Below are 114,344 nucleotides of genomic sequence, written 5' to 3' on the forward strand. Positions count from 1 at the left end.
CGGCTTCGGCTTCGGCTTCGGGTTCGGGTTCAGCTTCGATTCCGGTTGCCGGTGGCGGCTCGGCGATACGCATGCTTGCCACAACGGTGCTCGCCGGCGCCGCACTTGCGGCCCAGGCCGCGCCTTCCGAGACGACCCTGCTCCCCGGCGCGCCGCCGTCGCGCGTCGTCGACACGATCGGCAACGGCACGCCGCAGGTAACCGGCAAGGTCGACGCCGCGACCGCCCGTTTCGCGCCCGATCCGACGCTCGTCGCGCTCGGCCGCCGGATCTTCTTCGACCCGCGGCTGTCCGAGCCGCGCGGCATGTCGTGCGCGGGTTGCCACGATCCGGGGCGCGCGTTCGCGCCGACGCTGTCGGCCGCTTCGCTCGCCGGGCCGGGCGTGCCGGAGGGCAGCCGCCACGGGCGGTTCAGCCAGCGCAACGCGCCGTCGCTGCTCTATGTGCGCTACGTGCCGCGCCGCCACTTCTACCAGGACGACGACGCGCCCGCGCCGGCACCGTTCGGCGGCCTCTTCAGCGACGGCCGCGCGGACACGCTCGCCGAACAGATCCGCGGGCCGCTGTTCGATCCGAACGAGATGAACAACCGGTCGCCGGCCGCGCTGCTGCGCAAGGTCAACGGCACCGAACTGGCGAGCGATCTCGCCGCCCGCTTCGGCGCGTCGGTGCGGCGCGATCCCGAGCAGTTGGTACGCGCGCTCGGCTCGGCCGTCGAGGCCTATCTGCAGAGCGACGAGATGGCGCCGTTCACGTCGCGCTTCGACGCGTTCCTGCGCACACGCAAGCCGCTCGCGCCGGCCGAGATGCGCGGCCTCGCGCTGTTCCGCAATCCCGACAAGGGCAACTGCATGAGCTGCCATACGCTGTCGCAGACGTCGAGCCGGCCGGAGCGCTCGCTCTTCACGGATTTCGGCTACGACGCGATCGCGGTGCCGCGCAACCGGGCGCTGCCTGCAAATCGCGATCCGCGCCATTTCGACAACGGCCTGTGCGACACGGCCGCGCGGCTGCGCTGGCCCGAACCGACACAATGGTGCGGCTACCTGCGCACGCCTGGACTGCGCAACGTCGCGGTCAAGCAGACGTTCATGCACAACGGCGTGTTCACGACGCTGCGCGACGCGGTCGCGTTCTACAACACGCGCTCGACCGACCCGGGCTTCTGGTATCACGGCGCCAGGACGTTCGACGACGTGCCGGCCGCCTATCGCGGCAACATCAACGTCAATTCGACGCCGATGAACCGCCGCCCCGGCACGCCGCCCGCGCTGACCGACGCGGAAATCGACGACATCGTCGCGTTTCTCGGCACGCTGACCGATGCCCGCTACGCGCAGCTCGCCGCACCTGCTGCCCGCACCGAGCCTGCCGCCCGGATCGCCCGTACCGCCGCGCCGGCACGCTGAACCCTGGCCTGACGGCCAGATGCGTGCGCGCCGCTTGCGGTCGCCGCAACTACTGGTTATATTTACAGTACTGTATTTATGAACAGTGAGGTGCGCGATGGAACATCTGGTCCGAATCGTCAACGACACCGATCGCCAAGTACTGGCATGGCTGCGTGCGCAGCTCGGCGACGCCCGCGTCGAGCGCGCGGCGCGCCAGCTCGGGCATACACGCAAACCCTTTCCGTCGGCGGTATGCCGGTATCTGGGCGTGAGCGCACCGGCCACGCTGCGTCAGGCCGAACGGCCACGCGCCGCGCGCGACTTCTCGGTCGGCGATCGCTACCTGTCGCTGATCCGCCAGCACCTCGCCGCGCACACGGTCGGCCGATGAAATCGCCGAAATCCTATCGTTGGCGCGTCATCGCGCGGCGGCCGATCGGGGGAAGCGCGACGTGCCGGATCGGCCGGCCCGTGCACCCGTCACGACAGCCGGGGCCGCAAGCCGATCCGCCGGCCCGGCCGGCATCCGGCGCGCTTAGGCAGCGGGCGCCGCGTCGCGTATCAACTGGCCGAGCGTTTGGATTGCCGTTTCATGGGCCGTGTCGAACGCCCGCGTGCAGGCCAGCCGGATATACGCGTCAAAGCGGTCGGAATTCGAAAAGATCGAGCCTGGCGCGATCTTCACCCCGCGCGCCAGCGCGGCATCGAACAAGGCTTCAGAACGCACGCCGTCCGGCAACGCGATCCACAGCAGCATGCCGCCCGGCGGCCGGTTCATCCGCGTGCCGGCCGGAAAATGACGCGCGATCGCGTCGATCGCCACATCGCGCTGCACGCGAAGCTGTTCGCGAAACCGGTGCAGGTGGCGATCGAACGCACCCGAGCCGACGAATTCGGCCGCGACGGCCTGCAGCAACGCGGCGTTGTGCCGGCTGTGCGCGAACTTGAGCATCTTCACGCGCGCATGCCAGCGGCCCGCGCTCATCCAGCCGAGCCGCATCCCGGGCGCCAGCACCTTGTTGAACGACGGGCAGTAGATCACCGTGCCGTCGCGGTCCCATGCTTTCGCGGGCTTCACCGCGTGCGGCGCTTCGACGAGCTCGCGATACGGCTCGTCCTCGATCACGGCCACGCCGCGTCGCGAGCACAACTCGACCAGCGCGGCCTTGCGTTCATCCGGCATCACGCAGCCGAGCGGGTTCTGCAGGTTCGGCACGACCACCACGGCCCGGATGTCCGGGTACGCGGTCAGCGCCACGTCGAGCGCCTCGATCGACAACCCGGTCGTCGGGCTGGCCGGAATTTCGAGCGCGCGCAGGCCGAGGCTTTCGAGCAGCTGGATCAGGCCGAAAAAGGCCGGCGATTCGATGGCGATCGTGTCGCCAGGGCGCGCCACCGCGCGCAGGGCGAGATTCACGGCATCAACGCCGCCGCTCGTCGACATCACGTCGTCCGGCGAAACCGTCACACCGTACGACAGCGCACGCTTGGCCATCGTCTGCCGGAATTCGGGTGAGCCGCCCACCGGCCCTGCATCGGTCAGCAGCGTCGGCTTGCGCCGCAACAGCCGGATTGCCAGCGTTTGCAGGCGCTCGGCCGGATACAGCGTCGCCAGCGCGGATGCGCCGCCGAGATTCAGCGCATCGGGTGCCGCATTCGCGCGATCGATCACGCGCGACACGCGTTCGTGCAGCCCCGCGAACGGCGGCTCGACACTCAGTGGCGGTCCGTCACTTTCCGGCAGCGTGTCGAGCGCGGCCGCTGCGCGCCGTCGCACGAAATAGCCCGAGCGCGGCTTGGCCTCGCACCAGCCGGTGTCCTCGAGCCGCCGGAATGCCTGGATCGCGGTCGACAGGCTCACGCCGTGCTGCGCCATGAACGCGCGCACCGACGGCATCCGGTCGCCGGGCGACAGCGTGCCGGCCGCGATGATGCGGCGGTAATGCTCGGCAAGCCGTTCGTAAAGCGGCTCGCCGGTCATCGGCAAAGGCGTGCGGAGCGGGTCGGTGATGGAGGTCATGCGGGTGATCGTGCCCGCGCACTCCGGCGCACGCCAGATACAGATTCCGGGGAAACCCACCGATACAGCGACACAAAATCAGCATCTGCACCGGAACAGATTCCCGTCCCCTGAATCTGTCCTGACCGCGCGCGTTTCCCTAACCTGATTGCACGCCGTCGCCTCGCCATCGCGAGGCTGCGTAAGCCGGGAAAACGGAAAAGGACTCGCCATGAGAACGCAGGACATCCGGCTCGACGCCGGGCAAAGCCACTTTGCGTGGTTCGACAAGGGCAGTCAGGTCGTCGTGCTCGACGGCGCGCTCGCGATCACGTTGCGCCAAGGCGGGCTCGACTGGCTGCCGGATGCGCCGCAATACGTTCGCCGCGTACTCGGCGAAGGCGAATGCCTGACAATCGAGACGGCCGGTCATGTGGCGTTGTCCGCCAGCGATGCCGGGTCGGCCGGCGCGACCGTCGTGGAGCCCGCGGCGCGGGGGCGCATGATCGCCGCGTGGCGTGTATGGGTACAGCGGGTCTCCGCTCGGTTATTCAGCGAGCGGCATGTGCGGGAGCAGCCCTGACGCGGTAGCGCGCGCGGTTGCCGGTGGCGTCGTGGGCCTTCGCATCGCCGCACCCGGCAGCTTGCACGCTCTGGCCCGGCACGCTCGCCAGAGGCAGACCGATTGAAGCCATCCGCGCGATCCGGCCGTCTCAGCCTCGCCGGCCCGCGACGTGCAGCCGCCGCCCCGCTACCGCACCTTCCGCCGACGCTCGATCCATTCGAACAGCGCCATCCCGACCAGCATCGCGACGACGAACGCGATGCCCTTGACCGACCCGAGCCCGATCGACACGATCGCGGGCCCCGGGCAGAACCCGGCAAGCCCCCAACCAATGCCGAACACGGTACTCCCGGCGACGAGCCGCACGGTGACCGTCCTCGCGGCCGGCCACTGGATCGGCAGACCGAGCCACGAGCGCGTCCGGCGCTTCGCCCATGCGAACGCGAACACGCCGACGCCGATCGCGCCGGCCATCACGAACGCGAGCGATGGATCCCAACCGCCCGCCAGGTCGAGAAACCCGAGTACCTTCCGCGGGTTGGCCATCCCCGACACGATGAGGCCGACGCCGAACAGCAATCCGGCCAGAAACGCGAAGCCTTCCTGCATGTCAGCCTCCGATCACGTGCCGGCGCACGAATACGGTCGCGAAACCGGCGACCATGAACACCGCCGTCGCGACGATCGACCGCGTCGCGCCGCGCGACAACCCGCAGACGCCATGACCGCTCGTGCATCCGCCGGCATAACGTGTGCCGACTCCAACCAGCAGGCCAGCGGCCAGCAGTTCGCCCCAGCCGGCATCGATCTGCGGCATCACGGCGGCACCGGCAGCACCGGCAGCACCGGCGATACGCATCATCAACGGCGCGGCGATCAGCCCGGCGACGAATGCGGCACGCCAGCCGCGCTCCGCAGCACCAGCGGCACCCGGGGCAATCAGGCCGCCGACGATGCCGCTGATCCCCGCGACCCGCCCGTTGAACGCGACGAGCCACGCGGCGGCGAGCCCGATCAGCACGCCGCCGGCGAGCGACAGCCACGGCGTGAAATGAAGCGCATCAAGCTGCATGGCGCTTCCCCTTCCCGTACGCAGCCGGTCCGCAGAACTGTTCGTAGAGCACGCCCATCACCGCGATCGCGGCCGGGCTGTCGAGCGAATAGTGGATGTTCTTGCCTTCGCGGCGCGTGCGGACCAGCGCGTTGTCCCGCAGCACGCCGAGCTGCTGCGACAGCGTCGGCTGGCGAATATCCAGCCGCGCCTCGAGTTCGCTCACGCAGCGTTCGCCCTGCGACAGTTCGCACAGCAGCAGTAGCCGGTCGGGATTGGACAGCACCTTGAGCAGCGCGCACGCCGCTTCGGCGGCGGCGCGCATCTGGCCGGGCTCGGGCAGCCCGGCGGAAGCATCGGCGTTCATGAGGACGGTCGCATACGATTAACGAATCGATATTATATCCATTTATATAATATCGACTCCCGCCAACATCCGGCGCCCTCAACATCGCCTGCCCGCCCCTCCACTACGCCTGCTCACCGGCAATCGTCTCAGCCGTCGCCGCATGCTTCGCGCCGGCCCGCACCACGCCGAGCGCCAGCACCGCGATTCCCGCAATCACGCACGGCACCGCGACGAACGCGAACGCGGTCGACAACGGCAGCCCCATCGCGAGCATCGCCCCGCCCGCCATCGAGCCGACGACCGATCCGCCGCGGCCGATCCCGTTCGCCCAACTGACACCGGTGGTCCGGCACTCGGTCGGATAGAACGCGGCCGACAGCGCGTTCGCGCCGACCTGCGAGCCCGACACGCAGAAGCCGGCCGCGAACACGACGAGCGCGGCGCCTTCGGGCGATGCAGCCAGCACGCCGATCGCCGCGACGAACGCGCCCGCCGCCGCATAGCTGCACGCGAGCACGCGATGCGGATCGAAGCGGTCCATCAGCCCGCCGAGCACGATCGCGCCGAGCGTGCCGCCGACCTGGAACATCGCCGTCACGCGCGCGGCCGTCTGCAACGTCGCGCCGGTCGTGCGCAACAGCGTCGGCAGCCAGCTCGACAGCAGGTAGATCACGAGCAGGCTCATGAAGAACGTGAGCCACAGCAGCAGCGTGCCGCGCAGCAGGTCCGGGCCGAACAGGCGGCCGAGCGGCGACCCGGCCGGCTTGCCGCGCGGCGCGATGAACGACGCGTGCGCGAGATGCGGGTCCGGTGCGATCCGCGCGAGCATCGCCGCGATCCGCTCGCGCGCCGCGCCGGTGTTGACGAGGTAGCGCACCGATTCCGGCAGCCGCCACGCGAGCACCGGGAGAAGCAGCAGCGGCGCGGCACCGCCGACGACGAGCACTGCGCGCCAGCCGTCGCGTTCGATCAGCGCCGCAGCCGCGAGCCCGCCGAGCGCGGAGCCGATCGTGAACCCGCAGAACATCGTCGTCACGAGCAGCGAGCGGCGCCGCGCGGGGCAATACTCGGACGTCAACGTGATCGCGTTCGGCATCGCGCCGCCAAGGCCGAGGCCCGTCACGAAGCGCCACGCGATGAGTTCGGTCAATCCGCCCGCGCTCGCCGACGCGGCACTCGCGATGCCGAAGCACGCGACACAGGCGAGCAGCAGGCGCTTGCGGCCGAACCGGTCGCCGAACGGCCCGAACACGAGCGCGCCGGCCATCAGTCCGGCGAGGCCCGCACCGAATACCGGCGCGAGCTGCGCGGGCGACAAGCCCCATTCCGCGCGAATGACGGGCGCGATGAACCCGATCGATGCAGTGTCGAAACCGTCGATCGCGACGATCAGAAAGCACAACACGACGATCGCGGCCTGAAACGGCGCAACGCGATGCCGGTCGATCCATTCGCTGACGTCGATGGACAGCGTATCGGCCATGATGATGTCTCCTCCATGAAGGCGGTCGCGCGCGATGTGGTTGGAATGCGCGCCGCCGGATGCGGGCTGAAGTGCGTCAGGCGACGGACTTCAGGCAATCCTCCGCGCGCCAGCCGTGCAGCCAGTCGAGCGCGTCGTAGAACTGCGTCTGCGTGCGCCCGACCCACAGCGCGTTGCGCACCTGCCGCTCGACGCCCTTCGCGTGATAGATCCGTCCCATTTCGCGCGCCGAATACAGCACGCGCGCGGTGCGCGGAATCCGTGCGCGCTCGTACAGCACGAACGCGGCTTCGAAATCGCCGTCGGTCTGCGCGACGGCCGCGCCGAGCGTCACCGCGTCCTCGAGCGCCTGGCACGCGCCCTGCGCGATGTATTGGGTCATCGGATGCGCGGCGTCGCCGAGCACCGTCGCGCGGCCCGTGCTCCAGCGCTCGACCGGGTCGCGGTCGGCGGTCGCCCAGCGCTTCCACGAGGTCGGCCGGTCGAGCATCTGCTTCGGCAGCGGATGAATGCCGTCGAAGTACGACAGCACTTCGTCCTTGCTGCCGTCGCGCACGCCCCAGGTTTCCTCGTCGCGGCTGTGGAACGTGACGACGAGGTTGTATTGCCGTCCGCCGCGCAGCGGGTAATGAACGAGGTGGCAATGCGGGCCGGCCCAGACGACCGGCGCATTGATCTGCAGATCCTTCGGCATGTTGTCGACATCGACGACCGCGCGATACACGACGTGCCCCGTCACGCGATGCGCATCGCCGATCAGTGCCTGCCGGATCGCGGATTTCACGCCATCGCAGCCGATCACCGCGTCGGCGCGATAACGCTCGCCGTGCTGGTCGGTCACGGTCACGCCGTGGTCGTCCTGTTCGAACCCGCACACCTGCGTGCTGGTCCGAAACTCGATCAGCGGATGATCCTTGACCGCCTCGTAGATTGACAGGTGAATGTCCGCGCGATGGATCACCGCATACGGATTGCCGAAGCGCTCGCGATACGCGGCGCCGGTATCGATGCGCGCGACTTCCCGCGCATCGACCGCATCCATCAGTTGCAGCCAGTCGGTGAACACCGCGCGACCGCGTGCGGCGTCGCCCACGCCGAGCGCGTCGAGCGCGTTGAACGCATTCGCGGCGAGCTGGATGCCCGCCCCGATTTCGCCGATGTGCTCGGCCTGCTCGAGCAGCTTCACGCGAATGCCCTGGCGCGCGAGCGCCAGCGCCGTCGCGAGCCCGCCGATGCCGCCGCCGATCACGAGTACGCGCCGGCCTGTGTTGTGTGTCTCGCCCATGTCTGTCTCCTGCTTCGTGTTACGCGACGTAGTCCGGTTGTCGCTGCGGCTGCGCCGCGTCGAACGCCGGCTCGTGCCGCGCGTGTTCGTAAATCGCGAGGCTGCGCGGATACGCGCTCAGGTCGCAATCCATCCGCAGCGCGTTCGCGACCTGCGGCACCAGGCACACGTCGGCGAGCGTCGGCGCCTCGCCGAAACACCACGGGCCCGTGTCCGCGCGCGCGAGCAGACGCTCGACGGCGGCCATGCCCTCGGCCACCCAGTGGCGGTACCACGCGCTCTTCTGCTGCGGCGTGACCTGCAACGCGCTGTCGAGGTAGCGCAGCACGCGCAGGTTGTTGACCGGATGGATGTCGCACGCGATCAGCGTCGCGAGTTCCAGCACGCGCGCGCGTTCGCGCGGCTCCACCGGAATCAGCCGCGGCGTCGGATGGATCTGATCGAGATAGTCGATGATCGCGAGCGACTGGCCGAGATGGAAATCGCCGTCGACCAGCGCCGGCACCGACGCCGACGGATTCACCTGCGCGACGTAGCCGGCGTCGCGATGCTCGCCCGTGCGGATGTTCACGGGCAGCGTGTCGTACGACAGTCCTTTCAGCGCGAGCGCGATGCGCACCCGATAGGACGTCGAACTGTTGAAGAAGCCATGCAGTTGCACGATGTGACCTTTCGAGAAATGCGACGAACGCGCGTCAGACCACGCGCACGGCGAGTTCGCCGAGACGCTCGATGCCGACCTTCATCAGGTCGCCCTGCACCACCGCGCCGACGCCTTCCGGCGTGCCGGTGAAGATCACGTCGCCCGGTTCGAGGCGGAAGAACTTCGACAGGTCGGCGACCGTTTCCGCGACCGACCAGATCAGGTGCGACACGTCGCTCTGCTGCTTCGTCGCGCCGTTCACCGTCAGCCACACGCCGGCCTGTTCGACATGACCGACATCGCTCGCCGGATGCACGGGGCCGACCGGCGCAGAACGGTCGAACGCCTTGCCGATTTCCCACGGGCGCCCCATCTCGCGCATCTTCATCTGCAGGTCGCGGCGCGTCATGTCGAGGCCGACTGCATAGCCCCACACGTGCTCGAGCGCCTGGTCGAGCGGAATGTCCGACCCGCCCTTGCCGATCACCGCGACGAGTTCGGCTTCGTAGTGGTAGTTCTGCGTCTGCGACGGATACGCGAGCTCGAGCGTTTCTCCGTAGGCCACCGGCACGATCGAATCGGCCGGCTTGCAGAAGAAGAACGGCGGTTCGCGATCGGGATCGAAGCCCATTTCGCGCGCATGGGCCGCGTAGTTGCGGCCGACGCAGTACACGCGGCGGACCGCGAAGCGGGCGTCGCTACCGGCGACGGGAAGCGCGACCGGCGCTTCGGGCGGGAAAACGTAAGTCATGAACGGCTCCAGCTTGAGCATGAAGGAAGAACGCGCGCCGCAGCGACGACGCACGAAACGAATCGGGGAAATCGTTGAAACGGGCCGCGCTCACTCGCGTGCTTCGCGCAGCAGATTCAGCGCGGACAGCACGGGCCGGTCGGAATAGCTGAACAGCACGCTGTCGGACGACGCCGCCAGCCGCACCGGTGCCCACGACGGCGCGACGAAGATGTCGTGCGGCTCGAACGCGAATGCGTCGCTGCCGACATGCGCGGTGCCGCGGCCGTCGACGACGCAGTAAATCGTCGCGTCGGTGCTGCGATACGTGCGGCCGTCGAAGCCGGCCGGCAGGAACTGCATGAAGGTCGCGATCGTCGGCATCGGCGAGCCGCCCGTCGCGGGGTTCACGTAGCGCAGCTTCACGCCGTCCCACGCGTCGAGCTCGCCGTTGCGGTACAGCGCGTCGAGCGCTTCGCGGGTCCGGGCATACGGATAGCTGAACACCGGCGACGTCGGATCGGTCACGCGATGCCGCACCGGCACCATGTTGTGGCCGAAGCGCGCGAAGCTGTCGCCCTCCGCGCGGCTGACCGGCTGCTCGGCTTGCGGATAGTTCTCCGCGAAGCCCGCGTCGAGGTTTGCGACGAGCGGGATATCGAGCCCGTCGAGCCACACGACCGGCTCGCCGCCGTCGTCCACGGACGGATTGCCGTGGTCGTGCCACGCCCACGACGGCGTGATGATGAAGTCGCCCGGATGCATCGTCGTGCGCTCGCCGTTCACCGCGGTCCAGGCGCCCTTGCCTTCGACGATGAAGCGCAGCGCCGACTGCGTATGCCGGTGGCTCGGCGCGATCTCGCCCGGCAGGATCAGTTGCAGCCCCGCATACAGGCTCGGCGTCATGCTCGACTTGCCGGGCAGCCCCGGGTTCTCAAGGACCAGCACGCGGCGCACCGCCTCTTCCGCGCTGATTACGTTGCCGGCCTGCATCACCAGGTCGCGCACCTGTGCGTACTTCCAGATCGCGGCCTGCGCGGCCGGCTGCGGCGTTTTCGGCACGAGGTTGTGCAGCGATTCCCACAACGGCGCGAGGCGCTGTTCGGCGATCCGGGCGTAGTAGTCGGCGCGGGACAGATCCGGGTGTCGGCTGGTCATGATGTCTCCTGGGGCGGCCGATCGCGGTCGGCGTTATGTCGGGTCGGGGCTGCGCACTGCAGTCCGTTAGCGCATTTATATTCGACCAAGTCATACCCGGTAAAATGGCGAAATCATCTAATCCATATTATTTCGGATATACCTTCCGGCACGGAGCATGTGATGGACTGGACCTACCGGCTGCGATTGCGGCACCTGCAAGTACTGCTGAGCCTGGCCAGCACGGGCAACCTGAGCCAGTCGGCGGCGGCGCTCGCGACCACGCAGCCCGCGCTGTCGAAATGGTTGAAGGAACTGGAGGAGGATGTCGGGCTGCCGCTGTTCGAGCGGCACGCGCGCGGCTTACGGCCGACGGCCTATGGCGACGCGCTGATCGAGCACGCGCGCCGCGTCGAGGCGCAGCTCGACGTCGCCCGCGACGACATGGCCGCGCTGCGCGAAGGCGGCAGCGGCCTGGTGACGATCGGCACGTCGGGCGTCGCGGCCGCCGATACGGTGCCGCTCGCGGTGTCGCAGTTGCTGAAGCGAATGCCGCGCGCGCAGGTCCGACTGGCCGAAAGCACGATGAACCAGCTGATGCTGCAGCTTGCGCGCGGCGAGCTGGACATCGTCGTCGGTCGGTCAGGGTCGGCGTCCGTCGATCCGCACCTGCACGCCGAAGCGCTGTACCTCGACCCGGTGGTGTTCGTCGCGCGGCCCGATCACCCGCTTGTCGCGGCGGCCACGGTGGGCTGGAACGAGGTGCTCGCGTACTCGTGGATCGTCTGGCCGTCCGGCACGCCCGTGCACAACGCGCTGCAGGTCGCGCTGACGGCTGCGGGCCGCGTGCAGCCGCCGCACTGCGTCGAATCGAATTCGTCGATCCTGAACCTCACGCTGCTGAACAACACCGACCTGCTCGGCGTTGCATCGCATCGCGCCGCACGGCGCTTCGAGCAATTGAACGCGATCCGCATCCTGCCGATGCAGCTCGAGGGCCAGGGCGCGGTGTCGATGTACTGGCATCCGGACAGCGCGAATCGCGCGGCCGTGGCCGCCGCGATCGAGTGCCTGCGCGCCTGTGCGGCGCCGCAGGTGGGCGGATGGGAGAAAGTGAAGGTGGAATGAAGGTGGAATAAGGGTGGAGTGAGCGGTGAAGCGGCCCGGTGCGAGCCGTGCCGCTTCACCGCGGCGCGTCAGGCAGCGCCGTCACAGGATGCCGTGTCGTCCAGCATCAGCGTGCCGACGCGCGCGGGCACGAGCGGCGTGCGCGGCACCGGCGGCGTCCAGCCGAACAGCGCCTGCGCCGCCGCACCGCACACGCGGCCCTGGCACGCGCCCATCCCGCAGCGGGTCTGCAGCTTCGCAGCCGTCCAGCTCGATGCCGGCGCGACCGCGTCTGCCACCCCGCCTGCGACCGCGTCGAAGCGCACGTCCTCACACCGGCACAGCAGCGTATCGGGCCGCGCGAGGCGGCGAATCGGCCCACGAATCGCGAAGCGCTCGCGCACCGCGTCGGCGAACGCCTGCCAGTGCGCGCGCTGCGCAATCAATGCGGCGAGCGGTGCCGTCTGCCCGGTGGCCGCGTAGCCGGCGATCTCCCCTTCGACCATCGCCAGTTCGCTGCCGCCGACACCCGTGCACTCGCCCGCCGCGAAATACCCGTCGCGGCTCGTGCGCTGATGTGTGTCGACCGCGACTGCGCCGTTCTCGATCCGGCAGCCGAGATGGCTCGGCAGCACGGTGTTCGGCACGAGGCCGAAGCCGCACGCAAGCCGGTCGCAGTCGACGGCGAACTCGCGCTCGCCCTGCCGAATTCGCACGCGCTCGAGCCGCTTGTCGCCGAACGCTTCGACGACGTACGCATTGGGCCGGTACGCGGCCGTGACGAGCTTCGCGGCCTGCGCGACCTTCGACGGCCAGCGCCACAGTCCCACGCCGAACGCGGCCGCGTCGCCCCATGCAGCCTGTTCGAGCACATGCGACACCTGCGCGCCGGCCTGACGGGCCGTCGCCGCGCTCGCCAGCAGCAGCGGGCCGCTGCCGGCGATCACCGTGCGCTGGCCGCGCACGTCGAGACCGTACTTGATCAGCGCCTGCAGGCCGCCGGCCCCGGTAACGCCCGGCAGCGTCCAGCCCGGGAACGGCAGCAGCAGTTCGCGGGCGCCGCAGCACAGGATCAGCGTGCGGAATTCGAGCCGGAATCCGCGCTCGTCATCCTCGAGCAGCAGCGTGCCCGGCAGTGTTTCGGCGACGATGCGCGTGGCCGCGAGATGCATGACGTTCGGCTGCCGCAGCACCGCAAGGCGTTCGGCCGCGGCCGCCACCGGCGTCGAGGCGGCCGCCTGGCGCCAGATCTGGCCGCCCGCGCGTGGATTGTCGTCGACGATCGCGACCGTGGCGCCGCTGCGTGCGGCGGCTCGCGCGGCCGAGAGCCCGGCCGGCCCCGCGCCGACGATCGCGACGTCGACGCTCAGTCGTTCCTGTTTCGCCATGCTCATCGCGTGCGCTCCACCCGCATCCCGTCGCGGCACAGCGTCTGGCAAGCCAGACGACGACGGCCGTCGATCGTCATCCTGCACTCCTGGCAGATGCCCATACCGCAAAACGGTGCGCGCGCCGCACCCGTGGCCGACACGCGGGTCGTGTCGTCGCCGCTCGCCGCGACGGCGGCCGCGACGGTCGCGCCCTCGGCCACCGTCAGCGCACGGCCGTCCAGATGAATGATCATGTCAGCCTCCGCCGGGCCGCCCCAAGGAGGCTGATCGCCCCCGCGGGGGGCAGTGAACGAAGTAAGCGTGGGGGTCGTTTCATGTCAGCCTCCGCCGGGCCGCCCCAAGGAGGCTGACCGCCCCCGCGGGGGACAGTGAACGAAGTGAGCGTGGGGGTCGTTTCATGTCAGCGCTCCGGCTACGGGGGACGTCGTCAGGAAACGTCCCGGCAAATACGGTTCGATGTCGATGGGCGGCCGCTCGCCCGTCATCAGCGCGGCGACGAGCCGCGCGCTGCCCGGCGCGGTCGTCACGCCGAGCCCTTCGTGCCCGACCGCGAGCCACACGCCCGGCCGCGCCGGATGTTCGCCGAGCAGCGGCAGGCCGTCGGGGCTCGCGGAACGGAAGCCCGTCCACGAGCGAATCCCGTTCAGGTCGGCCAGATCGGGGAGATAGCCGACCGCACGGCGCAGCATGCGCGCGAGCACCGGCGGCTCGACGCGTGCATCCTCGGTGTCGAACTGGCGCGACGAGCCGATCAGCAGCTGGCCGGTCGGCCGCGGCTGCACGTTGAATGCAACCGACGTACCGTCGCTCGCATGCGCGCTCGCGGCATACCCGAGCTCGACGAGCTGGTGCGACACCCGGCCCGGATAGCGGTCGGTGATCAGCAGGTGGCCCTTCTTCGGGCGCAGCGGCAGTTCGGGCAGCAGCGTGCGCGCGGCGACGCCGTTCGCGACCACGATGCGTTCCGCGCGCAGCGTTTCGCCGTTCGCGAGCATCACGCGCGCGCCGTCGACCGCCACCGCGCGCTCGCGCCGCAACGTGATGCCCGGCACACGCTGCAGCAGCCAGCTTGCGGCGACCGGCGCATAGAGAATCGCATCGCCGGGAATCTTCAGCGCGCCGCCGAGACCGGCACGCAGCATCGGCTCGAGCCGCGCGAGCGTCGCCGCATCGATCAGCTCGCCGGCGACGCCGTGGGCGGCGAGCGTCGCCTGCTTGGCGCGCGCGAGGTCCATCTCATGGGAATCGGCCGCGAGCCACAGCGTGCCGCAATTGCGGTACGCGCAGCCTTCCGGCATCTCGCCGGCGAGCGCGCGCCACAGCTCGATCGAGTAATGACTCAGCGCGAGCTCGGCCGCGTTGTCGTCCATCGCGACGAGGTGCCCCATGCCGGCACCCGTCGCGCCGCCGCTTGCGTCGTCGACGACGAGCACGCTCAGCCCGCGCTGCGCGAGTTCGTGCGCACACGCGGCGCCGACGATGCCGGCGCCGATCACGACGACGTCGGTGCTGGTCTCACTCACGACACGATGCCCCAGCCGAACGGATCGTCTTCCTCGATCAGCAGCGTCGCTTCCGCGCTCAGGTGCGCGCTGCCGCGGATCGTCGGCACGATGCCGCCGTCGGCCTGCGCATAGCTCGCCTGGAACACGCTGCCGATCACGCTCGCCTGATGCCATACGGCGCCCGGCTCGAGCTTGCCGTCGGCTGCGAGGCACGCGAGCTTCGCGCTCGTGCCGGTGCCGCATGGCGAGCGGTCGTATGCGTGACCCGGGCACAGCACGAAGCTGCGGCTGTCGTGTTCGGCGTCGTCCGCGAACAGTTCGATATGGTCGATCTCGCCGCCGTTCGCGCCGGTGATGCCCGCGCGTTCGAGCCCCGCGCGCACCGCCGACGAATAGGCGGTCAACGCCGCGACGTTGTCACCGGTCACGCGCTGGCCGTGATCGCTGATCAGGAAGAACCAGTTGCCGCCCCACGCGATGTCGCCCTTCGCGGGGCCGTAGCCCGGCACGTCGACTTCGACGGCCTTCGCATGGCGATACGCGAGCACGTTGCGCACGCTGACCGACAGGTCGTCGTGCAGCGTCGCCTCGACGGTGCCGACCGGCGTTTCGATCTTGTGCACGCCCGGCTCGATGCGGCCCATGTGATGCAGCGTGCGCACGACGCCGATCGTGCCGTGCCCGCACATCCCGAGATAACCGCTGTTGTTGAAGAAGATCACGCCGGCCGCCGCCTCCGGCGACACCGGTTCGCACAGCAGCGCGCCGACCAGCACATCGCTGCCGCGCGGTTCGAGAATGCACGCGGTGCGGTAGCGGTCGTGCTCGCGCGCGAGCACGTCGCGCCGCTCAGCCATCGTGCCGTTGCCGAGCGACGGAAAACCGGACACGACGAGCCGCGTGGGTTCGCCGCCGGTGTGCGAATCGATGATCTGGATGCGCTTCATCATGAGCCGTCCGAAGTGGGGAAAGGAGCATAGCTTCCTCCGTCGCGCGTCCGTCCGCTTGTGGCTTTTCGATGAAGGCGGCGACGAAATCGGCATAGTGCGGAGCACCTTTCGGGACCCTTCCGGCCGCTGTGCCGATTTCGTCATTTTGCTCCGCGATACGACTCAAGCGTGATGGGTGTTTGCACGGCGATACTGGTTGCACGCCGACGCGCCAGTCGCCGACCGATACGAAGCAGGAGATTGCAGTGAACCGAAACGCCATCCAGCGGACCGGAGTTTTCCCCGCCGTCCGCAACCGGTTCGAACCGGGCGCTTCCATCGCTTTCGACACCGCACGCCGCGCCGGACAGAACCGGGCAAAGCGCTGAGCGCGCCGATCGCGCCGACCGATTTCCCCCGGCGGTGCAACGGCCTCCCCCCGTCGCGCCGCCGCTTCCTGTCCGGCACGGCCCACGGGCCCGTTCGCTGCCACGCCAGCCCGCGCTGCGCATGAATGGTCCCCCCGGTCATTAGAACCGGTCGCACGCCGGCCGGCAGGTGCCGCACCGCTGCTCCGTCGGAGCGCGGCGCAAACCCCGCCTGCCCCGATATTTCCCAGGAGACAAACCCATGCCAGGTCAAGGCAATACGCACCCGTCCGTCCCGCTTTCCCGTTCCGTGGCCGCCGACGGCGGTCACGGCAAATTCAAGAAACAGCTGTCGCTGACCGACCTCACGTTCATCGGCCTCGGTGCGATCTTCGGTTCGGGTTGGCTGTTCGCCGCGAGCCACGTATCGACGATCGCCGGCCCGGCCGGCATCTTCTCGTGGCTGCTCGGCGGCTTCGCGGTGCTGCTGCTCGGCATCGTCTACTGCGAGCTCGGCGCCGCGCTGCCGCGCGCGGGCGGCGTGGTCCGCTACCCGGTGTTCTCGCACGGCCCGCTGCTCGGCTACCTGATGGGCTTCATCACGCTGATCGCATTCTCGAGCCTGATCGCGATCGAAGTGGTTGCCGCGCGCCAGTACGCGGCGGCATGGTTCCCGGGCCTGACCAAGGCCGGTTCGAGCGACCCGACGACGATCGGCTGGCTGCTGCAGGCCGCGCTGCTGTGCTTCTTCTTTTACCTGAACTATTCGAGCGTGAAGACGTTCGCGAAGGCGAACAACGTCATCAGCATCTTCAAGTTCATCGTGCCGCTGTCGGTGATCGCGGTGCTGTTCACGTTCTTCAAACCCGCCAACCTGACCGTGCACGGCTTCGCGCCGTTCGGCATGCCGGGCATCGAAATGGCCGTGTCGGCCGGCGGCATCATCTTCGCGTATCTCGGCCTCACGCCGATCGTGTCGGTTGCCAGCGAAGTGCGCAATCCGCAGCGCACGATCCCGATCGCGCTGATCCTGTCGATCCTGCTGTCCACGCTGATCTACGTGCTGCTGCAGCTCGCGTTCATCGGCAGCATCCCGACCGACATGCTCGCCGCCGGCTGGCACGACGTCAGCAAGGCGTTCTCGCTGCCGTACCGCGACATCGCGCTCGCGCTCGGCGTGGGCTGGCTCGCGGTGATGGTCGTCGCCGACGCGGTGATCTCGCCGAGCGGTTGCGGCAACATCTACATGAACGCGACGCCGCGCGTCGTCTACGGCTGGGCGAAGACGGGCACGTTCTTCAAGGTGTTCACGCGCGTCGACGAAGCGTCGGGCATCCCGCGCGCAGGCCTGTGGCTCACGTTCGGCCTGTCGATCTTCTGGACGATGCCGTTCCCGTCGTGGGAAGCGCTGATCAACATCGTGTCGGCCGCGCTCGTGCTCAGCTATGCGGTTGCGCCCGTGTCGGTCGCCGCGCTGCGCCGCACCGCGCCCGGCCTGCCGCGGCCGTTCCGCGCAGTGGCGTTCGGCCTCACCGGCCCGGCGTCGTTCGTGATCGCCGCGCTGATCGTCTACTGGTCGGGCTGGAGCACGGTGTCCTGGCTGCTCGGCCTGCAGATCGTGATGTTCGTGATCTATCTCGCGTGCCGCCGCTGGGTGCCGACCGCGCACCTGAGCATCGCCGAGCAGGTGCGTTCGTCCGCATGGCTGATCGCGTTCTACGCGGCCATGATCGTGCTGTCGTATTTCGGCGGCTTCGGCGGCACGGGCCAGCTCGCACATCCGTACGACACGTTCGTCGTCGCGGCCGTCGCGCTCGTGATCTTCTACTGGGGCGCCAACACCGGCATCCGGTCCGACAAGCTGCAGCTCGACGACGACGAAGACTGACGCACTCGCTTTCCCCATTTCCCCCTTTCCATTCCGGCCGGGCACCGCACGCCCGGCCCCGCATTTTTCGAGGAAAACCATGCAACTCACAGGTCAGCTCCTGATCGGCCAGTCGGCCATCGCCGGACAGAACGGCACCCTCCACGCGATCGCCGCCGCGACCGGCGAATCGCTCGAACCCGCGTTCGGCGGCGCGAGCCTGCACGACCTGGAGACGGCCTGCGCGCTCGCCGACGACGCGTTCGACACGTACCGCGAAACGAGCCCCGAGCAGCGCGCGGCGTTTCTCGACGCGATCGGCCGCAACATCATGGCGCTCGGCGACGACCTGATCGAGCGCTGCGTCACCGAAACGGGCCTGCCGCGCGCGCGCGTCGAAGGCGAGCGCGGCCGCACGGTCGGCCAGCTCGCACTGTTCGCGTCGCTCGTGCGCGACGGCGGCTACGTCGATGCGCGCATCGACCCGGCTCGCCCCGACCGCAAGCCGCTGCCGCGCGTCGACCTGCGCCTGCGCAACGTCGCGATCGGGCCGGTCGCCGTGTTCGGCGCATCAAACTTCCCTCTCGCGTTCTCGGTCGCGGGCGGCGATACCGCATCGGCACTCGCGGCCGGCTGTCCGGTGATCGTCAAGGCGCACTCGGCGCATCCGGGCACCTCCGAGCTCGTCGGCCGCGCGATCCAGCAGGCCGTGCGCGACTGCGGGCTGCCGGCCGGCGTGTTCTCGCTGCTGTTCGACGCGTCGCGCGAGATCGGCCAGGCGCTCGTCGCGGATCCGCGCATCAAGGCGGTCGGCTTCACCGGCTCGCGCCGCGGCGGCGTCGCGCTGATGAACATCGCGGCCGCGCGCCACGAGCCGATTCCGGTCTATGCGGAAATGAGTTCGATCAACCCGGTGCTGCTGTTCCCGGCCGCGCTCGACGCGCGCCACGACACGATCGCGCCGCAGTTCGTCGCGTCGCTCGCGCTCGGCGCCGGGCAGTTCTGCACGAACCCGGGCCTCGTGCTCGCGGTCGACGGCCCCGCGCTGCGCGCGTTCGAAGCCGCGGCGGCCACCGCCGTGCAAGCGACGCCGGCGCAGACGATGCTGACGCCGCACATCCACGCAAGCTATGCGCAAGGCGTGGCCGCGCTGCACGCGCACGACAAGGTCGAACGGCTCGCCGAAGGCGTGGAAGGCGGCCGCTATCAGGCGCGCGCGGCGCTGTTCGCCACCGCTGCGGACGCATTCATCGCGCACCCGCAACTGCGCGACGAAGTGTTCGGCCCCGCATCGGTGATCGTGCGCTGCCCGGATGCCGACACGCTGCATCGCGTACTGAAGTCGCTCGAAGGCCAGCTGACGATCGCCGCGCATCTCGGCGACGGCGACGCCGCGCTGTTCGCCGCGCTGCGCCCGACGCTCGAGCGCAAGGCCGGCCGGATTCTCGTCAACGGCTTCGGCACGGGCGTCGAGGTCGGTCACGCGATGGTGCACGGCGGCCCGTTCCCGGCCACGTCCGACACGCGCACGACATCGGTCGGCGCACGCGCGATCGAGCGCTTCCTGCGCCCGGTGTCGTACCAGGACGTGCCGGACGCGCTGCTGCCCGATGCGATCCGCAACGGCAACCCGCTGAACGTGCCGCAACGCATCGACGGCGTGCCGGCGCCGCGGGAAGCGCGCGATGTCTGAGCCGCTCGCCGACGTCGTCCTGTCGCTCGATGAGGTCCATGCCCTCGCGCTGCGGGTGCTCACGCATCACGGAATGTCCGATGCGCACGCGCACGCGATCGCCAACGTGATCACGCAGGGCCAGCGCGACGAGTGCCACTCGCACGGCATGTACCGGCTGCTCGTGTGCGTGCGTTCGCTGAAGAAGGGCAAGGTCGATCCGCAGGCCGTGCCGACGCTGCGCCGGCTGTCGTCGTCGATCGTGTCGGTCGACGCGCATCGCGGCTTCTCGCTGCTGAGCTTCGAAACCGGCCTGCCGGTGCTCGTCGAGATGGCGAAGCAGCACGGGATCGCCGCGATGGCGATCAACCACTGCTATCACTTCTCGGCGCTGTGGCCCGAGGTCGAGGCGATTGCCGCCGAAGGGTTGGTCGGCATCGCGATGAACCCGAGCCACAGCTGGGTCGCGCCGGAAGGCGGCCGCGAGCCGGTGTTCGGCACCAACCCGATCGCGTTCGCGTGGCCGCGCCCGGACGGCGTGCCGTTCGTGTTCGACTTCGCGACCAGCGCGATCGCGCGCGGCGACATCGAGCTGCACGCGAAACAGGGCAAGTCGATTCCGTCGCACTGGGCCATCGATGCCGACGGCCAGCCGACCACCGATCCGAAAGCAGCGCTGCAGGGCGCGATGCGCACGTTCGGCGGTCACAAGGGCTCGGCGCTCGCGGCGATGGTCGAACTGCTCGGCGGTGCGCTGATCGGCGACATGACGAGCCAGGAGTCGATGGAGTTCGACGAAGGCGTCGGCGCGACGCCGTGTCATGGCGAGCTCGTGATCGCGTTCGATCCGAAGGTGTTTCTCGGCGAAGATCTCGACGCGGGGCTCGCGCGCGGCGAACGGATGTTCGCGTCGATCACCGGGCAAGGCGCGCGGTTGCCGTCGCAGCGACGCTTCGATGCGCGCGCACGCAGCATCGCGCACGGCGTGCGGATTCCGAAGGCGTTGTACGACGAAATCCTGACGCTGCTTGACTGACGCGCGCTCGCGGGCGGGATGGCGCGGCTTCATCGTCGGCAAGACGGGCGATGAAGCTGCTCCCGGGCTCTGCCGGTGATGGTCGGCTTCCGGCTTCGCGCTTTCCCGCCTACGCACCGCCCGCCGCCCCACCCGCGCCGGTCGCCCTTGCCCGCGGGCGCCGCTCGCCCGGCGGCTGTGGGATAATCGTCGGGTTTGCCCAGGGCGCAGCTCAAGAGGTTGTTCGCACGGGCGCGCGAGAGGCCTTTATTCCCGTGCCTCCACCCTTTTCCGCGATATTTCTTCAGCCATCACAATGCCCACATACCGTTCCAAAACCTCCACCGCCGGCCGCAACATGGCAGGTGCGCGCTCGCTGTGGCGCGCCACCGGCATGAAAGACGACGATTTCTCGAAGCCGATCATCGCGGTCGTCAACTCGTTCACGCAGTTCGTGCCCGGGCACGTGCACCTGAAGGATCTCGGCCAGCTCGTCGCGCGCGAGATCGAAGCCGCGGGCGGCGTCGCGAAGGAATTCAACACGATCGCGGTCGACGACGGCATCGCGATGGGCCATGACGGCATGCTCTATTCGCTGCCGAGCCGCGAAATCATCGCCGACTCGGTCGAATACATGGTGAACGCGCACTGCGCGGACGCGATGGTCTGCATCTCGAACTGCGACAAGATCACGCCGGGGATGCTGATGGCCGCGATGCGCCTCAACATTCCGGTGATCTTCGTGTCGGGCGGCCCGATGGAAGCCGGCAAGACGCGTCTCGCGAACCCGGTCACCAAGACCGTCGAGCTGAAGAAACTCGACCTCGTCGACGCGATGGTGATCGCGGCCGACCAGTCGTATTCCGATGCCGACGTCGCCGAAGTCGAACGCTCGGCCTGCCCGACCTGCGGTTCGTGCTCGGGCATGTTCACCGCGAACTCGATGAACTGCCTGACCGAAGCGCTCGGTCTGTCGCTGCCGGGCAACGGCACGGTCGTCGCGACGCACGCCGATCGCGAGCAGCTGTTCAAGCGCGCCGGCCGCCGCATCGTCGAGCTGACCCGCCAGCACTACGAGCAGGACGACATGCGCGTGCTGCCGCGCGCGGTCGGCTTCGAGGCGTTCGAGAACGCGATGACGCTCGACATCGCGATGGGCGGCTCGACCAACACGATCCTGCACCTGCTCGCGATCGCGCAGGAAGCCGGCATCGACTTCACGATGAAGGACATCGATCGCCTGTCGCGCAGCGTGCCGCAGCTGTGCAAGGTCGCGCCGAACACGAACAAGTACCACATCGAGGACGTGCACCGCGCAGGCGGCATCATGGCGATCCTCGGCGAGCTCGATCGCGCCGGCAAGCTGCACACCGACGTGCCGACCGTGCACGCGCCGACGCTGAAGGATGCGCTCGACCAGTGGGACATCGTCCGCACGGAAGACGCCGCGGTGCGCACGTTCTACCTGGCCGGCCCGGCCGGGATCCCGACGCAGGTCGCGTTCAGCCAGGACACGCGCTGGCCGAGCCTCGACCTCGATCGCGCCGAAGGCTGCATCCGCTCGTACGAGCATGCGTTCTCGAAGGAAGGCGGCCTCGCCGTGCTGACCGGCAACATCGCGCTCGACGGCTGCGTGGTGAAGACGGCCGGCGTCGACGAAAGCATCCTCGTGTTCGAGGGTTCGGCTCACGTGACCGAATCGCAGGACGAAGCGGTCGAGAACATCCTGAACGACAAGGTCAAGGCCGGCGACGTGGTGATCGTGCGCTACGAAGGTCCGAAGGGCGGCCCCGGCATGCAGGAAATGCTGTACCCGACGAGCTACATCAAGTCGAAGGGCCTCGGCAAGGCATGTGCGCTGCTGACGGACGGCCGCTTCTCGGGCGGCACGTCGGGTCTCTCGATCGGCCATTGCTCGCCGGAAGCGGCCGCGGGCGGCGCGATCGGCCTCGTGCGCGACGGCGACAAGATCCGCATCGACATCCCGAATCGCACGATCGACGTGCTGGTGTCGGACGAGGAACTCGCGCGCCGCCGCGAAGAGCAGAACGCGAAGGGCTGGAAGCCGGCGCAACCGCGGCCGCGCAAGGTGTCCGCAGCGCTGAAGGCCTATGCGAAGCTGGTTACGTCCGCCGATAGGGGTGCCGTGCGCGACCTGTCGCTGCTCGACGACTGACGCCAGGCAGCGGGTCGGAAACGTCCCGCCCGCCTGATCGAGAAGCCGCTCTCCGGAGCGGTTTTTTTTCGTCCGGCGCCGGCGCGGAGGCGCGTTGCCGTTGCCGTTGCCGTTGCCGTTGCCGTTGCCAGTGCGAGTGCCGGTGCCAGCGCCAGTCCCAGTGCCGTCAGTCGATCATCGGCGGAACTCGTCGCTGCTCCGTCCACCCCCGCCCCCGCCGCGGTCGGCCCCACCGTGGTCTCCGCCGCCCCGGGCGCCGTAATTGCCGCCGCCCTGATGCGTCGGCGGCACCATCACCCGGGCCGGACCGCCGCCCTGTGCGGGCGGCGGCGAAGCGGCAGGAGCCTGCGGAGCCGGCTGACGCACGGCCGGCGCCGGTGCGGCTTGCGGAGCAGGCTGATGCATGGTCGGCGCGGCTTGCGGAGCCGGCACACGGTTCGAGCCGTTCCAGCCGCCGCGCGTGGCCGATGGCCGCGCATCATGCCGCTCGGACGGCTCGCCGCCCGGTGCCCGCTGGATCGGCCCGCCCGGCTGCTGACGACCGTAGGCGGGCGGCGTCCCGCCGGGGCCGACTCGCGGCTCGGCACGATGATGCTCCCAGCGATCGCGGTCGTGGTACCACGGGCGATTGCGGTAGTAGCGGTCCCAGTACGCACCGATCGCGAACCCCGTGATGGGCACGCCAATGACCGCGCCATATTCGAGCAGCGGCACGTAGTTGCCCTGGTACGGATAGTCGAGCTGCTGCGCGTCGATCCAGCCACGCACGCCCGGCAGCGCGACGTCGCACCACGCGTAGTCGCTCAGGCAGCCCAACACGTCCACCGCGGTGCCGGGCGGGAGCTGCGCGACGACCGGATAATCGGGCGCCGGCCCCGCATAGAGTTCGGCACCCGAATTCGTGTAGGCGCTGCTTTGCGCGTCGGCGACGCCCGGCACCGCGGCGATGCCGAACAGGACGACGCAAAGGCTTCGAATGATGGTATTGCCCATGTTGCTCTCCCGCGCGGTGCCGCCGCGCGTCGGTCAATGTCGATGGCCCCCGCCCGAATGTCCGGCTCCCCAGTGGCCGCCGCCCCACGGACGGCGCCAATACCCGCCGCGATAGCCGCCGCCCCAATGCCCCCAGAAGCCGAGGCCGAGCGTGACGGGCGGGCCGTACCAGCCCGGGTAGTACGCGGGATAGTAGGCCGGGTAACCGACATAGGCCGGCGCGACATACACGGGCGCCGGGGCGTACGCGTAATCGTCCGGCGGCGGCGGCGCGGCGGACCCAGCCGGCGCCGCGGGCGGCGACGCGGCAACCGGCCCGCTGGCTGCGGGGCCGACGGGGATCTCGCGCTGCGTCACCGTGGCCGGCACCGGCGCGTAATACGGGGCATAGCCATAAGGGCCCGTGTAATAGCAACCACTCAGCGCAAGCATCGCCAGCACGATGACGGCTGGGCGCGCGGTGGAAATCGGGGTCATGTGAAACTCCGCAAAAATTCGGCGCGTTGCCGCGTGGCGCGCGCCTGACTGTAGCTTACGTCCCCTGCATATTTCCGCGGGTTTGATCGGTTACTTTTTGTTTCGGCGACAAAATGGCGGGGTCGGGACAGCAGGCATGCCGCGTGCTCGCGCGTCTGGCGCGCCGGCGTTGAAGTTGGCGTAATTGCCCTCAACTTGAATATCGAGTCAGGCTGACCGGCGCGAACGGGTGTTCGCGGCCCCCGGCGGCCTGAGACCGGCGGACCTCGGCCCGCCCACACAGGAACGCGGCTCGCGCCGCCATCGACATGACTACGCCACGCCCCACGCTTCGGGCGGACACGCCCCTCGATCCGATCATCCAGCTGCTGGCGCTCGCCGGCGAACAGGGTTATCTGACGCACGCCGACCTCGTCGACGCGCTGCCGCCGGAAAGCGACAGCCCCGACGCGCTGGACGTCGTGCGCGCCGCGCTCGCGGACATCGGCATCGCCGTGCTCGACGAGCCGGCCGCGCCGGCGCCGTTCGCGAATGCCGCGACGGTCGAGGTCGATCGCGACGCGCTCGACGAAGGCCGCGCGCTGCTCGGCGAACTCGCCCGCGGCACGAGCGCGTCGACCGATCCGCTCGCGCTGTACATGCGGCGTATTCATGCGGTGCCGCTGCTCAAGCGTGAGGACGAAATCGTGCTCGCCCGCGAAATCGAAACGGGCCGCCATCAGATCCTGCATGCGCTGGCCGGCTGCCCGACCGCCGTCGAGGCGCTGCTTGCGCGTCATGGCACCACGCGCACGACCGGCGCGAGCGCCGATGAAGGCGACGTCGGCGAAGACGAACGCGACACACCGGCTCCGGCGCGCTACGACGCGCTGCAGGACGCCGTCGCGGCCGTGCGCGGCGCATTGCACGCGCACGGCTGCCGCTCGTCCGACTACCGCGACGCGCGCAACCACCTCGCCACGTTGCTCGGTTCGCTCGCGTGGGTTGCACCGGCCGTCGACGACGCGAGCCGCGTCGTGCGCGCGCTCGCCGCCGCGCCGGCCGATACCGTTACAGATACCGATCCCGACGCCGCATGCTTCGACACGGTCGCACGGCGTGCGCTCGGCGCCGCGCTCCGCGACGGTCAGCAAAAGGTGCGCGACGGCACGCGAGCGATGCTCGAGGCGAACCTGCGGCTCGTGCTGTCGATCGCGCGCAAGTACATGAACCGCGGCGTCGACCTGCCCGACCTGGTACAGGACGGGTGCCTCGGCCTGATGCGCGCGATCGAGAAGTTCGAATACCGGCGCGGCTTCAAGTTCTCGACCTACGCGACCTGGTGGATCCGGCAGGCGGTCGCGCGGGCGGTCGCCGACCGTTCGCGCACGATCCGCGTGCCGGTGCACGTCGGCGACCAGTACCAGCGCGTGCAGCGGCATGCGCTGCGCTTGCGCCAGCGCACGGGCCGCCGTGCGACGCCGGCAGAACTCGCGGCCGAAACCGGGCTCGCCGAGGACAAGCTGCGCGCCGTGCTCGCGTTGCCGGCCGAGCCGTTGTCGCTCGACACGCCGCTGCCCGACGCGGACACCGGCCTCGTCGACGTGATCGAGGACCAGGCATCGGCGAGCCCGTTCGAGCGCCTGGCCGACACGCGGATGCGCGAATGCGTTACGTCGCTGCTGCGCTCGGTCACGCCGGCCGAGGCCGACGTGCTGCGCCGGCGGTTCGGCCTCGGCGGCGCCGAGCCCGATACCTACGATGCGATCGCGCAGGACGCCGGCATGTCGCGCGAACGCGTGCGGCAGATCGAGAAGCGCGCGCTCGCCACGCTGCGCACGGCCGCCGAGGCCGAGGGCGCACAGTCGTTCCTCGACGCGTAACCGCCCGCGCGTTCGTGCCGCGTTCCGCCTGTGCAACGTTTGCCATTGACGCGCATCAAGTTTTGCTCGTCGCTTGCCGCGACAATATGTTGAAATGAAGAGTCGACCGGCGCCTCGCGCGCCGGTCACTCCGTTTGCGCTTCCACAGGTCCCGCACCATGCAGACGACCGTCAGCCAGACGCACGAGGAAAACCGGCAAATCGCGGCCTGCCTGCGCGAAGCCGCGCAGTTGCTTGCCGATCAGGGCGCAAATCCTTATCGGGTGGCCGCCTACCGCGCATCAGCCGACACGATCGAGTCGATCGACGACGATATCCGCACGCGCTTCGACGCGGGCGGCGTCGATGCGCTCGGCGCGCTGCCGGAAGTCGGCACCGGCGTCGCGCAGGCGATCGCCGAATTGCTGGTCACCCGGCGCTGGCGCCTGCTCGACCGGCTGCGCGGCGATGCGGAACGCGTGTCGGCATTCGAAGCCGTGCCGGGCATCGGTCACGGGCTCGCGCTGCGGATTCACGACGCATTGCACATCGATACGCTCGAGGAACTCGAACGCGCGGCCCGCAGCGGCCAGCTCGAAGCGATCGCGGGCGTCGGCCCGCGTCGCGCGGCCGGCATCCGCGCGGCGCTCGACGACGTGCTGACCCGGCGCCGGCGCTGGCAAGGCCACGCGCGCGACGCCGGTCTGGGCACGGAGCCGCCGGTCGAACTGCTGCTCTACATCGACCGCCTGTACCGCAGCAAGGCCGCCGCCGGCATCCTGCCGACGCTCGTGTCGCGCCGCCTGAACGCGGACGTCAGCATTCAGCCGCCCGTGATGCACATGACCAAAGGCGGCTGGCATTTCACCGCGCTGTGCCCGTATCCGGCACGTACGCAAGAGCCCGGCCGCACCGCGGACTGGGTCGCGCTCTATTTCTATGATGCGCTGCAATGCGAGTACCAGCGGACCGTCGTCACGGAAACGCTCGGCTCGCTCGTCGGCAAGCGCATCGTGCGCGGCCGGGAGATGGAGTGCCGCGTGTATTACGCAGGATGAGGCGCTCGAGTCGCTAGCGGCGGCGCTGGGCTCGCGCACGACCTTTCACGGCAAACCGAACCGCTTGTTACGCGCCGTCCCTCTTCGCGGTCGTGCGGCGCGCCGGATGCCGATGCGCCGCGATGCGCAGCAGCTTGCGGAACGACGGGCATTCGAGATGATTCGCCGCCGGGCACCCGGCTGCATGCCGCAGCGCATCGCGCACCGCGCCGAGACGGCGAATCGTGCGGTCAAGCTCATCGGCCTTGTCGCCGAGCTTCGCCCGATCGATCGCGGGCCGGCCGTCCGCGCCGAACATCGCGAGGATGTCGTCGAGCGAAAACCCCGCCTCGCGGCCGAGCGCGATCAGCGCCAGGCGCTCCAGCACCGACTCGTCGTACTGGCGCCGCAGCCCGTGACGGCCGGTCGGCACGATCAATCCCTTTTCTTCGTAATAGCGCAGCGTCGACGCCGGCAATCCCGAGCGGCGCGCGACATCGGCGATGTCCAGACGGCTCATGCTTGACCTCAAGTGAACTTGAAGTTGCAAGATAGCCGCTCGCGTCCTTCGACACAAGCCTGGACCGCCCTGGATCCACTCCGCCTTTCGTCGACGTCGCGCACGCGGCGATGGATTGACGACGCGCAGGACGTGCGTGCAGCGCGTGCGCCGCGCACACGTCCGGCCGCTCAGACCTTCATCGTCCCGGTGCGCACATAGCGCTCGTGCCACGACAGCGCCTCGGCGAGCAGGTGCGGCGTGTGCTTGCCGAAGCTCTCGCGCGACGCACGCTCGAAGTAGTCCTCGAGCATCGGCCGGTAGTCGGGATGCGCGCAGGTCGCGATGATCTTGCGCGCGCGCTGCTTCGGCGACAGCCCGCGCAGGTCGGCGAGCCCCTGCTCGGTGACGACCACCGCGACGTCGTGTTCGGTATGGTCGACGTGGCTCGCCATCGGCACGATCCGCGAGATTGCGCCGCCCTTCGCGGTGCTCGCCGACATGAAGCACGACAGGTAGCCGTTGCGCGCGAAGTCGCCCGAGCCGCCGATGCCGTTCTGGATCTTCGTGCCCATCACGTGCGTCGAGTTCACGTTGCCGTAGATGTCCGCCTCGATCATCCCGTTCATCGCGATGCAGCCGAGGCGGCGCACGAGTTCCGGATGGTTGCTGATCTCCTGCGGACGCAACAGGATCTTTTCGCGGAAGGTCGCGATCTCGTCGGCGAAACGCTGCACGGCGGCCGGGCTCAGCGACAGCGCGGTGGCCGACGCGAAGCTCAGCGTGCCGTCGTCGAGCAGGTCGAGCATGGCGTCCTGGATCACTTCGGTGTACGCGCTCAGGTTCGAGAAGCCGGCCGAGCTCAGTTCCGCGAGCACCGCGTTCGTGATGTTGCCGACGCCCGACTGCAGCGGCAGCAGGTTTTCCGGCAGGCGGCCACGCTTCACTTCGTGGCGCAGGAAGTCGATCAGCTGCAGCGCGATCTGCTTCGACGTCGCGTCCGGTGCGGAGAATGCGTTGCTGCGGTCCGGCGCATCGGTCTCGACGATCGCGACGATTTTCTCGGCCGGGCAGCGAAAGTACGGCTCGCCGATCCGGTCGTCGCTTTTCGTCAGCGGAATCGGCTTGCGGTGCGGCGGCAGCGCGGTGCCGTAATAGACGTCGTGCATCCCGTCGAGGCCGAGCGGCTGGCGCGCGTTGACCTCGAGGATCACGTGCTTCGCCTGCTCGAGCCAGGTCTTGTTGTTGCCGATCGACGCGGACGGAATCAGCAGCCCGTCCTCGCGGATGCCCGCGACTTCGACGATCGCGACGTCGAGCTCGCCGTACAGCCCGAACCATGCGTATTGCGCGACGTGGCTCAGGTGGACGTCCTGGTAGTCGACTTCGCCGCTGTTGATCTTGTCGCGCAGCGTCGGGTCGGACTGGTACGGCAGGCGCATCGAGATGCCGTTGGTGCGGGCGAGCGCGCCGTCGAGTTCAGGCGCGGTCGATGCGCCGGTCAGTACGTTGATCCGGAAGTCCTCGCCGCGCGCGTGGGCCGCGTCGATGTGGGCGGCGAGCGCGGCCGGCACGGCCTTCGGATAGCCCGAGCCGGTGAAGCCGCTCATCGCGACGGTCATGCCGGGACGGATCAGCGCGGCGGCTTCGTCGGCGGTGCGGACGAGCGAACGCAGGGCGGGGGCGAGGATGCGTGAAGAAGACATGGCTGGATATCTGACGCTTTTGGTCTGTCATTGACGTCGCGGGGGGTGTCTCCTGAGCGACGCGAAGCCCTTGGGGCCGCGAGGGGCGGCCCGGCACCACGGGCACGGTCGGAGTATCGCAGAGGCTATTGCCGCGAAATGTCCGCTGAATGCAAAAGATACTTGCACGTTGCAACGGGTATCGAACGGCCGTTCTGTGACAGGCACAGGCGCGGCGCCCGCCAGAATCCAGCCGAAAGGTAGGCGAAAGCGAATCGCCAATTTGCCGCGCCCGGCTGACGAACGACTGAACGCCAATCGGCCGACGCGTGCCAGGATTCACCATGCAGCGGCGCACAATCGACATGCGCTGCCCAGCTTGCGATCGCCGCGGCCGATTGTCACCCGGCCGCGCTTTGTCGGGCCTGATGCACGTCAAGCCGCACCCATGCGCGAAGTGCCCGCCGGACCCGCTGGAGCGGCCCGCAGGCCTTGACAGCGGCGTCGCGCGAGCCACACTGAATGACGTACGGCCCGGATCCGCGAGCGTCGTTTCGCGCGTCCGGTTTGCAACCGGCCGATGCCCGGATCGCGCGGTAACACTCCCGTATGTCAGGACATTGATCGAATAAAAAGCATCAAATTACAATTCCGTATATATTTCGCCGATGGACCAAAGAAAAACCGCCACACGTTCCGAACCGCCGCTGCCACGCACCTGGGATGCGCGGCTCGCGCGCTCGCTTGTACGCCCGCTGATCGACACGCCCGTCACCCCGAATCACCTCACTACCCTTCGTCTGCTGATCGGCCTCGCCGGCGCCTGGTGCCTCGCGCAAGGCGGCTTCGGCTGGAGCAACGCGGGCGCATTCCTGATCGTGCTGTCGAACTTCGTCGACCACACCGACGGCGAGCTCGCGCGCATCAGCGGCAAGTCCAGCAAGATCGGTCACTTTTACGACCTCGCGGCCGACGCGCTCGTGACGGTCGCGCTGTTCGTCAGCATGGGGCTCGGCATCGTCGCCCAAGGGGGCCAGATGGCCGCGTCGCCGGTGCTGCTCGGTGCGGTGGCCGGCGCGGCCGTCGCGCTGATCTTCTTCCTGCGCATGCGGATCGAATCGATCGCCGGCAAGGCCGGCACCAAGCAGGCATTCGCCGGCGGCTTCGAGACCGAAGACGTGCTCTACCTGCTGCCGATCGTGACGCTCGTCGACGGCGTGCAGCCGTTCCTGCTCGCGGCGTCGATCGGCGCGCCGCTGTTCGCCGCATGGGTCGTGATCGACTGGTGGCGCATCGTGCGCCGCGGCAGCAGCCTTTCGCAGAACCCCACTGAAATCCAGGCTTCCAAATGACTCCTAGCACGCGCGACGACTCCGTGCTGAGCCCGGCACGCCCCGCGCCTGCGCGCGCGGCAGCGGCCGATCCCGATCGCACCGTGGCCGACAGCGTCGGCCGTCTCGACCTCGACCGCCTGCGCGGCGACTACACGCGCCAGGGGTCGTTCCTGTATCTCGACGCATTCCTGCCGTCGGACGCGCACGCGAAACTCGCGGCCGCCGCGCGCGCGATGCAGCCCGGCCTGAACCGCAATTACCTGCCCGGCCACAAACAGGGCGGCAGCGTGAGCCGGCACACGATCGACGAGCAGGCGCCGTACATCGCCGAGCTGTACCGCTCGAAGGCGCTGATCGGCTTCCTCGAGAAGATCACCGGCGACAAGCTGATGCTGTCGCCGGACAACGATCCGCATGCGTACGCGCTCTACTACTACACGAAGCCCGGCGACCACATCGGCTGGCACTACGACACGTCGTATTACGACGGCCGCCGCTATACGCTGCTGATCGGCGTGATCGACGAATCGTCGTGCCGGCTCGACTACGAGCTGCATACGCGCAACCCGGACGTGCCTGACCAACCGGGTTCGGTGCAGATCGCCGATGGCGGCATCGTGCTGTTCGACGGCGACAAGCTGCGCCACCGGATCACGCCGCTCGGCCAGAACGAGACGCGCGTGTCGCTGACGTTCGAATACGTGACCAACCCTGGCATGCGGCCGTGGAAGCGCTTCATCTCGAACATGAAGGACGCGATCGCGTATTTCGGTTTCCGCCAGGTGTTCAAGCAGCTGGCCACGCGCCGGTCGACCGGGTCATGACACGCGCCGGCCTGATCCTGCTGTCCCTCGGAACGGCACTGTTCGTCGCACTGCTCGCGTGGCAGGGCGTCGGCGCGGTTGCGTCGACGTTTCTCGCGGCCGGCTGGGGCCTCGCGCTCGTCGCGGCGTTCCACGTCGTGCCGCTCACGGTCGATGCGTTCGCGATTTCCGTGATGTTCCGCCGCGGCCAGCCGGGCGCCGAACTCGGCAACGCGCTGCGCGCGCGCTGGGTCGGCGAATCGGTGAACAGCCTGCTGCCCGCCGGGCAGATCGGCGGGCCGGTGCTGATGGTGCGTCACCTCGCGCAGCGCGGCACGCGGATGGCCGATGCGGCCGCCGTCGTCACGGTCAGCACGACGATGCAGGCGCTCGCGCAGATGGCGTTCGCGCTGATCGGCATCGCCACGTTCAGCCTGTATGCAACGCACGAATCGGTCGCTTACCTGCGCACGCCGGCGCTGATCGCCACCGGCGTGCTCGGCGCGCTCGCCATCGCGTTCTACGCGGCGCAGCGGCGCGGGCTGTTCGGCCGCGGGCTGCGTCTCGCGTCGAAGCTGCTCGGCCCGCGCGACTGGTCGTCGCTGGCAACCCGCGCGGATGCGATCGACGACGCGGTCGGCACGCTGTACCGCGATCGCGCGAAGGTCGCGAAAACCTTCGCCTTGAGCCTCGTCGGCTGGATCGTCGGCACCGCCGAAGTGTGGCTCGCGCTGCACTTCCTCGGGCACCCGGTCTGCTGGCTCGACGCACTGCTGCTCGAGAGCGTCGGCCAGGCGATTCGCGGTGCGGCGTTCGCGATCCCGGGCTCGCTCGGTGCACAGGAAGGCGGTTACCTGCTGCTCGCGCCGCTGGTCGGCCTGCCGCCCGACGCGGCGCTCGCGCTGTCGCTCGCGAAGCGCGCGCGCGAACTCGCGCTCGGCCTGCCCGGCCTGCTCTATCTGCATTTCAGTGAAAGAAACTGGCAGCGGCGCCGTGCGCCGCAGCCGCTCGCCGACTGATCGTTCAGATCGCCGGCTTTTTGGTTGGAGAACCCATGCGAGCCATCATTCTTGCGGCAGGCCTCGGCTTGCGCCTGCAACAACCGCCCGAGGCGCAATTCCCGAAGTGCCTGTTGCGCTTCGACGACGTGTCGCTGCTCGAGCGCCATCTGCGTGTGCTCGACGCCGCGGGCGTCGATGAAATCGTGCTCGGGCTCGGCTTCCAGCACGAGAAGGTCGAGCAGGAACTGAAGCGCCTCGGCCGCACCGCCGAGATCGTGATCAACGAGCGCTACGACCTCGGCAGCGTGCTGACCGTGCACACCGTCGCCGATGCGATGACGCGCGGCGGCGACGTGCTGCTGATGGACGCCGACGTGCTGTACGACGAGAACATCCTGTACGCGCTGATCGCCGATGCCGACAAGGCCGTCGACCGCCTGCTGATCGATCGCGACTTCGAGGCCGGCGACGAGCCCGTCAAGCTGTGCCTGAAGAACGGCGTGCCGGTCGAGCTGCGCAAGCAGCTCGCGGTCGATCTGGAATACGACACGATCGGCGAATCGGTCGGCTTCTTCCGCTTCACCGAAGGCACCGCGCGCCGCCTCGCGACCATCGTCGCCGGCTACGTCGACAGCGGCCGCGCGAACATGCCGCACGAGGAAGCCGTGCGCGACCTGCTGCTCGAGGGCGGCCATTCGTTCGACGTCGCCGACGTCACGGGGTCGCCGTGGATCGAGATCGACTTCCCGAACGACGTCGCACGCGCGACGCAAGACATTCTCCCCCTGATTCAACGCACGACCGCCGGAGCCGCACGATGAACGCACGCGAACCCAACTACACCGAATCGCGCAGCGCCCGCCTGCGCCGCATGCTCGTCAGCAGCGACCTCGAATTCCTGATGGAAGCGCACAACGGCCTGTCGGCGCGCATCGTGCGCGAAGCCGGCTTCAAGGGCATCTGGGCATCGGGCCTCGCGATCTCCGCGCAGTTCGGCGTGCGCGACAACAACGAAGCGAGCTGGACGCAGGTCGTCGACGTGCTCGAGTTCATGGCCGACGCGAGCGACCTGCCGATCCTGCTCGACGGCGACACCGGCTACGGCAACTTCAACAACGTGCGCCGCCTCGTGAAGAAGCTCGAGCAGCGCGGCATCGCCGGCGTGTGCATCGAGGACAAGCAGTTCCCGAAGACCAACAGCTTCATCGACGGCGAACGCCAGCCGCTCGCCGAGATCGACGAGTTCTGCGGCAAGATCAAGGCCGGCAAGGATTCGCAGACGGACTCCGACTTCTCGATCGTCGCGCGTGTCGAAGCGCTGATCGCGGGCTGGGGAATGGACGAGGCGCTGCGCCGCGCGAACGCGTACGCGGAAGCCGGCGCCGACGCGATCCTGATCCACAGCAAGCTGTCGCGCCCGGACGAGATCCTGCAGTTCGCCCGCGAATGGAGCGGCAAGGCGCCGCTCGTGATCGTGCCGACCAAGTACTACAGCACCCCGACCGACGTGTTCCGCCAGGCCGGCATCAGCACCGTGATCTGGGCGAACCACCTGATCCGCGCGTCGGCGTCGGCGATGCAGGCCGTCGCGCGCGAAATCCATGAGAACGAGACGCTGATCAACGTCGAGGACCGCGTCGCGTCGGTCAACGAGATCTTCCGCCTGCAGGACGCCGACGAATACTCGGCCGCCGAGCGCATCTACCTGTCGTCGTCGTCGCGCGCGTCGAACGCCGCGATCGTGCTCGCGGCCAGCCGCGGCAAGGGGCTCGAGGCTGTTACCGAAGACAAACCCAAGGTCATGCTGCCCGTCGCCGGCAAGCCGCTCCTGCGCTGGCTCGTCGACGGCTTCAAGAAGCATGGCGTGAACGACATCACCGTGGTCGGCGGCTATCGCGCCGACGCGATCGACACGTCGGGCATCAAGCTCGTCGTCAACGAGCGCCATGCGCAGACCGGCGAACTCGCATCGCTCGCATGCGCGGCCGAACGCCTGAACGGCGACACCGTGATCTCCTACGGCGACCTGCTGTTCCGCAGCTACATCCTGCGCGATCTCGCGGAGAGCGAGGCCGAGTTCAGCGTCGTCGTCGATTCGTCGCTGACCGAGACCAATCAAAGCGTGCGCGATTTCGCGCTGTGCTCGGCAGCGGACGACCGCGGCCTGTTCGGTCAGAAGACGTATCTGCAACGCGTATCGAGCGACGTCGCCGCGGGCACGCCGCACGGCCGCTGGATCGGCCTGCTGAACGTGCGCGGCGCAGGCGTCGAGCGCCTGAAGACGATGCTCGCGACGCTGCAGGCACGCCCCGATTTCGACACGCTCGACATCCCGTCGCTGCTCAACGAACTGATCGCCGCCGGCGAGAAGATCGAAGTGCAGTACGTGCACGGCCACTGGCGCGGCGTCAACGACCTGGAAGACTTCCGCCGCGCGGGCGACTTCGCGCACGGCCAGACGCCGCTGTCCGAGCCGGGCGCCGGCAACGGGAGCGCACAATGATCGAGGCGGCCCAGTTCGTCGAGGCCGCGCGCGAACGCGGCTTCGACTGGTACGCGGGCGTGCCCTGCTCGTACCTGACGCCGTTCATCAACTACGTGCTGCAGGACCCGACGCTGCACTACCTGTCGGCCGCGAACGAAGGCGACGCGGTCGCGCTGATCGCGGGCGCGACGCTCGGCGGCAAGCGCGGGATCGCGATGATGCAGAACTCCGGGCTCGGCAACGCGGTGAGTCCGCTCACGTCGTTGACCTGGACCTTCCGTCTGCCGCAGTTGCTGATCGTCACGTGGCGCGGGCAGCCGGGCGTGTCCGACGAGCCGCAGCACGCGCTGATGGGGCCGATCACGCCGGCCATGCTCGACACGATGGAGATCCCGTGGGAGACGTTCCCGACCGACCCCGAACAGGTCGGCCCGGCGCTCGACCGCGCGATCGCGCACATGGACGCAACGGGCCGCCCGTATGCGCTCGTGATGCAGAAAGGCAGCGTCGCGCCGTATGAACTGAAGTCGAACCCGGCAGCGACGCCGCGTGCGCACGTTGCCGCGCAGTCGGCCGCGCGCGCTGAATCGCCGGCCGCGTGGCCGACCCGCCACGACGCGCTGCAGCGCGTGATCGCGCACACGCCGGTCGACTCGACCGTCGTGCTCGCGTCGACCGGCTTCTGCGGCCGCGAACTCTATGCGATCGACGATCGCCCGAACCAGCTGTACATGGTCGGCTCGATGGGCTGCGTGACGCCGCTCGCGCTGGGCTTGGCGCTCGCGCGCCCCGACCTGCGCGTGGTGGCCGTCGACGGCGACGGCGCCGCGCTGATGCGCATGGGCGTGTTCGCGACGCTCGGCACCTACGGCCCGTCCAACCTCACGCACGTGCTGCTCGACAACGGCGCGCACGAATCGACCGGCGGCCAGGCAACCGTGTCGCAGCATGTGTCGTTCGCGGGCGTCGCGGCCGCGTGCGGCTATGCGTCGGCCGTCGAAGGCGACACGCTCGACGTGCTCGATGCGACGCTTTCCGCGAAAGCCGACGGCGCGCAGTTCGTGCGTGTGGCGATCCGCACGGGCGTGCCCGACGGCCTGCCCCGCCCGACCGTCACGCCGGTCGAGGTCAAGACTCGCCTGATGCGGCATATCGGCGCCGCGCAGGCCGAAGCCCACGCCGAAGGAGCTCATTGATGCTGCTGCTGAACCCCGGCCCGGTCACGCTCACCGAACGCGTGCGCCGCAGCCTGCTGCAACCCGACCTGTGCCATCGCGAAAGCGAATTCTTCGATCTGCAGGATGAAGCGCGTGCGCGTCTCGTCGCCGCGTATGAACTCGATCCGGCCGAATGGGCCGCCGTGCTGATGACGGGCTCGGGCACCGCCGCCGTCGAAAGCATGATCGCCGCGCTCGTGCCGCAGGACGGCAAGCTGCTCGTGATCGAGAACGGCGTGTACGGCGAGCGCATCACGCAGATCGCGACGCAGTACGGGATCGCGCATGATGTGCTGAAGCATGAGTGGATGCAGGCGCCTGATCTCGCGCAGGTTGGTGCGCGTCTTGACGCGGGCGGTTATTCGCACGTCGCGGTGATTCATCATGAAACGACGACCGGCCGGTTGAACGATCTCGGTGCGATCGCCGACGTGTGTCGTGCGCGTGGTGTGAAGATGCTGGTCGATGGTGTCAGCAGTTTTGGGGCTGAGGCGATCGATTTCGGCGGTGGCGTGATTGATGCGGTCGCCGCGACCGCGAACAAGTGCCTGCACGGCGTGCCGGGCGCGGCGTTCGTGATCGTGCGGCGTAGTGCGCTGGCGAAGGCTGCTAGTCGTACTTACTATCTCGATCTCGGGCGGCTTGCGAAGCTGCAGGATCAGCGGAATACGCCGTTTACACCTTCCGTGCATGCTTACTATGCGCTCGTCGAGGCGCTGCGCGAGTTTGATGAGGCCGGCGGCTGGCGTGCGCGGCATGCGCATTACAAGGCGCTGGCCGATCAGGCGCAGGCGGGGCTTGCTGAACGTGGGATGCCGCTTGTGCTGCCAGAAGGTGCTTCGTCGGTCGTGCTGCGCGCGTATCGGCTGCCGCAGGGTGTCACGTACGAGACGCTGCACGACGGGTTGAAGGAGCGTGGCTTCGTCATTTACGCGGGGCAAGGCGGGTTGTCGAAGGAATTGTTCCGGATCTCGACGATGGGCGCGATTCAGACGGCTGATGTCGAGCGGTTGCTGGAAGGGTTTACGGCGTTGACGCGGTAAGCGTTGTCCGCATCTACGTATACGAAAGGCCCGCAAGGGCCTTTTTTTTGTTGTTCGCGAAGCTCGGGGAACGACCGGACCTATCGGTGGCGTTTGGCTGGCAGCAGTTAAAAGCGACTGGCTGTTGCCGACCCACTCCAGCCATTGCTGCGGCAGCCCCATCAACGGCAGCTTCCGGCGGCGAAAGCGACACTAGGGCGTAACTGGGCATGAGCTGGTTTAGAATCGAACAGCGGTGGTGTAGACGAAAGAAGAGAGAGAGAGAGCCTTGCTCGTCGCGGGCGATATTCGCCAATACAATCTCATCGACCTGCGCCCTCGCACCCCGGATTTGTGTCAACAGCTCAGTGGCTACATCGCCCGTGGCGACTGTTAGAGAGCAAGCGAGACCGAGGTCATATGTACTTAAGAGAAATTTACGTTGAGAACAATGGGGTGATCGAACGCTTGCACCTTTCGCCCGGATTTGCGCAAAACGGGGAACCAAAGCCATTTGTATTGGTGGGCGGCAACGGCAGCGGAAAGACAAACGTTCTCTCCATGGCCGCAGACGCTCTCTTCGAGGTTGCGGCCATCCATTACACCGACGTAACCCCATCGAGCGGTCAAGGTGGAAGAGCGTGGTTCAGAATAGTGGGCAGTAACAGCGTAAAGGTTGGTTCTCCCGGTTCGGTCGTGATATTGCGCCTCGCACATGGAGATTCCGAGTTCGCCTATGTTGAGAAGGCGGGTCGACTCGTTGCCACTGATGTTCAGCAGCGAACTCCGGCCTCGCTTCGGAATTTTGTAGCTTGGGAAACCGATGGAAATTCGAAAACATGTGCCGTCTCGTCGGACGTGGCTAAACGCAGTTACGACGAAGGTGCATATGTTTACTTTCCATCGAGTCGTTCGGAAACGCCATATTGGTTGAATCAGGGTAGCCTTCCTCCTACCGGATTTGATCTTACGCCGCGATATAGTCATCAGCTTAACAAGCCGATCTTTGTCGAGAAGGGCCTAGAAAAGCTCAAGCAATGGCTGCTTTCGGTGCTGCTCGAAGTCCGCGCTGATGTGCAGCCTGTGTTTGCGAATAACCAAGTCCATTGGGTCGCAGCCGGTAACACGGCTCGGATTGCACCTGCACATGCACTGTGGGGCAACCTCAACACCATCCTGCGAACCATCCTCGATAGCCCGACTGCGAGGCTGACGTGGCTCGGTCGGTATAACAAGGCGGGCATCGGGTACTCGATGACAGACCTCTCCCCGTCGCTGCCACTGGAGTCGCTGTCCGCCGGAGCAAGGTACCCTTTTCAACATTTTTGGCACGCTAATGCGATATGGCGATGGCACAACTGCCGGAGAAATTCCGGCATCAGGCAACATCACTGGTATGTGCGTAGTGGACGAAATCGATTCACATATGCACATTGATCTTCAGTATCGGGCGATTCCTGCCCTGATAAAGATGTTTCCGAAGGTTCAATTCATCCTGTCCAGCCATTCCCCACTCTTCGTCCTAGGCATGGAAAAGGTCTTTCCGGAAGGGGCATTCAACCTCTTTGATATGCCCTCTGGCGAACCGGTGCAAGCAGAGGCGTACACGGAATTTGGGCGCGCGCTTGACATCTTGCAAGAGACGCACGCTTTTAACGATCAAATTCGCAGAGTCGCAAACGAACCTGGTAAGCTCTTGGTTCTCGTCGAAGGCGAAACGGATCCTCTCTACATAAAGACCGCAATTGAATTGCTGGGTTTCGCCAATATTTTCGATGCCGTTGAGATTGAGTGGGTCGGGGCGAAGGATCCAAAACGTGGAGAGGGCTTTAATACTGGAAAAGACTCCCTTAATTCGGCTTACAACTTCCTTCGCGCGAAGCCCGAACTAGTCAAACGGCCCGTCTGCTTTTTATACGACAACGATGCTCGAAAAGCTGATGTGGATGATGGTCAACTCTCAATCCGAACGATACCAACCAACCCGGATAATGAAGAAATGCGTTTCGGGATTGAAAACATGCTCCCTTTGAGCGTTTTTACGGACGACGTCTTCGACACGAAAGAAAATAATAGGGGAAATGGCACGTACACGACCATTCGCTCCCTTAACAAGATGCGCCTTTGTCAGAAAATATGTACAGAAGATCGTAACCGCGAACACTTCCAAGGATTCGTGCCGCTGCTTCAAGTCATTGCCAGCGTCGCACACAGTTTGACGGGCTATGAAATCCCCGCGGAATTGAAGCGTGTTGACGGCAAGGTAAATGTCGTAGCCAATGGATCCCCTACAACAAATGCCGCCTCGTAGTTTCGCAACACGCACGTTCGTGGACGTCTCACCGCTCGTCGCCAGAAAGTACCAGTGGCTAGTCCGGTTTCCGTCCGGTCTCTGGAGCATAGCCGACGTCAGAGCGTCGACTCACGGCATAGACGAACGGCCGAAGTTGGCCGTTAAGCGACATCCACAACAATCCGTAACCCCCTCATGCCCAGAGAATCATTCGTTTTGATTCACTGCTGGCTGGTACTCAACTGAGGCGCAGAAGCGCTTCAAGTGAGGCATCGGCGGCCCGTAACACGCCCACCTACTCCACCACCTTCGCCCCGATCGCATCCGCCGGCGCCGGCATCTGCAACGCGTCGTCCCGCACGCGTCGCGCTTCACGCGCCGTATAGCGATCCTTCAGCCGCAGGAACGGCTTTTCGACGAGGAAATAGCTGGCGGTCGCAGCAATCAGCGCCCACACGATCCCAAGCGGAAACGCATGCGCGACCGGCAGGCTCGCGTTCGCGAACGGCTGCTGCCACAGATACAGGCTGAACGAGGTCGTACCGACGAACACGACCGGCCTAGCCCGCAGCCACCGCGCGCACCAGAACTCGCTGCGGAAATTCAGCACGACGATCACGATTGCGATCAGCGCGGCCTCGAGCGTCACGCCATACGTCGCATTCCAGAAGCCGCCGAGCCGATGTTCGGCAATCGGCATCCCGAACAGCACGACGAAGACCAGCACCGTCGCGATGCGCGCCTCGTGGCGCCACGAGCCGATCCACGCTTCGAGCCGTTCGCAATTGAGCGCCGCGTAGCAGCCGATCAGGATCGGATCGACGCCCGTGTGCAGCATCATCCCGAGCTGGCCGCGCAGCGCCGGCGCGACGAAATACGTGAGCGCGCGCACCAGCGGCACGACCAGGATCAACGCGGCCAGCCAGTGCGTGCCACGACGCCGGGCGCCGTACACGAACAACACCGGCCAGAACCAGTAAAACTGCTCCTCGAGCGCGAGCGACCAGAAATGACCGAGATACCACGCGCCATCCGGATGCAGCGCGTTGTCGCCGGCCAGCCCGAACCACGCCGAGTAGTTCCACAAATGCAGCGCCGCATACAGCCACTGCCGCCGATCGACATCGAGCCACCCGACGACGGCGAGGACACCGACGGTCGCGAGATACACATAACAAGCCGGCCAGATCCGCAGCGCGCGGCGCACGTAGAACGACGTCAGCGCGATCCCGCCGGTACGCGTGAATTCCGCGCGCAGCACGTTGGTGATGAGGAAACCGCTGAGAACGAAGAAGATCAGCACGCCGAGCCGGCCGTCGGCGATCAGCCGCAGCGGCGCGAACCAGCCGGTGTAGCCGCCCGGCAGCACGTGCTCGGCGTGTCCGACCACCACCATCGTCACCGCGACGGCGCGCAACCCGGTCAACTGCGTGACGCGATGGTTCATCGGCTGGTTTCCCGTTGGCACGGTAAAGGAGCAGGAGATGTCGGCGGCCCGACTGGCACGCCGATATGCCGCCGGGATTTTGTATGAAAAATATCGGAATGAAATTCCTGAAAAAATTCCGATGCCCGTACGGCCGCGAACGCCGGGCCGCAAAGCCTTCGCCGATCCACACGCAATGAGCGGATTGAATGGGCATAATGACAAGCCATGTGCGGCGGCGACGCGCCGATGCAGATACAACGAATTTTGCGGCACCGCAATATCGGCGCGACCGGTACTGCGCCCGCACGCCGGCCGCGCCTCGTCCGCCCTCCTGTCGACCCCCACCCGGAGCCTGCCTGTGTACCCACCGATCGAACCCTACGCCCACGGCCACCTCGACACCGGCGACGGCCATCGCATCTACTGGGAGCGCTGCGGCAACCCGTCCGGCAAGCCCGGGGTGTTCCTGCACGGCGGCCCGGGCGCAGGCTGCAGCCCCGACCATCGTCGCCTGTTCGATCCCGAGCGCTACGACATCCTGCTGTTCGACCAACGCGGGTGCGGACGCTCGACGCCGCATGCGAGCCTCGACAACAACACGACGTGGGACCTGGTCGCCGACATCGAGCGGTTGCGCGAGATGGTCGGCGCGGAACAGTGGCTGGTGTTCGGCGGCTCATGGGGCAGCGCGCTCGCGCTTGCCTACGCGGAGACGCATCCGCAACGCGTAAGCGCGCTCGTCGTGCGCGGCATCTTCACGATGCGTCGCGCGGAGTTGCTGTGGTACTACCAGGAAGGCGCGTCGTGGCTGTTCCCCGACCTGTGGGAAGAATTCCTCGCACCGATTCCCGAAGCCGAACGCGGCGATCTGATGGCCGCCTACCATCGCAGGCTGACGGGCGATGACGAAGCCGCGAAACTCGAAGCCGCGCGTGCATGGAGCCTCTGGGAGGGCCGCACGATCACGCTGCTGCCCGATCCGGCGCTCGCCGCGCACTTCGCGGACGGCCACTACGCGCTCGCATTCGCGCGGATCGAAAACCATTACTTCGTGAACCGCGGGTTCGTCGACGAAGGCCAGTTGCTGCGCGACGCGCATCGTCTCGCCGGCATTCCCGGTGTGATCGTGCAGGGGCGCTACGACATCGCGACGCCCGCCCGCACCGCGTGGGATCTCTCGAAAGCGTGGCCCGACGCGACGTTCGAGATCGTGCCGGACGCCGGACACGCATACAACGAACCGGGCATCCTGAAGGCACTGCTCGCCGCGACGAACCGGTTCGCCACCTAACTCACACTCCGCGACACTTGCGCAGCACGGCGCGGCGCGCCCAGGCCGGCATTGCCGGCCGGCCCCGCACCGCGCCGGCCGCGCCGCCGCGCCGCCTCGCTCAAAGCGCGGCTTCGACGATCGTCCGGCCGTTGATCGCGCGCTCGACGAGCTGCTCATCCCCGACCTTGCGGATCGCATCGTCGAGCAATCCTTCCGGCTCTTCGGTCGCGACCTTCAGCAGGCCCGACAGGCCGCGCGCGTCGAGCACCACGAGCGTCTCCATCGAATCCGCGCGGCTCACGAGCACGCGGCGGAACGCCGGGCCCGCGCCGAAGCTCGCGCAAAGCTCGATCGTCTCGTTGCCGAGCGTGTAGTCGAAGTTCTTGATCATGTCTGCCGCCGTTGCAAGGGAATGGCGACGCGCGACGGTGCGGCGCCGTGACGTCGGCGCACCCGCGCGTGCCGCCAGCGGCGGACCGCGGTGCGATCCGTTCGCCGGCATGACCATGCTAGGCGTGCTGTATTAACGAAGACTTAAACGCGAAAACGGCCCGGCCGCGGGTCGATCACGCCGTATCACGGCGCCGCCTCGTCAAGCGGCTCGACCGTCACGCCGACCTTCAGCTCCTGATCCGCGCCGCCGCCGCGAATCACGCCGCGCAGCGGCGTCACGTCCGCGTAGTCGCGGCCGATGGACAGCATCACGTAGTCGTCGCCCGGCGCGCGATCGTTGGTCGGATCGAGCTGCAGCCAGCCGCCATCCTCGGGCCAGGCCGGGTCGTACACGTCGATCCACGCATGCGACGCATCCGCGCCGATCAGCCGCGGCTGCCCGGGCGGCGGCTGCGTCAGCAGATAGCCGCTCACGTAGCGCGCGGCGAGCCCGAGCGAGCGCAGCGCGCCGATCATCACGTGCGCGAAATCCTGGCACACGCCCGCGCGCAATCGCAATGCATCGAGCGCGGTCGTCGTGATGTCGGTGCTGTTCGGCGTATAGGCAAAATCGGCATGGACCCGCCGCATCAGGTCCCACGCGGCCTGCACGAGCGGCCGCTGCGGCGTGAAGCTCTCGGCCGCATACGCGGCCAGCTCGGGATCGCACGCGACATGCGGCGACGCGAACACGAACTCGCTCGCCGGGTCATACGGCTGCCCCGCGCGAAACTGCAAGCGGTCGCGCACGGCTTCCCACGCCGTTGCGTGATCCGCGTCGGGATTCGCGATCGCGGGCGGCGGCGCGCCGCGCGCGCCTTGCGACCAGACGGGCGGACTCACGCGCACGGTGCTGCGGCTGCGCACGAGCAGCGTGTCGTGAGGCTGGTTCAGCGCGAACGACGCGCGCGCATTGCCGAATGCGTCGATCTCGGTGCAGACCGTTTCCGGCGCGGGCTCGATGTCGAGCGCGAACGACAGCACCTGCTGGCGCGGCGTCGCGAGCGGCTGCAGCCGCGCCTGGTGCTGCGCGGATTCGACGCGCGCCGCATAGCGGTATTCGGTGTCGTGCGTGACACGCAGCAACCGGCCTGGTGTGGCGGTAGCCGGCGGAATCGAAGTGGCCGATGAAGTCGGCCTGGCGGGTGAAGTCGAGGCCGCCGGCGCAGCCGCTGCCGGCTTCGCAGTGCCCGAGCCGGGCGTGGGCGGCGTCTTCGCCGCGTGCTTCTGCGTCACCATAGCGTCCTGCCCGCTTCGCGCACGTGGCTGAAATAGCGCTCGCCAATCCGGTTCGACAGCTCCCACACGGCCTTCGCGGTCGTGTCGAGCGCATCGAGCAGCTTGACGTGCCGGCCGTCGTCGTCGGTTTCGCACAGTTCGTGCAGCGACCACGCAGGGACGTCGGGAATCGTCTCGGCCAGTTCGGACAGCGCATAGCCTTCGCTGCGCTCGACCTTCGTCAGCCGGCCGCGCAGCGCCTGCACGACCCAGCCGAGCGAGCGCGGATTGTCGGTGTCGAGCACCAGGAGCGACAGCAGCGGCGCCACGTCGAAGCCGCGCTGGAAGCGCGAGCGGAACGTGATCGTGCTGTCGAACAGCTCCAGCACGAGTTCGAAGCCGTCCTGCCGGTGCACCGCGCCCTCGTCGAACGCGAACTTCAGCACGCTGCACAGGAAGTCCAGCCGGTCGATCTGCCGACCGATCGACAACAGCCGCCAGCCGTCGTCACGCGTCATGTTGTCGGTCTGCGCGCCGGTGATCGCGCCGAGCACCAGCCCGAGCCGCTCCAGCAGTTGCAGCGCCTCGTTGCCGATCTGCTCCTCGGCTTCCGGATGATCGGCGCTGTCGGCGAACAGTTGCGTCGCGTCGTCGATCAGCCGCCACTGGTCGCTCGACAGCCGCTCGCGGATCGCGGCGGCCGCGCCGCGCATCCCGAACAGGCAGGATGCGATGCCGGACGTGCGGTCCGCGCCGCGCGTCAGCGACGTCGCGAGCGCGTGCTGGAACGCGCGCGGCGCATCGACGGCGTTCGGCGCGTCGGCGGCGATCAGCCCCGTATCGCGGCACAGCGTGTCGATCAGCTCCAGATGCGCGGGACTGTCGACGTCGTCCTCGCCGCGCAAGCGCTCCAGCGCGGCGCGCGCGAGACGCATCAGGTTGGTCGCACGCTCGGTGTAGCGGCCGAGCCAGAACAGGTTCTCGGCAGCGCGGCTCGCGATCGCGCGCGGGCGCTCGACGAGATCGTCGGGGCCGAGACGGGTCTGCAGCAGCGTCGTCGAATCGACGATGCCTTCGGTCATCACCCACGTGTCGACGGTGCTGCCGCCGCGCGGCATCGGCGCGTTGAACAGCGTATCGCGCGTGCCGACCCGCGACAGCCCGCCCGGCAGCAGTCGCCAGCGCTGTGCGCCGTCGGCGAGCGCGAACACGCGCAGCAGCAGCGGCTTCGGCACGATGCGCGCGCCGCCCTGGCCGTCGGGCGCATCGCGCCCCGGCCAGGTCGGCGCCTGCGACAGCGGCAGGTCGGCCTGTACCGTGTAGTGCTCGGGTCGCGCCAGGATCCGCGCCCGCCACTCGGCCAGCTGCGCCGGCGTGAGCCGTGAACCGATCACCGGATCGAACGCGCCACCGGCCTGCACGTCGGGCGGATACGACGGCTTGATGATGCCGCGCGCGAGCTGCGGCAGCGCGTCGTCGCACGCGGCCGCCTCGCCGCACCACCACGAATGCACGGCCGGCAGCGTCAGCGTTTCGCCGAGCAAAGCTTCCGCGAGGCGCGGCATGAAGCCGAGCATGCCCGGCGATTCGAGGAAGCCGGAGCCCGGCGCGTTCGCGAGCAGCACGTTGCCCGCGCGCACGGCCTGCAGCAGCCCCGGCACGCCGAGCATCGAATCGGGCCGCAGTTCCAGCGGATCGAGCCACGCATCGTCGACACGCCGCAGGATCCCGTGCACGGGTTCGAGCCCGCCCAGCGTCTTCAGGAACACGCGGTTGTCGCGCGCGGTCAGGTCGCCGCCCTCGACCAGCGTGAGACCCAGGTAGCGCGCGAGATACGCATGCTCGAAATACGTCGCGCTGTGCGGCCCCGGCGTCAGCAGCACGATCCGCGAATTCTTGCTGGCCGGGCTGAGCGCCTGCATGCTCTGCAGCAGCGACCGGTACGTGGACGCGAGCCGCTGCACGCGCAGCCCGCGAAAGCCGCGCGGAAAGAGCCGCGACACGATCAGCCGGTTCTCGAGGAGATAGCCGAGGCCGGACGCGCCCTGCGTGTGCTGCGCGACGATCCGCCATTGGCCGTCAGGGCCGCGCGCGAGATCGAACGCAACGACGTGGAGCCACGTATCGCCCGGCACGCGGGCGCCGCGCATCGCGCGCAGGTAACCGGGATGCCCGGTCACGAGCGCGGGCGGCAGCAGCCCGCGCTGCAGGATCGTCTGCGGCCCGTACAGGTCGGCCATCGTCGCGTTCAGCAACCTGACGCGCTGCAGCACGCCGCGCTCGATCGCGACCCAATCCTCGGGCGTGACGATCAGCGGCAGCAGGTCGAGCGACCATGGGCCGGCCGCGCCGTCGCCCGCGCGTTGTTCGTGGAGCTGGTAGAACAGGCCGTTCTCGCGCATGCGCCGCTGCAGCGCATCGGCACGGCGGTCGAGGTCGGCCACGCCGTCGCTGCCGATCGACGTGAAGAAGTTGCGCCACGCGGGCGCCAGCAGCGGCGCCTTGAGGCCGGCGGCACTGCCGCGCAGCTCGTCGTAGCGGCCGGAAGCGGCCGGCGCCGCGAGCGCGGCGGCCAGTTCCGCGGCGTCCGGCTGCGCGCCGGTATCGAAAAGCGTGGGCATCGCGTCGGCGTCGGCGAGATCGTCGGGGTGAATGGGCTGCACGGTCGGTATCGTTGCGTCGTCAGGGTGCGGCCGCGCCCGCGCGCCGCCGCACCGGCGGCCGGGCACCACGCACCCGGCGCACGCGCGGGACGCAGCGGGCGGCCGCGATCTGCCCGCATCCTAGCACTCCGGCCGCGGCGCCGGGCGGTCGCGTCCCCTGCATCGTCGTGCGTCCTTTCATCCGACGATCACGGCCGCCGCAGGTCGAGCGTGAACGGGAATTCACGGCTCGGCGCGGCGGCTGTCACCGTCATCCGCCCGGGCGTGTGCCCCATCGCGACGAAGCGTGCGAGGCGGCGGCTCTCGGCCTCGTACGCATTGACCGGGAACGTCGCATAGTTGCGTCCGCCCGGATGCGCGACGTGATACCGGCAGCCGCCGAGCGAGCGCTGCAGCCACGTATCGACGATGTCGAACGTGAGCGGCGCATGCACGCCGACGGTCGGATGCAGCGCCGACGGCGGCGCCCACGCCTTGTAGCGCACGCCCGCGACGTATTCGCCGACGGTGCCGGTCGGCTGCAGCGGCAGCGCACGGCCGTTGACGGTCACGACGTGGCGGTTGTCGTTCAGCCCGGTCACCCGCACTTCGAGCCGTTCGAGCGACGAATCGACGTAGCGCACCGTGCCGCCGGCCGAGCCCTCCTCGCCCATCACGTGCCACGGCTCCAGCGCGCCGCGCAACGACAGCTCCATCCCGTTCACCGCGATCTGGCCGAACAGCGGGAAACGGAATTCGAAGTGCGGCGCGAACCACGCGGAATCGAACGCGAAGCCGGCGTCGCGCAGTTCGGCCAGCACGTCGTCGAAATCCATCTTCAGGAACGCAGGCAGCATGAAGCGATCGTGCAGCGCGGTGCCCCAGCGCGTGAGCGGCGTCGTGTACGGCGCGGTCCAGAAGCGCGCGACCAGCGCGCGCAGCAGCAGTTGCTGCACGATGCTCATCCGCGCGTGCGGCGGCATCTCGAATGCGCGCAGTTCGAGCAGGCCGAGGCGTCCGGTCGACGAATCGGGCGAATACAGCTTGTCGATGCAGAACTCGCTGCGGTGCGTGTTGCCGGTCACGTCGATCAGCAGGTTGCGCAGTACGCGATCGACGAGCCACGGCGGCATGTCCTTCCCGTGCAGCAGCGTGTTGCGCTGGATTTCCGCGAACGCGATGTCGAGCTCGTAGAGCTGGTCGTTGCGCGCTTCGTCCACGCGCGGCGCCTGGCTCGTCGGGCCGATGAAGAGGCCCGAGAACAGGTACGACAGCGACGGATGGTTGTGCCAGTAGGCGATCAGGCTCGCGAGCAGGTCCGGACGGCGCAGGAACGGGCTGTCGGCCGGCGTCGCGCCGCCGAGCACGAAGTGGTTGCCGCCGCCCGTGCCGACGTGCCGGCCGTCGACCATGAATTTCTCGCTCGACAGCCGCGACTGCCACGCGGCGTCGTACAGGAATTCGGTCTGGCCGACGAGTTCGTCGAAGCTGCGCGCCGGATGGATGTTCACCTCGATCACGCCGGGGTCGGGCGTGACCTGCAGCAGCTTGAGCCGCGCATCGCGCGGCGGCGGATAGCCTTCCAGCACGAGCTCCACGTCGAGTGCCTGCGCGGTCAGCTCGATCGCGGCGAGCAGCTCGAGATAATCCTCGAGCGCGGCCAGCGGCGGCATGAACAGGTACAGGATGCCGTTGCGCACTTCGGCGCACAGAGCAGTGCGAGTGATCCATGCGGCCGATTCGAAAGGCTCGGGGTGACGCCGCGGGTCTTGCGCTGCATGCGCGTGTCGCCCGCCAGCGGCCGTATCGTCATTGCGCCACTGCATGACCGTTTGAGCCGACGCTTCGCGATGCACGCCTGCGAGATACCGCGGCGCGTCGGCCGCGGCCACATGACGCGAGCGGAGCGCGGCCGCATCGGGCAACGCGGCGCGCGGCGCGAACGGGTCGCGTTCGACCAGATACGGATAGTCGGCACCGGCGACCCACGGCAGCGAATCGAGCGGCAGCCGATAGCCCATCGGCGAATCGCCGGGCATGAGGTACATCCGCTCGTCGCGGAAGAACCACGGGCCCGTCTGCCAGCGCGGGCCGTCGAGGCCCGGTTCATCGCTGCCCCGCCGATCGCGGCCCGGCTCATCGTCCGCGCGCTTGATCGGCAGCACGTAGCCGACCACGCTGTCGAGCTGCTGCTCGAACACCTTGCGCAGCCGCGCGCGCTCGAGCTCGTCGTCGAGGCGCGAATCGAACGGATCGACGTTGACTGGCAGCCGGCGCTCGCGCCACAGGTAGTACCACACGTCCTCGTAGCCGGGTCGCACGAATTCGTCGGTCAGCCCGAGGCGCGCGGCCAGCGCGTCGATGAAGCGTTTCGCGTCGTCGGTCGTGCACGCGGACGGCTCGCGCTCGTCGGCGAACAGCGACGGATCGTGCCATACGGGCTGGCCGTCGGCACGCCAGCAGATCGACAGCGCCCAGCGCGGCAGCTGCTCGCCCGGATACCACTTGCCCTGCCCGAAATGCAGAAAGCCGCCTGCGCCGTATTCGGCGCGCAGCCGCTGCACGAGTTCGGTCGCGTAGCCGCGCTTGGTCGGGCCGAGCGCGTCGGTGTTCCACTCGGCGCCGTCGCGATCGTCGATCGACACGAAGGTCGGCTCGCCGCCCTGCGTGAGCCGCACGTCGCCGGCCGTCAACGCGCCGTCGACCTGCGCGCCGAGCGTGCGCACGGCGTCCCATTGCTGCTCCGTATACGGCTTCGTCACACGCGGCGATTCGTACACGCGTGTCACGGCCATCTCGTGCTCGAACGAGACTTCGCATTCGTCGATCAGCCCTTCGACCGGCGCCGCGCTGGTCGGCTGCGGCGTGCACGCGAGCGGAATGTGCCCTTCGCCGGCGAGCAGGCCCGACGTCGGATCGAAGCCGACCCAGCCCGCGCCGGGCAGATAGACCTCGCACCACGCGTGCAGGTCGGTGAAGTCGACCGACGTGCCGCTCGGGCCGTCGAGCGCCTTCACGTCGGGCGTGAGCTGGATCAGGTAGCCGGACACGAAACGCGCGGCGATGCCGAGATGCCGGCACAGCTGCACGAGCAGCCATGCGCTGTCGCGGCACGATCCGGATGCGAGTTCGAGCGTCTGCTCGGGCGTCTGCACGCCGGGCTCCATCCGCACCAGATAGCCGATGTCGTGCTGCAGCTGCTGGTTCAGCGCGACGATGAAGTTCACGGTGCCGGCCGGTGTGCGGTCGACGCCGTCGAGATAGGCGCGGAACAGCGGCGCCGCGCTCGTCTGCGGATCGCACGCGAGATACGGCGTGAGTTCGGTCTTCAGCGCATCGTCATAGTCGAACGGGTATTGCTCCGCGCTCGCTTCGAGAAAGAAGTCGAACGGGTTGTAAACCGACATTTCGGCGACCAGATCGATCGTGATCTCGAAGTGTTCGGTGCGCTCCGGGAACACGAGCCGCGCGAGATAGTTCGAGAACGGGTCCTGCTGCCAGTTGATGAAGTGCTGCGCGGGCTCGACCGTCATCGAATACGCGACGATCGGCGTCCGGCAGTGCGGCGCGGGCCGCAGCCGCACGACCTGCGGGCCGAGGTTGACGGGCCGGTCGTAGCGATAGCGGGTGGTGTGATGCAGCGCGACGTGAATGGGCATGGGAGAGCCGCTCGGTTCGGGTTGGGCCGGCCGCGCGCGCCACGCCGCCGCTGCGACTGCGGCGGCGGCCCGGCATGGCGGATTCGGCGAAGGTGCGCGTCAGACGAGTTCCGGCGACTGCACGACGCTGATCTCGACGCCCACGGCGCGCGCGCCGAGCGCCGTCACCGGCTGCGCGTCGCGATGGTCGAGGCCGACCGCGATGCGCACGTAGCGCTCGTCCGGGCAGCGGTTCATGAACGGATCGAAGCCGACCCAGCCGAGCCCTTCGACATACGCCTCGGCCCAGGCGTGGCCGGCCGGCTGCTGCATCAGCGCGGCGGCCTGCGGCTGCGCGCCGAGCGCCACGTGCGGCTGCCCGGGCGATGGCGACTTCGACTGCCCTTGCGACTGCGACTGCGACTGCGATTGCGATTGCGACTGTGATTGCGACTGCGCGGCATGCGACGCGCCGAGCACCTGCTGCATGCCGTCGCCGCTCTGCAGCGCGAGCGCTTCCTCCTCTTCGCCGCCGCTTGCGCTCTGCTTCGCGTCGGCGATGCGCTGCATCGCGCTGTCGGCGAGCACGTAGCCCGAGATGTAGCGCGCCGGCACCTTCAGCGCACGCGCGGCCGCGATGAACGCATGTGCATGGTCGCGGCTCGTGCCCTCGCCGCTTTGCAGCGCGGTTTCGGCATCGACGGGCGCGTCGGCGGCGAGATTCGGCGCGTACGCGATTCGGCCGTGCACCTCGGTCATCAGCCAGTGCAGCGCATCGAGGCTGTGCGGCTCGATCGGCAGCGCCTGCGCGAGCTCGCGCACGGTATCGCCGGCCTTGGTGAGCTCGGTCTCGCGCTCGAAGATCCACGGCGGCGCATAGCCCTCCGGATTGCCGAGAATGCCCGCGCGGTCCTGCGTCTCGACGACGCCGGCCGCGACCACGACGACCTCCTGCTTCGCGTCGCGGTCGTGGCGCACGAGATCGATCCGGTTGCCGAACCCGTCCGAATAGGACAGCGTCGGCTCAACGCCGTCGATCGTGATCTGCCACGCGCGCACCGTCTGTCCGGGCCCCGATTGCGGGCGCAGCCGCAGCCGTTGCAGCGCATGGGTGGCTTGATCGTCGAACTGATAACGCGAGATGTGTCGGATGGCGAGTCGCATGGCAAGTCTCAGTCGAAGTTGTAGGCCTGGGCGATATCGACCCCGAGGCTGTTGTTGCGGCCGATGAAGTCGGTCAGGAACTCGTGCAGGCCGCTCTTGAAGATCCGCTCGACCGACGTGTCGGACAGCATCTGCAGGATCTTCGCGGCCGTGTCGTGACACGGATGTGTCACGCCGTAATCCTTCGCGAGCAGGTTCAGGCTCGATACCACGCGGCCGTAGCAATAGCGCAGCGAACGCGGCATGCGGCCGTTCAGGATCAGGTAGTCGGCGATGTTCATCGGCTTGTACTGCACGTCGTACACCCAACGATACGACCGGTGCGCGGCGACGCAGCGCAGGATCGTCTCCCACTGGTAGTTGTCGAGGATCGTGCCGACGTGCGACACCGACGGCAGCAGCAGGTGGTATTTCACGTCGATGATCCGCGCGGTGTTGTCGGCCCGCTCGACGAACGCGCCGATCTGCGCGAAATCGAAGATCTCGTTGCGCAGCATCGTGCTGTAGAAGCTGCCGAGGATCAGCGCGGTTTCGCGCTTCACCTCGTCGAGCACCGCCGGCAGCACGCTCTCCGGCACCGGCTGCGCGAGGGTGCGGCGCAGGTTGAGCCACGCGCCGTTCACGCTCTCCCACGCCTCGCGCGTGAGCGCCGTGCGCACCATCCGCGCGTTCGAGCGTGCGGCCTCGAGGCACGACAGCACGCTCGACGGGTTGTCGCGGTCGCGCAGCAGGTAATCGGTCACGGTGTCGGCGGCGTATGCGTCGTACTTCTCGCGATAGCCGTCGTCCGCGCCCGAGCTGACCAGCACCGACGACCATTCGGCCGGCGCGTCGGACGTGCGCGTGAGCGCCATCCGCAGCCCGGCATCGACGATGCGCGCGATGTTCTCCGCGCGCTCGATATAGCGGTACATCCAGTAGAGACCGCTCGCAGTTCGTCCCAGAAGCATCTCGTGTCCACTCCGTCTTCGTTCGGTTCGCGCGCCGGCTGCGGCGCGCGCGGTCGTGCCCGGCTCAGTCGGCCAGCACCCAGGTGTCCTTGGTGCCGCCGCCCTGGCTCGAGTTGACGACGAGCGATCCTTCCTTCAGCGCGACGCGCGTGAGCCCGCCCGGCGTGATGCGGATCCGGTCCGACACCAGCACGAACGGCCGCAGGTCGACGTGGCGCGGCGCGAGGCCGGCTTCGGTCAGGATCGGCGTCGTGGACAACGCCAGCGTGGGTTGCGCGATGTAGTTCGCCGGCCGCGCGCGCAGCTTCGCGGCGAACGCCTCGAGCTCGGCCTTCGACGCGCACGGGCCGACCAGCATCCCGTAGCCGCCCGAGCCGTGCACTTCCTTCACGACGAGTTCGTCGAGATGCTCGAGCACGTACTTCAGGCTGTCGGCCTCGCCGCAGCGCCAGGTCGGCACGTTCTCCAGCAGCGCCTTGCGGCCCGTGTAGAACTCGACGATCTCCGGCATGTACGAGTAGATCGCCTTGTCGTCGGCGATGCCGGTGCCCGGTGCGTTCGCGATCGTGATGTTGCCGGCGCGATAGACGTCCATGATCCCGGCCACGCCGAGCACCGAATCGGGGCGGAACGTGAGCGGATCGAGGAACGCGTCGTCGACGCGGCGGTACAGCACGTCGATCTGCCGGAAGCCTTCGGTCGTGCGCATCGCGACACGGCCGTCGACCACCTGCAGGTCGCTGCCCTCGACGAGGTGCACGCCCATCTGGTCGGCGAGGAACGAATGTTCGTAGTACGCGGAATTGTGGATGCCGGGGGTGAGCACCGCGATGGTCGGGTTGTCGGCGTTGCCGCCCGGTGGGCACACGGCCGCGAGCGACTGGCGCAGCATCTGCGGATAGGTTTCGACCGGGCGCACCTTGACCTGCTGGAACAGCTCGGGGAAGAGCTGCATCATCGTCTCGCGGTTTTCCAGCATGTACGACACGCCCGACGGCGTGCGTGCGTTGTCCTCCAGCACGTAGAACTCGTTTTCGCCGGTGCGCACGATGTCGACGCCGATGATGTGCGTGTAAACGTTGCCGGGCGGCCGGAAATCGATCATCTCCGGAATGAACGCCTCGTTGTGCGCGATCAGGTGCTTCGGCACGATGCCCGCGCGCACGATTTCCTGGCGGTGGTAGATGTCGTCGAGGAAGGCGTTGAGCGCCATCACGCGCTGCTCGATGCCGAGCGACAGCCGGCTCCATTCCGCGCCCGAGATGATCCTCGGCACGATATCGAACGGAATCAGCCGCTCGGCGGCCTGCGAGTCGCCGTACACGGCGAACGTGATGCCCGTCCTGCGGAACACGCCTTCCGCGTCGTAGGCCTTCTGGGCGAGGCTCGCGGGATTCTGCGTGTCGAGCCATTGCTTCAGGCGCGCATAAGGCGCCCTTACCATGTCGCCGGATTGCAGCATTTCATCGAATGGCTTCATCGATCTTTTCTCCGTCGATCGTTTTCCCCGGCATTGCGCATGCCGGACCGGCGTACTGACTGCCTTGCAAGGAACGTGCCTTGCGATACCCCCTCAGGCCCCCCATTTTGTCGCGCGGGCGGCACGCCCCCGCAGCATGCCGCACCATGATGGTGCGGCGCACGGCACAAGACGCGCCACCGGTGTGCCGCCCCCCACGCACGGCCGCTGTTGCACCGCGTCTGTCGAACATAGTTCTCCCGCGTGTCACGACTGTGCAATCTGCACTGCACCATTACTTCCCCCTGCCCGCACGTCTTCCGTTACCGCGCTGCGGGCCGGCAGCGATTGCGCGCCCGCGTCGGCACGGCTTCGGGCCGCCGTGCGGCAGGCCTCGCCCGGCCACCTCTTCGCCCGGTCTTGCCGCATCGCAGCGAACCGCGCCGCGGCGGCGTCCGTCCGTCCGTCGCGGCGGCCCGTCCTGCACCGCGGACGGGAATGGCGCCACATCCTTCGATTGCCCGGGTGGAATCGCGGAAAGGCGGGCCGGCACGAGGCCGGCCCTGGGGGGAAGTACCGTCTGCGGCGGGTCGGACAGTTCGACGCGGTGAACTAACCGGTTAGCCGGGTCCGGCACCTGAAACTTATGCAGCCGTAATGCCGCCGACAACGCCCATGCATATTTCGACTAACACCGATCGAAAAAAAACATCAGCCCCGGTGCGCGAGGCGCGGTACGCTACCAAACCGGTTCAGTGAAATGGTGCCGCCCGTCCGGCGCCGACTATAAAAAGCGAAGATCGAAATGGAAGCGAAGTGGCTGGAAGATTTCCTGAGCCTTGCGGATACCAAGAGCTTTTCCCGAGCAGCGCGTCATCGGCACCTCACGCAGTCGGCGTTCAGCCGACGAATCGCCGCGCTCGAAACGTGGATGGACGCGAAGCTGATCGACCGCAGCATCAATCCGGTCGCGCTGACGCCGGCCGGGCAGATGTTCCGTGGGCTCGCGGCGGACATCCTGCGCAGCATGTATGCAGCGCGCAATCTGGTGAACGGCTACGACCAGTTCGCGGCGAGCGACCAGGTCGTGCGCTTCGCGGTCGCGCACACGCTCGTGTTCACGCTTTTCCCCGAGTGGCTCAAGCAGCTGAACGGTGAAGTCGGCCACGTGACCGCACGCGTCAATGCGGTGAACGTGCCCGAAGGCGTGCAGCAGCTCGTCGAAGGCGAATGCGACCTGCTGCTCGGCTATCACCATCCGCAGTTGCCGATCGTCCTCGATCCGAACCACTTCCCGTTCGTCACGCTCGGCGTCGAGCGAATCCTGCCGGTGTCGACGCCCGACGCGCGCGGCCGGCCGGCATTCGAATTGCCGGGCACACCGGACGCGCCGCTGCCGCTGCTCGCGTATTCGTCCGGTGCGTTCCTCGGCAACGTCGTCGAGATGCTGCTGCTGAACGCTTCGGAATCCTATGCGCTGCACCGGTGCTTCGAGACACACATGTCCGAGGCACTGAAAGGCATGGTCGTGGCCGGACACGGGATCGGCTGGCTGCCGGAGAGCTGCGTCGCGAAGGAGCTCGCGGAAGGTTCGCTCGTCTGCGCGGGGTCGGCCGACTGGATCACCGAGCTCGAGATCCGCCTGTACCGGTCCGCGCGCCAGCGCGGGCTCGCGGCCGAACAGCTGTGGACCTACATCATGAACCGGCCGCGCTCGGCAGCGGACGGCACGCCGGCCGCCGATACGCCGATCACGCCGCTGGCCCCGGCCGTGCGCATCGCGCGCCGCAGCGCCGGCGGCAGCCGCTGACCCTCTTGCCCTCTTGCCCCTTTTAGGCCGCGGTTCGTCGCTCGTCCGCCCTCCCGTCCGCCGCCGCGGCGCGCCTTGAAAATCCTCCCCGTCACTCCGGCATCTTCACGCTCTTCCGGCCGGAGCATTTTCCCTGCTCGCTGTCTGCCGGTTATCCCATACGATTAATCGATATTACGAAAACGGCAAACGTTTGCGCGTCCGGGCGGATTTTCTTCTGATCCGGGCGTTGATCGTGAATTAGTTGCCGATTCATCAGGCGGAAATACCCTGTTACAGAAAATAAGAGAAGTTTCTATTTTCATCAGATGACGATTTCTGAAAAAACGTCGCACCCTCTTTTTCGCCCCTCCCCCGCTGTGCTCCGAAAGTCATCGTAATGCCTCGATGACAGAAGCAAATCTGGCTTTGATCAGTCGTTATTTTTCGGCAAAAATTCCGATACCTCTTAGATCGGAATTTTTGCTTCAGGTCACCACTACTGCCGAGCAAGTTTCGTGTCCGGCAATATCGACTTTGTTCAGCCTTGACCCATTTCGTCGAATAAGTGGCAATCCTCCTTAAATACGACGTTTAAAACGCGTCTCATTGGGACTACACGCAGTTGTTTGTTCAAAACCCATCGTGTATCAATAGCGTGTCGCATAAGAGCGCAGTTAATTCGACTCGGAATATATGCGTTGTCATCGATTCCGGATGGAGGTTGCAATGTCTTCCTCGAAGTTTGAACAGCATGCTCGCGCGCTCGTCGGCATTGTCGTAACCGCCTTCTGTATGAATGCCGGGGCTCAGACTCCGACCCGGAACCAACCCGCGACGCCAGCGTCCGGCGAGGCCCCGGGGCGATACACGATTTCGTACATCTGCGGTGACGCACGAATCGACGGTACGGCGCCGCTCCCCCCCGACGGCCGCCCGTACAACCTGGGCGTGTCGTTCGTATCCGGCGGCACCGGGCAACCGCTGTCCAACGTCCAGGTGCGACTGAGACGGCATGGCCGCGTACTGGTCGAGTTCAAGGCAACCGGGCCGCGCTGTCTGTTCAGCGTGCCCGACGCAAGCTACCGGGTCGAAGGGATCTATCAGGGGGCCACGCAGTTCGCGATCGTCGAAACGGGTGCCCTCACCACGCAGTTGAAATGGTGAGCCGCATCTGAACCCGCGTGCCGACAGCGCGCGAGATCGCCCCCCCCCCCCGCCACCCATCATACGAGGAGGATTGAATGACTCGTGCAGAACGACCGGACGGCTCGCCCGTCCGTGAGCCGAAACCCTCTTGGGGTCCGGGAAAGAATGCGGCGCTCAGCATCGTTGCGTTTGCCGCGATCTTCGGAGCCTTCGCGTATGTCGAGCGAGACACGAGGGTCGGCCATGCGAACGTGACGCACGACATCGCCGGCGTAATCGGAAGCGCCGTCGGAAAGTACCGCAGCCTCGTCGAGACTGCGACGGCGGGCACATCCAGCGCAGGCGCCTCAGCCGCCTCAGCTGCGCCCGGCGACTCGACGTCGACGGTCGCGCAAGCCGCGCCGCCTGCGACACCTGCAGCGCCTGCATCGGCTACGCCGTCGGTATTGGCCGCGGCTGAACCGGCCGAGCCGCCGCCACCTGCCGCCCGTTCCACCGCGCGACACGCGCGCGCCACCCATGCGCCATCGACCCCGCTCGCAGGCAACGCGTTTGCCGCGTCGGCCAGCGGTCACGCCGGGCGGCAGGCCGACGCGCACCGCACGTCACGCACGCAGATGCTCGCGCGCACGAGAAAGCATGCCGAGCCCGCCCCGGGACTGCAGCCGCAGTCGTACACCGCCGACACCGCGCACATGCAACCGACCAGCGTCACGCGCGACGAACTGGAAGGTGCCCGCGCGCTCGCGAGGGCACGCTCGTGCGCACAGATCGACGCATGGAGCTGCGTGGAGCACAACGCGAGCCGCGCACTCGCGCTCGATCCGAGGAACAGCGAATCGCGCGCGCTGCTTGGACAAGCGATCCGCAACCGCCTGTGAACCGGTCGGATGCCGCCGGGTCTCGCCGCCCTGCGGCGCGACGGCCGGTGACGCACGTCGTCGGGCGTGCAACCGAAGTGATCGTTACAGAGTGAGGAGACACACCGTGGCCAACAATCGTAGTAAACAACAATGCACCACCGTCGTTCCGCCCACGCGGCGGATCCTCCTGCATGCGCCGCTGCTCCTGCTGCTCCTCGCGTCCGGCTCGTGCCTTGCCGCGGAAGGCGACGAGCATCCGAGCGGCACGAGCGAAATTGCCGGAACGAACGGCGCGCCGGACGCGCCGCCGCCCGACATGCAACCGGCCGGTGTGTCGATGCAGAGCGCCCGGCTTCTCGACGCGCTGCCCCCGAATGCGCCAACGCCGATCGCGCAGGCGTCCGATGCGTCGATGCAGATGGCGCAGGTTTCGGCCCCGCAGCCGCCGGCTGCGCCGACCACCGTCATCGTCGAGCCGGAAGCGCCGCAGCCTGGTGGTCCGGCGCCGGGCGCGCCCGCGCCGAATGCGCCGATGCAGGCCGCTCCGGCATCCGATACCGCGTCTCCGAATCTGGCGGCACCTCATTCGGAAACGTCGGACGCGCCGATGCAGTTCGCGCAGGCATCCGACACCGCGTCTGTGAATACGCCAGTAACCGATTCGCATACGTCCGATGCGCCGATGCAACTCGCGCAGGCATCCGACACCGCGTCTCCGAATACGCCGGCACCCGATTCGCAGGCATCCGACGCGTCGATGCAACCCGCCCAGGCATCCGACACCGCATCTCCGAATACGCCAGTAACCGATTCGCAGACGTCCGATGCGTCGATGCAACCGGCCCCGGCGACATCAGCAACAGCCGCACCGGTCTCGCACGCGCCCGACGCGCCGCACGAGCTTGCCCAGACAGCGGACGCCGGATCGCCTGCAACACCGGCCGCGGCGCCGAGCGCGCCCGCGCCGGGTGCTCGCTCGTCCGACGCCGCGGCGCCGCTCGCACCGACGGCCGCCACCGCCCCGACCGCCGCCCCGACGAATTCGCCGACGCAGACCGCGCAGGTATCCGGCACGCCGATGCCGAACTCGCCGGCGCCCGTTACCACGGCGCCTGGCGCGCAGCCGCCCTCGACCGCGGCGCCGAGTTCGCAATCGCCCGGTGCCGAGCTGCCGGGGCAGGCAACGCAACGCTCGCAGGGGCCTGACGTCGAGGCGCCGAACGCGAAGGCACCGAACCTCCGTACCGCCGATGTCGCGACCGTGCGCAACGACGTGTTCGGCCTTGCGGCGAGCGGCGGCGCGGTGCAGGCGCTCGAAGAAGCGAAGGCGCGGCCCGATGCGTTCTCGGCGGTCGACATCGCCCAGCTCGAAGAACTGTCGATTCGCCAGCAGGTGCGCGGCGGCCGCGACAAGTCGCGCTCGATGACGAGTCCCGACCGCTTCGACGGTCTCGACAACGCATTGCGCGCGGCGGACGACCTCGACAAGCGGATGCCGGCCACGCCCGAGTACACGCCGGTCCGGACCGCGCTCGCCGGCGACCGGACCGTCGCGCTGGCGGCACGCGGCGACATGAACCAGGCGGTCAAGACCTTCGAGACGATTCCGTCCAACGCGGAAATCTCGATCGACGCGCTGGCGGCCGTCGGCGATGCGTACCTGTACCTCAGCGAGCCGGGCAAGGCGAACGTCGTCTACGCGCGTGCGCTGCAGCAGGCGACCGCATCGCCGACGGATCGCGCGACGCGCGGCTTCCAGTACGGCGCCCGCACGCAGCCGATCGAGCTGCGCGAAGGGCTGTTCTGGTCGTACGTCGACCAGGCGCATGCGCCGGAAGCGAAGCAGGTGCTCGACGACATGGAGAAGTCGCTGCCGCCGGTCAAGCAGGTGACCAACGTCGGTCCCGGCGAAAGCGACTATCTGCGCTACTACCGGCTGCGCGCGCAGTACCTGATCTTCACCGGGCACGTCGACGAAGGGATCGCCGCGCTCGAGCAGCTCGAGAAAGAAGTGCCGTTCAACGCGGAGGTCCGGGCCGCGCATGCCGACGCGGTGTCGGGCCAGTCGCATCCGCGCCAGGCGATCGCGATGTATCGCGCATCGCTGACCGATCACCCGGACAGCGTCGAAATGCTCGCGGGCCTCGGCCGCGCATCGCTCGTGGCAGACGATTACGCGACCGCGAAGACCGTCGACCAGACGCTGGACAACACGTTCCCGGACAGCGGCGCCGTGCGCGGCTTCAAGCGCGATTACACGGCGTACCGCAGCCCCGTGTTCACGACCGACCTGAGCTTCGAGCACGGCAACAGCGCGCTGGCCGACAACAGCTTCACGTCGGACAGCTACGTATATTCGCCGCCGTTCGCCGACAACTGGCGCGTGTTCTCGCATACGTTCTTCGGCTACGCGCAGACCGACGGCGGCAACATCAAGCGCACGCGTACCGGCGTCGGCGGCGACTACCGGCACGGGCCGCTCACCTTGCAGGCCGAAGTCACGCGCTCGTTCGGCACGGACGGCCGCACCGGCGGCCGCGGCACGATCGCATACGCGCTGAACGACTACTGGACGGTCAACGCCGGGCTCGACAGCAACGACAACTCGCTGCCGTGGAAGGCATACGCCGCGCACATCTGGGGCCGCTCCGCGAACGCTTCGGTCGTGTATCGGCAGAACGACCGCCGCGAGGTCAGGCTGAGCTACGGCGTGAGCCGCTACAGCGATTCGAACTTCCACCAGGAGATCGCGGCGACCGCCACGCAGCGCGTGTACACGGCCGCCAGGCAGCTCGTCAACGTATCGCTGGAGCTCGGCACCGGCAGCAACACGCGACACGACGCGCCGTACTACAGCCCGAGCCGCGACTATTCGGCCGCGGCGACCGTCATGCACCAGTTGACGCTGTGGAAGAAGGGTGACATGGGGCTGCAGCAGCGCGTGTCGGTGTCGGGCGGCGTGTACAACGAGCGCGGCTTCGGCAACAGCGCGCTGTGGAGCGCACGCCTCGAACATGCGTGGACGTTCAAGCACGACATCACGTTGAGCTATGGCATCGAGGTCACGAGCCATGCGTACGACGGTCAGCGCGAGCGCTCCGAAACCGGCTTCATGTCGGTCAACCTGCCGTTCTAACCAGGAGATCGCGTAATGCAATCCAGACGGACCTTCATGTGTGGATGCCTGGGCGCATTTACCGCCTGTTCGCTGTTCCCCGGCGTGTCCAACGCCAAGATGATCGACCTGCTGCCGCCGTCCGATCCGGCCGACGGCAAGACGTTTCGCGTGATCTGCCTGCACGACGTGCGCGACAACCTGATGGCGTCGTTCTCGTCGCCGTCGGCCATCATCGATCCGTTCGCGGTCGATACCGGCACGCTGACCGCGATCTTCTCGTGGCTGCAGACCAACAACTACCACACGATCACGGTCAAGCAGATCGAGGAGTCGCGGCGCGGCGGCAAGCCGCTGCCGCCGCGCTCGGTGCTGCTCACGTTCGACGACGGCTTTCGCAGCCACTACACGAAAGTGCTGCCGCTGCTGGAACGCTTCAAGTATCCGGCGGTGATGGGCCTGGTCACCGCATGGATCGATACACCGCCGAATACGCCGATCCGCATCAGCGACAAGGTCCAGGTCCCGCGCGAGTACTTCCTGTCGTGGGACGAGGTGAAGAAGCTCGGCCAGTCGGAATTCGTCGAGCTCGGCTGCCACACCCACAATCTCCACCACGGCGCGGTCGCGAATCCGCAAGGCAACGAGTTGCCGGCGACCACGTCGCATCTCTACCTGCAAGACCAGAAGCGCTATGAAACCGACGCCGAATTCCACGCACGCGTGCACGACGACCTGCAGACATGCGTGCGGCAGATCCGCGAACGCACGGGCATCGTCGCACGCTCGATGGTGTGGCCATACGGCGCGGAAAATCAGCCCGTGCGCCAGATATCGACATCGCTCGGGATGGGTGTCCAGTTCAGCCTCGACGCCGGCCCGAATACGCCGGACGTCCCGATGGACCGGCTGAGGCGGATCCTGCTGATGTACGACGTGGACATCGGCGGGTTCGAACGCTCGATGCGCGAGCCGGCGTCCAACCGCGGCGAAGTCGACGTGCCCGAGCGCACGGTGCAGGTCGATCTCGATCAGGTCTACGATCCCGATCCCGCGCGGCAGGAAGCGAATCTCGGCAAGCTGATCGAGCGCATCTACCGGATGCAGCCGAAATCGGTGTACCTGCAGGCGTATGCGGACCCGAAGGGAACCGGCGTGGCCGAAGCGGTGTATTTCCCGAACCGGCACCTGCCGATGCGCGCCGACCTGTTCTCGCGCGCCGCGTGGCAGCTGAACACGCGCGCCAACGTGCAGGTGTACGCATGGATGCCGGTGCTCGCGTTCCGGCCGCCGGCCGACAAGCTGCGCGGGCTCGAGGCCGTGAGCGCATACGGCGGCGCACCGGCCCGCGAGAACAGCACGCGCGTGTTCCGGCTGAGCCCGTTCGATCCGGACGCACGGCTGATGATTCAGCAGGTCTATGAGGATCTCAGCAAGCACGCGTCGTTCAGCGGAATCCTGTTCAGCGACGATGCGGTGCTCGACGACTACGAGGACGCGGGCCGGCATGCGCTGCGCGTGTATTCGCAGTGGGGGCTGCCGGCCGACGTCGGCAAGATCCGTGAGAACCCCGAACTGATGAAGCGCTGGACGCGCCAGAAGTCGCGCTACCTGATCGACCTGACGAAACAGCTGGAACAGATCGTGCTCGCTCACCAGAACGCGGGCGACGTGCTGACCGCGCGCAACATCTTCGCGCTGCCGGTGCTCAAGCCGGAATCGGAAGCGTGGTACGCGCAGAACTACGACGACTTCCTTGCAACCTATGACTACGTGGCGCTGATGGCGATGCCGTACATGGAGCAGGCGAAGGATCCCGAAGGCTGGCTGGATCAGCTCGTGAAGGCGGTTCGCGCGAAGCAGCGCGGGCTGCACCATACCGTGTTCGAGCTGCAGTCGTACGACTGGCATGCGCAAAAGCAAGTGCCGGCGGCCACGCTCCTCTCTCAGATGCGGCGGCTGCGCAGCGAGGGCGCGGTGAATTTCGGCTACTACCCCGACAACTTCCTGAACGGCCAGCCCGAGCTCGAGGCGATGCGCGACGTGATGTCGCTGAAGTCACGCCTCGATCCCACCTCCATCAACGCTCTGATGCAAATGCAGCGTCCGCAGGGAACCAAGACACCATGAACTCCCACAGCATCATCCAGCGTCTGCAGGACTTCGTCTTCTACTATCCATTCTTCATGTCGTATCTATGGATGATCGGCGGGGTCGTGCACTACTTCCTGCTCGAGGAGGGTCGCGTATTGTCGACGCGCACGATCGCGTCGAGTGGAATTCCGAAGGTCTCGATCGTCGTGCCGTGCTTCAACGAGGCCTCGAACGCGCGCAGTGTGATCCGTCACCTGAACGCGATGGACTACCCGAACTACGACATCATCGCGGTCAACGACGGCAGCAAGGACCGCACCGGCGAGATCCTGAACGAGCTGGCGGTCGAGATCCCGCGCCTGCTCGTGATCCATCACGCACGCAACGAAGGCAAGGCGGTCGGGCTCACTACCGCGGCGGCCGTGTCGAACGCCGAATATCTACTGTGCATCGACGGCGACGCGCTGCTCGGGCACGACGCGATCGGCTGGATGCTCGAGCATTTCCTGACCGATCCGGGCGTCGGCGCGGTCACGGGCAACCCGCGCATCCGCACGCGCACGTCGCTGCTCGGGCGCATGCAGGTCGGTGAATTCTCGTCGATCGTCGGGCTGATCAAGCGCACGCAGCAGGTGTACGGCCGCATCTTCACGGTGTCGGGCGTGATCACGATGTTTCGCAAGACCGCGCTCGCCGACGTCGGCTACTGGAGCTCGGACATGCTGACCGAGGACATCGACATCAGCTGGAAGCTGCAGTGCCGCGACTGGCGTGTCGTCTACGAGCCGCACGCGCTCAGCTGGATCCTGATGCCCGAGACGGTGAAGGGGCTCTACCGGCAGCGGCTGCGCTGGTCGAAGGGCGGCATCCAGGTACTGCTCAAGTACGCGGGCACGCTCATGCGGCCCACGCAGATGATGATGTGGCCGCTGTTCGTCGAGTACCTGATCGGCATCGCATGGGCGTACTCGATGTCGTTCATCCTGCTGCTCGCGGTGATCGACGTCTTCTATCCGCTTCCGCCGACCTGGCATGTGTCCGTGGTGCCGCACTGGCACGGGATGCTGCTGGTCGCAACCTGCATCCTGCAGCTGATCATCGGCAGCATGATCGATCGTCGTTACGACGAAAAACTCCTGATGTACTTCCTTGACACCATCTGGTACCCCGTGGCGTTCTGGTTGATCACCATGATCACCACCGTCGTGGCCCTGCCCGCCGTCGTATTGCGGGGCCGCGGCAAGCGCGCCGTGTGGGTCAGTCCCGACCGAGGCATTCAACATGAAGAACGCGCCGATTATTGACCTTTCCCTGCGCGCGCCGCGCGAGATGATTGCCGAACGCGGCAATCTCGTCGGTCCCGTGCTCGTTGCGTGGTTCCGCCTCGTGCGGCCCGCGCTGGTCGGGGGCGTGTGGGCATCGATCTGCATCTATACGTACCGCTACCTGCTGCCATTCAACGAGGCCGAGATGCCGATCGAGCAGATCGTGTTCTACGTGACCAGCATCGCGCTGATCGCCGGCACGATCGTCACATGGCTGATCGCGGGGCGCGTCGTGCATCCATTCGCGTACCGGCTGCGCGTGTCGAAGATACTGCGGCGCTCGGCCAGCGTGAAGGTGCGCTCGGTGCCGCCGACCGCGCTCGTCGGCGACCGCCGGCGCGGCACGCGGCGCACGTCGCGCATCCTCGTCGCGTCGCACGATGCGAACGGCTCGATCTCGGGCATCGAATGGGTGGCGCATACGGGGCCGCAGCCCCGCGAGTGATCACCGGAGACATGCAGCGCCGTGCGCGACGGATGCCGCGGCGCCGCAACGCTCCTCAAATCGTGCTGGCGCGCGCCGCGCGCCAGCCACAAAACTTCCTGTAGACGAGGTGAATCATGTGCGGAATCGTCGGAGCAAGCGGCCGGAACAATCAAGTGCCGCAACTGGTCAAGGCACTGAGCCGGCTCGAATATCGCGGTTACGATTCGTGCGGCATCGCCGTGCTGCGTGACGGGCACCTGCGCAGCGAACGCACGCTGCGGCGTGTGGCGGACCTGCAGGATCGCGTGCTGACGCTTGGCCTCGACGGGCAGACGTGCATCGCGCACACGCGCTGGGCGACGCACGGCGCGCCGTCGGAAATGAACGCGCACCCGATCATGTCGGGCGACACGATCGCGGTCGTGCACAACGGGATCATCGAGAACCATGACGAGCTGCGTACCGAACTGCGGCAGCGCGGCTACACGTTTCGCGGCGAGACCGACACCGAGGTGATCGCACACCTGATCCACAGCGTGTATCGCGACGACCTGTTCGATGCGGTGACCCGCGCGGTCAAGCGGTTGCACGGCGCGTATGCGATCGCGGTGCTGAGTGCGGTCGAACCGCAGCGGCTCGTCGCCGCGCGCGCCGGCTCGCCGCTGGTGATCGGCATCGGCGCGGACCAGAACTATCTGGCGTCCGACTGCGCGGCACTCGGCGACCTGACCGACCGCTTCGTCTATCTGGAGGACGGCGACGTCGCGCTGATCACGCCGGAGCGCATCGACGTGGTCGATTCGGTCGGCTCTGAGGCCAAGCGTCCGCTGTGCGAGGTCAAGGCACGCGACGACGACGCGGCGCTCGGCCCTTACCAGCATTTCATGCAGAAAGAGATCTTCGAGCAGCCGAAGGCGATCGCCGCCACGATCGACGGCATCGACACGATCTCGCCCGCGCTGTTCGGCGGCAGCGACAGCGCACGCGCGTTGCTGTCGAAGACGAAGAGCGTGCTGCTGCTCGGCTGCGGCACCAGCTACTACGCGGGGCTGACCGCGAAATACTGGCTCGAGAGCATCGCGGGGATCCCGGCGCAGGTCGAAATCGCGAGCGAATACCGCTACCGCGATACCGTGCCCGATCCGCGCACGCTGGTGGTCGGCATCTCGCAGTCCGGCGAGACCGCCGACACGATCGGCGCGATCGAGCGCGCACGCGGGATGGGCCAGCACATGTCGCTGGCGATCTGCAACGTGGCGACCAGCTCCATCGCGCGCGCCGCGCCGCTCTGCTTCCTGACGCGCGCCGGCATCGAGCTCGGCGTCGCGTCGACCAAGGCCTTCACGACGCAGCTCGTCGCGCTGTTCCTGCTGACGCTGACGCTCGCGCAGCAGCGCGGTCGGCTCGACGCCGCGCAAGTCGCGATGCACCTGAAGAAGCTGCACGAACTGCCGGAGCGCATCGGCCACGCGCTCGCGCTGGAAACGCAGATCATGGGCTGGGCCGCGAAGTTCGCGCGGACCGAGAATGCGCTGTTCCTCGGCCGCGGCATTCACTACCCGATCGCGCTGGAAGGCGCGCTGAAGCTCAAGGAAGTGTCGTACATCCACGCGGAAGGCTATCCGGCCGGCGAGCTGAAGCATGGGCCGCTCGCGCTGGTCACGAGCGCGATGCCGGTCGTCACGATCGCGCCGGACGACCGCCTGTTCCAGAAGCTGAAGTCCAACATGGCGGAGGTCCGCGCGCGCGGCGGAAGGCTCTACGTGCTCGCGGGCCATCAACTCGAGATCGATGCCGACCGCGACACGCACCTGATCCGCGTGCGCGAATCGGGCGACGATCTGTCGCCGATCGTCAACGTGATCGCGCTGCAGTTGCTGGCCTATCACGTCGGCCGTGCACGCGGTGCCGACGTCGACAAACCGCGCAATCTCGCGAAATCCGTCACGGTCGAATGATGGCGCAACCAGTGCGGTTGCCGGGTGCGATACGATCGCGCCCGGCCCTGCGCGCGGCGACGCGGCTCGCCGCCGCCACGATCTTCGGCGCGGGCTACGGCACGGGCTGTATCGCGGCGCCCGCCGTCGCGCCGGTCGTGCACACGGTCACGATCGACGCCCCCGCCGAGTCGCCTGCCAGCGACAAGGACACGGGCGATCCGCGCCGCTTCATGCACGGCATCGGCGTGGCCGATGCCGGCGACGGCAAGCGCTGGGTATTCTTCAGCAGCTCGGGTCTGCCGCCGCGCGGCGCGATGCGCAGCGGCAGCTGGTCGCACGACGTGTACGTGGGCGAATGGCAGCCCGGCAAACCGGAACTGACGCACGTGCGCCCGTTCATCAGCCGGCCGGAGGCGCAGGAGCCCGTGTCGATCGCGCAGAACGGGCGCGGCGACATTTTCGTCACGTTCGAGGACGGCTGGGACACGCCGCAGGAAGTCAGCCAGCGATACGGCGTCTACCGACGCAACCTGAAGCCGATCAAGCCGTATCCGCACGACGTCGAATCGGGCGGTCATTCCGGACACGTCGCCACGGTGGGTGAGCGCTTCGTCGTGTTCTACTCCGCCGACTGGGTCGACGGCGGCGGCGTCGACAATCTCGGCAGCGGCAACGGCGTGTACGTGAAAACCTACGATGCGGCCGGACGCGTGCTGAATCATGTGCCGGTCGCATCGCATCGCCGCGAATGGTGGCCCATCGTCGCGGGCTCGCCGCGCCGTGCGCTGCTGGTCTGGCAGAAATACATCGAAGGCAGCACCGACGCGACGCTCGAATATGCGATGTTCGATCCGTTCACGGCGAAGCTCGACAAGCACGGGCCGCTGAACGACGCGATCCAGTACTACGTCTATTCGTCCGCGTACGTGCCCGCGGTCGACCGCTTCATCGTCGTCACGACCACCGCGGACAACCGCGGCGTCGCGATGCTGATCGGTCCCGACGGCCGCCGCATCGCCACGCTCGACTGCCTGCCGCCATCGGTGCGCGAGTCGGGGATCGGCGTCGACGGCGCGCATGCGTACGTGCCGACCCGCGACGGGCGGTTGCTGACGCTGACGCTGACGGCAACGGGCATGTCGGTCACCGGCGTGCAGCGTTCGCCGATTCCGTGGGGCGCGACCGGCATCGCCGCGTTTCCGGCACGCGGCGGCACGATGCATTTCGTGTCGCTGACGCCCACCGGCGCGCGCGAAGCCGATTTCGACACGGCGCGGGAAGCGCCTTTACCGAAAGGCGACGCGCAGTGTCAGAGCCATTGACGGCGACGCCAATCGTGCCTGATCCACGCGAGCGCCGCGGCGCCGATCTGACGCTGCCCGATCGCGCAACGCGATCGTTCGTGCACGCATCCGTGCGACCGGCCTGCCGCGCAGGCCACCGCTCACAGAGCTGATCCCGGCCGTTACGCTGCTGCCGCGCCCGGGTCGCCAGCACCGCCCGTACCGTATAGACTGTCGCCCGATTCCTTCGGCCGGCCGCGGCGCGACCCTGCCTGCCGCCGCCCCCCCTTTCACGGAGAACGAATGCTGAAGCGCCAGTGGTTTTCGCTGTTGCTGCTGACGGTGTGCCTGATCGCCACGCGCGCATTCGCGCAGGGCACGCTCGAGCTTCAGACCGACGGCACGCCGCGCTTGCTGACGCGGCAGGCGCTGCTCGGCCGCCCCGACGCGACGGACATCCACGTGCCGCGCGACATCGCGTACGGCCGGCCGATGACGTTCCGCGCGGTGCCGTTCGCCGCGTTGCTCGGCGACACACCGCTGCCGGCGGACGGCGTGCTCGAAACCCGCGCGGCCGACGGTTTCGCCGCGCAACTGCCGCTGGCTCTTGCGCGCCGCCGCGCGCCGGCCGGCGCCGTCGCATGGCTCGCGATCGAGGATCCCGCGCATCCGTGGCCGAAACTGCCTGGCAAGCCGGTCAGCGCGGGGCCGTTCTATCTCGTGTGGGTGGGGCCGGACGCGTCGTCGGTGCGCGGCGAGCAGTGGCCGTACCAGATCGTGCGCATCACGATCGAATCGTCACCGCTCGCGCGCTGGCCGTCGCTCGCCGTCGATGCGGCACTGCCGGCGACCGATCCGGCCCGCGCGGGCCAGCGGCTGTTCGTCACGCAATGCCTCGCGTGCCACCGCATCGACGGTGCGGGCAGCAGCCAGGCCGGGCCTGACCTGAACACGCCGATGAATCCGGTCGACTACTTCCAGCCTGCCGCGCTGCGCCGCTACATCCGCAATCCGGCATCGGTGCGCGACTGGCCGGGCCGCGTGATGCCCGCGTTCCCGCCCGATCAATTGAGCGACCGGGAGCTCGACCAGATCGTTGCCTACCTCGCGTACATGGCGCGACGCAAGGCCGGCAAGTAAAGCCAGCAAGAAGGCCGGCGGGTCAGGCCGCCGGGTCAGGCCGATGAGTCAGGCGCGCATCAGGCGCCCGGTTCCTGCGCGCTCTGCAGCACCGCGCGCAGCAGCACGTCGGCGCCCGCCGTCGACCATTCCTGCGTGATCGCCTCGGCCTCGTTGTGGCTCAATCCGTCGACGCACGGCACGAAGATCATGCCGGTCGGCGCGACGCGCGCGACATAGCACGCGTCGTGACCCGCGCCGGACACGATGTCCATGTGCGACAGCCCGAGCGCCTGCGCGGCGTCGCGCACCGCGTCGATGCAACGCGGCGCGAACGGCACCGGCGGATACGTGAAGATCTGCTCGATCCGCGCGCCAAGCCCGGTGTCGTCCGCCACGCGCGCCAGTTCCGCACGCAGCGCCGCATCGAGTTCGTCGAGCACCGTATCGCTCGGATGGCGGAATTCGACCGTGAAGAAGCACGCACCCGGCACCGTGTTGCGCGAATTCGGCCGCGCTTCGATCATCCCGACCGTCGCGCGCGCATGCGGCGCATGGCGGCGGCCGAGCGCATCGACGAAGGCGATCATCCGCGCGGCGCCCACCAGCGTGTCGCGCCGGAATTCCATCGGTGTCGTGCCCGCGTGCGCGTCGACGCCCGTCAACGTCACTTCGTACCAGCGCTGCCCCTGCCCGGCCGTCACGACGCCGATCGTCTTGCCCGCGCGTTCGAGAATCGCACCCTGTTCGATATGCAGTTCGTACGCGGCATGCACCGGATAGCCGCCGACGGGCTCCGTGCCCGCATAGCCGATGCGCGCGAGTTCTTCGCCGATCGTCTTGCCCGCGCCATCGGTGCGCGACAGCCCGTATTCGAGCGGATAGACGCCCGAGAACACGCCGGCCGAGATCATCGCCGGCGCGAAGCGCGAGCCTTCCTCGTTGGTCCAGATCACGACGTCGATCGGGCGCTCGGTCTCGACGCCCGCATCGTTCAGCGCGCGCACGACCTCGAGGCCGCCGAGCACGCCGTAGATGCCGTCGTAGCGGCCGCCGGTCGGTTGCGAATCGGCGTGCGAGCCCGTCATCACCGGCGCGGCGTCGGGATTGCGGCCCGCGCGGCGCGCGAACACGTTGCCCATCCGGTCGACCCGCACCGTGCAACCGGCGTCGCGCGCCCACTGCACGAACAGGTCGCGCGATTCGCGGTCGAGGTCGGTCAGCGCGAGACGGCACACACCGCCCTTCGGCGTCGCGCCGATCTGCGCCATCCGTTCGAGCGACGCCCACAGGCGTGCACCATCGACGCGCGGCGCACCAGCGAGGTCGTCACGCATTGCCGGCCTCCGGCGTGTCGTCGTGCGGTTTCGCCTGCAGCGCATAGCGGAAATCGCAGCGCTTGCCGCCCTGCATGATCGTGCTCGTGCGCGTGAGCGCGATGCGCGGGTCGTAACCCTCGATGAAGTAGCTGTCGCGCGCGCAGCTCAGCAGGTGGCCGATCTCGCCGAGCCCCATCGCGTGATACATCTCCGCGTAGCTGCAGCGATGCACGTCGTAGTCGTAATGCGCGTCGTCCGCGCGGCGCACCTCGACGTCGAGCGCATCGTCCTTTTCCCACAGCACCTGCAGCGCGATGAACGACCGCACGCTCGTGCCGTCGGGCTCCTGCGCGGCGAACGTGCGGCCCGCGTCGACGGCCGCGCCGCGCACGGCTTCCGCGATCACGGCCTGCGCGCGCTCGGTGCCGAATTCGCGCTTCATGATCTCGTAGATCGGCTTGATGATTTCCGCTTCGATGCGGCGCCGCGCGAGGATGCCGAGGCGCGTGTCCTCGGGCGCCGCGGCGGATTCGTGAGTCGTGTCGGTCATGGGGTGCCTCCGTCGTTATTGGGTTGCAGTGCGCGCGCCGCCGAGCACGTCGACGACGGTCCACTTGCCGCCGCGCACCTGGTAGATCGTGAACGCCGGGTCCTTCAGGTTGCCTTCGCCGTCGAACGCGACCCGGCCCGTGACGCCCCGCCGATCGGTGGCGCGCACCGCCGCGACCAGCTTCGCCGGCTGCGTCGTGCCGGCCTTCTGCGCGGCGGCGATCAGCGTGGCGGCGGCGTCGTATGCGAACGGCGCATGCAGTTCGATCGCCGCGTGAAAGCGTGCACGGTATTGCGTGTCGAACGCGTTGCCGCCCGGCATCCGGTCGAGCGGCAGGCCCGGTTCGAGCGCGGTCACGCCGTCGCCGTCCTTGCCGGCGAGCGACAGGAAGGTCTGGCTCACGAACCCGCCGGCGCCGAGCAGCGGCGCGTTCACGCCGAGCTGGCGCATCCGGCGCGCGATCGGTGCGGCCTGGGCGTCGAGTCCGCCGAAGAACACGAGATCCGCGCGCTTGCTCTTGATCGCGGTCAGCACGCCGCTGAAGTCGGTCGTCTTGTCGTTCACATACTGGCGATCGACGATCGCGCCGCCGTTCGCCTGCACGCCCTTGATGAACTGGTCCGCAAGCCCGGCCCCGAACGACGTGCGATCGTCGATCACCGCGATGCGCTTCGCCTTCAGCGTCTTCACCGCATAGGCGCCCGTGAAGTTGCCGCCCGCATCGTCGTGACCCATGATGCGGAACGCCGTCGCGTAGCCCTGCTGCGTGTACTGGTGGCCGGTCGAGGCCGGCGCGATCTGCGGAATGCCCGCATCGCGGTAGACGCGCGACGCCGGCACGCTGCAGCCGGTGTTCCAGTGCCCGACGACACCGATCACGTGCTGGTCGACCAGCTGCTGCGCGACCGCGACGGCCGTGCGCGGGTCGGATTGATCGTCGGCCGCGACGAGCTTGTAGACGACCGGCTTGCCGCCGATGCTCGGATGCTTCGCGTTCGCGTCGTCGATCGCGAGCTGCGCGCCGTTCTGCAGGTCCTTGCCGATCCGCGCGGACGGGCCGGTGAGCGGCGCGGCGAGACCGATCAGGATCGTCTGCGGCGCGGACTGCGCGTGGGCGGGAACGGCGGCGATCAGCGTGGCCGCGGAGAATGCGAGGCTGGCGGAAAGGAAAGCGATTTTCATGTGGGGGTATCGGCGGGTATCGGCGAGGGGGATCAAAACATGAAAAATATTAAAGATTCGACATCCGCGCCCCAAATACTCAATTGTTGGATGCTTATGCGATTCCCGACACATTAACGTAGTCGCCTGTAAATAATGGATATTTTGATGTTGTCGCTTACCCTGATTTTTCGATAAAATTCGACACATGAAAAATATCGAACAATTGCCGCACGATCCGCCGCTGCGCGCCGTCCGCGCGTTCGAGGCATTCGCACGTCTCGGCTCGGTCACCGCGGCCGCCCAGGAACTCGACATCACGCCGTCCGCGGTCAGCCATCAGCTGCAACTGCTCGAAGCGTTCATCCAGACCCCGCTGACCGTGCGCGAAGGCCGGCTGCTCGCGCTCACCGACGAAGGGCGCGACTACTACCGCTCGATCAGCGCCGCGTTCTCGGTGCTGCGCAGCGCGACGCGCTTCGTGCGCGACCGGTCGTCGCTGCGGCAGATCACGATCAGCCTGATTCCGCTGCTCGGCATCGGCTGGTTCATTCCGCGGCTGCACGCGTTTCTCGCCGACAACACCGACGTCGACGTGACCGTGCTGTATGCGCATCACCGCAACTATCGAAGCGACGCGTCGGACCTGTCGATCCGCTTCGGCACCGGCGACTGGCCGGGCTACCGCTGCGAGCGGCTGCTGCCGGGCGCGATGGTGCCGATGTGCAGCCCGTCGTTCCTGAAGCGCCACGGGCCGTTCCGCACGCCGGCCGAGCTCGCGCGGGCGCCGCTCGTGCACGACGAGGATCGCAGCACCTGGGTCAACTGGCTGCAGGGCGCCGGCGTGCGGCACGTGTCGCATGCGGTGGGGCCGATGTTCGAGGACGGGCAACTGACGCTGAGCGCCGCGCGCGCGGATCTCGGCGCGGCGCTGCTGCGCGCGCCGCTGGTCGAACGCGAACTGGCCAGCGGCGAACTCGTGAAGCTGTTCGACCACGCGCTCGACGATGGCCGCGACTACTACCTGTGCACGCGCGAGGATGCCGACATGCCGGATGGCGCGCGGCGGCTCGCGGAGTGGCTGCGGCGGATGGCGGCGTAAGCCCGGCCACGGTGGGCACGAAGCGCCGTTCGCATCGCCCGGCCCGTGCGGCATCTCGGTGCCTTGCGGACGGGCGCGCATGTATATATGATATGCATATCATATATCGGAGAGTGTCATGAGCCGCATCCTGATCGATCTGTCGAACGGCCAGCTCGACGAGCTGGCCGCCATCGTCGAGACTGAGCAACGCCCTCGCGCTGCGATCATTCGCGATGCGATCGGCGCGTATATCGCGCAGCACAAGCGATCGCATGCCGACACCGTGTTCGGCCTCTGGAAGGATCGTGCGGTCGACGGGCTCACCTATCAGGAGGCTCTGCGTTCGGAATGGTAAAAGCACTCATCGACACCCCTCGCGCGGCCGAATATCCGGTCCGCCTGCTGCCGGCCGACGCTCGCGTCGTGCAGCGCCAGCCGTCTCGCACCGACGCCACGTTCGGGCTCTGGGAATCGCGTGCGCTCGACGGGCTCGCCTATCAGGAGGCGCTGCGCGCGGAATGGTAAACGCTCTCTTCGACACCAACATCCTGATCGACTATCTCGGTGGCGTGGAAGCCGCGCGCACGGAGCTGGCCCGCTACGACTACCGGGCGATCAGCATCGTGACCTGGATGGAAATCCTGGTCGGTGCAACGGACCGCGACGACGCGGCGATCCGCACGTGGCTGTCGTCGTTCGACATCATCCCGCTCGATGGCACGGTCGCGAATCGCGCTGTAACGATTCGCAAGGAACGCCGCATTCGGTTGCCCGATGCAATCGTCTGGGCGTCCGCGCAAGTGAACAGCCTGCTGCTCGTGTCGCGCAACACGAAGGATTTCCCCGTGACCGAACCGGGTGTGCGCGCGCCCTATCGGATCTAGCGCGCGCGGAGTCCGTCATGCGTGACGGACTTCCGCCCGCCTCGTTGCCGCCGCAGGTCACACCGCTCGCCCCCAGCCGCGCTCGGCCGCATACGCGACCGTCGCGCGCGCGAGTTCCTGCGTGCTGTCGACCAGCGCGAACGGCGCATCGCGCAATGCACGCGCGGCGATCGGAATTTCCGTGCAGCCCATCACCGCGACGCCCACGTCGCGCCGCGCGAGCGTCGCGAGCGCACGTGACAGGCACCGCACCGACGCCTCGATCTTCCCCGCCTTGACGGCCACGATGCACGCGGCAATGTCGCGCTGCGCGGCCATGCCCGGCACCACCGGCTCGAAGCCGCGCGCCCGCAGCGCCGTCTGGTAGAAGCCCGACACCAGCGTGCCGCCGGTGGCCAGCACCGCGACGCGCCGCACACCGGTCGGCAGCGCGGCCACCGACGCATCGACGATATGCAGGATCGGCACCACGCTGTGCGCGCGTAGCGGTGCATACCAGTGATGCGCGGAATTGCACGGGATCGCGATCACGTCGACGCCGCAGCGGTTCAGCAACGCGACGCCGTCGAGCAGCGCCGGCAGCGGATCGGGGCCGCCGTCGACGATCGCGCACGAGCGATCGGGTGTGTGCGTCAGGTTCGCGACGAGCATCGGCAGGTGTTCCTGATCGCAGCGCGCACGCGTGAGGCGAATCACGCGATGCATGAAGTCGACCGTGGCCAGCGGTCCCATTCCGCCCAATACGCCGACGAGCGCCATGATGCCTCCTTCACGCGCGCGGCGGCCGCGCGCAGATTGCGGATACGACGGCCGCGTTGCCGATCACCAGCAACAGCGTGCGCAATATCTCGCAGAACGGATCGACCGCCGCGAACAGCACGAACGCGGCCTCGAACGGCAGGTGCAGCGCCGCGCACGCCATGCCGGCGAGCGACACCGTCACGACGCCCGACGTGCCGGTCGACGCGAATCCGGCGAGCACCGACGCGACCAGCACGACGCACAGCTCGCCGGGGCCGAGCGAGCGCTCGTAGAGCTGCGCGACGAACAGCGTCGCGCTCGCGTAATAGACCATCGGGCCGATGCGCAGCAGCGACACCGCGAGCGGCACGACCAGCTCGACGCGCGCGCGGGCAAAGCCGAATCCGTCGGCCAGGCACTCGATCATGCTCGGCATGCAGGCCACGCTGCTGCGCGTGGCGAGCGCCATCGCGAAGGGTGTGCGCAAGCCGGCGAGCGTCCCGGCCAGCGTCGTGCCCGAGCGCTTCCAGATCACGACGATCGCCACCACGATCAGCACGAGCGCGACGATGGCGAACGCCGCGACGAAGCGGACCATCGCCTCGAGCGGCCCGAACCCCGACGTGCCGATCTGCGCGGCGCCGCCGCAGAACAGCACGATCGGCGTCGGATACGCGAGCCAGTGCATGATCTTCTGGCACGTGAAATACACGGTCTCGAGCGTCTGGCTCAGCGCCGACGAGATGCTCGCGGGCACGCGCCCCGACGCGAAGCCGAAGAACAGCGAGAACACCAGCGCCTTCAGCGTGTCGCCGCTTGCCAGCGCCGCGAAGAAGTTGCCCGGCACGAGCGCGATCAGCATGTCGGCGAGGCCCGACGACTTCTCCGCGGGATCGGTGCCGTACAGCGTCATCACGGTGTCGCTCGCCGCGCCGTCGCTGCCGACCAGCGCGCCGAACGCCTTCAGCGTCGCGTTCGACAGGTGCTCGCCCGGCCGCATCGCGACCAGCACGACCGCGCCGACCACCACGACGAACACCGACACGCAGCCGAAGATCGCGATCACGCGCATCACGAGATCCGACGCGCTGCCGTCGCGCAGCAGCCGCTGCAGGCTGAAGATCACGGCCGCCGTCATGAACGGCAGCGCCGTCATCTTCAGCAGGCCGACGTACACCTCGCCCACGTAGTCGAACTTCGGTGCGGCAGCGGGCCACAGCACGCCCGCCACGATGCCGAGCGCGAGGCTGCCGAATACGGTCAGCGGATGGATCGCGAACGCATGCAGCCGCTCGATGCGGGGCGCGATCCGGATGGTCTCGTTCATGTTCATGGTCAATGGCCCATCGCATCGAGCAGGGATTTCACGTCGAGCCGCTTGTTGCGCTCGGCCAGGAACTGGTTGACGAACGCGAGCAGCGTCGGCTCGGACACCGGCACGCCGATGGCGAGCGCATCGGTGAGGTCGTCGAAGGTCGCCACGCGCAGCCGGATCGGCGCGGTCGAGTCGTCGTGCATCACGAGCTTGATGGCGAGCTCGTCGCGATACACGGCCGTGACCGCGCCGCCGTTCAGCGCGTCGAGCGTCGCCGGCCAGCTCGGATAGGCGCGCACCTGCGCGGCCGGGAAGTCGTTGCGCACGTATTCGGCGTACGCCGAGCCCGCGACGACGCCGATCGTGCCGCGGTAGTCGCGCACGACTTCCGGCAGCGACCGGCCTTTCGCGAGTTCCGCGAAGCCGACGCGGTTGATCAGCAGCGCGCGCCGCAGGCTGATGTACGGCGTGCTGAAGCGGATCGTCTGCGCCCGCGGCAACGTACGCGACAGCTTGCTGATCGCGACGTCGGCCTGCCCCGTCGCAAGAAGACGAACGACGTCGTCGAAGGTGCGCGCGTCTCGGTCGAACTGCACCGACACGCCGAGCTTCTTCGCGAGTGCGTCGGCGAGATCGATGTCGACGCCCGCCAGCGCGCCGTTGCGCGACATGAAGAACGGCGGCTGATCGACCCCGAGCACCGCGACGACGAGCGTGCCGCGCGTGGCGATGCGCGCGAACTCCGGCGCGAGCAGCCTGCCGTCGGGCATCGGTACGAGGCCGGTCGACGTGGTGGCGGGCGGCGTCGTCGGGATGTATGGGTCGACGGCCAGCGCCGGTACGGCACAGCACGCGGCAATGAGCGCGCAGCCCGCGCCGCGCATGGTTGGATGCACGGCGCATCGGCGCCGGGGAAGGATGCCGCGGAACCACGCAAGCAGCGCGCGCGCGGCGCGTCCGGAAGAGACGTTCATGGCGCAGTGAGCGAAGAGAGTCGAACGACCGCGCTGCCGTTCGTGCGAACGCGCGCCGGGCCCTTGCGCGGGGCGCCGCACCGTTGCCCGGCGCCGGCCCCCCGCACGCCCAATGTGTCAGAAGCGCGCCGCGGCCGAAATCGGCCGGAAGACCCGGCCCGGATGGCACGGGCCCGCGGGAAGCCCCGCCCGAAGCCCGCCCGAAGCCCCGCCGGAACAGGGGCCGGAAGCAGATAGGAATTCCCGATGCCCTGGATTGAAACAAGCAATTTCACAACCCGAGGGTGAACCCGGATACTGGCAACACTTCATCAACACCCAAGCAAAGGAACCCGCAAGATGCCGATCATCAACACCCAAATCAAGCCGTTCAAGGCAACCGCATACCACAACGGCGATTTCGTGACCGTGACCGAAGAGAACTTCAAGGGCAAGTGGTCCGTCGTCGTGTTCTACCCGGCCGACTTCACGTTCGTCTGCCCGACCGAGCTGGGCGACCTCGCCGACCGCTACGCGGAATTCCAGAAGCTGGGTGTCGAAATCTATGGTGTGTCGACCGATACGCACTTCACGCACAAGGCATGGCACGACACGTCGGACACGATCGGCAAGATCAAGTACCCGATGATCGGCGACCCGACGCTCACGCTGTCGCGCAACTTCGACGTGCTGATCGAGGAAGAAGGGATGACGCTGCGCGGCACGTTCGTGATCAACCCGGAAGGCGAGATCAAGCTGTGCGAAATCCACGACAACGGCATCGGCCGCGACGCGGGCGAGCTGCTGCGCAAGGTGCAGGCTGCGCAATACATCGCGGCGCACCCGGGTGAAGTGTGCCCGGCCAAGTGGACGCCGGGTGCCGAAACGCTGACCCCGTCGCTCGACCTGATCGGCAAGATCTAAGGGTCGCCCGGCGCGCCTCGCACGAGGCGCGCCACCCGCACCCAGCCGGGCCGCCGCCTCCCGCGGCCCGCGCCCTCCTCCGGCACGACGTGCCCGAGCAGCCCAATCAATACGGAATCCGAAACGCCATGCTCGACGCCAATCTCAAGAACCAACTGAAAGCGTACCTCGAAAAGATCACGCGCCCGATCGAACTCGTCGCGTCGCTCGACGACAGCGCGAAATCGCAGGAACTGCTTGCGCTGCTGAACGAGATTGCGTCGCTGACGTCGCGCGTGACCGTGACCGAACGCCGCGACGACGCCGAACGCAAGCCGTCGTTCTCGATCGGCGAGCCCGGCAAGCCGGCCGGCATCCGCTTCGCCGGTATTCCGATGGGCCATGAATTCACGTCGCTCGTGCTCGCGCTGCTGCAGACGGGCGGCCATCCGATCAAGCTCGACGACGACGTGATCGACCAGATCCGCGCGCTCGACGGCGACTACGCGTTCGAAACGTATTTCTCGCTGTCGTGCCAGAACTGCCCGGAAGTCGTGCAGGCGCTGAACGTCATGTCGCTGATCAACCCGCGCATCCGTCACGTTGCGATCGACGGCGCACTGTTCCAGAACGAAGTCGAAGCGCGCCAGATCATGGCGGTGCCGACGATGTTCCTGAACGGCGCATCGTTCGGCCAGGGCCGCAGCAGCGTGAAGGAAATCCTCGCGAAGCTCGACACGGGCGCGAGCGAACGCGCCGCGAAGTCGCTCGAGAACAAGCCGGTGTTCGACACGCTGATCGTCGGCGGCGGGCCGGCAGGCGCGGCCGCGGCGATCTACTCCGCACGCAAGGGCATCGCGACGGGCGTCGTCGCCGAGCGTTTCGGCGGCCAGGTGCTCGACACGATGGCGATCGAGAACTTCGTGTCGGTGCAGGAAACCGAAGGGCCGAAGTTCGCGGCCGAGCTCGAGCAGCACGTGAAGCAGTACGACGTCGACATCATGGATGTCCAGCGCGCCGACGCGCTGATTCCGGGCGACGTGCACCAGATCCGTCTCGCGAACGGCGCGGTGCTGAAGGCGAAGACGATCGTTCTCGCGACCGGCGCGCGCTGGCGCGAAATCAACGTGCCGGGCGAGCGCGAATACCGCAACCGCGGTGTCGCGTACTGCCCGCACTGCGACGGCCCGCTGTTCAAGGGCAAGCGCGTTGCGGTGGTGGGCGGCGGCAACTCGGGCGTCGAGGCCGCGATCGACCTGGCCGGCATCGTGAAGGAAGTCACGCTCGTCGAGTTCGGCGCGCAACTGCGCGCGGACGAGGTGCTGCAGCGCAAGCTGCGCAGCCTGCCGAACGTGACGATCGTCACGCAGGCGCAGACGACCGAGCTGACCGGCGACGGCAGCAAGCTGAACGGGCTCGTCTACAAGGATTTGCGCTCGGGCGAAACGCAGCGGGTCGAACTCGAAGGCGTGTTCGTGCAGATCGGCCTCGTGCCGAACACCGAATGGCTGAAGGGCACGGTCGAACTGTCGAAGCACGGCGAGATCGTCGTCGACGCACGCGGTGCGACGTCGGTACCGGGCGTGTTTGCCGCCGGCGATGTGACGACGGTGCCGTTCAAGCAGATCGTGATCGCGGTGGGCGAAGGCGCGAAGGCGTCGCTCGGCGCGTTCGACTACCTGATCCGGCAGGACGCAACGCCGGCCGCGGCCGACGCGCCGCAGGCCGAAGAAGCGCTCGCCGCGTAACGCGCGGCGACACACCGCACAGGTTCGTCTCTCTTGGCCCCGCACGCCCTGGTCGGCGTGCGGGGTCCTTTTTCATCCGACGTAAAGCGGCGCGGCGCGAGCGCGGCGCCCCGATTCTCACTGTGAGACGGCCGGACTAGCATTCGCCGGCGCGGATGCCTTGAAGCTGCTCGACTGCCTGACCAGTTGCTCGGTCATCGCGGCGGCCACCGAGTTTCCACCGGCCGACGTGCGCGGTCGTTCGCCGCTCACCGGCGCGACGTATTGCGGCGGCGGCAACGACGGATCGAGCTTCGCCGATTCGCGCACGAGTTCAGCGGTTTCGGGGGTTTCGGCTTTCATCGCGGGCGCCGCTGCGGCATGCCGGTCGAGCCCGTCGCGCTTGCGAGCCGCGTGCTGCGGCGACTGATACGGCTGCTGGCTCGGCCGGCTCGCCTGGGCCGCCTGAACCGGCGGTGCCGAGCGCACGGGCTGCGCCGCTTGCACGGGGGCTTGTACCGGCGCTTGCACGGGCTGCGGGGAATTCGTCTTCGCCGGGGTCGCATCCTCCGGCTCGACCGTCACGACGTGGACGGTGGGCGGAGGCGCGCTCGGTTTCGCCGGGCGCGCCTGCGCGGCGATCACCGGCACGACGGCAGCGGATGCCGGCGCGGCAGCCACGGCACGCGGCGGCACGGCCGCTTGTTGTGGCACGGCGTCGTCCACATGCGCGGACGGCACGGCAGCCGCCGCAGGCGGCGCGATCGAGCCTTGCGCGGTATGGCCGTCGTTCGGGGCCGCTACGGCGGCGGGAGGGGTGGCGGAGTCGCCGATGCCGGCCTCCGCGATCGCGCGGTGGTCCGCACGCAGGAGCATCACGTAGCCGCTGCCTGCCGCGGCAACCAGCAGTCCGCCGGCGATCATCAAGGTTTTACGAGTACGGGTCATGCTTGCTCACCGATCGAATCGACGTGAACAAGCGATCATACGCGTGGGATCGCCGTCAATGCCATACGAATACATTTCGTTGCATTGATGTCGACCCAGTTCGCCGCAGGCCGTGCAGGGCCGCGCCGCCGACCCCGTTTTCGGGCGCTTCGACCCCGTCCGCTTTCCGCCCAGCGGGCGGACGATCTCACCGATACGCGCACGCGGCGCCTATTCCGGAAACGGCAAATCGGTTTGTCCGTCCGCGCGCATCCCGAACGTGTTCAGCGTCATCGCCACGAGCGCGTAATAGCCGAGCAGCGCGACGAGGTTCACGACGGTTTCGTGGCCGAAACGCGCCTGCGCGCGTGCGAACGTCGCGTCGCTCACCCGCCGTGTGTCGTACAGCTCGGTTGCGAACGCATGGATCAGCGCATCGTCGTCCGATTCGAACGTCGGCTCGACGCCGCGCCGGATCGCGTCGGCCGTCGCCGCCGGCACGCCGGCGTCGAGCGCGATCGGATGATGGATGTGCCACTCGGCCTGCGAGCGCCAGCGCGCGGCCGTCACGAGAATCGCGAGCTCCGACAGCCGCAGCGACAAACCCGTGCGATAGCGGCAGAACGCGCCCAACCGCTGCGCATGCTGCGCGAGCTCGGGGCTCGCGATCCAGCCGAGGAACGGCCCGTTCAGGTTGCCGCGCGGGCCGCTGAGGATCTCGGCGAGCACGGCCTTCTGCTCGTCGGTGGCCGACGCGGGATCAAAGGGAGGCAGTCTGTCTGTCATGGTGACAATTCGGTGAGGTCGGGGTTCACGCGCCGGCCGACGCGAGTGCCGCGTCGATCGCGCCGGACAGCCGTTCGACGATCGTGTCGACCTGCTGCGCGGTGCACACGAACGGCGGCGCGACCAGGATGTGATCGCCGTGCACGCCGTCGATCGTGCCGCCCATCGGATACACCATCAGGCCGCGCTGCATCGCCTCACGCTTGACCGCCGCATGCAGCTTCCGCGCGGGATCGAACGTCGCCTTGCTGTCGCGATCTCGCACGAGTTCGACGCCGACGAACAGCCCGCGGCCACGCACGTCGCCAACATGCGGATGCGCGGCGTAATGCTCGCGCAGCGACGCACGCAGTTGCTCGCCGCGCGCCTTCACGTTGTCGAGCAGCTTCTCTTCGGCGATCACGCGCTGCACTTCGAGCGCGGCCGCGCAGGCCGTTGCATGACCAAGATACGTGTGGCCGTGCTGGAAGAAACCCGAGCCGTCGACGATGGTGCGGTAGATGCGGTCGCTGACCAGCGTCGCGCCGATCGGCTGGTAGCCCGCGCCGAGCCCTTTCGCGATCGTCAGCAGGTCGGGCGCGACGCCGTCTTCGTCGCATGCGAACAGGTAACCGGTGCGCCCCATCCCCGACATGATTTCGTCGAGGATCAGCAGCACGCCGTACTTGTCGCACACCGCGCGAATCTTCTTCAGGTAAGTGCGCACCGGCGGCACCGCGCCGGCCGTCGCACCGACCACCGTTTCCGCGACGAATGCCGCGACGTTCTCCGCGCCAAGTTCGACGATCTTCTGGTCGAGCTCGTCGGCAAGGCGCTGTGCATACGCTTCGTCGGTCTCGCCTGCCGCCTGGTCGCGATACGCGTAGCACGGGCTTACGTGATGCGCTTCGATCAGCAGCGGCAGAAACGGCTCGCGCCGCCATGCGTTGCCGCCGATCGCGAGCGCGCCAAGCGTGTTGCCGTGATAGCTCTGGCGGCGCGCGATGAAATGGCGGCGCTGCGGTTCGCCCTTCTCGACGAAATACTGGCGCGCGAGCTTGAGCGCGGCCTCGACCGCCTCGGAGCCGCCCGACACGAAGTACACGTGTTCGAGCCCGGCCGGCGCGGCCGCGACGAGCCGGTCGGCCAGTTCCTCGGCCACCTCGGTCGTGAAGAACGACGTATGCGCGTACGGCAGTTGCTGCGCCTGGCGCTTGATCGCGTCGATCACGCGCTGGTTGCTGTGGCCGAGACACGAAACGGCCGCGCCGCCGCATGCGTCGATATAGCGTTTGCCGGTCGAATCGATGATTTCGATGCCGTCGCCTGCGACTGCGACGGGCAAGGTGGCGCGCGGTGCGCGATGAAAAACGGTCGTCATGCGTTGCCTCATGGATCAGGACGCGCTCGGCGCGTACGCGGACGGCACGATGCGTGTCGCAAAGCGCTGCGTGCCGTGTTGATGAACGGTGAAGTCGATCGCGGCGTCGCTAATCGCGAACACCGCGGTCGCCAGCGTGTTTTCGTCGTCGGGGTCGGCCGGATCGTCGCGATAGATCGGCAGCCCTTCCGGTGCGCGATCGCCGAGCACGCGCAGCAGCGCGGCTTCGTCGATCGCGTCGATGTTCAGTGTCAGCGCATCGACGCGCCGCTGACGGTCGGCGGACGACTGCGTGACGATCTGCGCTTCCGCGTCGCAGCCCGGATGCACGAGATGATTCGCGTGGCCGCTGAGTTGCGAGACATCGACGACCGAACAGCGCGCGACGCTCGCCTCGATACTCAGCACGCGTGAATCGCCGGTCGCGCCGAGCGTGTGGTGAAAGCCGCTCGCGCGCGCATGCGTGCGCAGCACGTCGGCGGCTGCGTCGAGCGACGTCGCGTCGAGCACCGCGCGCGCGAGGATCATCCGCGGCACGCCAACCGCCGGCGTACGAATCCGCAGGTTGTTGATCGCCTGCGCGATGCCCGCGCGGTTCGCCGCGAACGTATGCCCGGGCAGCGAGCCCGGGTAATAGAAGCTGATGAAGCCGGGCTTTCCCTGCGGCTGCACGTCGACGAGCAGGCAGCGCTCGCGCAGGTACGGATCGCCGTCCTCGTTGTGCGCGATCCAGCGCGTGCCGTGCGCATCGCGCGCGGCGAGCGTCGTGCAGCCGTCCGGTGCGTTGTGGATCAGTTCGCCGCGGCAATTCCACAGGAAGATGTCCTCGGCCGGCCAGCCGACACCGGCCGCGATCCCGTCCAGTTCCGCGACGAGCTCGGGGTACGCGGCCAGCGCGGCCTGCCGCAGCGCGGCGACGAACGGATGGCCGCGCCAGCGGCGCACGGCCTGCCATGCGCCGCTCTGCTGCATGTACGTATCGAACACGGGGCGGGCAAGCTCGCCGAGGCGCACGCCGATGTCGAACGGCGCGCCGGCGATGACGGGAGTAAGGGAAAGCGGCATGTCGGATGAGTCGATCTGGTTCAGGACACGTGTTTCAGGAAATCCTTCAGGCGCGGTGTCGGCGGCCGGTCGATCAGCTCGACCGGGTGGCCGTCCTCGGCGATACCGCCTTGATCCATGAACAACAGCCGCGTGCCGACCCGTTTCGCGAAGCCGATCTCATGCGTGACGACGATCATCGTCATCCCTTCGGTCGCGAGATCCTGCATCACTTTCAGCACTTCGTGACGCAATTCCGGATCGAGCGCCGACGTCGGCTCGTCGAACAGCATCAGCCGCGGCCGGATCGCCAGCGCACGCGCGATCGCGACGCGCTGCTGCTGCCCGCCGGACAGCTCCGACGGGTAGTGATTCGCGCGCGATTCGAGACCGACCTTGTCCAGCAGCGCCATCGCCTGGTCGCGCGCATCGGCACGCGATGCGCCACGCACCTGCATCGGCCCGAACATCACGTTCTCGAGCGCGGTCATTTGCGGAAACAGGTTGAACTGCTGGAACACCATGCCGGCTTCGAGCCGGATGTTGCGAATCGTCGTCGCGTTGCCGCGCACGCTCTGGCCGTCGACCAGCAGCTCGCCGCCGGAGATTTTCTCGAGCGCGTTGATACAGCGCAGCATCGTCGATTTACCCGAGCCCGACGGACCGACCACGACGACCACCTCGCCCGCGTCGATCTTCAGGTCGATATTCTTCAGCACCGGTACATGGCCGAAGCTCTTCGACACGTTCTGGAATTCGATCATGCTCATAAGATCCTCATCCGCTTTTCGACGAGCCGCAGCGTCAGCGTCATCGCGCCGGTCAGCAGCAGGTAGATGACGGCCACCGCGCTCCAGATTTCAACCGCCTGGAAATTGCCGGCAATGATTTCCTGCCCCTTGCGCGTGAGCTCGCCGACGCCGATCACGATGAACAGCGACGTGTCCTTCAGGCTCACGATGCACTGGTTGCCGAGCGGCGGAATCAGCCGCCGGAACGCCAGCGGCCCGACGATCTTCAGCAGCACACGCGGCATCGACAACCCCATCGCGAGCCCCGCTTCCGTCAGCCCCTTCGGGATCGACAGCAGCGCGCCGCGCACCACTTCCGCGAGATACGCGCCGGAATTCACCGTGATCGCGATGATCGCGGCCGTCAGGCCGTCGATGCGGATATGCGCGAGCAGCGGCAGCGCGAAGTACAGGAACATCACCTGCACGACGATCGGCGTGCCGCGGATCAATTCAATATAAACCTGTGCGAGCACGTTCATCGCCTTCGGTCCGTATGCGCGGAACATGCCCGCGATCATCCCGACGATGAAGCCGCCCACCAGCCCGAACAATGCGATGAACACCGTCAAGCGGACCCCGTCCATCAGGTCCGGCAACGCCGCCCAGATCGCCGACCAATCGAAATTCACGTGTCGCTCCCCGTTCGATTCAAGACCGGCGCGGCCGCCGGGCCGCGCCATGTTGCGCCATCACGCTCACATCTTCGGCGGCTCGGCGCCGAACCACTTCTTGTAGATCTGCGCGTAGCGGCCATCGGCCTTGATCTTCACGAGCGACGCGTTGACCTTCGGCACGAGCGCGCTGCCCTTCGGGAAGCCGATCCCGTACTTGTCGCCGCTGACCGGCTGGCCCGCGACCTTCACCTTGCCCTTGCCTTCGTTGTTCACGAAGAACAGCACGTTCGGCGTGTCGTGCATCGCCGCGTCGACACGGCCGGCCTCGAGCACGAGGTACGCCTGGTCGATGTTCGGGAACTGGCGAATCTCCTTCGGCTTCAGGTGCGCCTTGATCCAGTCGATCGTCGCGGTGCCGGTTTTCGCGGCGATCACCTTGCCGTTCAGGTCGTCGATCGACTTGATCGACGTGTTGTCGGCCTGCACCATCGCCGCGAGGCCGCTGTCGTAATACGGCGCGGAGAAGTCGATCGCCTTCTTCCGCTCTTCCTTGATCGTCATCCCCGACAGCGCGACGTCGATGTTCTGCGTCTGCAGCGCCGGAATCAGGCCCGCGAAATCCATCGGCTGGATCGTGTACTTCCAGCCCTGGTCCTTCGCGATCTCCGCCCACAGGTCGAGATCGAAGCCGACGTACTTGTCGCCCTGCTTGAACTCGAACGGCATGAACGACGTGTCGGTCCCGACGACGAGCGTCTTGGTGTCCGCGTGCGCGATGCTGGCGCCGAGCGCGGCAGCGACCGCGACGGCTTTCAGGAAGGAACGGCGACTCATGGCATTTCTCCGCATGATTGAGCGATGTACCCGGCCGGCTGGCCGGGGACCGACGACATCAAGCCGCACCGCAACATGCGATGTCGAATTAGACCTTAGTGCAACAAGTGTTGTCAACACGGATACTACGACAACAAAAAAATGCGCAACAGGAAAATGCATCGAGACAAACCCGAGCCGGAACGGGCGGGATTGATCGGAGGAAAGGGGATGGAGCGGGGACGCCGTGCAGAAAATGCGGGCAGGCGCGCGCGGTGGCGCCTGAAGTCGCGGATGGCGCGGATGGCGCCGTGTGCGCGACTGTTGTTGCGGCCGTCTGGTGCCGCTGGTGCCCGCACGCACGAGCCGGCGCGGGCGTCACGGGTTCACTCCGTCGTCACGGCGTCGCGAAGAACAGCGCGACGACGCAGGCCATCCCGCCGGACCACACGAGCGAACGCAGCGTCGCCCAGTTCAGCAGATACATCAGCGCGTACACGACGCGAATCGCGACGAACGCCATCGCGAGCTGGTCGACGTGGTGCGCGTTCGCACCGTTGTGCCATGCGACCACCAGCGCGGCGGTGAACAGCGCGAACGCTTCCCACGCGTTCTGGTGCGCGGCCTGCGCCCGCGCACGCCAGCCTTCGAGCTTCGCCAGGTACTCGCGCGGCGTGTGGTTGTCGTAGCCCTTGCGGGCCTTGGCCAGGAACGTCATCGGGAACGGCAGCAGCGCGACGATGAACAGGCACAGCTGGGACGTCGTCATCCAGTCTCCTCCTTTATGATTACATTGCTCAATGACATGGTCGCGCAGAGCTTAGCATCGGCTGCCCGGTTCGCGCACCGGTTTTCTAGACGGGAGACTCGGCATTCCACGCTGCCAAAGGCCGTGACGGCATGGATCCTCCGCAAAAAATTCCACCAAATCACGGACAAATACGTTAATTAAAACTGGTCGAACACCAATAAGATAGCGTTCAACACTGGCTCGGTGCGTTACCGCGCCAGCCTTGCTGATCCGCGCCGCATCGCAGCGCGCACCGAACGACTTTCGACCCGAGCCCGCCCATGCCCCGTCCTATCGTCGCCCATATCCGTCCCGACGCCATCCGCCACAACCTCGACTTCATCCGCCGCACGGCCGCGCAATCGCGTGTCTGGGCCGTGATCAAGGCCAACGCATACGGCCACGGCATCGAGCGCATTTATCCGGGCCTCGCGGCCGCCGACGGCATCGCGCTGCTCGATCTCGACGAAGCCGTGCGCGTGCGCGAGCTCGGCTGGGACAAGCCGGTGCTGCTGCTCGAAGGGATCTTCGAGCCGGCCGACGTCGAACTCGCCGATCGCCACCGGCTGACGGTGGCCGTGCACTGCGACGAGCAGCTCGACCTGCTGATCGCCGCGAAGCCGCGGCAGCCGATCGACATCCAGCTGAAGATGAACTCCGGGATGAACCGGCTCGGCTACCGGCCGCACGCGTTTCGCGCCGCGTGGGAACGCGCGGCGGCCGCGCCGTCGATCGGCAAGATCACACTGATGATGCATTTCGCGAACGCCGACGAAGGGGAAGTCGACTGGCAGCTCGAGCAGTTCGATGCGGCCACGGCGGGGATTCCTGGCGAGCGCTCGACGTCGAATTCGGCGGCCGTGCTGTGGCATCCGCGCGCGCACCGCGACTGGGTGCGCCCGGGCACGATCCTGTACGGCGCGTCGCCGACGGGCGCGGCGCGGCACATCGCCGACACGCCGCTTACGGCCGCGATGACGCTGACCAGCAAGATCATCGGCGTACAGACGCTCGCGCCGGATGAAACGGTCGGATATGGCCGCCGCTTCACCGCCGACCGGCCGATGCGGATCGGCGTCGTCGCGTGCGGCTACGCGGACGGCTATCCGCGCCACGCGCCGACCGGCACGCCGATCGCGGTGGAGGGCGTGATCACGCGTGTGGTCGGCCGCGTGTCGATGGACATGCTGACCGTCGACCTGACGCCGTGCCCGAACGCGGGCATCGGCTCGAGCGTCGAGCTGTGGGGCGACCAGGTGAAGGTGGACGACGTCGCGGAAGCCAGCGGCACGATCGGCTACGAGCTGATGTGCGCGCTCGCGCGCCGCGTGCCGGTCGTGATCGTGCCGCCGGGCGCGTCGACGGTCGAGCCGGCGGTGCGCACGGGCAGCTACGGGCGATAACGACGGTCGTGGATGCAGTGGCGGCGGCACGCTTGTGCGTCGTGACGCATCCGGATCTTCAAGCGTCCGCCTGCGGGTCGCGTCGAGCGGCCCGTTCGTTTTCGTGGCGTTTGCCCGACGTGCCCGCGTGTGCGCCACGCAAGCCCTGCTCACGGAAACGCGCTACCGCCCTGCCGCTGCGTGCGCGACGCCTTACGAACGCCACGTCGGCTTGCGTTTCTCCAGGAACGCGTCGATCCCCTCGCCGGCATCCTCTTCCATCATGTTGCGCGCCATCACGTCGCTCGCGAACGCGTAGGCGTCGTCTAGCGGCAACTCGCGCTGCCGGTAGAACATCTGCTTGCCGTAGCGCACCGCCGCGGGGCTCTTCGCGACGATCTCCGCGACCTTGCGCGCGACGGCCGCATCGAGCGCATCCTCGGGCACCGCTTCGTTGACGAGGCCCCACGCAGCCGCCGTCGCCGCATCGACGAAACGCCCGGTGACGAGCATGTCGAACGCGCGCTTCGCCGATACGTTGCGGCTCAAAGCAACAGCAGGTGTCGAGCAGAACAGCCCGACGTTGATACCGGAAACCGCGAAGCGCGCGGTGTCGGCCGCGATCGCCAGGTCGCACGCGGCGACGAGCTGGCAGCCGGCCGCGGTCGCGATTCCCTGCACCCGCGCGATCACCGGCACCGGCAACGCACGCATGGCGAGCATCACGCGACTGCAATGCGCGAACAGCGCGCGGTAGTAATCGAGTTCGGGCTTGCCGCGCATCTGCCGCAGGTCGTGGCCCGCGCAGAACGCCTTGCCTTGCGCGGCCAGCACGACGCAGCGCACGTGCGGATCGGCGGCCAGCGATTCGAATGCGTCCTGCAGGCTCGCCAGCATCGCCTCGGACAGTGCATTGAACTGTTGCGGCCGGTTCAGCCGCAGCGTGACGACGCCGTCGCGGTCTTCGCGCAACAGGATTGGTTCGGGTGTCTCGTGACTGGATTCCATGATGCTCCGCTCGACGGGGTTCGATCGGGCGCGAACAGGCGGCACGGGCGACATGCGGCCGGATTCGCGATCGACATGATCACGAATCGTCCTCCACATTGGGTGTGACGTCCAGCGGGGGCCGATCGGACGGCATGCGATGGAAGCCCGTGCACGGGGAAATCCCGGCGCGACGCCCGGCCGCGTCCGCCGTCAGCCCGCGAGCTTCTTCAGCGCGTCGAGCACCGCGTCGCCCTTGAACGGCTTCACGATCCAGCCCTTCACGCCGGCCGCCTTGCCGCGCTCCTTCATCGCCGGGCTGCTTTCGGTCGTCAGCATCACGACGTTGACCGACGTATTCGCGAGCTCGCCGCGGATCTTCTCGACCATCGTCAGGCCGTCCATGTTCGGCATGTTGACGTCGCTGATCACGAGGCGCACGCCGGGCGTTGCCTTGAGCTTCGCGAGCCCGTCCTTGCCATCCACCGCCGTCGCGACGTCGAGCCCGTGATTGCGCAGAAAACCCGCGACTTCGTCGCGCACCGTGCCCGAATCGTCGACCACCAGAATCTTTGCCATGCCTTCTTCCTCTTTCGTCATTGCCGACTTCAACAGTCGATATTCCATTCAAAACAGTTCGAGTTCGCCCGATTCGACCATCGGCCCGACGTCATGAACCAATTCGCGGAAATCCTCCGGCGACCAGCTCAGGCTGAACACGAAACGCTGATCGAGCTGCACCGACCGCCCCGACGCCGGGTCGGTCATCCGGTACTTGAAGCAGAGCTGCGGACAGTCGCCGCCGAACGAAATGAACTTCTGCTTGTGGTTGACGACGAGCGGCACCTGCACCGGATGCCGCGCGAGCGCCTCCGCGTCGCCGAGATAGCGGTTCTTGAACGCGCCCCAGACCAGGTTGGTCAATTCGCCGAGCACGCTGTTCACGTCGCGGAAATCGGCCGCGCGGCCGTCGTCGCGCGTGCCGCCGATCATGTCGAGCAGCGGCTGCTCGCTCGTCTGCAGCAGCATGTAGCCGCGGCACCACGCGCTTTCCAGCGCGATCAGGCTGAACACCTCGCCGAAGATGATCTGGTCGCGCACGATGCACGGCGTGTCGTGCTCGATCGTCATGCCGGGGAACAGGCTGTCGAGCCGTGCCTCGGTGATCTCGGCGATGCCGCGCACGAGCGCGTTCGGGTAGTCGCGGCCGAACAGGTATTCGTCGATCGCGCGCTTGAGCGGCGTCAGATCGTCGGCGACATAGGCCGCGCATGCGACCCGCGCGAGCGCATCGGGCAGTCCGTCGCGCGACGCGTGCCCTTCATTCGACACGCGGCGCAGGATGATCGGCAACTCGGGCCGCAGCGCATCGATCTGCGTCGCGATGATCGCGCTCTCGGCGGGCGAGCCGCCGTAGTCCTCGGCCAGCAGGATCGCACCGAGATCGATGTTCGAGCGCAGCACCTTCAGCAGCCGGTTGCGCCGCACGGTCAGGCCGACGAGATTGTGCTCGTCGCAGAAGCGCTTGATCGTCGCCGCATGCGCACGGCTGTCGTCGAGCACGAGCACCTTGCTGACGGGTTGGTCTACGGTCATCTCGGGCATTCCTCGCAATCGGTCAAAACAGTTCGAGCTCGCCGCCGGTGTCCACGCTCGCCGTTTCCGGCGCGTGGAAATCGACCGGCGCGTTCGCGCAGACGCACAGCGTCGCGCCGATCCGCACGTCGCCGTCGAGCGTCACCTCGTACGCTGCCACGTGAGCGGGGTTCAGCGCCGGCAGGTAGTCGATGCTCGCGCCGCTCAGCAGGTAAGGCGTCGACATCCCGAGATCGGGGAACGGTGCGATCAGCGCCTGGTTGATCGCGCCGCAGCACAGGTTCGCGACTTCCATGAACGCTTCGGGCAGCGGCCGCTGCGCGCTCGCGCCGGGTGCCGTGCCGAAATGGCGGCGCGTCGGTTCGTCGTCGCGAAAGCGCAGCGCGAGCAGCAGCCGGAAATGCAGCGCCGAGATCGTCAGGACCGCGACGTGCTCGGCGACCTTCGGCGTCGCGCGCGGCTTCGCACGGGACGGATCGTGCGCCGTGTCTTGCGCATCGCCCGCGGCCGGCCGGATCTCGCATGCGCCGCCGGAGGCGAGCCGCGTGCGCGCAGCGTCGAAGAAGATCCGCTCGAAACCGGCCCGAGCCTGCGCACTGATCACGCCGCCGCTCCTTCGAGCCGCGCGTGCAGTTGCCCGGCCAGCGTCTCGAGCGTCGCGAGCGCGGCCGTGATCATCTTGCCGCCGGCCTGGATGTCCTGGAACGTCGCGGCCGTCACGAGATCGTTGCGGTTCAGGCTGTCGCGATAGCTGTTCGACAGTTGCTGCGAGCGCGCGGCGAGCCCGCGCACCTCGCTCGCGACGATCGAGAAGCCGCGCCCCGCGTTGCCGGCGCGCGCGGCCTCGATCGACGCATTCAGCGACACGATCGACACGTGCGCGACGATTGCCGACAGCTCCTGGTTCTTCGTGCGCATGTCCTGGTTCTGCGTGGTCAGCGAGATCATCTGCTCGTGCCAGCGCTCGAACGTGCCGGCGAGCCCGCGCAGCCGCGCGGCTTCGTCGGCGAGTTTCGTCGCATGCTGCGACAGCGCCGCGCGCTCGGCCGCGAGCGCCTGCAGCGCGTCGCGCTGCTCGCCGGTGCCGGCCGCCTCGCGCGCCAGTGTTTCCTCGAGCTCGGCTTCGCGGTGCGCCCATGCCTGCGCGGCTTCCGCGTGCGCGGCGACGGCTTCGTCGGCACGCGCTTCAGCCACGCCGAGCGCCGCGCGCAACGCATCCGCCTCGCGCGTCATCGCGGCGGCGAGCCGCGCGCGCGCGATGCGGCACACGATCGCGGCGATCGCCGCGACCACCAGGCCGCCTGCCAGCGCGGCACCGATCGGGATCATCCACGCTTGCACGATCACTCCGTTGCGTCCGCGTTCTCGGTGCCGGCGCGTGCCGCCTGCCCGACTCCGTGCACCGCGCCGCCGTCCGCCGCGAAATGCGCCGGCAGCGACACGATCGTCTCGAAGGCGCGATACGGCGAGCCGATACGATCGTCGGTGAAGCGCAGCGCGATGTCGCCGCCGTCGCGCTTCAGGAAATTGCGCACCGCGTCCATCCCGACGCCACGGCCCGATACTTCGGTCACCGCGCGTGCGGTCGAGAAGCCCGGGCGGAAGATCAGTTCGGCCACCGCTTCGTCCGTCAGCGCGGCTTCGTTGCCGGCGTCGATCCAGCCGCGCTCGCGCGCGATCCTGCGGATCCGGTCGAGCGCGAGGCCGCGGCCGTCGTCGCCGAGCACGAAGCGCAGCGTGTCGTCCTCGACGTCGACCGCGATGTCGATCTTCCCGGCCGGCGCCTTGCCGGCCGCGCGACGCTCTTCCGACGTTTCGATCCCGTGGTCGACCGCGTTGCGCAGCAGATGCATGAACACGTTCTTGAGCGTCGCGCCGATCTCGCTGCGCACGCGATGGCCGTGGCTGTCGATATGCACGACGGGCGCCGGCTTGCCGAGTTCGGCCGCGAGCGACGGCAGCGACTCGATCACGGCGCCCAGCGCATCGCCGATGCCCTGCGTGCCGAACTGGCTCAGCAGGCGGCGCACCGAATCGCGCGCCGCGTGCCAGTCGCCTGCGTTCGCCGGATCGGCGCCGTCGAGCATCCGCAGGCTCTCGCTGATATGCGCGCGCTCGACCATCAGGTAGTCGGTGCCGCCCTGCCGCACCGCTTCACCGTTGCGGCCCAGCGTGACCGCGTTGATCGTCGCGTAGTGGTCGACCGCCTCGCGCACGCGGGCCAGGTCGTCCATCAGCGCGTCGCGGTTCCACTCGGGACCGCCGTCGGCGCGACGCAGCGATTCGTACGCCTGCTCCGCTTCGTGCACGATGTTGGTCAGGTGCTGCAAGCTGTACGTGCGCGCATTGCCCTTGATCGTGTGCATGTTGCGGAACAGCGCGGCGACGATCGAATGATCCGCGCGCTCGTGCTGGCGGATCATCCGCTCGTTCTCGCTGAGGAAGCCCTTCGCGCTGTGCACGAAGTCGTGGAACTTGTCCTGGCTGATCGACAGGATCTCGCCGATCATCTCGAGGCGGCGCTGCTGCTCGCCGGCTTGCGCGGTCAGCTCGCGAATCTCGGTCACGTCGCGCACGCACAGCATCAGCCGCACGACCGTGTCGGCTTCGTCGGTGATCGCCGACCAGCTCAGATCGAGCCATTTCTCGCGGCCGTCCGGCATCCGCTTCGCGACTTCGTTGACGAGCAGGTGCTCGTTGAATGCGAAGTTCATGCTGTCCTCGCCGAGGCACGCATGCACGGCCGCGTCGACCTGCGAGCGCGCGTCCGAGCCGATGCTCGAATCGTCGAACACGAGCGCCATCAGGTCGCGCCCGGCGATGTCGCCCGTCTCGAAGATGGTCTCGAGGTAAGCCGAATATTCCGCATGCACGACGCCACCTTCGACGACGGTCAGAATGCCCTGCTGCATGTTCTGCAGCATCGCCTGGATGTCGGCCGTCTTCTGCTTCAGCTGCGCGGCGTTCTCCTGGATCTTCTCGATCATCCCGTTGAACGCGACGATCGAATGACCGATCTCGTCCATCCGGCCCACCGGCACGCGGCGCGTGAAGTCCTGGCTCGTCGCGATCTCGCTCATCATCGTCTGCATCCGGCTCAGCGGACGCGTGATCTGGCGGTACAGCACGAAGCCGAGCGCGGTCAGCAACACGACGACCGTGCCGGCGACGCCCGCGATCGCGGTGGCCGTCGTCGACAGCATCCCGTTCAGCGCGCGGATCGCGTCGTCCTTCTGGCGGTTCTTCTCGACCCGCAGCGTGTCGACGATGCTCTCGAGCTCGTCGCGATACTGCGCGACGTTCGCGAACAGGTACGCCTGCGCCATCTCGGGCTTGCCGTCGGCCTTCATCTTCACGGTGTCGTCGATCGCCGCGAAGTAATTCGCGGCGCTGTCCTTCGCTTGAGCGACGAGGCCTTGCTGCGCGTGCCCGACCGCCGATTTCGCCTGCGCGTCGAGCGCCGTGCGCAGCGCGGCCTGCTTCGTCTTCAGCTCGTCGCGCGCCTGCGCGGCGGTGTTCGCGTCGGGCGCGTACACCAGCGTCATCGTCGCGATCTGGATGTTCTTCACGTCGGCGACGAGATCCGCCGACGCGAGCGCGCTCGGCACGATTCCCTGGGTAACCTGACGCACCTCGGCCGCGCTCTTGCGCGTCTGGTACACGGCGTACACGCCGATCGCGGACAGCGCGAAAAACGTCAGGACGACTAGCAGCGTAATGCGATGACGGATGGTCATGAGTACAGCTCCCCGCAGCGATCCGGCTTCGATCGCCTTTTGGCCTATTGATATTGAAAGAATATGAGCGCCGAATTATCGGGGATGGTGTATGACGGTCCGATGACTGAAAATCAATCAGTCATTGAGGAAATCGCAATGATCAATTGCGATGATGAAACGCTAAAGTTTCGTTTGAATTGGCCGTTAACCGTCGGCCCGCAAGGCTCGGCACGGGCGCCGGACGGCCTCCTGGAAACGAATCCGGATATGCATTCTTTTCATTTCTTATCCGGCAGCTCAATCCGGTCTAATACCGGTAAAACGTTTGCACATTATCCGCGATTCGAATCGTGATGAATTGAATCGTTTACACAGCCATTCAAGCGTGAAAGCGAACACCATGCGCGGGCCATGTCTCCGGCCCGCGCCATCATCGCTCACGGATCGAGCGCGCCGCCCGACCATCCGGCCGACGGCCGCGCCCCGGTCAGCTTCAACGCGACGTCGCCTTGCGCGACCAGCCGCTCGCGGTTGCGCGTCACGATGCGCCCGGCCTGCGGCGCGACCAGCACGTGCTCGCTGCCCGGCACGCCCGGATGCGCGACGATCCGCGCGATGCGCTCGCCGGCGTCGACGGTCGCGCCGAGTTCGCGTTCGTACACGAGCACGCCCGATACCGGCGCGAGCACCGTCTCCATGTGCGCGATCGGCACGGCGTCGCCATGCCAGTCGTGCGCACCGGCCGGCTCCGCGATCACGCCGCGGCCGCGCAGGAACGCGAGCATGCCGTCGGCATCGCGCTCGGCCAGCGCGTCGGACACATCGGACTGCCCGCGCAGCTCGACGGTCGCGACGAGCCGCTCGCGCAGGCTGCCGTTGCGTGCCCAGTGCGCGGCGATCGCGCCTTCGAACGCGCCGTCGTCGTCCTCGTCCCACAAGATGGCAACGTCCGCGCCGAGCGCCGCCGCGAGATCGCGGCCGGCCGGCCACAGATCGCGATGCAGGTACACGTATGGCAGCGCGTCGGAATCGGTGTGCAGGTCGAGCACGATATCGGCATCGCGCGCGGCGTCGAACAGCGTGCGCTGCCACGCGGCGAACGTCGTCGCGGGCCGGCGTGCGGCGGCCGATTCGTGGAAGTGCCGGTTGAAGTTGCGATGCGTCGCATCGTGGAAGCGGCCGAGCAGCCGCCCTTGCCGGAACTGCGCGAGCCCGAGCGGGTTCGCCTGCGGCACGACCGTCACCGTGCCGCGCAGCACGCCGCGATCATGGGCCGCGCAGAGCTGCGGCAGCAGCCGGTGCAGCACGAGCATGCCGGCGATTTCGTCCGCATGCACTCCGGCCTGCAGGTGCACGCGCGGGCCGTCGCCGCCCGACAGCCGCCACGCGCGAATCGCGAGCGGCTGTCCGCCGTCGCCCGGCACCTGCCATGTCAGCGTTTCGATCATCTTTCGTGCTCCTTTCCGTTCGGCGCGCGCATCACGATGCCGACGACACGGTGCGCGCATCCGCGCCCAGGCTTGCGACGAAGGCCGCGATGCGCTCGCACGCGTCGGCCAGCTTCGCATCGTCGACCACGAACCCGAAGCGCACGAAACCCGCCGCCGTATCGCCGAACGCGCTCGCATCGAGCAGCGCGACCTGCTTTGCGCGGAACAGCCCCCACGTGAACGCGTGCGCGTCGAGCCCCGTGCCGCGCACGTCGACCATCATGAACATCCCGGCTTCCGGCAGCAGGCAGCGCAGCCCCGGCACGTCGCGCAGCCGCGCGTAGGCCAGGTCGCGGCGGCGCCGGTACAGCTCGCGCATGTCGGCGACGATCGCGGCCTTGTTGTCGAGCGCGGTGACGGCCGCCTGCTGGATGAAGCCCGGCAGCCCGTACAGCATGCACAGCGCGAGCCGTTCCGCATGCTCGATCAGTTCGGCCGGGCCGATCGCCCAGCCGACCCGCCAGCCGGGCATCGCATGCGATTTCGACAGGCTGCCGATCGTCACGGTGCGCGCGGCCATCCCCGGCAGCGACGCGATGCTGACCATGTCGCGCTCGAACGTCAGTTCCGCATAGACCTCGTCGGACACGACCCACAGGTCGCGCTCGCACGCGAGCCGCGCCATCCGTTCGAGATCGGCACGCGGCATCACGACGCCGGTCGGGTTGCACGGCGTCGCGAAGAAAATCGCCTTCGTGCGCGGCGTCACGGCCGCTTCGAGCGCGTCGACGTCGAGATGAAAGCCGCGCGCCGCATCGACCGGCACCGGCACGAGCGTCGCGCCCGACGCGCGCACGCTCGCTTCGTACGTGAGGTACATCGGCTCCGGCACGAGCACCTCGTCGCCCGCCTCGCACAGACACATTGCCATCGCGAACAGCGCGTTCTGCGCGCCTGCGGTGACGATCACGTGCTCCGCGCCGACCGCCTGCCCGGACGCCTTCGCATGCTCGCGCGCGATCGCCGCACGCAGTTCGGCTCGGCCGCGCACTTCGCTGTAGTGCGTGTCGCCGCCGCGCAGCGCCGACACCGCGCGTTCGACGATCACGTCGGGGGTCGAAAAGTCCGGATCGCCGACGCTCAGGACGATCGCCGGCTCGCCCGCCGCGACGGCGGCCTGCGCGGCGTAATGAATGTCCCACGCGGTCGTGCGCTTGCCCTGCAGGCGATCGACCAGCTTCGAATAGTTCATGCGTTCTCCGTCGCGCGGCGCCCGCCCGGCCGCCGCGCCGTCAAGGGTTCGTTCAACGCGGCATGCGCACCGGCACACGCCGCTCGAGCCGGCCGAACGCGCGTTCGATCACGAACGCGAGCGCGACGTAGATCGCCGCGATCGCCAGCAACGGCTCGTAGGTTCGCAGTGTCTGCGCGCGGATGTAGTTCGCGGCGCCGAGCACGTCCATCACCGCGACCGTCGACGCGAGCGCGGTCGATTTCAGCAGCATCACCGTCTCGCCCGCGAGCGTCGGCAGCAGGATCTGGATCGCGCGCGGCAGCCACACGCGCCGCGCGATCATCGACGGACGCATCCCCATCGCGCGTGCCGCCTCGATCTCGCCTTTCGGCACGCCGCGCAGGCCCGCACGCAGCACCTCGCCGACATACGCGCCGACGCTGATCACGAGCGCGAACGCGACGTACCAGAAGCCGTCGCGCAGGAACGGCCACAGCACGCTGTCGCGCAGCGCCGGCCAGCTGGCGAACAGCGATCCGACGCCATAGTAGATCAGGTAGATCTGCACGAGCAGCGGCGTGCCGCGGATCACTTCGGTGAACGCCTTGCTCGCGCGCGCGACGAGCGGATTGGCCGACAGCCGCGCGAACGCGACGGCGATCGCGAGCCCGAAGCCGAACACGGCCGAGATGACGAGCAGCTTGACGGTGGTCAGCACGCCGAGCAGCAGCAGCGACCCATAGGAGGACAGTACGCTCAGGTCCATGACGTTGATCCGGTTCGATCGGAAAAGGCGGGGAAAGGCACGAGGCGGCTCACGATGCCGGCATCCAGCGGCCGAAGCGTCGCTCGATCTCGCGGAACAGCATGCCGGACAGCGACGTGATCGCGAAATACACGGCTGCCACCATCAGGTAGTAGTGCATGTATTCGCGCGTCGAGCCGGCCGCCTGCTTCGCGGTATAGAGCAGCTCGCTGTAGCCGACCACGCTGATCAGCGCGCTGTCCTTCACGAGGATCAGCCACAGGTTCGTGAAGCCGGCCAGCGCATACGGCGCCATCGCCGGCAGCGTCACGCGCCGGAATACGAGCGCCGGCGGCGCACCGAACGCGCGTGCGGCCTCGATCTGCCCGAACGGGATCGCGAGGATCGCGCCGCGGATGATCTCGGCCGCATACGCGCCCTGCACGATGCCGAGCACGATCACCGCGGCCGCGAAGCCGTTGACCGCGACCGGCCCGACGCCGATCGCCGTCATCAGCAGGTTGAGCGCGTCGGTGCCCGCGTAGTAGAGCAGCAGGATCAGCAGCAGTTCGGGCACCGCGCGGCACAGCGTCGTGTAGCCCTGCGCGAGCCGTTCGAACGCGCGCACGCCTGACAGCTTCGCGGCCGCGCCGAGCAGCCCGAGCACGATGCCGACGACGAACGCGCCGAGCGAAATCTCGAGCGTCACGCCCGCGCCCTGCAACAGCGCGACACCCCAGCCGTCCGGGTCCATGCCCAGGTACCTCACCCATCCCCAACCGTCCATGCCGCCTCCTCGTCCGTGCGTGTCGCTCGTGTGCGCTTTGCCGTGCGATCAGTGCGGCCAGAGGTCGATCGGGAAATACTTCTTCGCGATCTGCGCGTACTTGCCCGATGCGTGCAGCTGCTCGAGCGCCTGGTCCATCTGCTGCTTGAGCGGTGCATCGGCCTTGCGCATGCCCGCGCCCACGCCGTAGCCGAAGATCGCCGGATCCATCTTCACGCTGCCGGGGCCCTTCAGTTCGAATGCCGCCCCGTCCTTCGACTTCAGGAAATCGAGAATGCCGAGCTGGTCGAGATACATCGTGTCGATGCGGCCCGCGACGAGGTCCGAGTTGCAGTCGTCCTGCGTGTTGTACAGGCGCACCGTCGCCGTCTTGCCGTAGGCCATCTTGATGAACTCCGCGTTCGCGGTCGAACCCTGCACGCCGATCACCTTGCCCTTGAGGCCGTCCGGCGTCAGCGCGAGCTTCTGGTTCTTCGCGCCGACGAAGGTGCCCGGCGTCTCGTAGTACGGCCGCGAGAACGCGATCACCTTTTGGCGCTCCGGCGTAATCGACATCGAGTTGAAGATCACGTCGATCTTGCCGCTCTGGAGCGCGGGGATGATGCCGTCCCACGCGACTTCCTTGATCTCGCACTTCGCCTTCATCTGCTCGCACACCGCGCGGATCAGGTCGGCCTCGAAGCCGCTCCACTGTCCGCTCGGGCTCTTCATCAGGAACGGCGGATACGGCTCGGCGGCCACGCCGAAGCGCAGCACGCCCGACGACGCATGCGCGGAATCGAGCGGCGCAAGCGCCGCGAGAACGAGACTCAACAGGCACAGCAGACTGCGAACGACGCGCTTCATGGTCGGACTCCTTGCTGGAAAGAAACGGGATCGATACGGGATCGGCGCGGCCTGTCACGCAGGCTCATGCGGGCCGCGCGTGCGGTTCAGTGGCGTTGCCGGTGCGCGTTGACGAACTGGCGGCAGCGATCGCTCTGCGGCGCATCGAAGATCTCGCCCGGCGTGCCGCTCTCCTCGACGCGTCCCTCGTGCAGGAACAGCACCTTGCTCGACACGTCGCGCGCGAACGCCATCTCGTGCGTGACGAGGATCATCGTGCGGCCTTCGCATGCGAGATCGCGGATCACCTTCAGCACTTCGCCGACGCGCTCGGGATCGAGCGCGGAAGTCGGCTCGTCGAACAGCATCACCTTCGGCCGCATCGCGAGTGCGCGTGCAATCGCGACGCGCTGCTGCTGGCCGCCGGACAGGAATGCGGGATAGACGTTGCGCTTGTCGGCGAGGCCGACGCGTTCGAGCAGCTGCTCGGCGCGCGCGATCGCTTCGGCGCGCGGCTCGCGCAGCACGTGCACGGGCATCTCGATCACGTTTTCGAGCACCGTGCGGTGCGCCCACAGGTTGAAGCTCTGGAACACCATGCCGAGCCGCGTGCGCACGCGTTCGACCTGGCGCGGATCGGTCGGCACGGTGCGGCCCTTGCGGTCGAGCTTCAGCCCGATCTCCTCGCCATCGACGACGATGCGCCCGCGGGTCGGCGTCTCCAGCAGGTTGATGCAGCGAAGCAGCGTGCTCTTGCCCGAGCCGCTCGCGCCGATCAGCGAGATCACTTCGCCTTCGCGCGCGCTCAGCGACACGCCCTTCAACACCTCCAGCTCGCCGAACCGCTTGTGCAGGTCCGTCACCTGCACGCGTTCCTCGACCGCCGTCTTCACGCTCTCCACCCGCGCCAGCATGCCGTCTCCTGTGTCGAATTCTCACGCCCGTCCCGCGTGGGATCGCGGCGTCTTGTTGAATGGCCGACCAACCTAATGTGGAGTCGAGTATAGGCTCTGTTGAACAGTGGTTCAACAGATTTCAATATTCCGGAAGCAAGGGTTTTCGCGGGTTCCGCGCGGCTTTCGGCGCTGTAATTGAACAAGCGTCCGACACTCCCCTATAATCGGTGCCATGACGATTCCGTAAGGCCACTCCGTGAAAAAAACTCCTGGCAGCGCACCGGTCCAGACCCGCAGCCGCGGCATCCGAGAAACGCCCGCGGTGCGGCAGCAATCGATCATCGACGCAACGATGCGCTGCATCGCGCGCTACAGCTATTCGGAAACCACGATCGATCGCATCTGCGCGGAAGCGAAGGTGTCGCGCGGGCTGATCAACCATCACTTCCAGTCGAAAGACGAGCTGATGGCGCAGACCTACAAGCGGCTCGCGGCCGACCTGCTCGACGTGTCGCGCGCGGCCGCCGCGAACGCGACCGGCCCCGAGGACAAGCTCGACGCGATCATCAAGGTGTGTTTCGCCGCGCCGGTGTTCGCGCCGAAGAACGTGAAGGTGTGGCTCGGCTTCTGGAGCGTCGCGCACAGCGACCCGGTGATCCGCAAGGCGCACAAGGAGCTGTATGCCGGCTACCGGCAGGCGCTGAAGAAACTGTTCGACCAGATCGCGGAGGTGCGCGGGGGCACCGTCGACAGCGATCTCGCGGCGCTGACGCTCACGGCCGTGATCGACGGCTTCTGGCTCGAACTCGCGCGCGACCCGACGTCGTTCACCGCGGAAGACGCGCTGACGAGCTGCCTGCGCGTCGTCGATTCGTTCCTGCCACCGACGAAGACCACGCGCAAGCGCGCCTGACGGGCATCATGTACCTGGCCGCCGGCGCACGTCCGGCGGCAGATGCCATGGCCTCGCACCGCGAGGCCGTTCTCGTTTTCAGGCCGCCCGAATCTCGATCAGGTACGGCGCATCGTGCGCGGCCGCTTCGCCGAGTGCACCGGCCAGCGATGCGCCCTCTTCGACCCGCTGCGCGCCCCATCCATACGCACGCGCGATCGCGACGAAATCGGGCGTATGCAGGTCCACGCCGACCGGCTCGACGCCGCCGTCGACCATCGCGCGCTTGATTTCCCCGTAACCGCCGTTGTTCAGCAGCACGACGATCACGCGCGCGCGGTGCTGCACCGCGGTGCCGAGCTCGGCGAGCGTGTACTGGAAGCCGCCGTCGCCGGCGATGCAGACCACCGGCCGCGACGCATCGCCGAGGCTCGCGCCGACCGCGGCCGGCAACCCGTAGCCAAGCGAGCCGAAGCCGACCGACGCGTTGAACCAGCTGCGCGGGCGCGCTGCCGCGAAGCCGACGTTGCCCGCGTAGACGATGCGCGTCGAGTCGCCGACGATCGCCGCGTCGGGCAGCGCGTCGCGCACGCTGTCGAGCAGCGCGAGATCGCGCAGCATCTCGTCGTTCAGTTCCTGCCGCGCCGCCGCACGGCACATCGCCGCGCGCTCGGCGCCGTCGCCGCCGCCGTCGCTGCGCACCGGTGCATCGGCCGGCCATACGCGCCGCAGCGCACGCAGGGTTTCGCCGACGTCGCCGAGCAGCGGCAGCGCGGGCACCGCGTTGCGGCACAGCTGCTGCGGATCGATGTCGATCCGCACGAGCGACGCGGGCATCGAGAAGCTGCGCGTCGCATACAGGTCGTAATCCGTCGGCCCGAGTTCGGTGCCGAGCGCGACGATCGGATCGCTGTCGCGCATCAGCGCACGCACCGCGTCGGACGACGCCGACCACGACACGCCGAGCGCGTGCGCGGGCGGCAGCACGCCGCGCCCGTTGATCGTCATCACGACCGGCGCGTCGAGCGTTTCCGCGAGCCAGCGCACGTCGTCGGCCGCATGAAGCGCACCGCCGCCGGCGAGGATCAGCGGCGCGCGCGCGGCCGCCGCCTTCGCACGCAGCGCAGCGATGCCGTCGGCCGCTGCGGGCCCAGGCGCGATGCGCGGCGGTGCGGCCGTCACGGGCGGCAACGTGTCGGCCGGCGCGGCGAGCACGTCGAGCGGGATCTGGAGGTGCACCGGACGCGGCCGGCCGCCCGAGAACACCGCGAACGCGCGCGCGATCGCCTGCGGCAGCGCGTCCGCACGCGGCACCGTGTAGCTCAACGCCGCGATGTTCTCCGCGAACGCGTGCTGGTCCGGCAATTCGTGCAGATGGCCGTTGCCCGAGCCGATGTCGCCGGACGCGTTGACGCTGGAAATCACCAGCATCGGAATCGAATCCGCATAGGCCTGCGCCATCGACGTCGCGATGTTCGTCATCCCCGGGCCGGTGATCACGAAACATACGCCCGGCTTGCCGGTTGCGCGCGCATAGCCGTCCGCCATGAAGCCGAGGCCCTGCTCGTGGCGCGCGCTCACGTGGCGCAGCGTGCTGCCGGCGAGGCCACGGTACAGCTCGATCGTGTGCACGCCGGGAATGCCGAACACCGTGTCGACGCCGTAGGCCGCGAGCAGGTCGACCAGGTACATGCCTACTGTTTTCATGTCGCTTCCATTCTTAGGTAATTGGGTGGATCACGGGCCGGACAGCGAGGCCGTCAATGCGCAAGCCCCGGCAGCAATTCGCGCACGCCCTGCGCGAGCATCTGGAACGCGATCGCGGTAAGCACGATGCCCGACAGCCGCTCGACCAGCGTCCTGCCGATCTCGCCGAGCCGGCGGCACCACGACGCCGAGCACGCATACGTGAACCCGATCACGCCCGCATGCAGCACGCAGACCGCGCTCAGCGCGAGCAGGTCGGCCGGCGTGTGAAAGCGCGTCGCGGTCGTGATCACGAGCGACATCACCGCGCTGCCGATCGACAGCGGGAAGATGAGCGGCACCGCGATGTAGTTGCGCCATCGCGCATACTCGAGCCGCGTGTCGCCGCCGCTGCGTTCGTCGTTCGCCGTGCCGCGCATCATCGGGATCGACCACAGGCACAGCACGAGGCCGCCCGTCAGCGTCAGCGCGCCGAGCGTGAGGCCGAGCATGCGCAACAGGAACTGGCCGCCCCATACCGCGCCGACCATCAGCGCGGCGATCCACGCGAACAGCCTGAACGCGATCTGCCGCTGTGTCACGTCGGGAAAATGCCCGGTGACGGCCGCATACATCGGGATCGCGACCGGCGGACAGAACAGCGTCAGCAGGCCGGTCAGGAACAGCAGCACGTCGCTCGACGTCAGGGTCATGGCTCGAACTCACATGCGGTCCGGGGTTGGAAAAGCGCGGCGGCAGCGCGGGCCGTGTCGCGCTCAGTCCTGCGCGGCTTCCTGCGGCGCACGCTCGCGCGGCCGCATGTCGCCGTCGAAATCGTCGAGCGACGGAAACGCCATCGGTTCGAGCCGGTCGAGGTGCGTCAGATAGTCGTCGTAGCGCTCGAGCACGGCCGCGCGCTCCGCGTCGCCGATGTACGGCACGTGATAGCCGACGAACGACGGCAGCACGTCGAAGCCCGCGTAACCGAGCGTCCCGCGCAGCACGTGGCGCAGCATCAGGTCCATCTCGCCGTGCACGCCGTCCGCACCGAACATGTAGTCGCGGCCGCCGCACGTGTAGGCGAGCAACGCGCGCTTGCCGCGCATCCCGCCACGATCGTAGAAACGCACGCCGCCGTACACCTTGCCCGACACGAGCACGCGGTCGATCCAGCCTTTCATGATCGCCGGCACCGAACACCAGAACAGCGGGAAGCTGAGGATTAGCAAGTCGCACGCGGCGAGCTTGTCGAGCTCCGCGGCGATGTCCGGCGCGATCGCGTGCGCGGCGACGTTCTCGCGTTGCTCGAGCGCGTAGACGAGATAGTCCGGGTTCTTGCGCACGCCGAAATCGGCCGCGCTCGCGACCGGATTCCACTGCATCGCGTACAGGTCGGACACCGTCACGGTGTGGCCCTGCGCTTCGAGCGTGCTCACCGCGCGGTGCAGCATCGACGTCGTGAACGACTGCGGTTCGGGATGGGCGTGAACGATCAGGACTTTCATGGTGCGCGTTTTCTCCGCAACGTAACGTTGAAGGGTTGAATTCAGACGGCGCCGGCCGCGCGCTTGCGCAGCAGCGACAGGCCGATCGCGACGCAGGTCGCGACGAGCAGCAGCGTGGACACCGACGCGATCGCAGGATCGACGTTCTCGCGCATCCCGTCCCACATGCGGCGCGGCAGCGTGTATACGTTGCGGCTCGAGATGAACAGCGTGACGACGAGTTCGTCCCACGACAGGATGAACGCGAACACCGCGGCCGACAGCACGCCCGGCTTGATCGAAGGCAGGATCACGTAGCGCAGCGTTTGCGCGACGTTCGCGCCGAGGCTGCGCGATGCCTGCTCGATGCGCAGCCCGACGGTCGCGAGCGATGCGGAAACCGCGACCACCACGTAAGGCACCGACAGCACGACGTGCGACAGGATCGCGGCCGGGTAGCTGTCGAGCATCCCGAGTTCACCCCACAGCCGGTAGAACGCGAGCGCCGACACGATCGGCGGCACGATCAGCGGGAACAGGATCACGCCGCGCACGAACTCGCCGCGCCGCGACGCGACCTTCCACAGCCCGATCGCGCACAGCGTGCCGAGCGTGACCGAGATCGCCGACGACACCAGCGCGATCAGCGCGCTCTGCAGGAAGCTCGCCACCCAGCCGTCGTCGTCGAACAGCACGCGGTAGTGCCGCAGCGACAGCGCGCCGTCCGGCATCGACAGGTAGTCGCTCGGCGTCAACGACACCGGCACCGACACGAGCAGCGGCAGCATCAGGAACAGGATCGCGGCCCACGCGATGCCCACCACCAGCGCACGCCCTGCGGTCATTCGGGTTGTCATCGGAACGTCCTCCGGTCGGGTCAGCGCGCGCCGAACAGCTCGCGCAGGTCGATGAAACGCGCGAGCAGCGCGAGCGCGGCCAGGATCGACGCCAGCAGCAGCGACGCGAGCGCCGCGCCGCTGCCCCAGTTCACGAGCTGCAGGATCTGCGTGCTGATGTATTCGGCGATCATCACCGTGCGGCCGCCGCCGAGGATCACCGGCGTCACGTAGAAGCCGAGCGAGAAGATGAACACGAGGATCGCCGCGCCGACGATGCCCGGCCGTGTCTGCGGGAAATACACCTTGCGGAACGTGACGAACGCACCGGCGCCGAGCCCCTGCGACGCGCGCGCGAGCTGCGGGTCGATGCCCTTCATGTTCGCGTACAGCGGCAACACCGCGTACGGAATCATGAAGTGGATCATCCCGATCACGACGCCGACCTCGTTGCGCATCAGCGGCAGCGGCGCGTCGATCAGCCCGATGCGCAGCAGCAGCGTGTTGACGAGCCCCTGTTCGCCGAGCAGGAACAGCCACGAGAACGCACGCACCAGCACCGACGCCCAGAACGGCACGAGCAAGCCGAACAGCAGCGCCATCCGCTGACGCGCGCCGACGTGCGCCATCGCATACGCAATCGCATAGCCGAGCGCGACCGAGCACACGGTCGTGACCGCGCACACGCGCAGCGTGGTCCACAGCACGCGGTGCACGCCGTGGTTGTCGAGCAGCCGCGCGTAGTTCTGCAGGCCCGGCTCGGGCACGGTGAAGCCGAGCCACAGCACGCGCACGAGCGGATACACGTACAGCACGATCAGCACCGCGAGCAGCGGCACGACGAGCAGCCAATAGCGATCGGCTTTCGCGCGGCCGAGCGGGACGGCGCGCGCGACGGGAGTAGACAAGGTATTCATGGCGTCACGCTCACGAAGCGGCGGCTCAGGACGACATCAGGTCGGTGTACTGCGCGAGCGTCGCTTCGTAGTGCTGCGCCCACCACTCGGGATTCACCTTGCACTGCTTCGCCCAGTTCTCGGGCGTGCCCGGATTGTCGGCGCGCAGCGCCTGCGGCACCGCGGCGGTCGCGGCCGGCGTCACCGGCCCGTTACCGAGCAGCGACAACAGGCGCACCTGCGGCTCGACACCCTGCACGAACTTGATGAACTGCCACACAGCATCGCCCGACGGGTTGTTCTTCGGCACGCCCCACACGTCGCACGACGCGAGCCCTTGCTCCCACGTATAGCGGAACCGGCCGTTGCTCTCGCGCTGGATCACGTTCGCGCGCGTGTGCCAGATGCATGCCATGCTGACTTCGCCGTTGCGCAGCAGTTGCAGGCTGTCCGCGCCCGAATCCCACAACAGCACGTTCGAGCGCAGTTCCTTCAGTTTCTTCAGCGCGCGCGGCACGTCGATCGGATAGACCTTGTCCTTGTCGACTCCGTCGGCCATCAGCGCGGCTTCGAGCGCGCCGCCCATCCACTTCCACAGCCCGCGCTTGCCCGGAAACTTGCCGACGTTCCAGAAATCGGCCCAGTTCTTCGGCGGATTCGCGCCGAACTTGCGCGCGTCGTAGACGAGCACGTAGCTCAGCAGATACGACGGCACGCCGAAGTCCGATGCGAGCCCCGGCAGCGTATTGCGGCCCACGACCGAATAATCGATCGGCCGCAGGAAGCCCTGCTTGCCGAGCTTGATCGCCGCGAAGCCGTCGAGGTCCATCACGTCCCAGATCACGTTCCGGTTCTCGACCATCGCCTTGATCTTGCCGTCCTCCGGCGACGAGTCGTAGCCCATCCGGATCCCGCTCGCCTTCGTGAACGGGTCCATGTAGGCCGAGCGGAACGCCGAGCGCGCTTCGCCGCCCCACGCGCTGAGCACGATTTCCTTCGGGTTCGACGCCCGCGCGTCCGTCGCGCCGAGCGACAGCAGCGTCGGCGCGATGCCGGCGGCCGCGCACAGCCGCAGAAAATCGCGGCGGCGCCGCGACGTCGCGGGCTGAAGATCGCGTGCTTGGTCGAGCAGGTCCTGCAGATAGCGGTTCGTCATGGTGTCTCCTCCAGGCTGGTCAGCGCCCGCACGCGTCTCGTCGTTTTCGGGCGTCGGGGAATCGGCGACGACGACGGCGGGCGCCGCGCCGCGCGCAATGCATGCAATGCAACGCTCGCCGCGTCAGTCGGCCGCGATCCGGCAGGTCGCGTCGCGCTCCCACTGCACGAACACGTCCATGCCGGTGCGCGGCGACGCCAGCCCGCGCCACGCGGGCACGTCGGCCGTCATGCAGCCGAGCGCCGCCGTGTCGATCTCGAAGCGGTACGACGAGCCGAAATAGCTCCAGTGACGAATGCGTCCCGCCACTTCGTTGTGCGCACCATCGCACGACGTCGCCGACACGGCGACCTTCTCCGGGCGCAGCGCGAACAGCAACGGTTCGTCGGGACGCACACCGCATGCGGGTGCAACGAAGCGCGCATCGCCGACGCGATAGTGCGTGGCCGCCGCATCGCCGCCGAGCGCGACGCCTTCGATGAAATTGCTCTTGCCGAGGAAGTCCGCGACGAAGCGGTTGGCCGGCTGTTCGTACAGCCCGTCCGGCGTGCCGATCTGCTCGAGCCGGCCGTCGCGCATGATCGCGATCCGGTCCGACATCGACAGCGCTTCCTCCTGGTCGTGCGTGACGAACAGGAAGGTCGCGCCGAGCCGTTCGTGCAGCGCCTTCAACTCGACCTGCACCTCGCCGCGCAGCTTGCGGTCGAGCGCGCCGAGCGGTTCGTCGAGCAGCACGAGATCGGGATCGAACACCAGCGCGCGAGCAATCGCGACGCGCTGCTGCTGGCCGCCCGACAACTGGCGCGGCAGGCGATCGGCGAGATGACCGAGCCGCACGAGATCGAGCGCGGCCTTCACGCGCTTCACCGCGTCGGGGCCCTTCTGCTTGCGCACCATCAGCGGATACGCGACGTTCTGCTCGACCGTCATGTGCGGAAACAGCGCATAGCCCTGGAACACCATCCCGAAGTTGCGCTTCTCCGGCGGCAACGCGACGATGCTGCGGCCGCCGACGCGCAGGTCGCCGCTGCTCGGATGCTCGAAGCCCGCGACGATCGTCAGCAGCGTCGTCTTGCCCGAACCCGACGGCCCGAGGATCGTCAGGAATTCGCCGCGCGGAACGTCGAGCGTCGTTTCCCGCAGCGCGTGCACGCTGCCGTAGCGCTTCGACACGCGATCGATCTGCAGGCCGGCGCCGCTCGCGACGCGCCCCTCCGATGCCGCGCGTGCCGCATGCGCTGCGGTCCTGCCGTCCTCCACACCTGCCGACGTCTCCATCACCGCGCTCATCGTGTGTCTCCTGGTCGACTCACAATTGGGTTGAACGTTCATTTAACATAACTTATACTATGCCGAAATGCGGTCCGCAAGTAGCGGCGACCCTTGCCGGCTCTGACACACACCGACACACAACAACCAGGAGACAGTGATCAGCATGAGCATCGACGACATCCGAATCGAACGGCACGACGGCGTCGTGACCCTTCGCCTGAACCGCCCGGCGAAACGCAATTCGCTCGCGCGGCCGCATCTCGACTTTCTTCGCGAGACGCTCGAAGCACTCGCGAACGATTCGGCCGTGCGCTGCGTCGTGCTGACCGGCAGCGGCAGCGCGTTCTGTGCCGGCGCGGACGTCGACGAATGGGCCGAGGCCGAGCGCAACGGCGAACTCGACACCTACGGCTGGACCGAGCGTGCGCACCGCTTCGTGCAGGTGCTGGCCGCGTTTCCGCGCCCGACGATTGCCGCGCTGAACGGCTCGACGGTCGGCGCGGGCACCGACATCGGTTTCGCGTGCGACTTCCGCATCGCGAGCACGGTGGCGACGCTGCGCTGCGGGTATACGGGCATGGGCTACAGCCCCGACATGGGCGGAAGCTGGTTCCTGCCGCGCATCGCGCGCCCCGACGTCGCACGCCGCTTCATCTTCCTCAACGAACGCTGGAACGCGCAGGACGCGCTCGCGGCCGGGCTCGTGTCCGAAGTCGTCGACGCCGATGCATTCGCCGAGCACGTCGCGGCGTTCGCCGCACGGCTCGCGCAGGGGCCGAGCGTCGCGTTCGGCCATACCAAGGCACTGCTCGCGCAATCGCTCACGCAGACGCTCGCGGAGCAACTGCGCGGCGAGCTGGCGGCCGGCGTCGCGTGCGGTCACAGCGAGGACGGCCAGGAAGCGCTTCGCGCGTCGGTCGAAGGCCGCGCACCTCATTTTGTCGGGAGATGATCGATGGATTTTTCGCTGACCCAAGAGCAGGAAATGCTGGTTTCGTCGCTGCGCCAGTTCGTCGAGAAGGAACTGCAGCCTCATGAATTCGCGGTCGATCGCGCGGACGACGTGCCGCCCGAACTCGCCGACTCGATTCGCCGCAAGTCGCTTGAACTCGGCTTCTACGCGTTCAACATGCCGGAAAGCGCGGGCGGCCCCGGCCTCGACTACGTGACGCAGGCGCTCGTCGAGCGCGAGCTCGGCCGCACGAGCTGGGCGCTGCACGTGTTCGTCGCGCGGCCGAGCAAGATCCTGATGGCGTGCAAGGGCGACCAGATCGAGCGCTACCTGAAACCGGCCGTGCGCGGCGAGCGCGTCGACTGCTTCGCGCTGACCGAACCGGGCGCCGGCTCCGATGCGATGGGCATCCGCACGCGCGCGGTGCGCGACGGCGACGACTACGTGATCAACGGCAGCAAGCACTTCATCAGTCACGCGGATACGGCCGACTTCGTGATCCTGTTCGCCGTCACCGGCGAGGAGGAAGTGCGCGGCCAGAAGCGCAAGCGCGTGACCTGCTTCCTGATCGACAAGGACACGCCGGGCATGACCGTGCGGCGCGGCCCGCACTGCACGAGCCTGCGCGGCTACCACCAGTCGGAAATCTTCCTGAGCGACTGCCGCGTGAGCGCCGCGCAGATCCTCGGCGAAGAACATCGCGGCTTCGAACTCGCGAACGACTGGCTCACCGCCGGCCGCGTGATGGTCGCCGCGAACAACATCGGCCGCGCGCAGCGCGCGTTCGAGATGGCCGCCGAATGGGCCGCGACGCGTCATCAGTTCGGCAAGCGCATCGGCGATTTCCAGGGCACGTCGTTCAAGCTCGCGGACATGCAGACCGAGATCCGCGCGGCGGAACTCGTCACGCTCTACACCGCGCAGAAGCTCGACCAGGGCACGATGACCGACGGCGACGCCGCGCTCGCGAAGCTGCTGGCCACCGAGACGCTCGGCCGCGTGACCGATCACGCGGTGCAGATCTACGGCGGCATGGGGTTGATGGACGAGCTGCCGATCGAGCGCTTCTGGCGCGATGCGCGCATCGAGCGCATCTGGGAAGGCACGTCCGAGATTCAGCGCCACATCCTGTCCAAGGAAATCCTCCGACGCTACAGCTGACGCGAACCGTCGCGCCGGTGCGTCCGGCGCGCGTTCAAAAAGGACACTTCATGACCTCCTCTCCCGAAGTCAGGGACCGCCGCGCGACGGCCGCGGCCAATCTGCGCCGGCTGCTCGATCCGGCCAGCATCGCGTTCGTCGGCGGACGCGGCATCGCGGGCGCCGTGCAGCGCTGTCGCGATTACGGCTATGCCGGCGACGTCTGGCTCGTCAACCCGAACCATGCGGAGCTCGACGGCGTGCGCTGCCACGCGAGCATCGCCGACCTGCCCGCCGCACCGGACGCCGTGTTCGTCGCGGTGCCCGCGCGCCAGGCGATCGATGTCGTGCGCGCGCTCGCCGAACGCGGCGCGGGCGGCGCGATCGTCTACGCATCGGGCTTCTCCGAAACGGGCGCCGACGGCGCCGCGCTACAGCAGGCGCTGATCGACGCGGCCGGCGACATGGCCATGCTCGGCCCGAACTGCTACGGGCTGATCAACGGGCTGAACGGCAGCGCGCTGTGGCCGGTCGCGCACGGTGCGCCGCGCGTCGAGTCGGGTGTCGCGGTGATCACGCAGAGCGGCAACCTCGCCTACAACCTGTCGATGAGCGCGCGCTCCGTGCCGTTCGCGTATCTCGCGAGCGTCGGCAACCAGGCGTCGGTCGACATCGCGCGCCTCGTCGATGCGTTCGTCGACGATCCGCGCATCCGCGCGATCGGCGTGCATCTCGAAGGGTTGAAGGACGTGCGCGCGTTCAGCGAGGCCGCGGCGCGCGCGCTCGCACGCGGCGTGCCGATCGTCGCGCTGAAGAGCGGCACGTCGACGCTCGGCGCGCAGCTCGCGATGAGCCACACGAGCTCGCTCGCGGGTTCGGACGCACTGTACGACGCATTATTCAGGCGACTCGGCGTGATCCGCGTGAAGGATCCGGTCGGCCTCGTCGAGACGCTGAAGCTGCTCGCGATCGCCGGTGTGCCCGAGTGCCGCACGCTCGCCGCGCTGGCGACGTCCGGCGGCGACGCGGGGCTCGTCGCGGATCTCGGCGAAGCGCGCGGCATTGCATTCCCGCCGGTGGGCGACGCCGGCCGCACTGCGCTCGGCAACGTGCTGCCCGCTTACGCGACGATCGCGAACCCGCTCGATTTCACGACGACGCCGTGGGGCGATCCCGACAAGATGCGCGCGTGCTGCGACGCGCTGCTCGCCGATCGTCCGGGCGCCGCCGCGATGATCCTCGACTATCCGCAGGAAGCGACCGGCGAGCGGCCGCTGTGCGATATCGCGGCGAACGCGTTCGCCGCGTCCGCGCGCCAGCACGGCGTGGTCGGCGCGGTGATCTCGGTGTTTCCGGACCTGACGCCGCCCGACCACGCGGCCCGCATGGCCGCCGCCGGCATTGCGCCGCTGCAGGGGCTCGCCGACGGGATCGACGCGATCGGCGCGGCGATGACCTATGGCGACACGCGCCGCCGCGTGCTCGATGCCGATGCGCTGAACGCGCTGCCGGTGCTGCGCGCGGGCCGCAGCGGCAGCGGCAACGGCAACGGCAGCGCGACGCTGCACGACGAATGGGCGAGCAAGCGGATGCTGGCCGCGCACGGGCTCGACGTGCCGGCGGCCGAATGCGTCGCGCCCGCCGACGCGCCGGCTGCCGCGCAGCGGCTCGGCTTCCCGGTCTGCGTGAAGGTGGTCAGCGATCGCCTGCCGCACAAGACCGAGGCCGGCGCGGTCGCGTTGAAGCTGGGCTCGCCCGACGCTGTGGCCGCCGCCGTCGAGCGGATGACCGAACAGGTCGCGCGGTACGCGCCGGACGTGCGTGTCGAGCGGATCCTCGTCGAGAAGATGGCCGACGCGCCGCTGCTCGAACTGATCGTCGGCGTGAAGCGCGAGCCGAATTTCGGTCTGGCGCTGGTGCTCGGCACCGGCGGCGTGCTGGTCGAGCTGATCCGCGACACCGCGACGCTGCTGCTTCCGGTGCGCGAAAGCGACGTGCGCGACGCGCTGCTCGGGCTGAAGCTCGGCCCGCTGCTGACCGGCTATCGCGGGCGGCCGAAGGCCGATCTCGATGCGGTCGTCGCGAACGTGATGGCGATCGCGCGCTTCGCGCAGACGCACGCCGATACGCTCGTCGAGCTCGACGTCAATCCGCTGCTGGTGATGGAACGCGGCGCGGTGGCCGTCGATGCGCTGGTGAGGCTCGACGCGTGATGCTCGTCTGAAACGCAACGGCCCGCTCACGCGATACGCGAGCGGGCCGTTGCCGGATTGACTGTCGGCCCGGGAACGAGAAAGGATCAGAAGTTATGCCGCATGCCGATGCGAGCGGCAGCCTGCGTGCGGCTCGTCGACGGCGTGAAGCTGTAGCCGATCACCGCATCGACGCCGTTCGACGCGCGCATCCAGTCGACCGCCGCATAGACGTCGGTGCGCTTCGACAGCGCGTAATGCGCGCCGAGCGCGACTTCGTGCCAGTGATGGCCTTCGAACGTCGTGTACTGGTAGCCCGCGACCAGCGACAGCGGCACGGTCGCCTGGTACAGGCCGCCCGCCTCGTACACGCGCATCGTCGACGATTGCCCGTAGCCCTTGAACGTGGTGTTGCTGAAGTCCGCGTTCAGCGTCAGCTTGCCGAGCGTGTACGACGCACCGATGCCGAAGATCGACTGCGAGTCGACCGCGAACGGCGTCGAATCGTGCAGATCGGTGACGGCACCCGTCGCCGGATCGACTGTCGCGACCGTCTGGCCAAGCATCGTGCGCACGCCCATCTGCGCATACGGGTCGAGCGCCGCGAGCCGGCGAGGCTTGTTGAGCCGCGTATAGTTGCCGCCCGCCGAGAAATCGCCGTGCGTATAGGTCGCGCCGGCGCTCCACGCGCTGCCGTCGTGGAAGCTGCCGGCATCGTTGCTGAACGAATACATGCCGCCGACCACGAGCCCGTGGAAGCTGTTGCTGACGAATTTCACCGCGTTCTGCAGCCGGTCGCCGCTCTGCCGGTCGAAGTCGCCGAGGTGCACGCCGTAGCCGCTGCCGAACGCGCTCACGTTGTACGCGGCCGTGAAGTCGAATGCGAAGTCGTACTGATTGCCGAACGTCAGCGTGCCCCAGTCGTTGCCGAGCCCGACATACGCCTGCCGCCCGAACATGGCGCCGCCCTGGTTCAGCTTGCCGGTGCCGAGCCGGAAGCCGCTCTCGAGCTTGAGCACCGCCTTGTTGCCGCCGCCGAGATCCTCGGTGCCCATCAGGCCGAAGCGATTGCCGTACGACACGCCGTCGTCGAACAGGTACGCATGCGCGCCGCCCGTGTTGTTCACGTAGGTGATGCCGCCGTCGATGATCCCGTACAGCGACACGCTGCTCTGGGCATGGGCGTAGCCGTGGACCATCACCGACATCATGCCGGCCAGCAGGAAGCGCTTCTTCATTTCGGTGTCTCCGGTTGCCGCGCGCGGCGGCTCGATTTTTCGTTGTGCGTGAACGCCGCCGGCCTGCTTCGTTTCGGCACCGCGGCGCTGGCGAGTATAGGTTTCGTTGAATGAATGTTCAATCGATTGAAGAGCCGGAACGCACCGGTGTTTACACCCATCGGCGATTTCATTATTGAAAAAACGTTCAACCCGTCATAACATCGGTCGGCAGCCCGCGGACGACGTGCGGGCCCGTTCCGAAACCTCGGAGTGCACTGGATGACGACCACCCTCAGCCCCGCCGCCGAGCCGCGCCTGCGCTCGGCCTACGAAGGACAGAAGTCGCGCCCGTACGACCCGGCCGCGCCGATCGCGACGCCGCTCGAACTGCATCGCTGCACCGTCCGGCCCGAGTGGGTCGACTACAACGGCCACATGAGCGAATCGTGCTACCTGCTCGTGTTCGGCGACAGCAGCGATGCGTTGTTCCGCTACTTCGGCATCGACGACGACTATCGCGAGGCCGGCTGCTCGATCTATTCGGCGGAAACGCATATCCGCCACCTGCGTGAAGCAATGCTCGGCGAGCCGCT

The 114,344-nt window shown here is 67.9% G+C and carries 102 protein-coding genes (1 of these 102 cut by a window edge); 43 read left to right on the forward strand and 59 right to left on the reverse strand.

The features are described 5' to 3' along the window. Positions 1–71 precede the first annotated feature (71 nt). Positions 72–1,409 carry a cytochrome c peroxidase gene (locus tag C7H84_RS05030; RefSeq protein WP_121857693.1) on the forward strand — a complete coding sequence of 446 codons (1,338 nt, stop codon included), beginning with the start codon at positions 72–74 and terminating at the stop codon, positions 1,407–1,409. A 97-nt stretch (positions 1,410–1,506) separates the two neighbouring features. After that, a complete protein-coding gene (locus C7H84_RS05035; protein ID WP_121857694.1) occupies positions 1,507–1,782 on the forward strand; it encodes a hypothetical protein in 276 nt (91 codons plus the stop codon). Between the two features lie 144 nt (positions 1,783–1,926). On the opposite strand, the gene C7H84_RS05040 is transcribed toward C7H84_RS05035, so the two are convergent. Then, positions 1,927–3,411 carry a PLP-dependent aminotransferase family protein gene (locus C7H84_RS05040; protein WP_205611393.1) on the reverse strand — a complete coding sequence of 495 codons (1,485 nt, stop codon included), beginning with the start codon at positions 3,409–3,411 and terminating at the stop codon, positions 1,927–1,929. Between the two features lie 211 nt (positions 3,412–3,622). Between C7H84_RS05040 and C7H84_RS05045 the strand changes: the two genes are divergently transcribed. Next, positions 3,623–3,973, forward strand: coding sequence for a hypothetical protein (locus C7H84_RS05045; RefSeq protein ID WP_121857695.1), 351 nt, complete (start codon positions 3,623–3,625; stop codon positions 3,971–3,973). 168 nt (positions 3,974–4,141) lie between these two features. On the opposite strand, the gene C7H84_RS05050 is transcribed toward C7H84_RS05045, so the two are convergent. From C7H84_RS05050 to gtdA, 8 genes are all read right to left on the reverse strand, one after another. Beyond that, positions 4,142–4,564 carry a DUF6691 family protein gene (locus C7H84_RS05050; protein WP_121857696.1) on the reverse strand — a complete coding sequence of 141 codons (423 nt, stop codon included), beginning with the start codon at positions 4,562–4,564 and terminating at the stop codon, positions 4,142–4,144. Position 4,565: 1 nt separating this feature from the next. Next, positions 4,566–5,027 carry a YeeE/YedE family protein gene (locus C7H84_RS05055; RefSeq protein WP_121857697.1) on the reverse strand — a complete coding sequence of 154 codons (462 nt, stop codon included), beginning with the start codon at positions 5,025–5,027 and terminating at the stop codon, positions 4,566–4,568. Continuing rightward, positions 5,017–5,373, reverse strand: coding sequence for a metalloregulator ArsR/SmtB family transcription factor (locus C7H84_RS05060; RefSeq protein WP_121857698.1), 357 nt, complete (start codon positions 5,371–5,373; stop codon positions 5,017–5,019). The genes C7H84_RS05055 and C7H84_RS05060 overlap by 11 nt, the downstream gene beginning before the upstream one ends. A gap of 103 nt (positions 5,374–5,476) precedes the next feature. After that, positions 5,477–6,838 (reverse strand): aromatic acid/H+ symport family MFS transporter, encoded by a 1,362-nt coding sequence (locus tag C7H84_RS05065; protein ID WP_121857699.1) that lies wholly within the window; start codon positions 6,836–6,838, stop codon positions 5,477–5,479. Positions 6,839–6,914: 76 nt separating this feature from the next. After that, on the reverse strand, positions 6,915–8,123 hold the full coding sequence (locus C7H84_RS05070) for a 3-hydroxybenzoate 6-monooxygenase (protein WP_121857700.1): 1,209 nt from the start codon (positions 8,121–8,123) through the stop codon (positions 6,915–6,917). 19 nt (positions 8,124–8,142) lie between these two features. After that, positions 8,143–8,784 (reverse strand): maleylacetoacetate isomerase, encoded by a 642-nt coding sequence (gene maiA / locus C7H84_RS05075; protein ID WP_121857701.1) that lies wholly within the window; start codon positions 8,782–8,784, stop codon positions 8,143–8,145. 34 nt (positions 8,785–8,818) lie between these two features. Beyond that, a complete protein-coding gene (locus C7H84_RS05080; protein WP_121857924.1) occupies positions 8,819–9,517 on the reverse strand; it encodes a fumarylacetoacetate hydrolase family protein in 699 nt (232 codons plus the stop codon). 90 nt (positions 9,518–9,607) lie between these two features. Then, positions 9,608–10,654, reverse strand: a complete 1,047-nt coding sequence (gtdA, locus tag C7H84_RS05085; RefSeq protein WP_121857702.1) for a gentisate 1,2-dioxygenase — start codon at positions 10,652–10,654, stop codon at positions 9,608–9,610. 162 nt (positions 10,655–10,816) lie between these two features. On the opposite strand from gtdA, the gene C7H84_RS05090 reads away from it, so the two are divergent. Further along, on the forward strand, positions 10,817–11,761 hold the full coding sequence (locus C7H84_RS05090) for a LysR substrate-binding domain-containing protein (RefSeq protein ID WP_121857703.1): 945 nt from the start codon (positions 10,817–10,819) through the stop codon (positions 11,759–11,761). Between the two features lie 68 nt (positions 11,762–11,829). On the opposite strand, the gene C7H84_RS05095 is transcribed toward C7H84_RS05090, so the two are convergent. The 4 genes from C7H84_RS05095 to C7H84_RS05110 form a co-directional block, all read right to left on the reverse strand. Beyond that, positions 11,830–13,128: an FAD/NAD(P)-binding oxidoreductase gene (locus C7H84_RS05095; RefSeq protein WP_121857704.1), complete on the reverse strand. Its 1,299-nt coding sequence runs from the start codon at positions 13,126–13,128 to the stop codon at positions 11,830–11,832. Positions 13,129–13,130: 2 nt separating this feature from the next. After that, entirely contained in the window at positions 13,131–13,364 is a 234-nt protein-coding gene (locus C7H84_RS05100; protein ID WP_121857705.1) for a 2Fe-2S iron-sulfur cluster-binding protein, read from the reverse strand. A 162-nt stretch (positions 13,365–13,526) separates the two neighbouring features. Further along, positions 13,527–14,654, reverse strand: coding sequence for an FAD-dependent oxidoreductase (locus tag C7H84_RS05105; protein WP_121857706.1), 1,128 nt, complete (start codon positions 14,652–14,654; stop codon positions 13,527–13,529). Further along, positions 14,651–15,583 carry a 4-hydroxyproline epimerase gene (locus C7H84_RS05110; protein WP_121857925.1) on the reverse strand — a complete coding sequence of 311 codons (933 nt, stop codon included), beginning with the start codon at positions 15,581–15,583 and terminating at the stop codon, positions 14,651–14,653. Before C7H84_RS05110 ends, C7H84_RS05105 begins: the two co-directional genes overlap by 4 nt. A 612-nt stretch (positions 15,584–16,195) precedes the next feature. Between C7H84_RS05110 and C7H84_RS05115 the strand changes: the two genes are divergently transcribed. The 4 genes from C7H84_RS05115 (at position 16,196) to ilvD (ending at position 22,663) form a co-directional block, all read left to right on the forward strand. After that, the gene (locus tag C7H84_RS05115) at positions 16,196–17,821 is read left to right on the forward strand and encodes an APC family permease (RefSeq protein WP_121857707.1); all 1,626 of its coding nucleotides are present in this window, start codon (positions 16,196–16,198) and stop codon (positions 17,819–17,821) included. 79 nt (positions 17,822–17,900) lie between these two features. Further along, positions 17,901–19,493 carry an aldehyde dehydrogenase (NADP(+)) gene (locus C7H84_RS05120; RefSeq protein WP_121857708.1) on the forward strand — a complete coding sequence of 531 codons (1,593 nt, stop codon included), beginning with the start codon at positions 17,901–17,903 and terminating at the stop codon, positions 19,491–19,493. After that, entirely contained in the window at positions 19,486–20,508 is a 1,023-nt protein-coding gene (locus C7H84_RS05125) for an Ldh family oxidoreductase (RefSeq protein WP_121857709.1), read from the forward strand. Before C7H84_RS05120 ends, C7H84_RS05125 begins: the two co-directional genes overlap by 8 nt. 295 nt (positions 20,509–20,803) lie before the next feature. Then, positions 20,804–22,663 (forward strand): dihydroxy-acid dehydratase, encoded by a 1,860-nt coding sequence (ilvD, locus tag C7H84_RS05130; RefSeq protein ID WP_121857710.1) that lies wholly within the window; start codon positions 20,804–20,806, stop codon positions 22,661–22,663. 174 nt (positions 22,664–22,837) lie between these two features. Here ilvD and C7H84_RS05135 read toward each other — a convergent pair whose 3' ends face one another. Together C7H84_RS05135 and C7H84_RS05140 are read right to left on the reverse strand one after the other, a co-directional pair. Then, the gene (locus C7H84_RS05135; protein ID WP_121857711.1) at positions 22,838–23,656 is read right to left on the reverse strand and encodes an SH3 domain-containing protein; all 819 of its coding nucleotides are present in this window, start codon (positions 23,654–23,656) and stop codon (positions 22,838–22,840) included. A gap of 33 nt (positions 23,657–23,689) precedes the next feature. Continuing rightward, positions 23,690–24,133, reverse strand: a complete 444-nt coding sequence (locus C7H84_RS05140) for a hypothetical protein (protein WP_121857712.1) — start codon at positions 24,131–24,133, stop codon at positions 23,690–23,692. 308 nt (positions 24,134–24,441) lie between these two features. On the opposite strand from C7H84_RS05140, the gene C7H84_RS05145 reads away from it, so the two are divergent. Continuing rightward, a complete protein-coding gene (locus tag C7H84_RS05145; protein ID WP_121857713.1) occupies positions 24,442–25,995 on the forward strand; it encodes a sigma-70 family RNA polymerase sigma factor in 1,554 nt (517 codons plus the stop codon). Between the two features lie 158 nt (positions 25,996–26,153). Beyond that, positions 26,154–27,032, forward strand: coding sequence for a helix-hairpin-helix domain-containing protein (locus C7H84_RS05150; protein WP_121857714.1), 879 nt, complete (start codon positions 26,154–26,156; stop codon positions 27,030–27,032). Positions 27,033–27,099: 67 nt separating this feature from the next. On the opposite strand, the gene C7H84_RS05155 is transcribed toward C7H84_RS05150, so the two are convergent. Beyond that, on the reverse strand, positions 27,100–27,531 hold the full coding sequence (locus tag C7H84_RS05155; RefSeq protein ID WP_121857715.1) for a helix-turn-helix domain-containing protein: 432 nt from the start codon (positions 27,529–27,531) through the stop codon (positions 27,100–27,102). 170 nt (positions 27,532–27,701) lie between these two features. After that, positions 27,702–29,216: an acetyl-CoA hydrolase/transferase family protein gene (locus C7H84_RS05160; RefSeq protein ID WP_121857716.1), complete on the reverse strand. Its 1,515-nt coding sequence runs from the start codon at positions 29,214–29,216 to the stop codon at positions 27,702–27,704. 647 nt (positions 29,217–29,863) lie between these two features. Here C7H84_RS05160 and C7H84_RS05165 point away from each other — a divergent pair. The 9 genes from C7H84_RS05165 (at position 29,864) to C7H84_RS05200 (ending at position 39,368) form a co-directional block, all read left to right on the forward strand. Beyond that, entirely contained in the window at positions 29,864–30,547 is a 684-nt protein-coding gene (locus C7H84_RS05165; RefSeq protein WP_121857717.1) for a CDP-alcohol phosphatidyltransferase family protein, read from the forward strand. Then, positions 30,544–31,353 carry a 2OG-Fe(II) oxygenase gene (locus C7H84_RS05170; RefSeq protein WP_121857718.1) on the forward strand — a complete coding sequence of 270 codons (810 nt, stop codon included), beginning with the start codon at positions 30,544–30,546 and terminating at the stop codon, positions 31,351–31,353. Before C7H84_RS05165 ends, C7H84_RS05170 begins: the two co-directional genes overlap by 4 nt. Then, positions 31,350–32,351: an HpnL family protein gene (locus C7H84_RS05175; protein WP_121857719.1), complete on the forward strand. Its 1,002-nt coding sequence runs from the start codon at positions 31,350–31,352 to the stop codon at positions 32,349–32,351. Before C7H84_RS05170 ends, C7H84_RS05175 begins: the two co-directional genes overlap by 4 nt. A 35-nt stretch (positions 32,352–32,386) precedes the next feature. Continuing rightward, entirely contained in the window at positions 32,387–33,154 is a 768-nt protein-coding gene (locus tag C7H84_RS05180) for a phosphocholine cytidylyltransferase family protein (protein ID WP_121857720.1), read from the forward strand. Beyond that, on the forward strand, positions 33,151–34,836 hold the full coding sequence (gene aepX, locus C7H84_RS05185) for a phosphoenolpyruvate mutase (protein WP_121857721.1): 1,686 nt from the start codon (positions 33,151–33,153) through the stop codon (positions 34,834–34,836). The genes C7H84_RS05180 and aepX overlap by 4 nt, the downstream gene beginning before the upstream one ends. Beyond that, entirely contained in the window at positions 34,833–36,014 is a 1,182-nt protein-coding gene (gene aepY / locus C7H84_RS05190; RefSeq protein ID WP_121857722.1) for a phosphonopyruvate decarboxylase, read from the forward strand. Before aepX ends, aepY begins: the two co-directional genes overlap by 4 nt. Beyond that, positions 36,014–37,078 (forward strand): 2-aminoethylphosphonate aminotransferase, encoded by a 1,065-nt coding sequence (locus C7H84_RS05195; RefSeq protein ID WP_121857723.1) that lies wholly within the window; start codon positions 36,014–36,016, stop codon positions 37,076–37,078. Before aepY ends, C7H84_RS05195 begins: the two co-directional genes overlap by 1 nt. Positions 37,079–37,477: 399 nt before the next feature. After that, a complete protein-coding gene (locus C7H84_RS36225; RefSeq protein WP_162999207.1) occupies positions 37,478–38,494 on the forward strand; it encodes a hypothetical protein in 1,017 nt (338 codons plus the stop codon). After that, positions 38,484–39,368, forward strand: coding sequence for a hypothetical protein (locus C7H84_RS05200; protein ID WP_121857724.1), 885 nt, complete (start codon positions 38,484–38,486; stop codon positions 39,366–39,368). The genes C7H84_RS36225 and C7H84_RS05200 overlap by 11 nt, the downstream gene beginning before the upstream one ends. 277 nt (positions 39,369–39,645) lie before the next feature. Here C7H84_RS05200 and C7H84_RS05205 read toward each other — a convergent pair whose 3' ends face one another. Next, positions 39,646–40,797, reverse strand: coding sequence for an acyltransferase (locus tag C7H84_RS05205; RefSeq protein ID WP_121857725.1), 1,152 nt, complete (start codon positions 40,795–40,797; stop codon positions 39,646–39,648). Between the two features lie 340 nt (positions 40,798–41,137). Here C7H84_RS05205 and pip point away from each other — a divergent pair, with 340 nt between their 5' ends. Next, positions 41,138–42,070, forward strand: coding sequence for a prolyl aminopeptidase (gene pip, locus C7H84_RS05210; RefSeq protein ID WP_121857726.1), 933 nt, complete (start codon positions 41,138–41,140; stop codon positions 42,068–42,070). A 100-nt stretch (positions 42,071–42,170) separates the two neighbouring features. Here the strand turns inward: pip and C7H84_RS05215 are convergent, their stop codons facing one another. The 7 genes from C7H84_RS05215 to C7H84_RS05245 form a co-directional block, all read right to left on the reverse strand. Then, positions 42,171–42,443, reverse strand: a complete 273-nt coding sequence (locus tag C7H84_RS05215; protein WP_121857926.1) for a hypothetical protein — start codon at positions 42,441–42,443, stop codon at positions 42,171–42,173. A gap of 185 nt (positions 42,444–42,628) precedes the next feature. Next, positions 42,629–43,723: a transglutaminase family protein gene (locus tag C7H84_RS05220; protein WP_121857727.1), complete on the reverse strand. Its 1,095-nt coding sequence runs from the start codon at positions 43,721–43,723 to the stop codon at positions 42,629–42,631. Beyond that, complete coding sequence (locus C7H84_RS05225) at positions 43,717–46,323, reverse strand: circularly permuted type 2 ATP-grasp protein (protein ID WP_121857927.1); 2,607 nt, start codon at positions 46,321–46,323, stop codon at positions 43,717–43,719. Before C7H84_RS05225 ends, C7H84_RS05220 begins: the two co-directional genes overlap by 7 nt. 230 nt (positions 46,324–46,553) lie before the next feature. Continuing rightward, on the reverse strand, positions 46,554–50,003 hold the full coding sequence (locus C7H84_RS05230) for a transglutaminase family protein (protein WP_121857728.1): 3,450 nt from the start codon (positions 50,001–50,003) through the stop codon (positions 46,554–46,556). 99 nt (positions 50,004–50,102) lie between these two features. Next, entirely contained in the window at positions 50,103–51,146 is a 1,044-nt protein-coding gene (locus tag C7H84_RS05235) for a transglutaminase domain-containing protein (protein ID WP_121857729.1), read from the reverse strand. A gap of 8 nt (positions 51,147–51,154) precedes the next feature. Next, positions 51,155–52,096: an alpha-E domain-containing protein gene (locus C7H84_RS05240; protein WP_121857730.1), complete on the reverse strand. Its 942-nt coding sequence runs from the start codon at positions 52,094–52,096 to the stop codon at positions 51,155–51,157. Between the two features lie 64 nt (positions 52,097–52,160). After that, entirely contained in the window at positions 52,161–53,576 is a 1,416-nt protein-coding gene (locus C7H84_RS05245) for a circularly permuted type 2 ATP-grasp protein (protein WP_121857731.1), read from the reverse strand. Between the two features lie 784 nt (positions 53,577–54,360). Between C7H84_RS05245 and C7H84_RS05255 the strand changes: the two genes are divergently transcribed. The 10 genes from C7H84_RS05255 (at position 54,361) to C7H84_RS05300 (ending at position 68,680) form a co-directional block, all read left to right on the forward strand. Next, entirely contained in the window at positions 54,361–55,365 is a 1,005-nt protein-coding gene (locus tag C7H84_RS05255; protein ID WP_121857732.1) for a LysR substrate-binding domain-containing protein, read from the forward strand. A 708-nt stretch (positions 55,366–56,073) separates the two neighbouring features. Next, on the forward strand, positions 56,074–56,511 hold the full coding sequence (locus C7H84_RS05260) for a hypothetical protein (protein WP_121857928.1): 438 nt from the start codon (positions 56,074–56,076) through the stop codon (positions 56,509–56,511). A gap of 77 nt (positions 56,512–56,588) precedes the next feature. After that, positions 56,589–57,374 (forward strand): hypothetical protein, encoded by a 786-nt coding sequence (locus tag C7H84_RS05265; RefSeq protein ID WP_121857733.1) that lies wholly within the window; start codon positions 56,589–56,591, stop codon positions 57,372–57,374. A gap of 106 nt (positions 57,375–57,480) precedes the next feature. Further along, positions 57,481–60,492 carry a poly-beta-1,6 N-acetyl-D-glucosamine export porin PgaA gene (gene pgaA / locus C7H84_RS05270; RefSeq protein ID WP_121857734.1) on the forward strand — a complete coding sequence of 1,004 codons (3,012 nt, stop codon included), beginning with the start codon at positions 57,481–57,483 and terminating at the stop codon, positions 60,490–60,492. 15 nt (positions 60,493–60,507) lie between these two features. Next, entirely contained in the window at positions 60,508–62,601 is a 2,094-nt protein-coding gene (gene pgaB, locus C7H84_RS05275) for a poly-beta-1,6-N-acetyl-D-glucosamine N-deacetylase PgaB (RefSeq protein ID WP_121857735.1), read from the forward strand. Continuing rightward, positions 62,598–63,869, forward strand: a complete 1,272-nt coding sequence (gene pgaC, locus C7H84_RS05280; RefSeq protein ID WP_121857736.1) for a poly-beta-1,6-N-acetyl-D-glucosamine synthase — start codon at positions 62,598–62,600, stop codon at positions 63,867–63,869. Before pgaB ends, pgaC begins: the two co-directional genes overlap by 4 nt. Then, entirely contained in the window at positions 63,847–64,335 is a 489-nt protein-coding gene (locus C7H84_RS05285) for a Biofilm PGA synthesis auxiliary protein PgaD (protein ID WP_121857737.1), read from the forward strand. The genes pgaC and C7H84_RS05285 overlap by 23 nt, the downstream gene beginning before the upstream one ends. Positions 64,336–64,451: 116 nt before the next feature. Beyond that, entirely contained in the window at positions 64,452–66,275 is a 1,824-nt protein-coding gene (gene glmS / locus C7H84_RS05290) for a glutamine--fructose-6-phosphate transaminase (isomerizing) (protein ID WP_121857738.1), read from the forward strand. After that, the gene (locus tag C7H84_RS05295; protein ID WP_121857739.1) at positions 66,275–67,579 is read left to right on the forward strand and encodes a hypothetical protein; all 1,305 of its coding nucleotides are present in this window, start codon (positions 66,275–66,277) and stop codon (positions 67,577–67,579) included. Before glmS ends, C7H84_RS05295 begins: the two co-directional genes overlap by 1 nt. Positions 67,580–67,843: 264 nt before the next feature. Continuing rightward, positions 67,844–68,680 carry a cytochrome c gene (locus C7H84_RS05300; RefSeq protein ID WP_121857740.1) on the forward strand — a complete coding sequence of 279 codons (837 nt, stop codon included), beginning with the start codon at positions 67,844–67,846 and terminating at the stop codon, positions 68,678–68,680. A gap of 59 nt (positions 68,681–68,739) precedes the next feature. On the opposite strand, the gene C7H84_RS05305 is transcribed toward C7H84_RS05300, so the two are convergent. The 3 genes from C7H84_RS05305 to C7H84_RS05315 are packed head-to-tail and all read right to left on the reverse strand — an operon-like array spanning position 68,740 to position 71,710. Beyond that, positions 68,740–69,996, reverse strand: a complete 1,257-nt coding sequence (locus C7H84_RS05305; protein ID WP_121857741.1) for a Zn-dependent hydrolase — start codon at positions 69,994–69,996, stop codon at positions 68,740–68,742. Continuing rightward, positions 69,989–70,528: an L-2-amino-thiazoline-4-carboxylic acid hydrolase gene (locus tag C7H84_RS05310; RefSeq protein WP_121857742.1), complete on the reverse strand. Its 540-nt coding sequence runs from the start codon at positions 70,526–70,528 to the stop codon at positions 69,989–69,991. Before C7H84_RS05310 ends, C7H84_RS05305 begins: the two co-directional genes overlap by 8 nt. Positions 70,529–70,543: 15 nt before the next feature. Further along, a complete protein-coding gene (locus C7H84_RS05315; RefSeq protein ID WP_121857743.1) occupies positions 70,544–71,710 on the reverse strand; it encodes a branched-chain amino acid ABC transporter substrate-binding protein in 1,167 nt (388 codons plus the stop codon). Positions 71,711–71,897: 187 nt separating this feature from the next. On the opposite strand from C7H84_RS05315, the gene C7H84_RS05320 reads away from it, so the two are divergent. The 4 genes from C7H84_RS05320 to C7H84_RS05330 all read left to right on the forward strand — a co-directional run bounded on the left by C7H84_RS05320 (position 71,898) and on the right by C7H84_RS05330 (position 73,657). After that, entirely contained in the window at positions 71,898–72,791 is an 894-nt protein-coding gene (locus tag C7H84_RS05320; protein ID WP_121857744.1) for a LysR substrate-binding domain-containing protein, read from the forward strand. A gap of 118 nt (positions 72,792–72,909) precedes the next feature. Next, positions 72,910–73,128, forward strand: a complete 219-nt coding sequence (locus C7H84_RS05325) for a CopG family transcriptional regulator (protein WP_121857745.1) — start codon at positions 72,910–72,912, stop codon at positions 73,126–73,128. Then, positions 73,122–73,298 (forward strand): hypothetical protein, encoded by a 177-nt coding sequence (locus tag C7H84_RS36230; protein WP_162999208.1) that lies wholly within the window; start codon positions 73,122–73,124, stop codon positions 73,296–73,298. Before C7H84_RS05325 ends, C7H84_RS36230 begins: the two co-directional genes overlap by 7 nt. After that, positions 73,292–73,657: a type II toxin-antitoxin system VapC family toxin gene (locus C7H84_RS05330; protein WP_121857746.1), complete on the forward strand. Its 366-nt coding sequence runs from the start codon at positions 73,292–73,294 to the stop codon at positions 73,655–73,657. Before C7H84_RS36230 ends, C7H84_RS05330 begins: the two co-directional genes overlap by 7 nt. A 57-nt stretch (positions 73,658–73,714) precedes the next feature. Here the strand turns inward: C7H84_RS05330 and C7H84_RS05335 are convergent, their stop codons facing one another. From C7H84_RS05335 to C7H84_RS05345, 3 genes are read right to left on the reverse strand one after another with little or no spacing between them, the layout of a single operon-like run. After that, positions 73,715–74,416 carry an amino acid racemase gene (locus C7H84_RS05335; protein ID WP_121857747.1) on the reverse strand — a complete coding sequence of 234 codons (702 nt, stop codon included), beginning with the start codon at positions 74,414–74,416 and terminating at the stop codon, positions 73,715–73,717. A gap of 10 nt (positions 74,417–74,426) precedes the next feature. Further along, positions 74,427–75,731, reverse strand: coding sequence for a cation:dicarboxylase symporter family transporter (locus C7H84_RS05340; protein ID WP_121857748.1), 1,305 nt, complete (start codon positions 75,729–75,731; stop codon positions 74,427–74,429). Between the two features lie 2 nt (positions 75,732–75,733). After that, positions 75,734–76,687, reverse strand: a complete 954-nt coding sequence (locus tag C7H84_RS05345) for an ABC transporter substrate-binding protein (protein WP_121857749.1) — start codon at positions 76,685–76,687, stop codon at positions 75,734–75,736. A 339-nt stretch (positions 76,688–77,026) separates the two neighbouring features. Between C7H84_RS05345 and ahpC the strand changes: the two genes are divergently transcribed. Further along, positions 77,027–77,590, forward strand: a complete 564-nt coding sequence (gene ahpC, locus C7H84_RS05350; protein WP_121857750.1) for an alkyl hydroperoxide reductase subunit C — start codon at positions 77,027–77,029, stop codon at positions 77,588–77,590. Positions 77,591–77,718: 128 nt separating this feature from the next. Beyond that, a complete protein-coding gene (gene ahpF / locus C7H84_RS05355) occupies positions 77,719–79,317 on the forward strand; it encodes an alkyl hydroperoxide reductase subunit F (protein WP_121857751.1) in 1,599 nt (532 codons plus the stop codon). Between the two features lie 117 nt (positions 79,318–79,434). Here the strand turns inward: ahpF and C7H84_RS05360 are convergent, their stop codons facing one another. The 8 genes from C7H84_RS05360 to C7H84_RS05395 all read right to left on the reverse strand — a co-directional run bounded on the left by C7H84_RS05360 (position 79,435) and on the right by C7H84_RS05395 (position 86,403). After that, positions 79,435–80,244: an extensin gene (locus tag C7H84_RS05360; RefSeq protein ID WP_121857752.1), complete on the reverse strand. Its 810-nt coding sequence runs from the start codon at positions 80,242–80,244 to the stop codon at positions 79,435–79,437. Between the two features lie 210 nt (positions 80,245–80,454). Next, a complete protein-coding gene (locus tag C7H84_RS05365) occupies positions 80,455–81,009 on the reverse strand; it encodes a carboxymuconolactone decarboxylase family protein (protein ID WP_121857753.1) in 555 nt (184 codons plus the stop codon). Between the two features lie 25 nt (positions 81,010–81,034). Then, positions 81,035–82,369 (reverse strand): aspartate aminotransferase family protein, encoded by a 1,335-nt coding sequence (locus C7H84_RS05370; RefSeq protein WP_121857754.1) that lies wholly within the window; start codon positions 82,367–82,369, stop codon positions 81,035–81,037. Between the two features lie 15 nt (positions 82,370–82,384). Beyond that, positions 82,385–83,434, reverse strand: a complete 1,050-nt coding sequence (locus tag C7H84_RS05375; protein ID WP_121857755.1) for a C45 family peptidase — start codon at positions 83,432–83,434, stop codon at positions 82,385–82,387. A 20-nt stretch (positions 83,435–83,454) separates the two neighbouring features. Beyond that, a complete protein-coding gene (glnQ, locus tag C7H84_RS05380) occupies positions 83,455–84,183 on the reverse strand; it encodes a glutamine ABC transporter ATP-binding protein GlnQ (protein WP_162999209.1) in 729 nt (242 codons plus the stop codon). Continuing rightward, positions 84,180–84,887 carry a glutamine ABC transporter permease GlnP gene (glnP, locus tag C7H84_RS05385; RefSeq protein ID WP_205611394.1) on the reverse strand — a complete coding sequence of 236 codons (708 nt, stop codon included), beginning with the start codon at positions 84,885–84,887 and terminating at the stop codon, positions 84,180–84,182. The genes glnQ and glnP overlap by 4 nt, the downstream gene beginning before the upstream one ends. A 15-nt stretch (positions 84,888–84,902) precedes the next feature. Continuing rightward, a complete protein-coding gene (glnH, locus tag C7H84_RS05390) occupies positions 84,903–85,655 on the reverse strand; it encodes a glutamine ABC transporter substrate-binding protein GlnH (RefSeq protein WP_121857757.1) in 753 nt (250 codons plus the stop codon). Positions 85,656–86,031: 376 nt separating this feature from the next. Further along, the gene (locus C7H84_RS05395) at positions 86,032–86,403 is read right to left on the reverse strand and encodes an MAPEG family protein (protein ID WP_121857758.1); all 372 of its coding nucleotides are present in this window, start codon (positions 86,401–86,403) and stop codon (positions 86,032–86,034) included. 302 nt (positions 86,404–86,705) lie between these two features. On the opposite strand from C7H84_RS05395, the gene alr reads away from it, so the two are divergent. Beyond that, positions 86,706–87,827 carry an alanine racemase gene (gene alr, locus C7H84_RS05400; protein WP_121857759.1) on the forward strand — a complete coding sequence of 374 codons (1,122 nt, stop codon included), beginning with the start codon at positions 86,706–86,708 and terminating at the stop codon, positions 87,825–87,827. Between the two features lie 192 nt (positions 87,828–88,019). On the opposite strand, the gene C7H84_RS05405 is transcribed toward alr, so the two are convergent. The 6 genes from C7H84_RS05405 to C7H84_RS05430 form a co-directional block, all read right to left on the reverse strand. Next, on the reverse strand, positions 88,020–88,814 hold the full coding sequence (locus C7H84_RS05405; RefSeq protein WP_121857760.1) for an enoyl-CoA hydratase: 795 nt from the start codon (positions 88,812–88,814) through the stop codon (positions 88,020–88,022). 192 nt (positions 88,815–89,006) lie between these two features. Then, positions 89,007–89,372, reverse strand: a complete 366-nt coding sequence (locus C7H84_RS05410; protein WP_006765703.1) for a response regulator — start codon at positions 89,370–89,372, stop codon at positions 89,007–89,009. A 48-nt stretch (positions 89,373–89,420) separates the two neighbouring features. Beyond that, positions 89,421–90,389 (reverse strand): chemotaxis protein CheX, encoded by a 969-nt coding sequence (locus C7H84_RS05415; protein WP_121857930.1) that lies wholly within the window; start codon positions 90,387–90,389, stop codon positions 89,421–89,423. A gap of 22 nt (positions 90,390–90,411) precedes the next feature. Further along, positions 90,412–90,993: a hypothetical protein gene (locus C7H84_RS05420; RefSeq protein WP_121857761.1), complete on the reverse strand. Its 582-nt coding sequence runs from the start codon at positions 90,991–90,993 to the stop codon at positions 90,412–90,414. After that, a complete protein-coding gene (locus C7H84_RS05425) occupies positions 90,990–91,730 on the reverse strand; it encodes a methyl-accepting chemotaxis protein (protein WP_121857931.1) in 741 nt (246 codons plus the stop codon). The genes C7H84_RS05420 and C7H84_RS05425 overlap by 4 nt, the downstream gene beginning before the upstream one ends. Before the next feature lie 2 nt (positions 91,731–91,732). Next, entirely contained in the window at positions 91,733–94,126 is a 2,394-nt protein-coding gene (locus C7H84_RS05430) for an MCP four helix bundle domain-containing protein (protein WP_121857762.1), read from the reverse strand. A gap of 63 nt (positions 94,127–94,189) precedes the next feature. On the opposite strand from C7H84_RS05430, the gene C7H84_RS36235 reads away from it, so the two are divergent. Further along, on the forward strand, positions 94,190–94,462 hold the full coding sequence (locus C7H84_RS36235; RefSeq protein WP_162999210.1) for a hypothetical protein: 273 nt from the start codon (positions 94,190–94,192) through the stop codon (positions 94,460–94,462). 83 nt (positions 94,463–94,545) lie between these two features. On the opposite strand, the gene C7H84_RS05435 is transcribed toward C7H84_RS36235, so the two are convergent. From C7H84_RS05435 to C7H84_RS05460, 6 genes are all read right to left on the reverse strand, one after another. Then, entirely contained in the window at positions 94,546–95,556 is a 1,011-nt protein-coding gene (locus tag C7H84_RS05435) for a succinylglutamate desuccinylase/aspartoacylase family protein (RefSeq protein WP_121857763.1), read from the reverse strand. Between the two features lie 31 nt (positions 95,557–95,587). Next, positions 95,588–96,790: an aminotransferase class I/II-fold pyridoxal phosphate-dependent enzyme gene (locus C7H84_RS05440; RefSeq protein WP_121857764.1), complete on the reverse strand. Its 1,203-nt coding sequence runs from the start codon at positions 96,788–96,790 to the stop codon at positions 95,588–95,590. A 52-nt stretch (positions 96,791–96,842) separates the two neighbouring features. Next, positions 96,843–97,538, reverse strand: coding sequence for an ABC transporter permease subunit (locus tag C7H84_RS05445; protein WP_121857765.1), 696 nt, complete (start codon positions 97,536–97,538; stop codon positions 96,843–96,845). 49 nt (positions 97,539–97,587) lie between these two features. After that, positions 97,588–98,304, reverse strand: coding sequence for an ABC transporter permease subunit (locus C7H84_RS05450; RefSeq protein ID WP_121857766.1), 717 nt, complete (start codon positions 98,302–98,304; stop codon positions 97,588–97,590). 48 nt (positions 98,305–98,352) lie between these two features. After that, a complete protein-coding gene (locus C7H84_RS05455) occupies positions 98,353–99,150 on the reverse strand; it encodes a transporter substrate-binding domain-containing protein (protein ID WP_121857767.1) in 798 nt (265 codons plus the stop codon). Positions 99,151–99,236: 86 nt separating this feature from the next. Beyond that, complete coding sequence (locus tag C7H84_RS05460; RefSeq protein ID WP_121857768.1) at positions 99,237–100,043, reverse strand: ATP-binding cassette domain-containing protein; 807 nt, start codon at positions 100,041–100,043, stop codon at positions 99,237–99,239. 238 nt (positions 100,044–100,281) lie between these two features. On the opposite strand from C7H84_RS05460, the gene C7H84_RS05465 reads away from it, so the two are divergent. After that, complete coding sequence (locus tag C7H84_RS05465; RefSeq protein ID WP_240461966.1) at positions 100,282–100,938, forward strand: TetR family transcriptional regulator C-terminal domain-containing protein; 657 nt, start codon at positions 100,282–100,284, stop codon at positions 100,936–100,938. Positions 100,939–101,016: 78 nt separating this feature from the next. On the opposite strand, the gene C7H84_RS05470 is transcribed toward C7H84_RS05465, so the two are convergent. The 7 genes from C7H84_RS05470 to C7H84_RS05500 form a co-directional block, all read right to left on the reverse strand. Then, entirely contained in the window at positions 101,017–102,624 is a 1,608-nt protein-coding gene (locus tag C7H84_RS05470) for a 5-guanidino-2-oxopentanoate decarboxylase (protein WP_121857769.1), read from the reverse strand. Positions 102,625–102,677: 53 nt separating this feature from the next. After that, entirely contained in the window at positions 102,678–103,316 is a 639-nt protein-coding gene (locus C7H84_RS05475; protein ID WP_121857770.1) for a MarC family protein, read from the reverse strand. A gap of 63 nt (positions 103,317–103,379) precedes the next feature. Next, positions 103,380–104,108: an NAD(P)H-dependent oxidoreductase gene (locus C7H84_RS05480; protein ID WP_121857771.1), complete on the reverse strand. Its 729-nt coding sequence runs from the start codon at positions 104,106–104,108 to the stop codon at positions 103,380–103,382. 41 nt (positions 104,109–104,149) lie between these two features. Further along, the gene (locus C7H84_RS05485) at positions 104,150–104,944 is read right to left on the reverse strand and encodes an ABC transporter permease (RefSeq protein ID WP_121857772.1); all 795 of its coding nucleotides are present in this window, start codon (positions 104,942–104,944) and stop codon (positions 104,150–104,152) included. Positions 104,945–104,964: 20 nt separating this feature from the next. Then, complete coding sequence (locus C7H84_RS05490; protein WP_121857773.1) at positions 104,965–105,840, reverse strand: ABC transporter permease; 876 nt, start codon at positions 105,838–105,840, stop codon at positions 104,965–104,967. 25 nt (positions 105,841–105,865) lie between these two features. Next, positions 105,866–106,975 (reverse strand): ABC transporter substrate-binding protein, encoded by a 1,110-nt coding sequence (locus tag C7H84_RS05495; RefSeq protein ID WP_121857774.1) that lies wholly within the window; start codon positions 106,973–106,975, stop codon positions 105,866–105,868. Positions 106,976–107,098: 123 nt separating this feature from the next. Then, complete coding sequence (locus C7H84_RS05500) at positions 107,099–108,265, reverse strand: ABC transporter ATP-binding protein (RefSeq protein WP_121857775.1); 1,167 nt, start codon at positions 108,263–108,265, stop codon at positions 107,099–107,101. Positions 108,266–108,410: 145 nt separating this feature from the next. Here C7H84_RS05500 and C7H84_RS05505 point away from each other — a divergent pair, with 145 nt between their 5' ends. From C7H84_RS05505 to C7H84_RS05515, 3 genes are read left to right on the forward strand one after another with little or no spacing between them, the layout of a single operon-like run. After that, a complete protein-coding gene (locus C7H84_RS05505; RefSeq protein WP_121857776.1) occupies positions 108,411–109,199 on the forward strand; it encodes an enoyl-CoA hydratase-related protein in 789 nt (262 codons plus the stop codon). Positions 109,200–109,202: 3 nt separating this feature from the next. Continuing rightward, positions 109,203–110,360, forward strand: a complete 1,158-nt coding sequence (locus C7H84_RS05510; RefSeq protein ID WP_121857777.1) for an acyl-CoA dehydrogenase family protein — start codon at positions 109,203–109,205, stop codon at positions 110,358–110,360. Positions 110,361–110,410: 50 nt separating this feature from the next. Then, on the forward strand, positions 110,411–112,552 hold the full coding sequence (locus tag C7H84_RS05515; protein WP_121857778.1) for an acetate--CoA ligase family protein: 2,142 nt from the start codon (positions 110,411–110,413) through the stop codon (positions 112,550–112,552). An 86-nt stretch (positions 112,553–112,638) separates the two neighbouring features. On the opposite strand, the gene C7H84_RS05520 is transcribed toward C7H84_RS05515, so the two are convergent. Further along, positions 112,639–113,769, reverse strand: a complete 1,131-nt coding sequence (locus C7H84_RS05520) for a porin (protein ID WP_121857779.1) — start codon at positions 113,767–113,769, stop codon at positions 112,639–112,641. A 261-nt stretch (positions 113,770–114,030) separates the two neighbouring features. Between C7H84_RS05520 and C7H84_RS05525 the strand changes: the two genes are divergently transcribed. Further along, on the forward strand, positions 114,031–114,344 hold the 5' portion of the coding sequence (locus C7H84_RS05525; protein ID WP_121857780.1) for a thioesterase family protein. Its footprint extends 301 nt past the window's final position; 314 of the gene's 615 nt are visible here — the first part of the coding sequence; the start codon lies at positions 114,031–114,033; the stop codon falls past the right edge of the window.

Origin of the sequence: Burkholderia sp. Nafp2/4-1b (genome assembly GCF_003635165.1) — a bacterium.
In the GTDB taxonomy this organism is placed as follows: domain Bacteria; phylum Pseudomonadota; class Gammaproteobacteria; order Burkholderiales; family Burkholderiaceae; genus Burkholderia.

Bases quoted from the DNA above. Each gene is read 5' to 3' on its own strand.
- C7H84_RS05265 (WP_121857733.1), top strand. From the start codon at position 56,589: ATGACTCGTGCAGAACGACCGGACGGCTCGCCCGTCCGTGAGCCGAAA.
- C7H84_RS05160 (WP_121857716.1), bottom strand. From the start codon at position 29,216: ATGTCTTCTTCACGCATCCTCGCCCCCGCCCTGCGTTCGCTCGTCCGC.
- C7H84_RS05515 (WP_121857778.1), top strand. From the start codon at position 110,411: ATGACCTCCTCTCCCGAAGTCAGGGACCGCCGCGCGACGGCCGCGGCC.
- C7H84_RS05120 (WP_121857708.1), top strand. From the start codon at position 17,901: ATGCAACTCACAGGTCAGCTCCTGATCGGCCAGTCGGCCATCGCCGGA.
- C7H84_RS05375 (WP_121857755.1), bottom strand. From the start codon at position 83,434: ATGCCGCTTTCCCTTACTCCCGTCATCGCCGGCGCGCCGTTCGACATC.
- aepY (WP_121857722.1), top strand. From the start codon at position 34,833: ATGATCGAGGCGGCCCAGTTCGTCGAGGCCGCGCGCGAACGCGGCTTC.
- C7H84_RS05115 (WP_121857707.1), top strand. From the start codon at position 16,196: ATGCCAGGTCAAGGCAATACGCACCCGTCCGTCCCGCTTTCCCGTTCC.
- C7H84_RS05315 (WP_121857743.1), bottom strand. From the start codon at position 71,710: ATGAAAATCGCTTTCCTTTCCGCCAGCCTCGCATTCTCCGCGGCCACG.
- C7H84_RS05370 (WP_121857754.1), bottom strand. From the start codon at position 82,369: ATGACGACCGTTTTTCATCGCGCACCGCGCGCCACCTTGCCCGTCGCA.
- glnP (WP_205611394.1), bottom strand. From the start codon at position 84,887: ATGGCGCGGCCCGGCGGCCGCGCCGGTCTTGAATCGAACGGGGAGCGA.
- C7H84_RS05155 (WP_121857715.1), bottom strand. From the start codon at position 27,531: ATGAGCCGTCTGGACATCGCCGATGTCGCGCGCCGCTCGGGATTGCCG.
- C7H84_RS05285 (WP_121857737.1), top strand. From the start codon at position 63,847: ATGAAGAACGCGCCGATTATTGACCTTTCCCTGCGCGCGCCGCGCGAG.
- C7H84_RS05335 (WP_121857747.1), bottom strand. From the start codon at position 74,416: ATGGCGCTCGTCGGCGTATTGGGCGGAATGGGACCGCTGGCCACGGTC.
- glmS (WP_121857738.1), top strand. From the start codon at position 64,452: ATGTGCGGAATCGTCGGAGCAAGCGGCCGGAACAATCAAGTGCCGCAA.
- C7H84_RS05485 (WP_121857772.1), bottom strand. From the start codon at position 104,944: ATGACAACCCGAATGACCGCAGGGCGTGCGCTGGTGGTGGGCATCGCG.
- C7H84_RS05055 (WP_121857697.1), bottom strand. From the start codon at position 5,027: ATGCAGCTTGATGCGCTTCATTTCACGCCGTGGCTGTCGCTCGCCGGC.
- C7H84_RS05170 (WP_121857718.1), top strand. From the start codon at position 30,544: ATGACTCCTAGCACGCGCGACGACTCCGTGCTGAGCCCGGCACGCCCC.
- C7H84_RS05340 (WP_121857748.1), bottom strand. From the start codon at position 75,731: ATGAACATGAACGAGACCATCCGGATCGCGCCCCGCATCGAGCGGCTG.
- pgaC (WP_121857736.1), top strand. From the start codon at position 62,598: ATGAACTCCCACAGCATCATCCAGCGTCTGCAGGACTTCGTCTTCTAC.
- C7H84_RS05145 (WP_121857713.1), top strand. From the start codon at position 24,442: ATGACTACGCCACGCCCCACGCTTCGGGCGGACACGCCCCTCGATCCG.
- C7H84_RS05500 (WP_121857775.1), bottom strand. From the start codon at position 108,265: ATGAGCGCGGTGATGGAGACGTCGGCAGGTGTGGAGGACGGCAGGACC.
- C7H84_RS05045 (WP_121857695.1), top strand. From the start codon at position 3,623: ATGAGAACGCAGGACATCCGGCTCGACGCCGGGCAAAGCCACTTTGCG.
- C7H84_RS05455 (WP_121857767.1), bottom strand. From the start codon at position 99,150: ATGAAGCGCGTCGTTCGCAGTCTGCTGTGCCTGTTGAGTCTCGTTCTC.
- C7H84_RS05135 (WP_121857711.1), bottom strand. From the start codon at position 23,656: ATGGGCAATACCATCATTCGAAGCCTTTGCGTCGTCCTGTTCGGCATC.
- C7H84_RS05050 (WP_121857696.1), bottom strand. From the start codon at position 4,564: ATGCAGGAAGGCTTCGCGTTTCTGGCCGGATTGCTGTTCGGCGTCGGC.
- C7H84_RS05065 (WP_121857699.1), bottom strand. From the start codon at position 6,838: ATGGCCGATACGCTGTCCATCGACGTCAGCGAATGGATCGACCGGCAT.
- C7H84_RS05435 (WP_121857763.1), bottom strand. From the start codon at position 95,556: ATGATCGAAACGCTGACATGGCAGGTGCCGGGCGACGGCGGACAGCCG.
- ahpF (WP_121857751.1), top strand. From the start codon at position 77,719: ATGCTCGACGCCAATCTCAAGAACCAACTGAAAGCGTACCTCGAAAAG.
- C7H84_RS05260 (WP_121857928.1), top strand. From the start codon at position 56,074: ATGTCTTCCTCGAAGTTTGAACAGCATGCTCGCGCGCTCGTCGGCATT.
- C7H84_RS05325 (WP_121857745.1), top strand. From the start codon at position 72,910: ATGAGCCGCATCCTGATCGATCTGTCGAACGGCCAGCTCGACGAGCTG.
- C7H84_RS05140 (WP_121857712.1), bottom strand. From the start codon at position 24,133: ATGACCCCGATTTCCACCGCGCGCCCAGCCGTCATCGTGCTGGCGATG.
- aepX (WP_121857721.1), top strand. From the start codon at position 33,151: ATGAACGCACGCGAACCCAACTACACCGAATCGCGCAGCGCCCGCCTG.
- C7H84_RS05110 (WP_121857925.1), bottom strand. From the start codon at position 15,583: ATGAAGCGCATCCAGATCATCGATTCGCACACCGGCGGCGAACCCACG.
- C7H84_RS05240 (WP_121857730.1), bottom strand. From the start codon at position 52,096: ATGCTTCTGGGACGAACTGCGAGCGGTCTCTACTGGATGTACCGCTAT.
- C7H84_RS05330 (WP_121857746.1), top strand. From the start codon at position 73,292: ATGGTAAACGCTCTCTTCGACACCAACATCCTGATCGACTATCTCGGT.
- C7H84_RS05095 (WP_121857704.1), bottom strand. From the start codon at position 13,128: ATGGCGAAACAGGAACGACTGAGCGTCGACGTCGCGATCGTCGGCGCG.
- C7H84_RS05405 (WP_121857760.1), bottom strand. From the start codon at position 88,814: ATGGAATCCAGTCACGAGACACCCGAACCAATCCTGTTGCGCGAAGAC.
- C7H84_RS05205 (WP_121857725.1), bottom strand. From the start codon at position 40,797: ATGAACCATCGCGTCACGCAGTTGACCGGGTTGCGCGCCGTCGCGGTG.
- C7H84_RS05430 (WP_121857762.1), bottom strand. From the start codon at position 94,126: ATGACCATCCGTCATCGCATTACGCTGCTAGTCGTCCTGACGTTTTTC.
- C7H84_RS05035 (WP_121857694.1), top strand. From the start codon at position 1,507: ATGGAACATCTGGTCCGAATCGTCAACGACACCGATCGCCAAGTACTG.
- C7H84_RS05450 (WP_121857766.1), bottom strand. From the start codon at position 98,304: ATGGACGGTTGGGGATGGGTGAGGTACCTGGGCATGGACCCGGACGGC.
- C7H84_RS05150 (WP_121857714.1), top strand. From the start codon at position 26,154: ATGCAGACGACCGTCAGCCAGACGCACGAGGAAAACCGGCAAATCGCG.
- glnH (WP_121857757.1), bottom strand. From the start codon at position 85,655: ATGAGTCGCCGTTCCTTCCTGAAAGCCGTCGCGGTCGCTGCCGCGCTC.
- C7H84_RS36230 (WP_162999208.1), top strand. From the start codon at position 73,122: ATGGTAAAAGCACTCATCGACACCCCTCGCGCGGCCGAATATCCGGTC.
- C7H84_RS05165 (WP_121857717.1), top strand. From the start codon at position 29,864: ATGGACCAAAGAAAAACCGCCACACGTTCCGAACCGCCGCTGCCACGC.
- C7H84_RS05060 (WP_121857698.1), bottom strand. From the start codon at position 5,373: ATGAACGCCGATGCTTCCGCCGGGCTGCCCGAGCCCGGCCAGATGCGC.
- C7H84_RS05200 (WP_121857724.1), top strand. From the start codon at position 38,484: ATGCACATTGATCTTCAGTATCGGGCGATTCCTGCCCTGATAAAGATG.
- C7H84_RS05310 (WP_121857742.1), bottom strand. From the start codon at position 70,528: ATGACCGACACGACTCACGAATCCGCCGCGGCGCCCGAGGACACGCGC.
- C7H84_RS05320 (WP_121857744.1), top strand. From the start codon at position 71,898: ATGAAAAATATCGAACAATTGCCGCACGATCCGCCGCTGCGCGCCGTC.
- C7H84_RS05175 (WP_121857719.1), top strand. From the start codon at position 31,350: ATGACACGCGCCGGCCTGATCCTGCTGTCCCTCGGAACGGCACTGTTC.
- C7H84_RS05410 (WP_006765703.1), bottom strand. From the start codon at position 89,372: ATGGCAAAGATTCTGGTGGTCGACGATTCGGGCACGGTGCGCGACGAA.
- C7H84_RS05520 (WP_121857779.1), bottom strand. From the start codon at position 113,769: ATGAAGAAGCGCTTCCTGCTGGCCGGCATGATGTCGGTGATGGTCCAC.
- C7H84_RS05475 (WP_121857770.1), bottom strand. From the start codon at position 103,316: ATGACCCTGACGTCGAGCGACGTGCTGCTGTTCCTGACCGGCCTGCTG.
- C7H84_RS05125 (WP_121857709.1), top strand. From the start codon at position 19,486: ATGTCTGAGCCGCTCGCCGACGTCGTCCTGTCGCTCGATGAGGTCCAT.
- C7H84_RS05480 (WP_121857771.1), bottom strand. From the start codon at position 104,108: ATGAAAGTCCTGATCGTTCACGCCCATCCCGAACCGCAGTCGTTCACG.
- C7H84_RS05225 (WP_121857927.1), bottom strand. From the start codon at position 46,323: ATGCCCACGCTTTTCGATACCGGCGCGCAGCCGGACGCCGCGGAACTG.
- C7H84_RS05495 (WP_121857774.1), bottom strand. From the start codon at position 106,975: ATGACGAACCGCTATCTGCAGGACCTGCTCGACCAAGCACGCGATCTT.
- glnQ (WP_162999209.1), bottom strand. From the start codon at position 84,183: ATGAGCATGATCGAATTCCAGAACGTGTCGAAGAGCTTCGGCCATGTA.
- C7H84_RS05215 (WP_121857926.1), bottom strand. From the start codon at position 42,443: ATGATCAAGAACTTCGACTACACGCTCGGCAACGAGACGATCGAGCTT.
- C7H84_RS05235 (WP_121857729.1), bottom strand. From the start codon at position 51,146: ATGCGACTCGCCATCCGACACATCTCGCGTTATCAGTTCGACGATCAA.
- C7H84_RS05510 (WP_121857777.1), top strand. From the start codon at position 109,203: ATGGATTTTTCGCTGACCCAAGAGCAGGAAATGCTGGTTTCGTCGCTG.
- C7H84_RS05300 (WP_121857740.1), top strand. From the start codon at position 67,844: ATGCTGAAGCGCCAGTGGTTTTCGCTGTTGCTGCTGACGGTGTGCCTG.
- C7H84_RS05395 (WP_121857758.1), bottom strand. From the start codon at position 86,403: ATGACGACGTCCCAGCTGTGCCTGTTCATCGTCGCGCTGCTGCCGTTC.
- C7H84_RS05295 (WP_121857739.1), top strand. From the start codon at position 66,275: ATGGCGCAACCAGTGCGGTTGCCGGGTGCGATACGATCGCGCCCGGCC.
- C7H84_RS05470 (WP_121857769.1), bottom strand. From the start codon at position 102,624: ATGAAAACAGTAGGCATGTACCTGGTCGACCTGCTCGCGGCCTACGGC.
- C7H84_RS05255 (WP_121857732.1), top strand. From the start codon at position 54,361: ATGGAAGCGAAGTGGCTGGAAGATTTCCTGAGCCTTGCGGATACCAAG.
- C7H84_RS05490 (WP_121857773.1), bottom strand. From the start codon at position 105,840: ATGAATACCTTGTCTACTCCCGTCGCGCGCGCCGTCCCGCTCGGCCGC.
- C7H84_RS05070 (WP_121857700.1), bottom strand. From the start codon at position 8,123: ATGGGCGAGACACACAACACAGGCCGGCGCGTACTCGTGATCGGCGGC.
- C7H84_RS05180 (WP_121857720.1), top strand. From the start codon at position 32,387: ATGCGAGCCATCATTCTTGCGGCAGGCCTCGGCTTGCGCCTGCAACAA.
- C7H84_RS05245 (WP_121857731.1), bottom strand. From the start codon at position 53,576: ATGAAGCCATTCGATGAAATGCTGCAATCCGGCGACATGGTAAGGGCG.
- C7H84_RS05365 (WP_121857753.1), bottom strand. From the start codon at position 81,009: ATGACAGACAGACTGCCTCCCTTTGATCCCGCGTCGGCCACCGACGAG.
- C7H84_RS05080 (WP_121857924.1), bottom strand. From the start codon at position 9,517: ATGACTTACGTTTTCCCGCCCGAAGCGCCGGTCGCGCTTCCCGTCGCC.
- C7H84_RS05345 (WP_121857749.1), bottom strand. From the start codon at position 76,687: ATGAACGTCTCTTCCGGACGCGCCGCGCGCGCGCTGCTTGCGTGGTTC.
- pgaB (WP_121857735.1), top strand. From the start codon at position 60,508: ATGCAATCCAGACGGACCTTCATGTGTGGATGCCTGGGCGCATTTACC.
- C7H84_RS05305 (WP_121857741.1), bottom strand. From the start codon at position 69,996: ATGCGTGACGACCTCGCTGGTGCGCCGCGCGTCGATGGTGCACGCCTG.
- C7H84_RS05090 (WP_121857703.1), top strand. From the start codon at position 10,817: ATGGACTGGACCTACCGGCTGCGATTGCGGCACCTGCAAGTACTGCTG.
- C7H84_RS05100 (WP_121857705.1), bottom strand. From the start codon at position 13,364: ATGATCATTCATCTGGACGGCCGTGCGCTGACGGTGGCCGAGGGCGCG.
- C7H84_RS05445 (WP_121857765.1), bottom strand. From the start codon at position 97,538: ATGGACCTGAGCGTACTGTCCTCCTATGGGTCGCTGCTGCTGCTCGGC.
- ahpC (WP_121857750.1), top strand. From the start codon at position 77,027: ATGCCGATCATCAACACCCAAATCAAGCCGTTCAAGGCAACCGCATAC.
- C7H84_RS05030 (WP_121857693.1), top strand. From the start codon at position 72: ATGCTTGCCACAACGGTGCTCGCCGGCGCCGCACTTGCGGCCCAGGCC.
- C7H84_RS05040 (WP_205611393.1), bottom strand. From the start codon at position 3,411: ATGACCTCCATCACCGACCCGCTCCGCACGCCTTTGCCGATGACCGGC.
- gtdA (WP_121857702.1), bottom strand. From the start codon at position 10,654: ATGACCAGCCGACACCCGGATCTGTCCCGCGCCGACTACTACGCCCGG.
- C7H84_RS05220 (WP_121857727.1), bottom strand. From the start codon at position 43,723: ATGGTGACGCAGAAGCACGCGGCGAAGACGCCGCCCACGCCCGGCTCG.
- C7H84_RS05230 (WP_121857728.1), bottom strand. From the start codon at position 50,003: ATGCCCATTCACGTCGCGCTGCATCACACCACCCGCTATCGCTACGAC.
- C7H84_RS05440 (WP_121857764.1), bottom strand. From the start codon at position 96,790: ATGAACTATTCGAAGCTGGTCGATCGCCTGCAGGGCAAGCGCACGACC.
- C7H84_RS05195 (WP_121857723.1), top strand. From the start codon at position 36,014: ATGCTGCTGCTGAACCCCGGCCCGGTCACGCTCACCGAACGCGTGCGC.
- C7H84_RS05460 (WP_121857768.1), bottom strand. From the start codon at position 100,043: ATGCTGGCGCGGGTGGAGAGCGTGAAGACGGCGGTCGAGGAACGCGTG.
- C7H84_RS05360 (WP_121857752.1), bottom strand. From the start codon at position 80,244: ATGACCCGTACTCGTAAAACCTTGATGATCGCCGGCGGACTGCTGGTT.
- C7H84_RS36225 (WP_162999207.1), top strand. From the start codon at position 37,478: ATGTACTTAAGAGAAATTTACGTTGAGAACAATGGGGTGATCGAACGC.
- ilvD (WP_121857710.1), top strand. From the start codon at position 20,804: ATGCCCACATACCGTTCCAAAACCTCCACCGCCGGCCGCAACATGGCA.
- C7H84_RS05505 (WP_121857776.1), top strand. From the start codon at position 108,411: ATGAGCATCGACGACATCCGAATCGAACGGCACGACGGCGTCGTGACC.
- alr (WP_121857759.1), top strand. From the start codon at position 86,706: ATGCCCCGTCCTATCGTCGCCCATATCCGTCCCGACGCCATCCGCCAC.
- C7H84_RS05415 (WP_121857930.1), bottom strand. From the start codon at position 90,389: ATGACCGTAGACCAACCCGTCAGCAAGGTGCTCGTGCTCGACGACAGC.
- C7H84_RS36235 (WP_162999210.1), top strand. From the start codon at position 94,190: ATGAGCGCCGAATTATCGGGGATGGTGTATGACGGTCCGATGACTGAA.